This is a genomic window from Pararhodobacter aggregans (genome assembly GCF_003075525.1).
Classification (GTDB): Bacteria; Pseudomonadota; Alphaproteobacteria; order Rhodobacterales; family Rhodobacteraceae; genus Pararhodobacter; species Pararhodobacter aggregans.
In genome coordinates, this window is sequence record NZ_QDDR01000017.1 from 1 (window position 1) to 97,993 (window position 97,993).

Annotated in this window: 116 protein-coding genes and 6 pseudogenes; 63 read left to right on the forward strand and 59 right to left on the reverse strand. The window is 63.6% G+C overall.

Going from position 1 to position 97,993, the window contains the following annotated elements; genetic code table 11:
- The first annotated feature begins 218 nt into the window (after window positions 1-218).
- Window positions 219-479: a WGR domain-containing protein gene (locus tag DDE23_RS22455; protein WP_107754702.1), complete on the forward strand. Its 261-nt coding sequence runs from the start codon at window positions 219-221 to the stop codon at window positions 477-479.
- Window positions 480-537: 58 nt separating this feature from the next.
- Here DDE23_RS22455 and DDE23_RS22460 read toward each other — a convergent pair whose 3' ends face one another.
- The 10 genes from DDE23_RS22460 to DDE23_RS22500 form a co-directional block, all read right to left on the reverse strand.
- Window positions 538-3,765: a type I restriction endonuclease subunit R gene (locus tag DDE23_RS22460; protein WP_107754703.1), complete on the reverse strand. Its 3,228-nt coding sequence runs from the start codon at window positions 3,763-3,765 to the stop codon at window positions 538-540.
- Window positions 3,762-4,688, reverse strand: a complete 927-nt coding sequence (locus tag DDE23_RS22465) for a GIY-YIG nuclease family protein (RefSeq protein ID WP_107754704.1) — start codon at window positions 4,686-4,688, stop codon at window positions 3,762-3,764. The genes DDE23_RS22460 and DDE23_RS22465 overlap by 4 nt, the downstream gene beginning before the upstream one ends.
- Window positions 4,689-4,743: 55 nt before the next feature.
- Window positions 4,744-5,646 (reverse strand): Abi family protein, encoded by a 903-nt coding sequence (locus DDE23_RS22470; protein ID WP_107754705.1) that lies wholly within the window; start codon window positions 5,644-5,646, stop codon window positions 4,744-4,746.
- 166 nt (window positions 5,647-5,812) lie between these two features.
- A complete protein-coding gene (locus tag DDE23_RS22475; RefSeq protein WP_133239605.1) occupies window positions 5,813-7,045 on the reverse strand; it encodes a restriction endonuclease subunit S domain-containing protein in 1,233 nt (410 codons plus the stop codon).
- Window positions 7,042-9,060, reverse strand: coding sequence for a type I restriction-modification system subunit M (locus DDE23_RS22480; RefSeq protein WP_107754707.1), 2,019 nt, complete (start codon window positions 9,058-9,060; stop codon window positions 7,042-7,044). Before DDE23_RS22480 ends, DDE23_RS22475 begins: the two co-directional genes overlap by 4 nt.
- The gene (locus tag DDE23_RS22485; protein ID WP_037275677.1) at window positions 9,061-9,240 is read right to left on the reverse strand and encodes a hypothetical protein; all 180 of its coding nucleotides are present in this window, start codon (window positions 9,238-9,240) and stop codon (window positions 9,061-9,063) included.
- Between the two features lie 166 nt (window positions 9,241-9,406).
- On the reverse strand, window positions 9,407-10,537 hold the full coding sequence (locus DDE23_RS22490; protein WP_107754708.1) for a Fic family protein: 1,131 nt from the start codon (window positions 10,535-10,537) through the stop codon (window positions 9,407-9,409).
- A 148-nt stretch (window positions 10,538-10,685) separates the two neighbouring features.
- Window positions 10,686-10,856, reverse strand: a complete 171-nt coding sequence (locus tag DDE23_RS25215) for a hypothetical protein (protein WP_157958105.1) — start codon at window positions 10,854-10,856, stop codon at window positions 10,686-10,688.
- A 151-nt stretch (window positions 10,857-11,007) separates the two neighbouring features.
- Window positions 11,008-11,661 carry a hypothetical protein gene (locus tag DDE23_RS22495; RefSeq protein WP_107754709.1) on the reverse strand — a complete coding sequence of 218 codons (654 nt, stop codon included), beginning with the start codon at window positions 11,659-11,661 and terminating at the stop codon, window positions 11,008-11,010.
- Between the two features lie 10 nt (window positions 11,662-11,671).
- Window positions 11,672-12,391: a ParA family protein gene (locus DDE23_RS22500; RefSeq protein ID WP_107754710.1), complete on the reverse strand. Its 720-nt coding sequence runs from the start codon at window positions 12,389-12,391 to the stop codon at window positions 11,672-11,674.
- Between the two features lie 559 nt (window positions 12,392-12,950).
- Between DDE23_RS22500 and DDE23_RS22505 the strand changes: the two genes are divergently transcribed.
- From DDE23_RS22505 to DDE23_RS22550, 11 genes are all read left to right on the forward strand, one after another.
- Window positions 12,951-13,553: a helix-turn-helix domain-containing protein gene (locus DDE23_RS22505; protein WP_107754711.1), complete on the forward strand. Its 603-nt coding sequence runs from the start codon at window positions 12,951-12,953 to the stop codon at window positions 13,551-13,553.
- The gene (locus tag DDE23_RS22510) at window positions 13,540-15,891 is read left to right on the forward strand and encodes a relaxase/mobilization nuclease domain-containing protein (protein WP_107754712.1); all 2,352 of its coding nucleotides are present in this window, start codon (window positions 13,540-13,542) and stop codon (window positions 15,889-15,891) included. Before DDE23_RS22505 ends, DDE23_RS22510 begins: the two co-directional genes overlap by 14 nt.
- Window positions 15,884-17,866, forward strand: coding sequence for a type IV secretory system conjugative DNA transfer family protein (locus DDE23_RS22515; RefSeq protein ID WP_107754713.1), 1,983 nt, complete (start codon window positions 15,884-15,886; stop codon window positions 17,864-17,866). Before DDE23_RS22510 ends, DDE23_RS22515 begins: the two co-directional genes overlap by 8 nt.
- 243 nt (window positions 17,867-18,109) lie before the next feature.
- A complete protein-coding gene (locus DDE23_RS22520) occupies window positions 18,110-18,508 on the forward strand; it encodes a hypothetical protein (RefSeq protein ID WP_107754714.1) in 399 nt (132 codons plus the stop codon).
- A gap of 72 nt (window positions 18,509-18,580) precedes the next feature.
- Complete coding sequence (locus DDE23_RS22525) at window positions 18,581-20,134, forward strand: multicopper oxidase family protein (RefSeq protein WP_107754715.1); 1,554 nt, start codon at window positions 18,581-18,583, stop codon at window positions 20,132-20,134.
- Between the two features lie 120 nt (window positions 20,135-20,254).
- Window positions 20,255-20,383, forward strand: coding sequence for a hypothetical protein (locus DDE23_RS25780; protein WP_272947895.1), 129 nt, complete (start codon window positions 20,255-20,257; stop codon window positions 20,381-20,383).
- Between the two features lie 16 nt (window positions 20,384-20,399).
- Window positions 20,400-20,786: a DUF302 domain-containing protein gene (locus tag DDE23_RS22530; protein WP_107754716.1), complete on the forward strand. Its 387-nt coding sequence runs from the start codon at window positions 20,400-20,402 to the stop codon at window positions 20,784-20,786.
- 1 nt (window position 20,787) lies between these two features.
- Window positions 20,788-21,462: a TVP38/TMEM64 family protein gene (locus DDE23_RS22535; RefSeq protein WP_107754717.1), complete on the forward strand. Its 675-nt coding sequence runs from the start codon at window positions 20,788-20,790 to the stop codon at window positions 21,460-21,462.
- On the forward strand, window positions 21,459-22,769 hold the full coding sequence (locus DDE23_RS22540) for an APC family permease (RefSeq protein WP_107754718.1): 1,311 nt from the start codon (window positions 21,459-21,461) through the stop codon (window positions 22,767-22,769). The genes DDE23_RS22535 and DDE23_RS22540 overlap by 4 nt, the downstream gene beginning before the upstream one ends.
- Before the next feature lie 67 nt (window positions 22,770-22,836).
- Window positions 22,837-25,170 (forward strand): heavy metal translocating P-type ATPase, encoded by a 2,334-nt coding sequence (locus DDE23_RS22545; protein WP_107754719.1) that lies wholly within the window; start codon window positions 22,837-22,839, stop codon window positions 25,168-25,170.
- Between the two features lie 39 nt (window positions 25,171-25,209).
- On the forward strand, window positions 25,210-25,689 hold the full coding sequence (locus DDE23_RS22550) for a DUF411 domain-containing protein (RefSeq protein WP_107754720.1): 480 nt from the start codon (window positions 25,210-25,212) through the stop codon (window positions 25,687-25,689).
- A gap of 38 nt (window positions 25,690-25,727) precedes the next feature.
- On the opposite strand, the gene DDE23_RS22555 is transcribed toward DDE23_RS22550, so the two are convergent.
- Both DDE23_RS22555 and DDE23_RS22560 read right to left on the reverse strand, forming a co-directional pair.
- Window positions 25,728-27,047: an MFS transporter gene (locus DDE23_RS22555; RefSeq protein ID WP_107754721.1), complete on the reverse strand. Its 1,320-nt coding sequence runs from the start codon at window positions 27,045-27,047 to the stop codon at window positions 25,728-25,730.
- A 10-nt stretch (window positions 27,048-27,057) separates the two neighbouring features.
- Window positions 27,058-27,318: a metal-sensing transcriptional repressor gene (locus DDE23_RS22560; protein ID WP_107754722.1), complete on the reverse strand. Its 261-nt coding sequence runs from the start codon at window positions 27,316-27,318 to the stop codon at window positions 27,058-27,060.
- 81 nt (window positions 27,319-27,399) lie between these two features.
- Here DDE23_RS22560 and DDE23_RS22565 point away from each other — a divergent pair, with 81 nt between their 5' ends.
- The 3 genes from DDE23_RS22565 to DDE23_RS22575 all read left to right on the forward strand — a co-directional run bounded on the left by DDE23_RS22565 (window position 27,400) and on the right by DDE23_RS22575 (window position 29,204).
- Entirely contained in the window at window positions 27,400-27,753 is a 354-nt protein-coding gene (locus DDE23_RS22565; RefSeq protein ID WP_107754801.1) for a hypothetical protein, read from the forward strand.
- A gap of 62 nt (window positions 27,754-27,815) precedes the next feature.
- On the forward strand, window positions 27,816-28,544 hold the full coding sequence (locus DDE23_RS22570; RefSeq protein ID WP_107754723.1) for a HupE/UreJ family protein: 729 nt from the start codon (window positions 27,816-27,818) through the stop codon (window positions 28,542-28,544).
- A 12-nt stretch (window positions 28,545-28,556) separates the two neighbouring features.
- Window positions 28,557-29,204 (forward strand): transmembrane anchor protein, encoded by a 648-nt coding sequence (locus tag DDE23_RS22575; RefSeq protein ID WP_238150092.1) that lies wholly within the window; start codon window positions 28,557-28,559, stop codon window positions 29,202-29,204.
- Between the two features lie 128 nt (window positions 29,205-29,332).
- Here the strand turns inward: DDE23_RS22575 and DDE23_RS22580 are convergent, their stop codons facing one another.
- The 14 genes from DDE23_RS22580 to DDE23_RS22645 all read right to left on the reverse strand — a co-directional run bounded on the left by DDE23_RS22580 (window position 29,333) and on the right by DDE23_RS22645 (window position 40,740).
- The gene (locus tag DDE23_RS22580) at window positions 29,333-30,358 is read right to left on the reverse strand and encodes a TrbL/VirB6 family protein (RefSeq protein ID WP_107754724.1); all 1,026 of its coding nucleotides are present in this window, start codon (window positions 30,356-30,358) and stop codon (window positions 29,333-29,335) included.
- Window positions 30,358-30,777 carry a hypothetical protein gene (locus DDE23_RS22585; protein ID WP_107754725.1) on the reverse strand — a complete coding sequence of 140 codons (420 nt, stop codon included), beginning with the start codon at window positions 30,775-30,777 and terminating at the stop codon, window positions 30,358-30,360. Before DDE23_RS22585 ends, DDE23_RS22580 begins: the two co-directional genes overlap by 1 nt.
- A 17-nt stretch (window positions 30,778-30,794) precedes the next feature.
- Window positions 30,795-31,829 (reverse strand): ATPase, T2SS/T4P/T4SS family, encoded by a 1,035-nt coding sequence (locus DDE23_RS22590; protein ID WP_107754726.1) that lies wholly within the window; start codon window positions 31,827-31,829, stop codon window positions 30,795-30,797.
- Between the two features lies 1 nt (window position 31,830).
- Window positions 31,831-33,153: a TraB/TrbI/VirB10 family type IV secretion system protein gene (locus DDE23_RS22595; protein WP_107754727.1), complete on the reverse strand. Its 1,323-nt coding sequence runs from the start codon at window positions 33,151-33,153 to the stop codon at window positions 31,831-31,833.
- Window positions 33,150-33,863, reverse strand: coding sequence for a TrbG/VirB9 family P-type conjugative transfer protein (locus tag DDE23_RS22600; protein WP_238150093.1), 714 nt, complete (start codon window positions 33,861-33,863; stop codon window positions 33,150-33,152). Before DDE23_RS22600 ends, DDE23_RS22595 begins: the two co-directional genes overlap by 4 nt.
- Window positions 33,860-34,507, reverse strand: coding sequence for a VirB8 family type IV secretion system protein (locus DDE23_RS22605; protein WP_107754804.1), 648 nt, complete (start codon window positions 34,505-34,507; stop codon window positions 33,860-33,862). The genes DDE23_RS22600 and DDE23_RS22605 overlap by 4 nt, the downstream gene beginning before the upstream one ends.
- A 26-nt stretch (window positions 34,508-34,533) precedes the next feature.
- Entirely contained in the window at window positions 34,534-35,331 is a 798-nt protein-coding gene (locus DDE23_RS22610) for a type IV secretion system protein (protein WP_107754728.1), read from the reverse strand.
- Window positions 35,328-36,494, reverse strand: coding sequence for a lytic transglycosylase domain-containing protein (locus tag DDE23_RS22615; RefSeq protein ID WP_107754729.1), 1,167 nt, complete (start codon window positions 36,492-36,494; stop codon window positions 35,328-35,330). The genes DDE23_RS22610 and DDE23_RS22615 overlap by 4 nt, the downstream gene beginning before the upstream one ends.
- 4 nt (window positions 36,495-36,498) lie before the next feature.
- Window positions 36,499-36,714 carry a hypothetical protein gene (locus tag DDE23_RS22620; protein WP_107754730.1) on the reverse strand — a complete coding sequence of 72 codons (216 nt, stop codon included), beginning with the start codon at window positions 36,712-36,714 and terminating at the stop codon, window positions 36,499-36,501.
- A complete protein-coding gene (locus DDE23_RS22625; protein ID WP_107754731.1) occupies window positions 36,711-39,107 on the reverse strand; it encodes a VirB4 family type IV secretion/conjugal transfer ATPase in 2,397 nt (798 codons plus the stop codon). The genes DDE23_RS22620 and DDE23_RS22625 overlap by 4 nt, the downstream gene beginning before the upstream one ends.
- Window positions 39,097-39,375, reverse strand: a complete 279-nt coding sequence (locus DDE23_RS22630) for a VirB3 family type IV secretion system protein (RefSeq protein WP_045682577.1) — start codon at window positions 39,373-39,375, stop codon at window positions 39,097-39,099. Before DDE23_RS22630 ends, DDE23_RS22625 begins: the two co-directional genes overlap by 11 nt.
- A 9-nt stretch (window positions 39,376-39,384) precedes the next feature.
- Window positions 39,385-39,675 (reverse strand): TrbC/VirB2 family protein, encoded by a 291-nt coding sequence (locus tag DDE23_RS22635; RefSeq protein ID WP_082135453.1) that lies wholly within the window; start codon window positions 39,673-39,675, stop codon window positions 39,385-39,387.
- On the reverse strand, window positions 39,672-40,250 hold the full coding sequence (locus DDE23_RS22640) for a lytic transglycosylase domain-containing protein (RefSeq protein WP_082135461.1): 579 nt from the start codon (window positions 40,248-40,250) through the stop codon (window positions 39,672-39,674). The genes DDE23_RS22635 and DDE23_RS22640 overlap by 4 nt, the downstream gene beginning before the upstream one ends.
- Before the next feature lie 130 nt (window positions 40,251-40,380).
- Window positions 40,381-40,740, reverse strand: coding sequence for a hypothetical protein (locus tag DDE23_RS22645; protein ID WP_047998201.1), 360 nt, complete (start codon window positions 40,738-40,740; stop codon window positions 40,381-40,383).
- Between the two features lie 245 nt (window positions 40,741-40,985).
- Here DDE23_RS22645 and DDE23_RS22650 point away from each other — a divergent pair, with 245 nt between their 5' ends.
- Window positions 40,986-41,213 carry a hypothetical protein gene (locus DDE23_RS22650; RefSeq protein ID WP_047998281.1) on the forward strand — a complete coding sequence of 76 codons (228 nt, stop codon included), beginning with the start codon at window positions 40,986-40,988 and terminating at the stop codon, window positions 41,211-41,213.
- Between the two features lie 14 nt (window positions 41,214-41,227).
- On the opposite strand, the gene DDE23_RS22655 is transcribed toward DDE23_RS22650, so the two are convergent.
- Together DDE23_RS22655 and DDE23_RS22660 are read right to left on the reverse strand one after the other, a co-directional pair.
- Window positions 41,228-41,548 carry a type II toxin-antitoxin system RelE/ParE family toxin gene (locus DDE23_RS22655; protein ID WP_017468227.1) on the reverse strand — a complete coding sequence of 107 codons (321 nt, stop codon included), beginning with the start codon at window positions 41,546-41,548 and terminating at the stop codon, window positions 41,228-41,230.
- A 5-nt stretch (window positions 41,549-41,553) separates the two neighbouring features.
- Window positions 41,554-41,796 carry a type II toxin-antitoxin system ParD family antitoxin gene (locus tag DDE23_RS22660; RefSeq protein WP_008336111.1) on the reverse strand — a complete coding sequence of 81 codons (243 nt, stop codon included), beginning with the start codon at window positions 41,794-41,796 and terminating at the stop codon, window positions 41,554-41,556.
- 473 nt (window positions 41,797-42,269) lie between these two features.
- On the opposite strand from DDE23_RS22660, the gene DDE23_RS22665 reads away from it, so the two are divergent.
- Window positions 42,270-42,926, forward strand: a complete 657-nt coding sequence (locus DDE23_RS22665) for a hypothetical protein (protein WP_107754732.1) — start codon at window positions 42,270-42,272, stop codon at window positions 42,924-42,926.
- A 243-nt stretch (window positions 42,927-43,169) separates the two neighbouring features.
- The gene (locus DDE23_RS22670; RefSeq protein WP_107754733.1) at window positions 43,170-44,012 is read left to right on the forward strand and encodes a hypothetical protein; all 843 of its coding nucleotides are present in this window, start codon (window positions 43,170-43,172) and stop codon (window positions 44,010-44,012) included.
- Window positions 44,013-44,058: 46 nt separating this feature from the next.
- Here the strand turns inward: DDE23_RS22670 and DDE23_RS22675 are convergent, their stop codons facing one another.
- Both DDE23_RS22675 and DDE23_RS22680 read right to left on the reverse strand, forming a co-directional pair.
- Window positions 44,059-45,372, reverse strand: a complete 1,314-nt coding sequence (locus DDE23_RS22675) for a type II toxin-antitoxin system HipA family toxin (RefSeq protein ID WP_107754734.1) — start codon at window positions 45,370-45,372, stop codon at window positions 44,059-44,061.
- Window positions 45,372-45,623 (reverse strand): helix-turn-helix domain-containing protein, encoded by a 252-nt coding sequence (locus DDE23_RS22680; RefSeq protein WP_107754735.1) that lies wholly within the window; start codon window positions 45,621-45,623, stop codon window positions 45,372-45,374. Before DDE23_RS22680 ends, DDE23_RS22675 begins: the two co-directional genes overlap by 1 nt.
- Window positions 45,624-46,056: 433 nt before the next feature.
- On the opposite strand from DDE23_RS22680, the gene DDE23_RS22685 reads away from it, so the two are divergent.
- Window positions 46,057-46,287 carry a hypothetical protein gene (locus DDE23_RS22685; protein ID WP_107754736.1) on the forward strand — a complete coding sequence of 77 codons (231 nt, stop codon included), beginning with the start codon at window positions 46,057-46,059 and terminating at the stop codon, window positions 46,285-46,287.
- 26 nt (window positions 46,288-46,313) lie between these two features.
- Here the strand turns inward: DDE23_RS22685 and DDE23_RS22690 are convergent, their stop codons facing one another.
- Together DDE23_RS22690 and DDE23_RS22695 are read right to left on the reverse strand one after the other, a co-directional pair.
- A complete protein-coding gene (locus tag DDE23_RS22690) occupies window positions 46,314-46,604 on the reverse strand; it encodes a type II toxin-antitoxin system RelE/ParE family toxin (RefSeq protein ID WP_107754737.1) in 291 nt (96 codons plus the stop codon).
- The gene (locus tag DDE23_RS22695; RefSeq protein WP_107754738.1) at window positions 46,592-46,870 is read right to left on the reverse strand and encodes a CopG family ribbon-helix-helix protein; all 279 of its coding nucleotides are present in this window, start codon (window positions 46,868-46,870) and stop codon (window positions 46,592-46,594) included. The genes DDE23_RS22690 and DDE23_RS22695 overlap by 13 nt, the downstream gene beginning before the upstream one ends.
- A 468-nt stretch (window positions 46,871-47,338) precedes the next feature.
- On the opposite strand from DDE23_RS22695, the gene tnpA reads away from it, so the two are divergent.
- The 4 genes and pseudogenes from tnpA (at window position 47,339) to DDE23_RS22715 (ending at window position 50,370) form a co-directional block, all read left to right on the forward strand.
- On the forward strand, window positions 47,339-47,818 hold the full coding sequence (gene tnpA, locus DDE23_RS22700) for an IS66-like element accessory protein TnpA (protein WP_107754739.1): 480 nt from the start codon (window positions 47,339-47,341) through the stop codon (window positions 47,816-47,818).
- Between the two features lie 17 nt (window positions 47,819-47,835).
- On the forward strand, window positions 47,836-48,168 hold the full coding sequence (gene tnpB, locus DDE23_RS22705; RefSeq protein ID WP_202863312.1) for an IS66 family insertion sequence element accessory protein TnpB: 333 nt from the start codon (window positions 47,836-47,838) through the stop codon (window positions 48,166-48,168).
- Between the two features lie 47 nt (window positions 48,169-48,215).
- A pseudogene (tnpC, locus tag DDE23_RS22710) lies at window positions 48,216-49,813 on the forward strand (IS66 family transposase).
- The gene (locus DDE23_RS22715) at window positions 49,810-50,370 is read left to right on the forward strand and encodes a YecA/YgfB family protein (RefSeq protein ID WP_107754741.1); all 561 of its coding nucleotides are present in this window, start codon (window positions 49,810-49,812) and stop codon (window positions 50,368-50,370) included. The pseudogene tnpC and the gene DDE23_RS22715 overlap by 4 nt, the downstream one beginning before the upstream one ends.
- 211 nt (window positions 50,371-50,581) lie before the next feature.
- On the opposite strand, the gene DDE23_RS22720 is transcribed toward DDE23_RS22715, so the two are convergent.
- From DDE23_RS22720 to DDE23_RS22780, 14 genes and pseudogenes are all read right to left on the reverse strand, one after another.
- Window positions 50,582-51,339 (reverse strand): IS5 family transposase gene (locus DDE23_RS22720; protein ID WP_107754742.1). Its coding sequence is split into 2 segments (ribosomal slippage): window positions 50,582-51,018 and window positions 51,018-51,339, totalling 759 coding nucleotides; the frame shifts between segments, so codons are not numbered across the junction.
- Window positions 51,340-51,385: 46 nt separating this feature from the next.
- A complete protein-coding gene (locus DDE23_RS22725; RefSeq protein WP_107754743.1) occupies window positions 51,386-51,709 on the reverse strand; it encodes a sigma-70 family RNA polymerase sigma factor in 324 nt (107 codons plus the stop codon).
- Window positions 51,706-52,194, reverse strand: coding sequence for a plastocyanin/azurin family copper-binding protein (locus DDE23_RS22730; RefSeq protein ID WP_238150094.1), 489 nt, complete (start codon window positions 52,192-52,194; stop codon window positions 51,706-51,708). The genes DDE23_RS22725 and DDE23_RS22730 overlap by 4 nt, the downstream gene beginning before the upstream one ends.
- Before the next feature lie 38 nt (window positions 52,195-52,232).
- Window positions 52,233-52,409, reverse strand: a complete 177-nt coding sequence (locus tag DDE23_RS25455) for a hypothetical protein (RefSeq protein ID WP_202863313.1) — start codon at window positions 52,407-52,409, stop codon at window positions 52,233-52,235.
- Window positions 52,410-52,782: 373 nt separating this feature from the next.
- A complete protein-coding gene (locus DDE23_RS22740) occupies window positions 52,783-53,061 on the reverse strand; it encodes a DUF6522 family protein (RefSeq protein WP_107754745.1) in 279 nt (92 codons plus the stop codon).
- Window positions 53,058-53,360, reverse strand: a complete 303-nt coding sequence (locus DDE23_RS22745) for a hexameric tyrosine-coordinated heme protein (protein ID WP_420330178.1) — start codon at window positions 53,358-53,360, stop codon at window positions 53,058-53,060. Before DDE23_RS22745 ends, DDE23_RS22740 begins: the two co-directional genes overlap by 4 nt.
- Window positions 53,361-53,376: 16 nt before the next feature.
- Window positions 53,377-53,451 (reverse strand): annotated as a pseudogene (ccoS, locus tag DDE23_RS25865) (cbb3-type cytochrome oxidase assembly protein CcoS); the annotation flags it as partial.
- A complete protein-coding gene (locus DDE23_RS22755; protein ID WP_107754748.1) occupies window positions 53,448-54,245 on the reverse strand; it encodes a DUF2189 domain-containing protein in 798 nt (265 codons plus the stop codon). The gene DDE23_RS22755 and the pseudogene ccoS, both read right to left, overlap by 4 nt.
- Window positions 54,246-54,258: 13 nt before the next feature.
- On the reverse strand, window positions 54,259-54,417 hold the full coding sequence (locus tag DDE23_RS25220; protein ID WP_157958106.1) for a hypothetical protein: 159 nt from the start codon (window positions 54,415-54,417) through the stop codon (window positions 54,259-54,261).
- A complete protein-coding gene (ccoP, locus tag DDE23_RS22760; RefSeq protein WP_157958107.1) occupies window positions 54,414-55,325 on the reverse strand; it encodes a cytochrome-c oxidase, cbb3-type subunit III in 912 nt (303 codons plus the stop codon). The genes DDE23_RS25220 and ccoP overlap by 4 nt, the downstream gene beginning before the upstream one ends.
- The gene (locus DDE23_RS22765; RefSeq protein WP_107754750.1) at window positions 55,318-55,482 is read right to left on the reverse strand and encodes a cbb3-type cytochrome oxidase subunit 3; all 165 of its coding nucleotides are present in this window, start codon (window positions 55,480-55,482) and stop codon (window positions 55,318-55,320) included. The genes ccoP and DDE23_RS22765 overlap by 8 nt, the downstream gene beginning before the upstream one ends.
- Window positions 55,479-56,207, reverse strand: coding sequence for a cytochrome-c oxidase, cbb3-type subunit II (gene ccoO, locus DDE23_RS22770; RefSeq protein ID WP_107754751.1), 729 nt, complete (start codon window positions 56,205-56,207; stop codon window positions 55,479-55,481). The genes DDE23_RS22765 and ccoO overlap by 4 nt, the downstream gene beginning before the upstream one ends.
- Window positions 56,208-56,211: 4 nt before the next feature.
- The gene (gene ccoN / locus DDE23_RS22775; RefSeq protein WP_107754752.1) at window positions 56,212-57,837 is read right to left on the reverse strand and encodes a cytochrome-c oxidase, cbb3-type subunit I; all 1,626 of its coding nucleotides are present in this window, start codon (window positions 57,835-57,837) and stop codon (window positions 56,212-56,214) included.
- 19 nt (window positions 57,838-57,856) lie between these two features.
- Window positions 57,857-58,273, reverse strand: a complete 417-nt coding sequence (locus DDE23_RS22780) for an RrF2 family transcriptional regulator (RefSeq protein ID WP_107754753.1) — start codon at window positions 58,271-58,273, stop codon at window positions 57,857-57,859.
- A gap of 87 nt (window positions 58,274-58,360) precedes the next feature.
- On the opposite strand from DDE23_RS22780, the gene DDE23_RS22785 reads away from it, so the two are divergent.
- Genes DDE23_RS22785 through DDE23_RS22810 form a run of 6 tightly spaced genes read left to right on the forward strand, consistent with a single transcriptional unit; the run spans window position 58,361 to window position 61,777 of the window.
- Window positions 58,361-58,804: a group III truncated hemoglobin gene (locus DDE23_RS22785; RefSeq protein WP_107754754.1), complete on the forward strand. Its 444-nt coding sequence runs from the start codon at window positions 58,361-58,363 to the stop codon at window positions 58,802-58,804.
- Between the two features lie 15 nt (window positions 58,805-58,819).
- Window positions 58,820-59,305: a hemerythrin domain-containing protein gene (locus DDE23_RS22790; RefSeq protein WP_107754755.1), complete on the forward strand. Its 486-nt coding sequence runs from the start codon at window positions 58,820-58,822 to the stop codon at window positions 59,303-59,305.
- On the forward strand, window positions 59,298-59,642 hold the full coding sequence (locus DDE23_RS22795) for a carboxymuconolactone decarboxylase family protein (protein WP_107754756.1): 345 nt from the start codon (window positions 59,298-59,300) through the stop codon (window positions 59,640-59,642). The genes DDE23_RS22790 and DDE23_RS22795 overlap by 8 nt, the downstream gene beginning before the upstream one ends.
- Complete coding sequence (locus tag DDE23_RS22800) at window positions 59,642-60,064, forward strand: DUF488 domain-containing protein (protein WP_107754757.1); 423 nt, start codon at window positions 59,642-59,644, stop codon at window positions 60,062-60,064. Before DDE23_RS22795 ends, DDE23_RS22800 begins: the two co-directional genes overlap by 1 nt.
- On the forward strand, window positions 60,045-61,085 hold the full coding sequence (locus DDE23_RS22805) for an NAD(P)H-dependent flavin oxidoreductase (protein WP_107754758.1): 1,041 nt from the start codon (window positions 60,045-60,047) through the stop codon (window positions 61,083-61,085). The genes DDE23_RS22800 and DDE23_RS22805 overlap by 20 nt, the downstream gene beginning before the upstream one ends.
- Window positions 61,082-61,777, forward strand: coding sequence for a 5-formyltetrahydrofolate cyclo-ligase (locus tag DDE23_RS22810; protein WP_107754759.1), 696 nt, complete (start codon window positions 61,082-61,084; stop codon window positions 61,775-61,777). The genes DDE23_RS22805 and DDE23_RS22810 overlap by 4 nt, the downstream gene beginning before the upstream one ends.
- A 139-nt stretch (window positions 61,778-61,916) precedes the next feature.
- Here DDE23_RS22810 and DDE23_RS22815 read toward each other — a convergent pair.
- The 4 genes and pseudogenes from DDE23_RS22815 to DDE23_RS22830 all read right to left on the reverse strand — a co-directional run.
- Window positions 61,917-62,846 (reverse strand): annotated as a pseudogene (locus DDE23_RS22815) (IS5 family transposase); the annotation flags it as partial.
- Between the two features lie 320 nt (window positions 62,847-63,166).
- Window positions 63,167-63,937: pseudogene (locus DDE23_RS22820) on the reverse strand (IS110 family RNA-guided transposase); the annotation flags it as partial.
- A 273-nt stretch (window positions 63,938-64,210) separates the two neighbouring features.
- Window positions 64,211-65,239, reverse strand: a complete 1,029-nt coding sequence (locus tag DDE23_RS22825) for an IS110 family RNA-guided transposase (protein ID WP_107754761.1) — start codon at window positions 65,237-65,239, stop codon at window positions 64,211-64,213.
- Between the two features lie 85 nt (window positions 65,240-65,324).
- Window positions 65,325-65,588 (reverse strand): annotated as a pseudogene (locus DDE23_RS22830) (IS110 family transposase); the annotation flags it as partial.
- A 469-nt stretch (window positions 65,589-66,057) separates the two neighbouring features.
- Here DDE23_RS22830 and DDE23_RS22840 point away from each other — a divergent pair.
- Window positions 66,058-66,942, forward strand: coding sequence for a recombinase family protein (locus tag DDE23_RS22840; RefSeq protein ID WP_107754763.1), 885 nt, complete (start codon window positions 66,058-66,060; stop codon window positions 66,940-66,942).
- A 78-nt stretch (window positions 66,943-67,020) separates the two neighbouring features.
- On the opposite strand, the gene DDE23_RS22845 is transcribed toward DDE23_RS22840, so the two are convergent.
- On the reverse strand, window positions 67,021-67,416 hold the full coding sequence (locus DDE23_RS22845) for a PIN domain-containing protein (RefSeq protein WP_107754805.1): 396 nt from the start codon (window positions 67,414-67,416) through the stop codon (window positions 67,021-67,023).
- The gene (locus tag DDE23_RS22850) at window positions 67,406-67,633 is read right to left on the reverse strand and encodes an AbrB/MazE/SpoVT family DNA-binding domain-containing protein (RefSeq protein WP_018065893.1); all 228 of its coding nucleotides are present in this window, start codon (window positions 67,631-67,633) and stop codon (window positions 67,406-67,408) included. The genes DDE23_RS22845 and DDE23_RS22850 overlap by 11 nt, the downstream gene beginning before the upstream one ends.
- A gap of 215 nt (window positions 67,634-67,848) precedes the next feature.
- Between DDE23_RS22850 and repA the strand changes: the two genes are divergently transcribed.
- From repA to DDE23_RS25370, 6 genes are all read left to right on the forward strand, one after another.
- On the forward strand, window positions 67,849-69,033 hold the full coding sequence (gene repA, locus DDE23_RS22855; RefSeq protein ID WP_107754764.1) for a plasmid partitioning protein RepA: 1,185 nt from the start codon (window positions 67,849-67,851) through the stop codon (window positions 69,031-69,033).
- Window positions 69,033-70,025: a plasmid partitioning protein RepB gene (repB, locus tag DDE23_RS22860; protein WP_107754765.1), complete on the forward strand. Its 993-nt coding sequence runs from the start codon at window positions 69,033-69,035 to the stop codon at window positions 70,023-70,025. Before repA ends, repB begins: the two co-directional genes overlap by 1 nt.
- A 182-nt stretch (window positions 70,026-70,207) precedes the next feature.
- Window positions 70,208-71,419 carry a plasmid replication protein RepC gene (repC, locus tag DDE23_RS22865; protein WP_107754766.1) on the forward strand — a complete coding sequence of 404 codons (1,212 nt, stop codon included), beginning with the start codon at window positions 70,208-70,210 and terminating at the stop codon, window positions 71,417-71,419.
- 178 nt (window positions 71,420-71,597) lie between these two features.
- Window positions 71,598-73,769 (forward strand): ParB/RepB/Spo0J family partition protein, encoded by a 2,172-nt coding sequence (locus tag DDE23_RS22870; protein ID WP_107754767.1) that lies wholly within the window; start codon window positions 71,598-71,600, stop codon window positions 73,767-73,769.
- Between the two features lie 101 nt (window positions 73,770-73,870).
- Entirely contained in the window at window positions 73,871-74,344 is a 474-nt protein-coding gene (locus tag DDE23_RS22875; protein WP_107754768.1) for a hypothetical protein, read from the forward strand.
- Between the two features lie 390 nt (window positions 74,345-74,734).
- Window positions 74,735-74,899 carry a hypothetical protein gene (locus DDE23_RS25370; protein ID WP_007803240.1) on the forward strand — a complete coding sequence of 55 codons (165 nt, stop codon included), beginning with the start codon at window positions 74,735-74,737 and terminating at the stop codon, window positions 74,897-74,899.
- A gap of 103 nt (window positions 74,900-75,002) precedes the next feature.
- Here the strand turns inward: DDE23_RS25370 and DDE23_RS22880 are convergent, their stop codons facing one another.
- Entirely contained in the window at window positions 75,003-75,668 is a 666-nt protein-coding gene (locus DDE23_RS22880; RefSeq protein ID WP_107754769.1) for an ArsR/SmtB family transcription factor, read from the reverse strand.
- 88 nt (window positions 75,669-75,756) lie between these two features.
- On the opposite strand from DDE23_RS22880, the gene DDE23_RS22885 reads away from it, so the two are divergent.
- Genes DDE23_RS22885 through DDE23_RS22910 form a run of 6 tightly spaced genes read left to right on the forward strand, consistent with a single transcriptional unit; the run spans window position 75,757 to window position 79,867 of the window.
- Window positions 75,757-76,605, forward strand: a complete 849-nt coding sequence (locus DDE23_RS22885) for a sterol desaturase family protein (protein WP_107754770.1) — start codon at window positions 75,757-75,759, stop codon at window positions 76,603-76,605.
- Between the two features lies 1 nt (window position 76,606).
- A complete protein-coding gene (locus DDE23_RS22890; protein ID WP_107754771.1) occupies window positions 76,607-77,911 on the forward strand; it encodes an MFS transporter in 1,305 nt (434 codons plus the stop codon).
- Window positions 77,908-78,261: a DsrE/DsrF/TusD sulfur relay family protein gene (locus DDE23_RS22895; RefSeq protein ID WP_107754772.1), complete on the forward strand. Its 354-nt coding sequence runs from the start codon at window positions 77,908-77,910 to the stop codon at window positions 78,259-78,261. Before DDE23_RS22890 ends, DDE23_RS22895 begins: the two co-directional genes overlap by 4 nt.
- A gap of 8 nt (window positions 78,262-78,269) precedes the next feature.
- On the forward strand, window positions 78,270-78,557 hold the full coding sequence (locus tag DDE23_RS22900; RefSeq protein WP_157958108.1) for a rhodanese-like domain-containing protein: 288 nt from the start codon (window positions 78,270-78,272) through the stop codon (window positions 78,555-78,557).
- 33 nt (window positions 78,558-78,590) lie between these two features.
- Complete coding sequence (locus DDE23_RS22905) at window positions 78,591-79,016, forward strand: rhodanese-like domain-containing protein (RefSeq protein ID WP_107754774.1); 426 nt, start codon at window positions 78,591-78,593, stop codon at window positions 79,014-79,016.
- Window positions 79,017-79,072: 56 nt separating this feature from the next.
- Window positions 79,073-79,867, forward strand: coding sequence for a nucleoside phosphorylase (locus tag DDE23_RS22910; protein WP_107754775.1), 795 nt, complete (start codon window positions 79,073-79,075; stop codon window positions 79,865-79,867).
- Window positions 79,868-79,902: 35 nt separating this feature from the next.
- On the opposite strand, the gene DDE23_RS22915 is transcribed toward DDE23_RS22910, so the two are convergent.
- Entirely contained in the window at window positions 79,903-80,223 is a 321-nt protein-coding gene (locus DDE23_RS22915) for an H-NS histone family protein (protein ID WP_107754776.1), read from the reverse strand.
- Between the two features lie 424 nt (window positions 80,224-80,647).
- Between DDE23_RS22915 and DDE23_RS22920 the strand changes: the two genes are divergently transcribed.
- The gene (locus DDE23_RS22920) at window positions 80,648-81,052 is read left to right on the forward strand and encodes a single-stranded DNA-binding protein (protein WP_107754777.1); all 405 of its coding nucleotides are present in this window, start codon (window positions 80,648-80,650) and stop codon (window positions 81,050-81,052) included.
- A gap of 272 nt (window positions 81,053-81,324) precedes the next feature.
- Here the strand turns inward: DDE23_RS22920 and DDE23_RS22925 are convergent, their stop codons facing one another.
- Together DDE23_RS22925 and DDE23_RS22930 are read right to left on the reverse strand one after the other, a co-directional pair.
- Window positions 81,325-81,657 (reverse strand): YnfA family protein, encoded by a 333-nt coding sequence (locus DDE23_RS22925; RefSeq protein ID WP_107754778.1) that lies wholly within the window; start codon window positions 81,655-81,657, stop codon window positions 81,325-81,327.
- Window positions 81,654-82,094 (reverse strand): MerR family transcriptional regulator, encoded by a 441-nt coding sequence (locus DDE23_RS22930; protein ID WP_107754779.1) that lies wholly within the window; start codon window positions 82,092-82,094, stop codon window positions 81,654-81,656. The genes DDE23_RS22925 and DDE23_RS22930 overlap by 4 nt, the downstream gene beginning before the upstream one ends.
- Before the next feature lie 83 nt (window positions 82,095-82,177).
- Between DDE23_RS22930 and DDE23_RS22935 the strand changes: the two genes are divergently transcribed.
- The 5 genes from DDE23_RS22935 to DDE23_RS22955 are packed head-to-tail and all read left to right on the forward strand — an operon-like array spanning window position 82,178 to window position 86,659.
- Complete coding sequence (locus tag DDE23_RS22935) at window positions 82,178-84,469, forward strand: heavy metal translocating P-type ATPase (protein ID WP_107754780.1); 2,292 nt, start codon at window positions 82,178-82,180, stop codon at window positions 84,467-84,469.
- Window positions 84,470-84,473: 4 nt separating this feature from the next.
- The gene (locus DDE23_RS22940; protein WP_107754781.1) at window positions 84,474-85,097 is read left to right on the forward strand and encodes a methyltransferase family protein; all 624 of its coding nucleotides are present in this window, start codon (window positions 84,474-84,476) and stop codon (window positions 85,095-85,097) included.
- The gene (gene lspA, locus DDE23_RS22945) at window positions 85,094-85,579 is read left to right on the forward strand and encodes a signal peptidase II (RefSeq protein WP_107754782.1); all 486 of its coding nucleotides are present in this window, start codon (window positions 85,094-85,096) and stop codon (window positions 85,577-85,579) included. Before DDE23_RS22940 ends, lspA begins: the two co-directional genes overlap by 4 nt.
- Window positions 85,566-86,003 (forward strand): disulfide bond formation protein B, encoded by a 438-nt coding sequence (locus DDE23_RS22950; protein WP_107754783.1) that lies wholly within the window; start codon window positions 85,566-85,568, stop codon window positions 86,001-86,003. The genes lspA and DDE23_RS22950 overlap by 14 nt, the downstream gene beginning before the upstream one ends.
- A complete protein-coding gene (locus tag DDE23_RS22955) occupies window positions 86,000-86,659 on the forward strand; it encodes a DsbA family protein (protein WP_107754784.1) in 660 nt (219 codons plus the stop codon). Before DDE23_RS22950 ends, DDE23_RS22955 begins: the two co-directional genes overlap by 4 nt.
- Before the next feature lie 6 nt (window positions 86,660-86,665).
- Here the strand turns inward: DDE23_RS22955 and mntR are convergent, their stop codons facing one another.
- Window positions 86,666-87,118, reverse strand: coding sequence for a manganese-binding transcriptional regulator MntR (mntR, locus tag DDE23_RS22960; RefSeq protein ID WP_107754785.1), 453 nt, complete (start codon window positions 87,116-87,118; stop codon window positions 86,666-86,668).
- A 121-nt stretch (window positions 87,119-87,239) separates the two neighbouring features.
- Between mntR and DDE23_RS22965 the strand changes: the two genes are divergently transcribed.
- The 5 genes from DDE23_RS22965 (at window position 87,240) to DDE23_RS22985 (ending at window position 90,810) form a co-directional block, all read left to right on the forward strand.
- The gene (locus DDE23_RS22965) at window positions 87,240-88,565 is read left to right on the forward strand and encodes an Nramp family divalent metal transporter (RefSeq protein ID WP_107754786.1); all 1,326 of its coding nucleotides are present in this window, start codon (window positions 87,240-87,242) and stop codon (window positions 88,563-88,565) included.
- Window positions 88,566-88,656: 91 nt separating this feature from the next.
- Window positions 88,657-89,250, forward strand: a complete 594-nt coding sequence (locus DDE23_RS22970; protein ID WP_107754787.1) for an SCO family protein — start codon at window positions 88,657-88,659, stop codon at window positions 89,248-89,250.
- 5 nt (window positions 89,251-89,255) lie between these two features.
- The gene (locus tag DDE23_RS22975; protein ID WP_107754788.1) at window positions 89,256-89,726 is read left to right on the forward strand and encodes a copper chaperone PCu(A)C; all 471 of its coding nucleotides are present in this window, start codon (window positions 89,256-89,258) and stop codon (window positions 89,724-89,726) included.
- Window positions 89,708-90,307, forward strand: a complete 600-nt coding sequence (locus tag DDE23_RS22980; protein ID WP_107754789.1) for an SCO family protein — start codon at window positions 89,708-89,710, stop codon at window positions 90,305-90,307. Before DDE23_RS22975 ends, DDE23_RS22980 begins: the two co-directional genes overlap by 19 nt.
- Before the next feature lie 26 nt (window positions 90,308-90,333).
- Entirely contained in the window at window positions 90,334-90,810 is a 477-nt protein-coding gene (locus DDE23_RS22985) for a DUF411 domain-containing protein (RefSeq protein WP_107754790.1), read from the forward strand.
- Between the two features lie 19 nt (window positions 90,811-90,829).
- Here the strand turns inward: DDE23_RS22985 and DDE23_RS22990 are convergent, their stop codons facing one another.
- Window positions 90,830-91,036, reverse strand: a complete 207-nt coding sequence (locus DDE23_RS22990; RefSeq protein ID WP_107754791.1) for a hypothetical protein — start codon at window positions 91,034-91,036, stop codon at window positions 90,830-90,832.
- 183 nt (window positions 91,037-91,219) lie between these two features.
- Here DDE23_RS22990 and DDE23_RS22995 point away from each other — a divergent pair, with 183 nt between their 5' ends.
- From DDE23_RS22995 to DDE23_RS23040, 10 genes are all read left to right on the forward strand, one after another.
- Window positions 91,220-92,419, forward strand: coding sequence for a DUF932 domain-containing protein (locus DDE23_RS22995; RefSeq protein ID WP_107754792.1), 1,200 nt, complete (start codon window positions 91,220-91,222; stop codon window positions 92,417-92,419).
- A gap of 126 nt (window positions 92,420-92,545) precedes the next feature.
- A complete protein-coding gene (locus DDE23_RS23000) occupies window positions 92,546-92,986 on the forward strand; it encodes a JAB domain-containing protein (RefSeq protein ID WP_107754793.1) in 441 nt (146 codons plus the stop codon).
- A gap of 108 nt (window positions 92,987-93,094) precedes the next feature.
- The gene (locus DDE23_RS23005) at window positions 93,095-93,613 is read left to right on the forward strand and encodes a DNA repair protein RadC (protein WP_107754794.1); all 519 of its coding nucleotides are present in this window, start codon (window positions 93,095-93,097) and stop codon (window positions 93,611-93,613) included.
- Window positions 93,614-93,714: 101 nt separating this feature from the next.
- Window positions 93,715-94,206: a DUF6878 family protein gene (locus DDE23_RS23010; RefSeq protein ID WP_107754795.1), complete on the forward strand. Its 492-nt coding sequence runs from the start codon at window positions 93,715-93,717 to the stop codon at window positions 94,204-94,206.
- Between the two features lie 10 nt (window positions 94,207-94,216).
- The gene (locus tag DDE23_RS23015; RefSeq protein ID WP_107754796.1) at window positions 94,217-94,594 is read left to right on the forward strand and encodes a DUF6915 family protein; all 378 of its coding nucleotides are present in this window, start codon (window positions 94,217-94,219) and stop codon (window positions 94,592-94,594) included.
- 1 nt (window position 94,595) lies between these two features.
- The gene (locus DDE23_RS23020; protein WP_107754797.1) at window positions 94,596-94,793 is read left to right on the forward strand and encodes a hypothetical protein; all 198 of its coding nucleotides are present in this window, start codon (window positions 94,596-94,598) and stop codon (window positions 94,791-94,793) included.
- Between the two features lie 76 nt (window positions 94,794-94,869).
- Complete coding sequence (locus DDE23_RS23025) at window positions 94,870-95,289, forward strand: hypothetical protein (protein ID WP_107754798.1); 420 nt, start codon at window positions 94,870-94,872, stop codon at window positions 95,287-95,289.
- Window positions 95,282-95,926, forward strand: coding sequence for an antitoxin of toxin-antitoxin stability system (locus DDE23_RS23030; RefSeq protein WP_107754799.1), 645 nt, complete (start codon window positions 95,282-95,284; stop codon window positions 95,924-95,926). Before DDE23_RS23025 ends, DDE23_RS23030 begins: the two co-directional genes overlap by 8 nt.
- Before the next feature lie 58 nt (window positions 95,927-95,984).
- A complete protein-coding gene (locus DDE23_RS23035; RefSeq protein WP_107754800.1) occupies window positions 95,985-96,386 on the forward strand; it encodes an MbcA/ParS/Xre antitoxin family protein in 402 nt (133 codons plus the stop codon).
- Window positions 96,383-97,084, forward strand: a complete 702-nt coding sequence (locus tag DDE23_RS23040) for an RES family NAD+ phosphorylase (RefSeq protein ID WP_035714335.1) — start codon at window positions 96,383-96,385, stop codon at window positions 97,082-97,084. The genes DDE23_RS23035 and DDE23_RS23040 overlap by 4 nt, the downstream gene beginning before the upstream one ends.
- Before the next feature lie 612 nt (window positions 97,085-97,696).
- Here the strand turns inward: DDE23_RS23040 and DDE23_RS25660 are convergent.
- A pseudogene (locus DDE23_RS25660) lies at window positions 97,697-97,993 on the reverse strand (hypothetical protein); the annotation flags it as partial.

A 97,993-nucleotide genomic window follows, 5' to 3' on the forward strand; every position in this document is an offset into this window, starting at 1 on the left:
GGGTGCGAGCACGAATACTCCCTCGGAAAATACCACATGTGGTTGCTATCGAGGGAAAGGTTGGCCAAAATCTGGCCAACCAAAATTTTTCCGAATTTTCTGCACCATTTACTGCAAAGGGCTGGGGCGTGAGCCCCCTTTTTCTATTCTCGGGGCAATCGAGGTGGAAGCGCAGGCTTCCACCTGATATTGTCTAGGAAACCTCAGTCGATCACTACATGTATCACAGCCCGATCCAGCTCGATGTCTTCCCGACCGACGTGCAGATGCGCCGGATCGATCCGGCGTGCAACATGCGTCGCTTCTATCGGCTGAGCGTGCAAAGTGACCTCTTCGGTCGCGCGAGCCTCGTGCGCGAATGGGGCCGGATCGGCTTTCGGGGGCAGATGATGGTCGAGACGCACCCTGATGAAGGCAAGGCCATCACCGCTTTGATGAAGCTCGCAGCGGTGAAGAAGCGTCGCGGGTACGTTCAGTGAACGCTCTTGGACGCAGCCATTTCCCCCACTTTTTCATCGCATCAAGAGTTCTGCTGGATCAATCAGGAGTGAGGTCCAACGCCTCGCCCCGCTTCAGGATCTCGTAGATCACCCCTTCAAGGATCGGCAGTGCCTGCCGATCCTTGCTAAGGAGAAGCGTGGCGAGCGCGCTATGCGAGGACATGGCCCGGACCACTGCCGCCTGCACCGCGCCGGGGAGGTTCCCCTTCATCGCTTGATCCTTACTGTTCTTGTCGATCTGGGCCATCACAACCGGGTTCTGGCGGGTAATTGCGGCGACCTGGTTCACGAAAGCGACCTGGTCCTCGAGCGGGGTCGCCTCTCCGAAGAGGCTGTTCAGGCGCTCGATCAGCTCCTGCATGTAGACCGGTAGGGCACCGGGCCGTCCGCCGCCGCCCTTTATGGGGTCGAGGGTGGGGCGCTCCTCATCCTCGCCGTTGCTAGGCTCCTCTCGCTCCACGATGTCATAGCCGGTCAGCGCGATCCCGTGCAGGTCGATCTCGGACGCGGGCACCCCGTCCAAACGGTTCGCCAGCAGCTTCGAGAAGGCGGCGAAGACCTCAAGGTCCGGGTCACCGAGATCGATCAGCTGAGCGACATAGGCGTAAAGGCGGCCGAACCGCGACAGGCCTGCCTTGAAATCCGTCAGCGACACGATCGCCGTCTCGACCTGTTCGCGCGCGTGATCCGCGCGCTTCATCCCGTCCTCGTTCCCGACCGCTTTCGCCTTCTGCCAGGCGTCCTCGGCCTCTGTGGCCCGGTTTCGAAGCTCCGTGAGCCGATGGTTATAGGCGTCGGTCGGTTCCTGCGTCGCGGCGTACATCGCCTTGTGCGCCGCCTCGTCATCGGTGCCGCTGGCGGCGGCCGTCGCTGTCCGAAACCGGGCCTTCTGGAAGTCGAGGACGTGTGTCTGGTCATAGACCCCCTGATCGTCGAGGAACTCCTTCAGGTCATAGATGACGTTGAGGTCCTGCACCTCCTCGATCTTGGCGCCCCTGTCATACTGGGCAAAAGCGGCCCGGACCACGTCCGGGTCGTTGATGAAGTCTATGATGAAGGTCTGGTCCTTCCCGGGAAAGGTCCGGTTCAGACGGGAGAAGGTCTGGACGATCTCGACCGCGTTCGCGATCTTCTTGTCCACATACATCGCGACCAGCTTCGGCTGGTCGAACCCGGTCTGGAACTTGTTCGCGACCAGCATGACCCGATATTCCGGCCGGTCGAAGACGTGGCGCAGATCCTTGCCGCAGGCGTCCGGGTTCATGTTCACCTCGGTAAACTCCGCGTCCTCTTCAACGACGAACGCGTCCCCCTGCAGCAGTTCGTCGTTCGGGTGCATCACCTCGCGCCCGGTCAGTTTGCCCGAGAAGGCGACGAGGGCGCGGATGTTGCCGTATTCCGGGTTCGCGGCGATGAAGGCGTCGAAGGCCCGCTTGTACCGGACCGCAGAGGCCCGGGAACTGGTGACCACCATGGCCTTCGCTTTCCCGTCCAGAAGGTGGGCCACGTTCTTCGAGAAGTGCTCGATGATGAACCGAACCTTCTGGGTGACGTTGGTCGGGTGAAGCGTCATCCACTTTGCCAGCGCCCGTTTGGCGGCCTTCCCGTCGACCCGCTTCTCGTCGACGATCTCTTGTCCGAGGTTGAACGCCGTCTTGTAGGGGACGTAGCCGCGCAGAACGTCCAGGATGAACCCTTCCTCGATTGCCTGGCGCATCTCGTACTTGTGGAATGAGACCGGCAGGTTGTCTTCCGCGGCGGGCCTCGTCGGGTCCGTCGGGCGTCCGAACAGCATCATGGTCGAGTGTTTTGGGGTCGCGGTGAAGGCGAAATGGGACACGTTCGCCGGTCGCTTCCGGGACCGCTGGACCTCCAGAAGGATGTCCTCGACCGTCATCTCCGACATATCCTGCTTGGCCGACAGGGCCAGCGTCGCCTGTAGCTTCGAGGCCGTGTTTCCGGTCTGGGAATTATGCGCCTCGTCGATGATCACTGCGAAGTTCCGGTCCCGCAGGGACGTCTCCGTCAGGATCGCCTCCATGGCGAAGGGGAAGGTCTGGATGGTCACCACGATGATCGGGGTGCCCTTCAGCATCGCCTCGCTCAGCTGCTCGCTCTTCGACTTCGACGAGGTCTCCCGGTCGATCGCCGCGATCAGCCCCTTCTGGTGGTCGATCTGCTGGACCGCATCCTGCAGCTGCCCGTCCAGGACGTTCCGGTCTGTCACGATGATCACCGTGTCGAAGATCGGCGTCCCGTCGTCCCGGCGCAGCTTCACAAGGTCATGCGCCGTCCAGGCGATGGTCGAGGTCTTTCCGGACCCGGCGCTGTGCTCGCACAGGTAGGGGTGCCCCGGGCCCTTCGCCTTCGCGTCGCCGATCATCTTGTTGACCGCGTCGAACTGGTGGAACCGGGGGAAGATCAGGGTCTCCTTGACCGACCAGTTCCCCTTCAGGTCGACCACGTTCTTCTTCTCGGCATAGACAAAGCTGTGGAAGATCCGCAGGAACGCGTCTGGCTGACAGATCTCCTCCCAGAAATAGGCGACCGGGTATTCCCCGTCGGCCCGCGCCGGGTTGCCGGCCCGGCCGTTATCCCCCTTGTTGAAGGGCAGGAAGAAGGTGTCCTCGCCCGCGAGCTTGGTGGTCATCCAGATCTCGCTGTCCGACATCGCGAAATGAACCACGGCGCCCCGATGCTGCGTCAGGAGCGAGTGCGTGCGTTTCGTGATCGGATCGGCCGGGTGGCGGTCTGTCCGGTACTGGGCCTTCGCGTGTTCGACCGACTGGGTGAAGTCCGTCTTCAGCTCGACCGTGGCCAGCGGCAGGCCGTTCAGGAACAGGCCGAGGTCGATGGCGAGCTCGCGGCTCGGGTGATATTTCAGCTGCGGCACGACCCGCAGCCGGTTCGATGCGTAGCGGTGCAGGACCGCATCGTTACGCTGGTCCTCCGGGGCCGCCTCGGACAGGTCGAGGCGGCCGGCACCGGCGATCGAAAAGCCCCGGCGCAGCGTCTGGACCATCCCCTGTTTCTCCAGCGCCGTCTCTAGCCGGTCCATGACGACCGTCAGGGTTTTGTCGCCATTCATCGCTTGTAGGCGGTCCCATTTCTGCGGCTGGGTGGCCCGTAGCCAGGCTTCCAGATCCTCCGGGTACATGGCACGGTCCGCGTCGTAGGCGTCGGTCGACCCAACCAGCCAGCCCGACGCGGCGAGCTTCTGGACGATGTAGGACTCGAGGTGCTTCTCGTGATGCAGGTCGCTCATTCCGTCACCTCCGATCCACCGGCCTGCGCCTGCTGCCACTCGTGATAATTCAATTTCGATCCCCGAACCTTCCATTCCAGCCGCCCGTTGCTGTTCCGGTCCAGCACCACCGCCGCGGCGGCCGACGGGCTGCTGAACGGCCAGGGTTTGGCGAAGCGCATCCGGTCCTCCGCGTGAGGGACCAACGCGCCCTCGGCGATCATCTTGTCCTTAAGGCCGCCATAGCTCTGCTGGACATAACCGGTCCCGATCAGGGCCTCGGAGCCTTCTAAAACAACGAACTCACCGTCCTCTTCGACGGCAGTCGCCTGGACGCCGCTCTTGTGACGGATCTCGAAATGGACCTCTTCGACGGTCCTATCATCAGCGGGTTTCGCGACCTGCGTCACGGCGCGCGGCTGAGGTTTCAGCATGTCGAGCCCGATGACCGGCAGGATAATCCGCAGGTTCGCGAGGAACTGTTCCATGTTCGCGACATCCGCTTCAGGCAGGCGGCGTCGGTCGGTGTCGGGCTGGGTCCCGTTGTCCAGCGCCACCCGGCCCGCCTGCGTGGTAACCCGGATCAGCCGGGCCTCGAGGTATTCGGCGTGCCCCTTGGACAGGTCGTCGTCGCTGGTCGTGACGGTGATCGCGGTTTCCCAGAAGTCGCGCTTCTTCGCGCTCTGTTCGATCCTTTCGGACACTGAGTTGCCTGACCCGATATAGACACGGGTCACGCCGGGCTTGTCCGGGTCCGGTCCGGACAGGATATAGACCCCGGTCCGGTCCACCTCGGCCCGGGCGGTCAGGTCGCCGAAGGCCGAGGCGCCGCTGACGAACAAAAGACCCGTCCAGCCGTGGATCGTCGCCTTGCGTAGGCCCGTGGGTTTCCCGTCGACCAGGAAAAGCTGGATGGTCCGCCCGAAGGTTTCGCCTGTGGTCATGGAGCCACCTCTTTCAGAGGTTTTGCCAGCTTTGATTGGGCAGTAACCGGCATTTTCATACCTTCCATACCGATCTGACGCGCCAATCCGTTGGAAAGCCCATGCTGGCAGGATCGGCCAACGGGCAGCCGTCGATCAGCGCAACAAGGCGCTGTTTCCATTCATTGCCCGGCGCGATCAGGGCCAAAAGATAATCGAGCGTCACCAGAGTGTTATGCAGATAGCGCGGATCGGCATCTCGCATGGCAACGGGCAGTTTGGCGGGGTATCTCGGAACCGTCATTTTGACCGTGAAGCGCTTGTTCCACAGCCTGCCATGGTGGGCGCAGATGTTGCGGACATGGCTGATATGGTGGGCGAAAGACGTGACAACTTTTTCGTCCAGCGCGAAGGGGGCTGCGATGGCGTTTCTATCGCTGCGCAGTTTCAGGTCGCTGTAGAATTTCGACAGCAACCCGAAGGACATGACCTCTGCCGCCATCCAGACCGGCGGCAGCTTCGGCGAGGTGTATTTGTCGCGATAATGGGTCGCGAACGTGTCGCGTGAGCGGGTGAACTCCTTGTTCAACTCGGCAACGGCGGACGCATGACGCCCGATATGGGCATAGTGGCCCTGTTCGAGATAGCCATGGGGGCCATAGGTCATCGCCATGTGATGCGCCCATTGCGCGCGCAAGGCCACTTCGACCCGCTCGATGGCGTCCAGGACCAGCAGCCGCAGTGCGCGGTCGAAGATGTAGAGCGTCAGCACATCCTCGAAGGTTGTCCCGTCGCGGAAGGCGTGATCGCCATTGTTCGCGGCGGGCACCTCGAAGGGCAGCCAATAGGCCCGCAGCCGATAGTAGGAGATGAAGTTCAGGTAGTGCTGTGCCTGGGCGTCATCACCGACAATCATGCCGCGACGTTTGAGGAGTTCGATCTGGTCCTGAACGGATACGGCGGGTTTTTCGAACTTCATGCGGCACTCCTGTGCCGCGAAAGCGATACCCTAAAAACAAGTAACCCGCCGGGGTGCGCAGTGCGAAACCGAGGTTCCGTCCGAGGCGTGGCGGGTCTTGTTGAGACTGTAAATAGGGCAGGAACCCTACCAAAGCAATAAGAAACCGACCGGTCCGCGCCAAAAGTCATGCCGCCGCCCTCACGTCGATCTTGCCGGTGACGGCGGCGGTGATCAGGGCCGCACGCTTCTCGCGCAGGAGGTCGATGCTGCGCTCGGTCAGGGAGATCAGACCCCGGATGCGCTCAAGCTCGACGTCGATCCGCTCAGCGATGAGCCTCTGCTCCTCAATCGGCGGCATGTAAACAGGAAGTCCCAGAAACTTCTCGGGCTCCATGCGCCACTGGTCGGTCCGGATGCCGTTTGAAATGAGGCGATAGACCCACGGCATAGGTTGCGCCCGCAGGTAGTGATGCATGTACCGGGGGTCGTGTTCTCCGATGGGACGCATGACAACATAGTCCGGGCTGGTAATGCCTCTCATGGGAGCGATCCCCATTGACCCCTGCCAAGCCTTCATCTTGTTGATGACAAGGTCGTTCGGGTTGACCAACTGATATTTGGACAGGTCTTCGGGCGTCTTGTTAATGTTGTCGTCGCGGGATGATTTCTCGATCACACCGAACTCGCGATAAACCGAAAGGACAGTCAGGTCCTCATACCCCTGCCGTTTCTCCTGCCTGAAATGATCCTTCATCCGGCCCCGAACCCAATGCGCCGGAACCCGTCCTCGCCAATCCACTCCACTGTCGATGGTGGGCGCGTTCCGGTCGAGCCCCCGCCGAACGAGACGGGATATTGCCGCCTTCTCCTTTTCCTTCAGCAGCGCGATGAACCGGGCCTTCTTCTCGATCAGGCCGTCAATCCGGCCGGTTTCGCCGTCCAAGAAGCGCGCAATCTCGATCTGATCCCCATGAGGGGGTGTTGGAACGCCGATGGCCCCAACGTAAGACCATTCCGCCCTCGGCATCTTCGCGCCGTTGGTAGACCCATTAACGACATCAATGAACATCTGGTTCACCAACACATAAAACATGAACTTCGGGTCACATGCCGGTTCAGGGCGAAGTGCCCAAAGGTCACCGACGGCATCACCGGGCTCGCGCGCAAGAAACACCTTCGCGAGATATGGGCGCAGCTTACCGAACAGCAGGTCGTCTGGCTGAAACTTCACTCCGTCACCGTCAAAGGTAGATCCCGTTTCAAGTTCTTTCCCGGTCCATCCCTCTATGTTCTCGAGGGCCATAACTTTTCCAGCGCCATTCCCCTTATCGGACAGGCGTCGCAGGTTGTGTTTGAGAGGCTTCAGTATCCAGCCCGCTGGAATGGAACCGGCGCTTACCGCAGGTCTGGAGATCATTCCGTGACCTCCGCCAGCACCGCCGCGATTTCGGCCTCGACCGCCTTCAGCTCGGCGTCGATATCCTCCAGATCGCGGGGCGGCTGGTATTCATAGAAGTAGCGGTTGAAGTTGATCTCATACCCCACGACGCCCACCTGGCCGTCGTAGTCGTCGCGGAAATCCTCATCCACATAGGCGTCGGGCGCATGGGGCAGCACCTCCTGTGCCATGTAGTCCGGGATGTCGGTGCCAAGCGGGATGTTCTCGTAATCCGTAAGGTCGTCATCGGGGATGACCGCGCCCTTCTTGTCCAGAACCGGGTCAAGCTCCGGGTCCCGCAGGCCGAACGCCTTCTGGAAGGCCTTGATCAGGGCGGCGTTCACTTTCCCGAGCCCGGCGTCCCACTTCGCCGCGTTTTTCGCCCACGGGTCGACCCAGCCCCAAGCCTGCGCGTCGCCCATCATCTCTTTGAGCCGGGCGGTCCAGCCGGCCTGCTGGTCCGGGGTCAGCTTGCCCCAGGCCGTCTCATCCGCCAGCGCGGCCAGCCCCTCTGCCGAGATCACGATCTTCTTGCGCAGCGGGCGCAGGACCTTGACCCGGCGATAGCCGAAATCGCGGGCGTCGAAGATCCGGCTCTCCTTCGTCTCGGCAAAGTCGGAATACATCTGGACGATCTGGCGGATCTGGTCATCCCCGACCCGGCGGCGCTTGTTCCCCTCGCTCTTGCGCATGGGCTCATACAGAGCGGTCGCGTCGATCAGCTGGACTTGCCCCTTCCGGTGGGCCGGCTTCTTGTTGGACAGAAGCCAGATGTAGGTGCCGATGCCGGTCCGGAAGAAGATCTCGGTCGGAAGGGCGATGATCGCCTCGACCACGTCCTCCTCCAGCAGGTAACGCCGGATTTCGGATTCGCCCTGACCTGCGTTCCCGTTGAACAGGGGCGAGCCGGACAGGACGATCGCCGCCCGCCCGCCGCCGCGCTCCGGCGTCTCCAGCTTGCTGAGGAGGTGGAGGAGGAACAGCATCGACCCGTCGCTGACCCGTGGCAGCTTGGGGCCGAACCGGCCCTCGAACCCCTTTTCCTGATGTTCCCGGACCACGGCGGTCTGGTCTTGCTCCCACTTTTTGCCAAACGGGGGATTCGAGACGCAGTAGTGGAACTTGTCGGAGGTCAGCTTGTCGTCGGACAGGGTGCTGCCGAGCTTAATGTTCTTGGACAGGTCCCGGCCCGGATCGGACTCAACGGTCTTGAGCAGCATGGAGGCGAGACAGACCGCGTGGGTTTCCGGTTCCAGCTCCTGCCCATAGGGCACGATGACCGGGGCGATGGAGTAGCGGTCCCGCAGGGCGTTCACATGTTCCATCCCGTCGGACAGAAAACCCCCGGTCCCGCAGGTAGGGTCATAAAGCGTCCGGATCAGGCCCGGGTTGTCGATGAACATCTGGTCATCCGGGTCGAGCAGCAGCTCGATTGCCAGATGGACCACGTCGCGCGGGGTCATGAAATCCTCGGCCGCCTCGTTCACCTCCGCCCCGAAGCGGCGGATCAGGTGTTCGTAGACGTTGGACATGACCCGTTCCGGAACCGCGTCCGGGTGCAGGTCGATGGCGGCGAAGTTCTGACATATCTTGTAGAGGACCCCGGCCTTGTCCATTCGGGCGAGCGTGTTGGCGAAGTCGAACTGTTCGAAGATGACCCGGGCGTTGTCGGAGAAGGAGGCGATGTAATCCTCGAGGTTCTGACGGGTGCGGGTCGCACCGAGGCTGCGCAGGTCGTAGTTCGAGGTGTTGTAGAACGGGTATCCGGTCTGGGTCCGCAGGATCACGCCCAGGTCAATCGGGCTGTCCTTCATGTTCTTGACAGTTTCGCGCACCTGATCCCGGGTCGGCTCAAGAACGCATTCCAGGCGGCGCAGCAGTGTGAAGGGCAGGATGATTTTGCCGAAGTCGACGTGCTTGAAGTTGCCCCAGAGGTCATCCGCGTTCTTCCAGATGAAATCCGCGAGGGAGGTGTTCGTCGTCTGGGTGTTCATCTATTCGCCTTCACTTTTTTTCTTATTCGCTTCGAGGTGGTCTTCCAGAAGCCGGGCCGCCAGACGGAAACCGTCGACTTGGCTCATCCGGTGCCGGACACAGAGCTCCTTGAAGGCCCACCGCTCGTCGGCGGTGATCTTCAAATTTAGGTTCGAAAGTTTCGCGTCGTCATCGCCCATCGGGCATCTCCTCGCGGACAATGACTTATCTTCCATTCTTCCATTACAGATTTCAATCTCTTTTGCTCCTGCGGGCCTTTCTCGACCTTATCCATGGGTGGATCTGTGATTTTCCAAGGGGGCGTCTGATCCAGCGCCTCCCCTGTTTGAGCAGTGCTCGTTTGGGTTACGATGAACCCTGCGATATCGTTGTCTCCGCGAGCCGTAGCCAATACCGCGTATACCGCCGCTCCCCGGTCCGGTTAAGCGCGCCCATCTCGACCAGGTCCTGCAGATCCCGGGTTGTAGTCGCGCGCGATGTGCCGGTGATGGCGATGTAATTCTCGGCGCTGAGCCCGCCCTTGAACCCCTCGGGCCCCTCTCGGAACATGCGCACGATCACCTTGGCCTGCCGGTTGTTCAGCCGATCGCGGAACTGGTCGTAGAACTTTGCCTTGGCGATGAAGAAGGCAACGCGCGTCAGTGTGACCTGCTGCGCGTTCAACACCGTCTGGCCAAACCACAAAAGCCACGCGGTCACATCCAGCGTCTTCTGGTGGGCTTCGAGCTGGTCGTAGTAACCCTTGCGGTCGCGTTCGATCGTGTAAGCCAGCGCGATCAGGCTCGGCTGGCCGATGTTCTGGGCGAGGGATTTTTCAGCCAGAGCGCGGCCGAGACGGCCATTGCCGTCCTCGAACGGATGGACGCTCTCGAACCACAGGTGCCCAAGTGCCGCGCGCGTCAGCGCTGGCAGTGGCGTGGATCCCTCTGGCGCCGTGCGGTTGAACCAGTCGACGAACACGTCCATTTCGCCTTGGACTTGCGCCGATGGCGGCGCTTCGAAATGCACCGTCGGTCGGTCAATGCGACCGGAGATGATCTGCATGGCGTCGTCATGCCGACGGTAGGCACCGATCGTCTCGAGGCCACGGTCATGGGACAGGAGCATACCGTGCCAGTGAGAGAGCGTGTCGTGGGTCAGAGGGGCCGCGTGGTTCGAATAGACATCGACCATCATTTCGGCGACGCCCTGCTCGCGGGGTTCTGATGGTGGGCCCTCCGTGGTCAGTCCGAACTGCCGCCGCAACGAGGACTGGACACTGGACCGGTCCAGGACCTCGCCCTCAATGGCGCTCGTCCGCATCGCCTCCTCACTCAGAAGCTCGATGCGCAGCCGGTCGCGCTCCTCGCCTGTCACATGGCGGACCGCACCAAGGATTTCGCCTGAGGACAGCAGAAAGCGCCGTTCGAGTGGCTCGATCGCAGCGCGGTCATAGCGGAAGTTCGGCCAGTCGGGTTGTGTCCAGTTCCCTGGCATGAGCTATAGAACCCCTTTCTATAACTCACTATGTGGCAAAAAGATGATTTATGGAAGTGGGTTCTATGCACCACCAACGAGTCCAAAGGTTGGACACATCTCCATGTAACGGCCCGGATCAGCCGTACTGTATCCGATCTGACAGGTGTCAGGCGGCGTCGCTTATTGGTTCGTAGCGAACCTCGGCCATAGCATCGTCCAGCCACGCGGGCTGCAGGTCGCCATTGTTCCATTGGTACAGGTAACCCACCAGCGTGTCGGTCTTCTTGCAGAGGATGCGCATGATCGGTTCGCCGGTGAGGCGGGTTTTTGGGGTCATGGTGCGCTCCTTTAGCTCGGACCTCAGAACTGATGAACTTGGAGGCCTCAAAATCAATGTGACCGTCTTAGAAGTGGGGGTCTTCAACCGCAAGATGAGGGATTTTCGGTAGGCAAAAATCCACCGTTAAGAATGAAAGTTGTCTTTAAAGTCAGGTTCTTGGCGCTTTCGACACCTCTTGTGGTGCTGCCGCACGCGCGGCAATCTCGTCCAGAAGTATGTCGATCTCCGCCCAGACGCGCGGCTCGATCTGGCCACGGATCAAGGCCCACTTGCTGAGCACATCGAGGGGGTCATGGGCGTGCAGGATGGACGTCAGCGCATTGGCATCGACGGCCAGTGAAGTGCGCGCGCGCCATTCGGTGATCCGCGTTCTCTGCTCTTCGGATGGTGGGACGAACTCTGGCCCGAGCTGCCAGGTCTTCACGGCACGGCGCAGAGCGGCCCGGATGACATGAGCGGGGTCGACGCCGCAGTCGATGAGGGCTTCTTCCTGCCGTTCCAGCGCGTTCACCCGGATATCGATCTTGCGGGTGGCCGGAATGCGTCGGACCCTGGGCGACGCCGTGGGCGCTGTCATGATCTCGGCCGCTGTCTCCGAGCTTGGTTGCCGCGAAGGCACGGAAGGCCTGCTTGGCACCGGCGCTTGATCTTCATCCGCCACGTCTGCCGTCATGCTCATCGGCATCAGGACGGCCTCTTCCCGATCCGCCTCTTCCCTTCCCGGGTTTTTCTCCTCCTCTGGCTGAAGGGACGCGGCATAGGCTGGGTCGGGCCGGGTGATGGTTGGAATCTTCTTTCTCAACGCCCCGTCCTCACGCCGCGAGGATGTTGTTGAGAATGTCGGTGGCCTCCTCAAGGGCCTCGACGACATGACGGACATGCGGGCGCATGAGGGGGTTTGGATCGGCCTGCTTTTGTAGCGCGATGGCGTGGAGCAGGCCTTTCTCGTCCATCTCCTTGTAGACGTTGCGGCGCATCATCACCGTCTCGATCACCGGAAACCGAGCGATCGCCACTTCGATCAAGGCGGCATCCGCGCGCGTGGCTTTCGGGTCAACCATGTTCAGAACGACATGGTGGCGCGGCAAGCTCGCCGGGTCATCGACGCGCGCGCGCAACCTTTCGAACCAGTCGGCGGTCTGCGCACCCACATCGAGATCCGAGGTCGAGAGCATGACGGGTGTGACGATGTGATCGGCGAGAACCGCGATCCCGTCCGACCATTCCGCGCCGACGCCTGCCGTGTCGATGAAGACGAAATCCGCCGAGTCCGCATCATAGACCTGCTCGATCTTGCGATCGACGGCCCCTACACTCTCGACCGAGATTGACCGCAGCAGAGGCGACCCCAGACCCGCCGCTTCAGCTCGTTCGTGCCAGGCACCAAGCACTCCGGTGCTATCAGTGTCGATCAGCAGAACCCGACGCCCGGCAGCCACGGCAGCGCTGATCAGGGCGCGCGAGAGCGTGGTTTTGCCACTCCCCCCTTTCCGGGCCATCGCGGCGATGACCACGAGATTGTCGTTGGGCATGGGGGGACCTCCTGCAATAATAGGGAAACGCGACAAAGATGCAATAATGTCGCTAACCTCTTGGTGCATCGGCGTCAAGCGGAAGGCGGGATGCACGATGCGGTGGGCAGGATGCATTCGCCGTTACGCGTTTTGCAGCGACCAGACAGCGGGGCGCAGGGGACAGACGCCGCGATCCAGGTTGCGCGATGCAGTTGCCAGAAGACGCACTGCATTTCGCAATCTCCAAAGGACGTAAAGCGCGGAACGCGACGCGGGGTGCACGCAACGCCGTGCATGAAGCGCGATGCGCGATGCGTGCTGCAATCGACACGGCCCACTTGCCCGAAGACGCGCTGCAGAGCGCAAAAGGCACCGTGCATAGGACGTGATGCACGGTGCAGGGAACGCGGGACGCGTTACATTGAGCGCGTTGCGCGCTGCATTTGACAAAGGACGTCAAATCGGCCCCAAGGGCCGATTTTCTACATTGAGTACAAGCCCTTAATGCCTTCTCCGCTTGTGCTGGGAGAAGGCGGGCTTGTACGAAGGTGGCAAGAAATAGGAACGTATACTTCACATGGGCAGCAGTCGCAGACTGACCGATCAGGAGCGCCGTCAGATCGTCCGGGAACGGGCGAAAGGCGTCTCGGTCAGTGCGATCAGTGCTGCGCTGAAGGTCTCGCCCAAGACCGTCTACAACGTCCTCGGCCGGGGCCGTTCCGCCGTCTCCGCCAACGACAGCCGCACCCGCGTGCTGACCATGCGCGTCACCGACCGCGACCTTCGCGGCTTCGATGCTGCTCTCGCGCGGCGCGGGATCGCGCATCGCTCGGATGCCATGCGCTCCCTGATGCTGGCCGCGGACGATCTCCTGCGCCCGGATGAGGGTATGACGGATGAGCTGAGAGGGATGAGCGCGGCGCTGAACCGGGTCGGCAACAACGTGAACCAGGTCGCGCGTCGCCTGAACGAGGCGAAGCTCAAGGGCGAGCAGCTGCCCTATACGCCCGCCAGCCATGCCGAGATCCGCGATCTCGCGGTGCTCGTCTTCGACATGGCCGACCAGATCCAGGAGGTGTTCCGCGCGCGCCGCCGTGAACTGGACCTCGAAGTCTCCAGGGCCCTTGCCGATCTGGCGCGGCAGGACACGGAGCAGGTGGCCGAGCATGGCGCGGAGTGAGGTGCGCGGCGTCAGCCCCGCCCTTTTTGACCGCGACTGGAGCCGGGTCTCTGGCAGCTGGCAGGGGCTCGCCAGGAATGCCCAGATGGTCCGGGCTGCGCGCGGCTACTCGCCTGCCATCTTCAAGCCGATCTCCAAGGGTGGGTGCCATACCGGCGCGCAGCTGAAGGCCCAGCTGACCTACCTCACCACCAAGTCGAGCCACATCCTCGACAGCCGCGGCACACATGATGGCAAGAAGGCCCTGACAGAGGCCGAGATCGACAGGGTTGTACGCCGATTTAAGAACCAGTGGGGTGAGCGGCACAGCCCCAAGCTCGGCCATACCTCGCATCTCTTGATGGCTTTTCCCGTCGGCACCAGCGGCGAAGAGGTCCGCGCGATCACGGAATCCGTCTGCGAGAAGTTCTTTCAAGGCGAGGGGTCGCAATTCGACTATATTGCTGCAATACACCAAGATCGCGCGCATCCACATGCGCATATCGTTCTGAACCGCCGCAGCAAGGATGGCGAAATGTTCTTTCTCGGGAAGGATCACCACTTCAACTACGACGCCTTCCGGGTGGCGATGGTTGACGCGGCGCAGGTCCACGGGATCCGGCTCGAGGCGACACGGCGTCTTGACCGGGGGGTCACGACCTACCGCGCCGAGATCGACGAGGTCTACAAGGCCCGTGACGAGGGCCGGCCGCCGGTCGAGCGTCAGCGCACCGGGGCCGACCTGGCCGCCGCCCTGGAGACGGTGGCGCGCAACGCGCTGACCTATCGGGGTCTGGCTGCCGAGGCGTCCTGGTCGAACTTCGATGACGTGGCCGAGGCCCTCGAGCGGGCCAGCACCATCCTTGCCAGTGGCGGTCAGGTCCAATCTGACGGAGCCATCTACATGTCCCAAGACGAAACAGCGTTCGACACGCTGATCACCGAGTTTTCCCAGAATATCCGCCAGATCGAGGCTGCGATCGACCGTGCGCCTGCGTCCGAGCGGCCAGAAATCGAGCGCAAGCTTACCGATGTGCTGGCCTCGGTCGCGCATCTCAATCCGCTGGGGGACCGCTCGGCCGCGCTGCTTGATGCGCCCTCCCCAGACGGTATCTATGCGCGCGCCAATATGCGCGAAGACCAACTCGAACGCCTCGACGAGGGGGATGTGAAGGCACGGCTTACGGAGGCGCTGCAGGGCACGGGCATCGATCCGGCGGCCGTCGCGGCCCGCATGCGGGAGGGTGCTGGCAATGCAGCCCTCGAGCGCCAGTGGCTGGCACAGGATCTGCGCGCCATCGCCACTGCGGGCGACCTCGATCTGGAGAAGGGCGAGGATCGCGAGGAAGCGCTGGACCGGCTGGAAGCCGTTCACGTCCGCCTGAGCGATACTCTGACCGATGCGCGCATCTTGCGGGCGGTCGACAATGTCGATGAGGCGAAGGATGCCGAGGTCTCGCTCGCTGAACGTTTGACGCCACTGGGCCGCGATCTCGACGACGCGGGACCGGACGCCTTCGCCCCGTCCGAGCGGCAGGACTTCCAGCAACTGGTCGCCCAGTTCCGACGGACAGATTTCACCTACCCGTTCTCAGACGACCCTTCCGTGCGCAGGGCCGGTGCTGTCGAAGTGGAAGAAGCCCGCGCCGCCTTCAACGCCTATGCACAGCGTTCGCCCGATCATGCCGAATTGGCCTCGATGGCATGGGACAAAATCACCGACAGCCGCAAGCCACAGGAGTTCGCCGTTGAAGAAAAGGACCGCACGCTTCACGCCGGCGACATGGATCTCGCTTTGCGCGATCCTTCGCAACATCTTGGCCCCATCACCGAGGACATGCGCACGCTCGCGCTCTACCGCACGGAAATGCCCGATGATGAATTCGGTACGGCGGTGCAGGATGAGATCAACCGGCTGCGCGCCGCCGGGGCATCGCGCGCCTATATCAGTGAGCGTAGTTTCGACATCGAGGACCAGGCGCGGCAAGACTATGCCGAGCGGCGCTTCATGGCTGAGACCGCCCCTGATGTGATGACGTTCCTCCAGCGGGCCGAGGCCGAGAATGGCACAGCTCTCTCCGAAACAGCTGGGAAGCGCCTGATCGAGCAGGTCGACAGAAACCTCACGCCAAACGCGGTCACCGCCCTGCGCGCCGGCCATGCAGATGTGCTGGACAAGTTCACCGAACATCCGCTGCGGCAGCTGGAGCTTGCGAAGGCCTATCTGGAAAGCAGCGAGGTGACTGCCCACGGCCCCGCCATGGAGCGGGTGCTGGATGCCTTGGCCGAAGAACAGATCGAGGCGCAGCGCGCGCGTCACGCGGCGACCCATGGCGAGAAGGGGATCACCCATGGATAAGGGCAAGATCGCGGGCGGGATCCTCAGCCTGACGCTGGTCGGCCTCGCCATCGGCTACGTCGTGGCCACAGGCTATCTGATCCTGCGTTATGGGCTGTCGACCGAGCGCATTGATTTCACATTGCTCGCGCGGGAATACCGCGGGCTTGGGACCACCGCCCCAAAGGACTTCCTTTGGGTGAACCTGATCTTGGGCGGCTTTGGCGTCGCAGCACTGCTGCTCAGCGTCACGCTTCTGGGCGAGGCGCTGACCCGGTTCGGCACGACACATTGGCAGACCCGGGGCCAGATGAAGCGCAACGGCTTTTTTGCCAAGCCGGGCGGTGGGTTCCTGTTGGGCAAGCTTGGTCGCCCGAAATCGAAGCGTCCCTTCCTCGTGTCAAAAACTTTCCCGCATGCGCTGATCGTGGCGCCGACGGGCCGAGGCAAGGGCGTGGGCTTCGTCATTCCGAACTTGCTGACCTACAAAGGCTCGGCCGTGGTGCTCGACGTAAAGGGCGAGAACTTCCGCGAGACCTCGCGCTTCCGCGCCAGCATGGGCGACAAGGTGTTCCGCTTCGCGCCAACAGACTGGGACCGCCCGACGCACCGCTACAATCCGCTGGCGCGTATCGCGGCGATGACCAATCCCGACCGGCAGCAGATGGAGCTGAAGCTCACCGCCAAGCTCTTCCTGCAAACCGACAACGAAAAGCTGAGCGGGCTCTTGGCCGGGGGCATCGACCTGTTCGTGGCGGCGGGCCTTCTGGCCTTCGAGCGTGGCGTGCCAACCATCGGCGAGATCTACCGCATCACCGCCTCGGGCGGCGACAAGCAGAAGGAGTACCTGAAGCGCGCGCAAGAGGTGAAGAACACCTCGGCCAAGCTGATCTTCGAGCGCATGGCCTCGACCAACAACGACACCCTGACTTCCTACCTGTCGCTCCTGATGACTTCGGGTCTCGACACCTGGGACAACCGTGCGATCGACGCGGCCACCGCGACCTCGGATTTCTCCTTCCGGGACATCCGGCGTCGCCCCCACGCGATCTATCTCGTGGTCGAATCCGAGATGATCCGGCCCTTGGCCCCGCTGATCAGGCTGTTCTTCTCCGACCTGATCGCCTCACTGCAGGCGCAAGAACCGGGCGATGACGAGCCTTGGCCGGTGATGATCATGCTCGATGAGTTCGACCGCCTTGGGAAAATGCCGATCGTCGCCGAAAGCATCAAGACGCTGCGCTCCTTCGGCGGGAACCTCGCCATTGTCACCCAGACCATCCCGGCACTGGACGAGATCTATGGCGAGAACACGCGCCGGTCGCTTCAGGGCGGCGCGGGCGTGAAGCTCTACCTCACCCCGTCCGAGCAGAAGACCATTGAGGAGCTCAGCCAGGCTGTGGGCAAGACGACAAAGCGAGTCGTAACCCGATCCCGCGCGGTCGGACGCAACCCCTTCGAGGGGCGCAGCGTCTCTGAGCGGACCGAGGACACCCCGCTCCTCACAGAAGACCAGGCACGCCGCATGGACCTAGACGAGGTGATCTTGGTGATCGACGCGCAGATGCCGATCCGGGCGCGGCGGATCAAATACTTCGAAGACCCGACGCTGAAGGTGCTGCATGCCGGGCAGGCGGGGAGTTTCCCGTATCCGGATGAAGATGGTCTGCGGCGGGATCGGCAGATGACCGAGACGCGGGAGACGGTCGAGAAGCTGAAGCTGGAACTGCAGGAGGTGCGGGCGGCTGCAGGGGCGCAGGGGTCTGGATCTGCGTCCTCGTCGATGACGGTTGAGTCACCTGCAACGGAGACGCAGGATCAGCAACCAGCGCGATCAGGTCGGGCGCGCGGCCGAGCAGCACGCGCTGCGGCGGGTGGCGGTGGGTCCGGTCAATTGTCGTTCGATCTGGCTAGACTGGGGCTCAAGGAGGCAGACAGGACCCAGCTTGCGGCGGCTGTGCAGACGACGCGGTCGATCATCGAAGTACATGGATGAGCGATGATGGCCGCTTCGCGGACAGTGTCGTCCGGGTCCACTGGGACTTGCACACGGATTGCACGTTGATACGTCCTACCTGCCCCGGGTTGCTACGAAGTCGAGGGTCAAACCTCCGATGAACAGACCGATCTCGACAGTATTTCGAAGAGTTTTTTCCAAGACGTCAGTCCCCGATCACTGCAGAACATCATTCTCTTTTGGCCAATCCCACGCTGTGCCAGCGGTTAGGCGCCTGCGACAATGGACATTCTCGTGAGCAATGCCTATCTTTGCAGCATGTTTGTACGTGTCATCGCCATGCTTGCCATACTCGCGATCACCGTGGTGACGACGGTGACCTCCGCGCATGCGACACGCATGAGCATGAATTCCGGTGTGGATCACTCGATACATGTCGCCGACATGATGCACCCTCAGGTCATTGCGGGCCCCGACTGTGACGCTGGAGAGCACTGTGGACCGGCCGATGCCGAGATGTGCGAGTTCGTCTGCGCAGGTCTGTCGGCCTTCCTGCCATTTCCGAGCGCGGAAACCGGACAGGAGTACACGCCTTCCCGACATGACTTTCCCACCGAGGCGATCCACATCAGCCGCGCGCCGGGACTAAACGAACGCCCTCCGAAGCTCCGTCTCCTCTGAGCGCGCCCGGGCGGACGCCCGCGGCGTCCCATCGGTATTGATGAACGGGACATAAGTCCCGAGGAGACGACAATGAACACGCTTTCAAGACGCGGCTTTCTTGCCGCAAGTGCGGCCGCCATTGGCGCTGCACAGATGCCCCGCATCGCCTTTGCGCAGGCGGTGGCACCGATCAGCCTCTCCGCTGCGACGCGCACGCTCGACATCGACGGTCGCGCTGCCACGGTCTTCGGGCTTGCCGGCCCCCGCGGTCAGGGACTGATCCTCGACCCCGGCCAGAGGTTCCGGGTCGATCTGACCAACGATCTCGATGTCGGCACCATCATCCACTGGCACGGCCAGATCCCGCCGAATGCGCAGGACGGCGTGCCCGACATGCCGATGCCCCTTCTCGCCCCGGGTGAGACCCGATCCTACGACTTCGAGACCCGGCCGGGCACCCACTGGATGCACAGCCATGTGCCGACGCAGGAGATGCAGCTTCTGGCAGCACCGCTGATCGTGCGCTCGCCGGAGGACCTGACCGCCGACCGGCAGGAGGTCGTGATGCTCCTGCATGACTTCTCGTTCAAGTCTCCCGAGGAGGTTCTCGCCGAAATCGGCGCTGGCCATGGTGGCGGACACGGCGCAGGCCATGCTGCCGGTGCAGTGCCCGATCAAGGCGCACCCATGGGAGGTATGGGGGCGATGCAGGGCATGGATCACGGAGCCATGGGCCACGGCGCCATGGGCGGCATGCCGATGGGCAACATGCCCGCATTGGGCGGGATGATGGGTATGGGCGGCCAGATGGGCGGCATGGCCATGGACCTGAACGACTATGACTGGGACGCCTATCTCGCCAATGACCGGACCCTGTCGGACCCGGAGGTGGTCCAGGTCGAGCGCGGTGGCCGTATCCGGCTCCGCGTCATCAACGCCGCTGCGGCGACCGTTTTCTGGATCGAAACCGGCGGTGCCGAGGCGCGGCTGGTCGCGGTGGACGGGCACGCGGTCCAGCCTATCGCGGGCAACCGGTTCGGGCTGGCGATGGGCCAGCGACTGGACATCGAGATCGACCTGCCGAATGAAGGTGGCGCTTGGCCGATCCTCGCCCTGCGCGAAGGCGCGCGGGAGCGCACCGGCCTGATCCTCGCTACGCAGGGAGCCGAGGTCCGGCGCCTCGATGCCATGGCGGAGACCGCAGCACCCGCGTTCGACACCGATCTTGCGCAGGAGGCGCGCCTCCTCGCCCGCGATCCCCTGCCGGATCGGCAGGTGGACCGCAGCCAGATGCTGATGCTGGGCGGCTCGATGCAGCCCTATGTCTGGACGATCAACGGGGCCGTCTGGGGCCAGCACCAGCCGATCACCGCGCGCAGCGGCGAGCGGGTCGTGCTGTCGTTCCACAACATGTCGATGATGGGCCACCCGATGCACCTGCACGGCCATGTGTTCCAGGTCGTCGGCCTGAATGGGCGGCGTTTGGCCGGTGCGCTGCGCGACACGGTTCACGTGCCGCCGATGTCGATGGTCGATGTCGCGCTCGATGCAGGCGAGGCCGCGCGCTGGATGCTGCATTGCCACCACATGCCGCACCTGTCGACCGGCATGATGACCGAGTTCGCCGTCACGGCGTCGGTCTGATCCCGGCGGGGCGTCCGGACAGGGCGCCCCGACCGGCACCGATCCTGGTCTGTCCTGCCCCATGTTGTCGTGAGGGCCGGCCAAAAGACCCACCCTGCGGCTGAAAATCAGGAGGATGAGATGATGAACTGGAACGACATGGGCTCCGGAATGGGTTTCGGAATGGGGTTTGGCGGGTTGTTCGGCCTGCTGATCCTGGTGCTGCTGGTTTTGGCCATAGCAGCGCTGATCAAGTATCTACGGAAATAGGAGAAAGGACTTCGCAATGACCTACACGATCAATCGAATGATCCCCGACGCCGGTATCGACGATGTCGACGCCTGGGCGCGCAAGGCACTGGCGGATCATGGTTTCGGCGTTCTGACCGAGATCGACGTCAAGGCGACGATGAAGAAGAAGCTTGATGTCGATATGCCGGCCTATCGCATCCTCGGCGCCTGCAACCCCACAATGGCGCATCAGGCCATCGGGATCGAGCCGCGCGTGGGTGCGATGCTGCCCTGCAACGTCATCCTGCGTGAAGTCGAGGGCGGCGTGGAAGTCAGCGCCATCGACCCGGTGGCGTCGATGCAGGCGATCGAGAACGCCGAACTGACGGCCGTTGCTGGCGAGGTGCGCGACCTTCTGGCGAAGGCCGTCGAGGCGATCTGAGATGAGCCTGCGCGCCGCCATCCTCACGGGCCTAGCGATCCTCGGGATCGGACTGCTCGCTGTCTGGCAGTTCGCGCCTGCGGTATTCGCCGAGGCGCGCAGCCTTCTGGACGTCGAGCGTCTGGAAATGCTGGTGGCGCGCGCCGGTCTCTGGGGGCCGGTCTTGATCGTCACGCTCATGACCGTCGCGGTCGTGGCCAGCCCCATCCCGAGCGCGCCGATCGCACTGGCGGCCGGAGCGGCCTACGGACATCTCTGGGGGACCGTGCAGGTCGTCATCTGCGCCGAGCTCGGGGCGCTGATCGCCTTCTGTCTCGCACGGGTTCTGGGGCATGATGTCTTGCGGCGGGTGTTCGGTGATCGCGTCGATGCCGGGCTTCTCGGCTCGCAGACCGCGTTGACGGCGACGGTTCTTGCCAGCCGCCTGATGCCCTTCGTGTCCTTCGACGTGATCAGCTACGCGGCCGGACTGAGCCGATTGCACGCCTGGCGTTTCGCCTTGGCAACACTGGCGGGGATCATTCCGGCAAGCTTCCTGCTGGCCCATTTCGGCGGCGAGGCGGTGAGCGGAGATCTGGGCCGGGCGACATGGGCAGTACTTGGCCTCGGCCTCGTGACGGGCCTGCCACTGCTTTGGGTAGCCATGCGGCAAAAGCCTGAAGAGGGAAATCCATGACCGGAAGCGAGTACCAGAAGAACAGCATCACCCTTCCTGGTGCGGTAGCCATGGGCACCGGCGTGATGATCGGCGCGGGCATCTTCGCGCTGACCGGCCAGATCGCCGAACTCGCCGGGCCTCTCTTCCCGCTCTCGTTCGTCGTCGGCGCCATCGTGACCGCCTTCAGCGCCTACACCTATATCAAGATGTCGAACGCATACCCGTCTGCGGGCGGCATCGGGATGATCCTGAAGAAAGCCTACGGACCGACGACGGTCGCGGCGGGCGCAGCTCTCCTGATGGCGCTGTCGATGGTCATCAACGAAAGCCTCGTCGCTCGCACTTTCGGAACCTACACCCTGCGAGCCTTCGGCGGCGATCCGGACAGCATTCTCGTGCCGGTCCTCGGCGTGGGGCTGATCGTCTTCGCCTATCTCGTGAACGTCTCTGGCAACCGGTCGGTCGGGCTGCTGTCCATTATCATGGCCATTCTCAAGGTGGGCGGCATTGCGCTGTTCGGGTCGGCCGGTCTGTGGGCCAGCGGCATCTCGTTCGAAGCGTCGGGCGGAGATTTTCGTGCGGGTGGGTTCGTGGCGTCGGTCGCGCTGTCCATTCTCGCCTTCAAGGGGTTCACGACCATCACCAACAGCGGCGCCGAGGTGACCAATCCGCATCGGAACGTGGGCCGGGCCATAGTCCTGTCCATCGCCATCTGCGTCGTCGTCTACCTGCTGGTCGCATTCGCGGTCGGCTCCAGCCTGCCGCTCGATCGCATCGTGGCGGCGAAGGACTACGCGCTGGCCGAGGCCGCCGAACCTGCGCTCGGCAAGACCGGCTTCTACCTGACGGTGGCGCTGGCGCTGGTGGCCACCGCGTCGGGCCTTATCGCCAGCGTTTTCGCGGTCTCGCGGATGCTGGCGATGCTGACGGACATGAAGATGATCCCGCACAGCCATTTCGGGATGCCAGGCACGATCAAGGACCACACACTCGTCTACACCGTCGTGATCGCAGGCTTCCTGACGGTCTTCTTCGATCTCAGCCGCATCGCCTCGCTCGGGGCCTTCTTCTATCTGGTGATGGACATGATCATCCACTTTGGCGTGTTCCGGCATCTGCGCGAAGAAATCGGCGCTCGGGGCTGGGTGTTGCTGACGGCAATCGCACTTGATGCCGTGGTGCTGGCCGCCTTCGCCGCGATGAAATGGCAGTCCGACCCCTTGATCGTCGTCCTGGGTGCGATCGGCATGGCGCTGGTGTTCCTGTTCGTCGGAATCTTCCTCGCACGGAATCCCGCCCCGGAAGGCGCTCACGACCACCATTGAAAAGGGCTTGAGCTTCCAACGGCTGGAGGCCGCAAGCTGAAACGAGATACCGAAAGGCTGGCAGACCATGGACCACGATCATCATCACACGGCGCCCGACATTCCGGCTGGGACAGAGACGGCGAAGGACCCGGTCTGCGGGATGACGGTCGCGGTCAAGCCGGACGGACGTCACGCCGAGTTCCAGGGCGAAACCTTCCATTTCTGCTCCGAGAAGTGCCAGGCGAAGTTCAAGGCGGATCCGTGGTTCTACGCTTCGGGCCGCGCCGCCGGACAGAAGAAGGCGGCGCCGGCCAACGTCCAGTACACCTGCCCGATGCACCCCGAGATCGTCCGGGATGCGCCGGGATCCTGCCCGATCTGCGGCATGGCGCTGGAACCGATGGTCCCCTCGGATGAGCCGAGCGAGGAGCTGACCGACTTCACCCGCCGGATGTGGATCTCCGCCGCGGCGGCGGTGCCACTCATCATCCTGACCATGGGCGAACTGGTGGCGCTGCCAGTGCGCGACTGGATCGGGCACCAGACCGCCAGCTATCTGGAGTTCGTGCTGGCAACGCCGATCATCTTCTGGGCCGCGCTCCCGTTCTTCCGGCGCGGCTGGGAGTCCATCGTGAACCGCAGCCCCAACATGTGGACGCTGATCAGCCTCGGCGTGGCGGCGGCCTACCTTTACTCGCTCGTCGCGACGTTCCTGCCGGGTGTGTTTCCGGAACAGTACCGGATGGGCCACGGCGTCGGTACCTACTTCGAGGCGGCGGTGGTGATCGTCGCGCTGGTCTTCGTGGGCCAGGTGCTCGAGCTGCGGGCGCGCGAACGCACCGGGGATGCGATCCGCGCACTTCTGGATCTGGCGCCAAAGACCGCACGGCGCACCCTGCCGGACGGCACCGAATACGATGCGCCCCTGGAGAACATCATGGAGGGCGACCGGCTGCGCGTGCGCCCCGGCGACGCGGTTCCGGTCGATGGTGTCGTGATCGAGGGCCGATCATCCCTGGACGAAAGCATGCTGACCGGCGAGTCGATGCCGGTCGAAAAGGGCCCGGGCGATGCGGTGACCGGGGCCACGATCAACAAGAACGGTTCCTTGGTGATGGAGGCGAGCAAGGTCGGGTCCGATACCGTGCTGGCGCAGATCGTCGCGATGGTGTCGAACGCACGCCGCTCCCGCGCGCCGATCCAAGGGCTGGCCGATCGAGTCTCGGCGGTGTTCGTGCCGACGGTGGTCGCCATCGCCATCATAGCTTTCATCGTTTGGATGATCTTCGGCCCAGAACCAGCGCTGGTCTTCGCCATCGCATCTGCCGTGTCGGTGTTGATCATCGCCTGCCCCTGCGCGCTCGGGCTCGCCACACCGATCTCGATCACCACGGCGGCGGGGCGCGGCGCGCAGGCGGGCGTGCTGATCAAGGATGCCGAGGCGCTGGAGCGCATGGCAGCGGTCGATACGCTGATCGTGGACAAGACAGGCACGCTGACCATGGGCAAGCCGAAGCTGACGGACGTTGTGGCGTTGGGCGACATCACCGAGACAGACCTGCTGTCGCTGGCCGCAGCGCTAGAGCGCGGCTCGGAACACCCGCTGGCCGAGGCGATCGTCGAGGGAGCCGAGGCGCAGGGTGCGCCGCGTCAGGAGGCCACGGACTTTGACGCCGTCACCGGCAAGGGCGTGCAGGGCCGCGTCGGTGGGCGCGCGGTGGCGCTCGGCAACGCTGCGATGATGCGGGAGATGGGGCTCGACACCGCGCAGGCCGAGTCAAAGGCCGACACCCTGCGCGTCGAGGGCAAGACGGCGATGTTCGTCGCTCTTGACGGAGCGCTCGTCGGCATCGTGGCGGTCGCCGACCCGATCAAGGACAGCACCGCACAGGCCATCAGGGAACTTCATGCCCAGGGGCTGCGCGTCATAATGGCGACGGGCGACAACGAACGCACCGCACAGGCGGTGGCAAGCCAGCTCGGCATCGACGAGGTCCGCGCGGGCATACTGCCCGAGGCCAAGAAGGACCTCATCGACCAGTTGCGAAGCAAAGGCCACAAGATCGCGATGGCGGGCGACGGGGTGAACGATGCGCCCGCCCTGGCCGCCGCCGACGTGGGCATCGCCATGGGCACAGGGGCCGATGTGGCGATGGAAAGCGCGGGCATCACCCTCTTGGGCGGCGACCTCATGGGCATCGTGCGGGCGCGTAAGCTCGCCCGGGCCACCCTGCGCAACATCAAGCAGAACCTGTTCTTCGCCTTCGCCTACAACGCACTTGGCGTTCCGATCGCGGCAGGGTTGCTCTACCCCGTCACCGGCCTTCTCCTCTCGCCGATGATCGCGGCGGCGGCGATGAGCCTGTCGTCGGTCTCGGTGATCACCAACGCCCTGCGGCTCAGGCGGATCGATCTCTGATCTGCCAGCCCACACATCCAACCTCGAAAGGAACATCAGATGACCCAAGACATGTTTTCCCGCCGCAAGCTCCTGATTGGCGCAGCTGCGCTGGCGGCTGCGTCGCCCCTGAGGGCTCTGGGGCAAGGCGCCGGACCGGCGATCCACGTGATGAAGGACCCAAACTGCGGCTGCTGCTCGGCCTGGATCGAGATCCTCGAAAACGACGGTTTCGCAGTCACGACCGAGGCGAGCGCGGGAACGCTTCTGATGCGCTACAAGCTGGACAACGGCATCCCGCAGGAGATGGTCTCCTGCCATACGGGTCGCGTGGATGGTTACATGATCGAGGGCCACGTCCCTGCTGCCGACATTCGCCGTCTCTTGGAGGAACGCCCTGACGCGGTCGGTCTCGCAGTGCCCGGCATGCCCTATGGGTCCCCCGGCATGGGCCCGGAGTCGCAGCGAGAGGCTTATGTCGTATACCTGATCCGTCGTGACGGCACGACAGAGACATTTTCAAGCTATCAGGCAGCCTGAGATTCGCATGACATTCAGGGGCACGCGTTGAGGGTCGCTCAAAGCTGTGACGCCCAGCGGGGGTGCTGGTCGTCCACGACAAACGGATGTGCATGACGCCGCGCACCCTTGAGATGGGGGTGGTCGAGCGCCAGGTTGTCATGGGTGTGCTCGAGGATCTCTGGATCCTCCTTTGGCCAGAGGCGCAGTGCCGCCATCGCGCCGACGCCTGCCAGCGCTGCCAGCGTCCCGAGGGCCGTTACCGGCCCGAACTGCGTCATCAGCCAGCCGGAAAGCGGATAGGTCACGAGCCAGCAGGCGTGGCTGAGCGCGAACTGCGCGGCGAAGAGCGCAGGGCGGTCTTCTGGGTGGGCGGACCGCCGCAGCAGTCGACCGGAGGGCGTGAGCACCGCCGAGTAGCCCAAGCCCACCAGCAGCCACGCGCCAAGGAGGACTGGCCAGTTGAGACCGAGGGCGGCGACCTCTCCGGCCAGACCGAGGAGCGTCAGCACCATGAGCGCGGCGCCGGTGACCATCACCGGCCGATCCGGCACGCGGTCGAGCACCTTGGGCAGCGCCAGTGCGGCCAGCATCGAGCCCGCGCCGAAGGCGAACAGCGTCCAGGCCAGCGCGGATGCGTCCAGCCCCAGCGTGCTGCGCACCAACACGACGGAGTTGACCAGCACCATCGCGCCCGCAGCGGCTGCGGCGAGGTTCAGCGCCAGCAGGCCGCGCAGGCGCGGTGTGGCGAGGTAGATGCGGATGCCGCGCGTGGTGCGGTCGTAGATGCCGCGCGGCTCGGCTGGTTTCGGCGACGGCAGCAAGACCGCGACGACCAGCGCCGCAGAAGCTGCAAACCCCACCACCGTTCCAAGGAAGAGGGAATTGTAGCTCACCACCGCAAGCAGGAGCCCGGCCAGCATCGGGCTGACGATGTTCTCGAGGTCATAGGCGAGCCGCGACAGTGACAGCGCGCGCGTATAGCGCGCCTCCTGCGGTAACACGTCCGGGATCGTCGCCTGGAAGGTCGGCGTAAAGGCGGCCGAGGCCGATTGCAGCAGGAATATCAGGACATAGACCTGCCAGACCTCGGTGACGAAGGGCAGGCACAGCGCGACACCCGCCCGCACCAGATCCAGCGCAACCAGAAGCGCCCGACGGTTCACCCGGTTCGCAAAGGCCCCGGCAATGGGGGCGATGCCGACATAGGCCACCATCTTGATGGTGAAGACCGTGCCCAGCACCAGGCCTGCGTTGTCGCCCGCCAGATCGTAGGCCAGAAGCCCGAGCGCGACTGTGGCAAGACCCGTGCCTAGAAGCGCCACGACCTGAGCAGCGAAGAGATGGCGATAGGTACGGTCAGCAAGGACTTCCAGCACGGGGGTAACCTCAGAGGTATCGGGAGATGGCCTTCAGTTCGTCACGATCTGCGGCCGAATGCTCGGCATCAAGGCAATGATCCACGTGGTCGTGGATCAGCGCCCGCTTGGCGTTCACCACGGCCTTCTCGACCGCCTGAAGCTGTTGCGCGATCTCGAGGCAGGGCTTGCCCTCCTCGATCATGCCGATCACGGCCCGCAGATGACCGTCGGCGCGTTTCAGCCGGGCGATCAGGGCGGGATGGGTTGCGTGGACATGGGGCTTTGTCATAGAAAGACGTTATCCCCCCTGGGGGGATAGAACAAGATGGCCTCAGAAGAGGCTGCGCACATGGGCAGACAGGCAATATCGATGAGACCGCTGGCGACATTTGGAAGACAGGCGTTTGCAGCGCTGCTCTGTCTCTCGCTCGTCGTCTGGTCGGTCATGCCCGCAGCGACCCATGCGCCGACCGTGTTCGAGACGATCCAGGATCACCTCGAGATGATCGCCGATCACGGGCATTTCCACGGGTTCGAGGAAGATCTCTACTGGGCGATGCACGGTCACAGCCATGACGTGGCCGACCACGACCACAGCCAGGCACTGCTGGCGCTCGGGGACCGAAGCCGCCCGACCTCCGCCTACCGGGATGCGTGGCGGCAGATGGCCTCGCCGGGTGATGGGCACCAAACATTCAGGATCGAACGACCTCCGCGTGCCTGATCGGCGCCGCGCGCTGCGCGCTGCTTCACCGATCATTCAATCGCACGAACGGAGACCATTTCATGAGTTCCAACTCGACGGGCCTGTGCACGCTCGCGTCGCGACGCCTCGCGGCCCTCATCCTTACAACCCTTGCCCTTTACGCCTCCGGCGTGGCGCAGGTGCTGGCCCATGACGTCACCCCCGGTGACGCGGGCTACATCCAGGAAATCTGGGGGGTGCATGTCATCTCCTTCATCTATCTCGGCGCCAAGCACATGGTGACGGGCTACGACCACATCCTGTTCCTTCTGGGCGTCGTCTTCTTCCTCTACCGGATGAAGGACGTGGCCATCTATGTCAGCATCTTCGCCGTGGGACACTCGGTGACGATGCTGGCCGGCGTCTGGTGGGGATGGGGCATCAATTCCTACATCATCGACGCCATCATCGGCCTCAGCGTCGTCTACAAGGCGCTCGACAATCTCGGCGCCTACCAGAAATGGTTCGGGGTCCAGCCGAACACCAAGGCCGCGACCCTGATCTTCGGGCTGTTCCACGGCACGGGCCTCGCCTCGAAGATCATCGAATACGACATCTCGGACGACGGCCTCTTGTGGAACCTTCTGGCGTTCAACGTCGGCGTCGAGGTCGGCCAGATCCTCGCCCTTTTCGTGATCCTCATCGTTATGGGATACTGGCGCCGGTCCGAGCGGTTCATGAGCCAGGCCGTGGTCGCGAACGTCATCATGGTGGGCCTCGGCCTCTGGCTCACCGTCTATCAGATCAACGGCTTTCTCTCGGCCGCTTAAGGAGACACGGATATGCAAATCATCGAAAAAATGCGCGCCACCATGCAACTGAACGCGGAGAAGCCCGATCCGGCCCTCCTGCCGACGTCCCGGCAACTCCGGCGCTCCACGGTCGCCGCCGTGATCGGGGCGGCCTTCATCGGGGTCGGCGTCTACCTGCCCGCCGAATACGGGATCGACCCGACCGGGATAGGCAGTGTGATGGGCCTGACCGAAATGGGCGAAATCAAGCAGCAGCTTGCCCGTGAAGCGGCCGAAGACGAAGCGATCCACGGCGGTGACCAATCCTCGAGCGTCATCGACGACATTTTCGGCCTCTTCGTGGGCGCGGCCCATGCGCAGGAAGCCTGGACCGACACGGTCACCTTCACTCTGGCGCCGGACGCGGCGACCGAGGTCAAGCTCGTCATGGCCGCGGGCGATGTCGCCGAATACGCGTGGGTCGCAGAGGGCGGCCGGATCAACTTCGACCTGCACGCCCATGGCGACGGCCAGTCCATCGACTACGACCGGGGCCGCGGCGCGACCGAGGGCGAAGGCAGCATCGAGGCCCCGTTCCCTGGCGAACACGGCTGGTTCTGGCGCAACCGCGACGATGCGGAGGTGACCGTGACGCTGCAACTGCGCGGGGCCTACAGCGAGGTGGTTCGGAGCGAGTGATCAATTGCGCCTGCGGGAGACCGCAGGCGCTGCCGCTTCTCCGGAGGCGACCAGGGATCAGCATGATGCAATACCATGCATAGCTGTTTTTTTGGCCGTCGCCCAAGGAGCAACAATCGCTCCCGGCCTCACCGTCCCAACCGCTTTGCCCTCTCGGCCATCCTGATCACTTGCGCGCTTGCCGTCGCCGCAGCGCTCCGCACGGCAGCAGGCGCTTGCACCGTGCCACGCCCGATCGCCTCACCCGTCGTGAGTGCCCCGATCCGCGCCCTGCCCTGCACACCTGAGGTATTCACCAGCCCCCGCAGGACCCCTGCAGACCCACTGACGATCGCAGGTGCCGCAGCCACCATCAGGTTTCCAGAGATACCCCGCACGATCAGCGGCGTTGCCGCGACGAAGCCTTTGGCGAGGAACACCATCACGAAGAATGGCACCAGCGAGCCGATGTTGGTCGCGGAGTTCGGATCACCGAGCTGGGCCAAGAGCGAATTCGCCATGCCGACGACGGTCGAGAACATGGCGGCGATGACGATGGGGTAGAAGGCATAGCTGATCGTCGTCGAGACCCATCTGTGGAAGAAATCCTTGGTCGCATCGAAGAGCGACAGCGCGATCATGATCGGCGCAAGGCCGAGCATCAGGGTAAGCATCATCTTGGCGAAGATGAGGACGATGCCAGTCATGAAGCCGAGGAGACTCAGGAGCACGAGGCCGATTCCGCCGAGGATCGCGCCGGTCATCCAGTTCAGGTTGTTACCGATCGCGTTCAGGTATTGGCTGAACTCCGTGATGAGATCATCGAACTCGGCGGCAAAGTACGTGGCCCCTGCCCCGCCGCCACCGACCGAGGAGATCAGGGCCCCGGCGACATAGTCGAGCCCGCCGATAACGGCATTGGCGACCGCGTTGAAGTTGGCCCAGTTGAAGGCAAAGAGACCTATAAGCGTCAGCTTGATCAGGTACCAGAAGAAGCTGGCCCCATCCATGCTGCGGAACTGGAAGGCCATGTTGATGCAGACGCCGATCAGCGAGAGCGTGACCATCAGCAGGACGATCGTGCCGGTATTGCTGGCCACAGCCCCGAACTGGGACTCTGCCGCATCGGCAAGGAAGCCGTCGGCCGTTCCGACCATCCAGCTGACGATGCTCATTACCAGTTGCCTTGCGTTTCGCAGATATCCTGGACGTCGCGGGCGATCTGGTTCTGCTCGTTCCGAATGGCCAGCCGAGCTTGAGTGTGCTCCGCCTGAGTGCTTGTCGCGAACCGTTCCTCGTACTCGGCGGAGGCGGCATCCCATGACGGGAAGCGCACATCACAGCCGCAGTCGCCGGTTTCCTTGATCGCCTCCCAGGACCGCAACTCGTAGAGCCGCATCAACGTCAGCGCCTTATAGGCCTCGCGCGGGTGGACCTCGTCCATCCAGGTCGGCCGTGCGGGCCGGTCGTTGCAGATCCGGTATTGCTGGGGCGCGATGGTCACGGTGAGATCATTCGTGACCTGAGGCGAGGTCTGCGCCGCGAGCGGCGCAGCCAGCAGGGTGACAGCTGCGGCGAGGGTGATCTTGCGCATGGGGATTTCCTTTCGGTTCATTCGGCCGCGACTCCGGGGCGCTCGGCGCCTTCGTTTGGGCTCGTGTTCTGGTCTGGATGCCTTGCCTGCCCCGGCAGGAAGAATTCGGTGATGCCGCGGGCGCCGTCATGGCGACCGGCCTGGATGACCACGTCGATGGAGCCTTCGATGTAGTCGACCATATCGGCATAGGTCATCGGCACATCGGTCTTGAGCGCGGCGATGGCGAGACGGCGGACCGCCAGTTGCGGGGTCTCGGCATGGAGCGTGGTGAGCGAGCCGCCATGGCCGGTGTTGATCGCCTCAAGGAAGGTCATGGCCTCGCGGCCGCGGACCTCGCCCAGCACGATCCTGTCGGGCCGCATACGCAGGGTGGAGGCCAGAAGTACATCGGCGCTGCGGGCCTCGGTGTCGCGATCCGAAATCAGCGTCACGGCATTCGGCTGCTCGGGGCGCAGCTCTGCCGCCTCCTCGATGGTGATGATCCGCTCCTCGGGTGGGATCAGCGAGAGGATCTTGCGCGCCGCGACCGTCTTGCCGGTCGAGGTGCCCCCCGAGACGATCATGTTGAGCTTGTTCTCGACGCAGAACCGCAGGGATGCATCGATGTCGCCGGAAGCCACCACATCGCGCAGGGCGGCATTCCGTTCGCGGCGCAGGCCTTCGAGGCTGCGCTCCTTGCCATAGAGAAACCCGAGCTTGATCGCCTCCAGCGGCAGGGAGGAGAAGAACCGTAGCGAGATGGAAAACCCACCCTCGACGGCGGGCGGCTGGATCACCTGCGCCCGGATCGGACGGTCCCGGTAGAGGATCGAGACCGAGACGATGGGTTTCTTGGTGCTGAGCGTGGTCGAGGCGGCCGAGGCGATCTGGTTGCCGAGGTCCTTGATCTCGGTCTGGGTAAGCGGGTTGCCGAGGCCTCGCATGAAGTGATCGCCCTGGAATTCGCTCCAGACCTGCCCGTCGGGGTTGATGCAGACCTCGATCGTGTCGTCGCGCTGCACGGTTGCGCCCAGCCGGTCGAGCGAGGCTTCAAGATAACTCGCCGCCATGTCAGAAAATCTCCAGATCGCGGTCGACCATGACGGTGATCCGCGTGCCCTGATCGACATGGATCACGGGGCGGATCGCCAGATAGTCCTGCATGACGTTTTGGGTGCTGTCGCGCAGGTCCGTGCCGACGTCACTTGCGATGTCGGACGCAGCCTCATCCTCGATCTGTCCGGCAGCGGCTGCAGGCAAGGCCCCGATCAGCGAGATCAGCGCGGCCGAGCCGAAACGCTGCGCGAAGCGGGTGTCGACAAAGCCGGTGGTGCCGGTGCGGCCGAGCTCATCCCCACCGAAGGCGCTGATTTCCACGGTCTGGTTGTCGGGCAGGATGATGCGGTCCCAGGCCACCATGACTCGCGACTGCGCGAGCGCCACATCGGAGCGATAGCGCCCCACAAGACGTGCACCGCGCGGGATCAGGACCCGCGCGCCGTCGAAGGAATGCACATCTTCCGAGACGATGGCTCGGATCGCGCCGGGCAGCGTGCTGTCCAGGGCGGTCTCGGTCACGGCCTGGATCATCGTACCCTGCACGACGGTGTTGCCGGGGTTCACGATCACCTCGGCCCGCGTCACCGGGGCGGGTCTGGCGCCTGCGCGCACGAAGGCTTCGTCCTCATTCAGGCGCGCGGCCTCAAAGCTGTTCTCCCGGTCGGTCCCTGCCCCCATCCCGGAAAACGCGATCATGGGCGACGCGATGCGTTCGGCCCGGGCTTCGGCCTCCGCGATGCGGCGGCGCTCAAGTTCGGCGAGCCGCAACTCTTCCTCGTTCGGCCCGAGGTCGGTGGGGGCAGGCGGGGTCAGCCGCGCGACTTCGAGGTCCATGCGCAGCTGGTCGAGCTCGCGGTCGCGTTCGGTCAATTGCCGCTCGAGCGCGCGCTGCGCCTCGGTCGAGGCCTCCTGCAGCGCCGCGATCTGCGCCGTGAGATCGGCGATAGCCTGCTCCGCGCCGCTGTCCGATGCCTCGACAGGCCGCGCGCGCAGGTCTTCGAGTTCCGCCCGAAGCGTCGCGAGGCTTTCCATCAGCGCCAGTTCCGACGCAGAGGGGCCCGTTTCGGCGGGCGGCGGCGCAGGCTCGACCACGGGCATGGGTGCGAGGTCACCGAAGCCCGATCCCGCCGTCTGGAACTCTTCGGGGGCTGCGGTCGGCAGGGGCGCTTCTGGCGATGGCTGCAGGGCGGCCCAGGCCAGCCCGCCCACGGCCACGATCCCGGCAACGCCAAGGATGGCGGTCAAAGGCGACGGCCGAGGGGTGCCCCGCTTCTTGTTGGTCGTACCTTCAAGCGCCGCGAGACGCGCGGCGAGGTCTTCGGTGTCCTGGCTCATGATGTGGGCCCACCCATATCCTGAACACAGACCTCGTCTTCGCCGAGGCGCAGCACCCATTGCCGGTTCACACCCGAGACGCGGATGACACCGTCTTGAAGCGCGGTGCTGTTCACCGCCCACTCGCCGCCATTGGCATAGCGAAAGACCGCCGGGACCGGCGCGTTCCGCGCGAAGCGGAAATACGTGAAGGTGCCGTCATCCCAGATGGCTGTCGGTGTGAACTCCTCCCGGGCGCTGACAGCGTAGTTGGCATTCGGCGCCTCTGCCGCGACCGCCCGGGCCGGTTGAACGCGACTCTCGGGATAGCGGAACTGCACGACGTAATGCGGGGTCTCGCGCGCCTCGACCACGTGGAAATAGTAGGAGCGACGGTTCGTGTAGACCGTGATGTTGGTGGCGACACCAGAGGCGGCAGGCTTGATCGCGAAGGCCCGACCGCCCGGCACGCCGTCGAACTGGAAGCCCACCGTGTCGCCTGCGATGATCGAGCGGATGGTCTCGCCCTCGCCGAACTCGACGGTGGTGACGCGGGTCAGAGTGGTGACGACGCGGTAGACCTGCCCCTCGGTCCAGGTGGCGATCCGGACGCGATTGTCATGGGGGCCAGCGCGCGGCGTGGTCTCGGCAAAGGCTGTTGGTGTGGAAAGCACCAGGGCACCGGCGACGAACAGGGCGTGAACAGGGGCAAGAACTGGAACAGAGGTCATTCGGAACGGTCCGATCGGATGGCATATTGGGTGACGGTGAAGCCGAAAGGGTTTTGCCAGACATCGTCGATCGAGCGGGTCCGTTCGGGCTGAAAAGCGAACATCAATGTTGCGGTGAAGGATCCGTCCTGCGCGCCCTGCGGGCTGGTCAGGCGCTTTCTGAGGCGGACCTGGGCGCGGTTGTCACCGATCAGCGTGATCGAGGCGATCTCGACGGCCATCTCTGCCGCGGGGCCGTAGCGGGTCGGCGGATAGCTCTCCTGCCCCGAGGTCCACATGGCGCGCATGCTGGCCTCGGCAGCCCCTGTGGATTGCGCCAACACCCGGCGCACGCGCAGATCGTTGTCGAGCTGGTTGTAGGCCTCGCGGTCGAGGATGTAGCGATAGATCTGCGCCTCGATAATGGCCGGGCGTTCGGCAAGCGATACCGTCTCAACCGTTGCATTCGGCAGGGCCAGACCCGTGGCGGGATCATAGGGCACGACGACCGGTGGGGGCGTCTCGACCATCAGGGCGACGGCTGCGGCCGCAAGGCAGCCGAAAACGCCAAAGCCCGCCCCGCCAAGGCCGATCATCCGCCAGTGCTGCTCCCGACGCAGTGCGCCGTGGATCAGTTCCTCCTCGACCAGTTCGCGCGCGCTCATGCCCGCCGTCATGTCCGGTGCCTTTCTCATGGCGCGAGGCTCGGCAGGGTGAAGTCCATATAGCGGCGCTCTTCGGCGACGGTGGCAGCATCCACCACGCCCGCATTGCCCGCGCCGAGGGTTTGGATCGCTTCGAGTTCCCACATCCGCGTCATGGCGATCGCGAGTTCCGCCGTGACGCGGGTGTTGTGGTCCATCGACGCCTTCAGGTCTTCCATGTCCGGGATCAGGGAGACGAGTTGCTCGACGCGCTCCAGCGATTGGGCCGCCTCGGCGTGGCTGTTCTGGGCTGCGGCCGACATCACGGCGCCGGTCGTGGCGCGCGTGGCAACACCTTCTGCGCCGGGATTGCCGCTGGTGGCGATCTCGCGCAGCGAGTCCTCGTCGAACCCGGCGCTGGCCAGCGCCTGTTCCATCTGCGTGCGCAGGGGCCCCGCATTGGGGCCGATCAGGCTCGACCAGTCGCCTGCCTGGATGCCCCGGATCAGGCCGGGGATGTCTTCGAAATTAGCTTGCAACAGGTTGTCGAGATCGCCGCCCATGGCCAACCCAAGGATACTGCGCGGCCCGGTGAGCGAGGCATACATCTCGTTCAGTTGATCGAGCTGACTTTGCAGCATGTTGAGTTGCTCCAACGCATTGTCCAGAAGATCGGTCTGGATCCCGAAATCCTGCAGCATCTGCTGCAGCTGACGGATTTCCTGGGCGATGTTCTGGGTATCGACCGTGGGCACGCCCTGGGCGGTGACAGGCCCCGCGAGGGCAATGGTCAGCGCGAGAGTCGCGGCGGTGGCGGTAAGGGAACGGGACAAGCGCCGGATCATCGCAAATTCTCCTGGGTGAAATCCATGAACTGCCGCTCGGCCGCTTGCGCGGCGGCCATGGCGAGTTGTTCCTCGCTCAGCGGCTGGGTGTGGGCTGCCTTGATCCGGGTCCGGATCGCGACCAGCCGGGCAAGCTCGGCGCGCGCGTAGGTGTTGAGCGCGATGGCCTCGTGCAGGTCCTCGGTTTCGCCAATGCGGGTGATGATGTCCTGAACGCGCAAGGCTGCCGCCCGGACCGAGATCAGCGAATAGTCGCCGTAGACACCCGCCCCATGGGCCGAGAGGCTGAAGCTTGCGTTGGCGAGGAGCACAGGGTCGATGGTTCCGAGGGCATCGATCCCGCCGACGGCGGCGAGGTAGCTATTGTACTGCTGCGGGATGACAACTACGTAATGCTGGGTTTCCGCAAAGGGCGGGACGCCGCCGTAGTTCTGAACGTTGCCCGGGCCTGCGTTGTAAGCGGCGAGCGCGTGGATGATGTTGCCATCGAACATGTTCAGCATCTGCGCGAGGTACCGCGCGCCGCCGGTGACCTGCAGCCAGGGGTCGTCATAATAGGCCGGATAGATCCCGAGATCGCCCGCGGTGCCGGGCATGATTTGCGTGAGGCCAAACGCCCCCACGGGAGAGCGCGCGCCGATTTGGAAGCGGCTTTCCTGCCAGATCAGCGCCTGCAGCAGGCAGCGCCATTGCACGAGAGAGAGCCCCGCGCGGCTCAACCCGGGCAGGCTATGGGTGTCGCGCGCGGCGCGGATGATCAGTTCCTCAATCCCTTCCCGGGCATCGCCGAACATCCGGGCCGCGGCCGGGTTGTTGTCCTCCGGCGCGTAGAGGCTGGCGGCCGCACTCTCGACGTCGTCAACCGCGCCCTGCCCCACCTCAAGCCCGGCCACGGTGCCAGCCACATCGCCCGAGCCGAGCGACATCGCATCCATCAGCCCTTCGAGCGAGGCGAGTTGCTGGCGCTCGATTTCGGCCAGCTCCTCCTCGCGCGTCAGCCGGTCCTGTTGCAGTGCAAGATCCTGATCGGTCTGATCGAGGATTGCCTGCCGCTCTGCGAAGAGGCGCAGGTCGAAAGTTGGCACGCCTTGAGCGTTGGCTGGCCCCGCCGTGGGACATGCCAGTGCAAGACTGACCATCGAGAGGGGGAGCCAGGTCCGCATGCGATTAGCCGCCCGCCCCCAGCATCATGAAATCGCACGCCGTGTCACGGCGCGTGACCTCCGCCCCCATGGTCGAGATCGTGGTCCTGGCGGTTGCACCTCGTGCGGGCGTATCGCGGAAGTCGAAGCAGTTGGCCTGCGCGGGATTGTGTTGCGCACAGGCTGTCAGGGTCAGGCCAAGGCCAAGCAGCACGACGCTGCGGGTGATGGTACGGGTCATGTCACTCTCCAGAAATCTTGTCGTTCGCGGTAGTCAGGGCCGACAAGGGCCTCGCCCTTCCCCATGCCGCCAAGGATGGTCACGAGGGCGCCGAGCGCGCTGAGATCGGCATCGATCACCACAGCACCCCGGTCATCGCGCACGAGCGCCAACCGCGAGGCGGAGCCGACGCCCAGAAGCACATCGAGTTCCTTGTCGCTGAGGCCGAGCATCGCGTAATCCGCGGCCGAGGCACGGATGTTGGGCAAAAGAACTTGCGTCGGCACGGCTTCCACGATGGTCTTGCCGGTCCGCGTGCGCTCGAGCTGGCTGGCATATTGGGTCATCATCACGACGACGGCGTTCTGCTTGCGCGCTGTCACCAGCCAGTTCGAAAGCCGCTCCGCGAAATACGCGTTGTCGAGCGCCTTCCAGGCCTCATCAATGACAATGATAGTGGGCTTGCGGTCCTCGATCACCCGCTCGACCCGGCGGAAGAGATACGACAAGACCGCCATGCGTTCCCGCTCGCTCTCGGAATCGAGGATGCCGGTCAGATCAAAGCCTGCGACGTCAGCGTCGGTGCTGCCCCCGATTTGGAACGTGTCGTCTGTGTTCGCCCCAAAGATCCAGCCGTAGCGGCCCTCAGCCGTCCATTCCTGCATCCGCTCAAACAGATCGCCATCGTCATCGGTCGAGACGAGGAGCGAGGCAAAGTCCGACCAGTTTCGCAGCCCTGAGTTCCCCGCAGTGGCATTCTGGCGCACGACCTCCTGCAGGCGGTTGGTCTGCACCGGGGTCAGGGGTCGGTCGCGGCGCTCGAGAAGGCTTGCGAGCCAGTCGGCAAGCCAGGCCTGACCGCGGGCGTCGATTTCCGTCTGCAGCGGGTTCAGACCCGTGGGTCGCCCTGCCCGCACCGTCGAATAGCTGCCGCCAAGCGCGCGGACCGCCATTTCCATGCCGGCGCGGTAGTCGAACACGAAAAGCCGCGCGCCTGCGCGCCGGGCCATGGTCATGAGGAAAGCCGCCAGCACGGATTTGCCTGAGCCGGGACGGCCGAGGATCAGGGTGTGGCCACCTGTGGGCTCGCGATCCGGTGCGCCCTGTTCGTGGAAGTTGAAGCGGAAGCCGCTGCGCTCTGGCGTCGGGAAAAGCGTGATCGGCACGCCCCAGGGCACTTCCCGGCCAGTCTTGCCGAGCGGCGTGCGGTGGAAGGTCGCGAGATCGGCGAAGTTGTGGTTCGTGATCGCGGCCTTGCGGCTGCGCGCCCCGGTATTCCCTGGATGCTGCGCCATGAAATGCGCCCGTGCCCCGAAGGCTTCCGAGATCAGGTTGATGCCGGAGGTGGCAGAGATGTTGCGGATTTCGGCCGCGATGTCGTCGAGTGCCGTCTGGGATCGCGCATAGACAGCCACCGTCATGTGGTGCTCGCCGAAGATCAGGCGTTTGGATTCCAGATCGTCCTGCGCGAGTTCCAGCTCCTGCGCGAGGCTGACGGCCCCGTCATTGGCCGCCTGCATCAGGCGCAACTGCCGCTTGATCCGGCCTGCCATGATGTTTGCGTTGATCGGCACGAAAGAATGCGTGACCACCATATCGACGGGCAGGTTCAGCTCGTCGAGCATCAGGCTGTCCGTCTTGGCGGGATAGTTCTTCACCGCGAAGATCGCGCCGAGCTTGTCGCCCACAGCGCCGTCGGAGAGCGCGATGGTCGTGCCGCGGAAGGTGACGCGGGTATTGGCGACATCCTCGGCGATCACCCCGAGGCGCGATCGCGGGAAGAGCGGATGCTCCTCGCCGGTGTTCAGAGATCCGAGAAAGCCCAGAAGCTCGCCGCTGCTGGCGGCAAGCAGCCGGGGTTTCAGTTCATCGAAGGACGACAGCAGAAACCCCACGACCTCGTCGAGCTTGCGCAGACGCCGTGTCGTGTCGGCAGCATTCCAGGCACGGGACGCCCCCAGACCGAAGGGCAGACGGCTGCCTGTCTCGGGGCGCTTCAGGACCGTCAGGGTCAGCGTCTTGTCGCGGAGGCCAGATTGAGCCAGATGCGCGCGCCAGCGTTGATCGACGGCGGCAGCGAACCCTTCGCCCGGAATGGGCGGCAGTGACACGTCGACCGCTTTCGAGACTTTGTGCAGGTAGAAGGAGAACTCGGTCCCGACCTGCGCGACGATCCCGGCGAGAAGCCCGCCGATCCGGTCGAGATGCGCATCCTCGCTCGTGGTGCTGTTCACTCCTTCGAGCCGGATGCATTGCATCAGCTCGTTCCCGCGGGTCCGAATCGTCCGGTCGGTCACGAGGCTGACGTAAGGCAGCATCGACGAGAGCCGCTTCTCGCCCTTGACCCAAGCGGGCAGCGCGGTCAGCGGATCGAGGGCGTCTGCGACGTCATCGGCAACTCCATCACGGGGCATAGCTGTCGCCCCCGTGAAGCTTGCGGTTCGCCGTGGGCGGGGTTTCCTGCAAGGTGATGACCAGGACGTCGAGGAAGTTCGGATCCCAGTCCGCGGCTTTCCAAAGCGCCGGCCAGGCCAGCCCCGCGAAGACGGCCACCACCCAGCTCTGGACCCAGAGGAACAGGAGCGTCGAGCCGAAGAGCCAGACCATGGCGTACATGATCGGCAAGCCCATCAGCTTGGGCGGCCTGAGAAGGCCGATGAACACGCGGGACTGGTCGGACATGGGTGATTCTCAGGTCGTCCAGATGGCGGCGACGATGGTGGGTGCCGCGGCGATGCCCGCGATCGCGACCACGACCCAAAGTGCCTGACGGAAATCGAGGATGCCGAAGAGCCAGGAGAGGAACACGCCGATCAGCGCGAGCGTGCCGATCACGATGCCCAACGGGCCGGTGATCGCATCGACGATGCCCTGCAGAAGCGTCTGTACGGGCGATAGGTCGATGCTTTGTGCCAGTGCGGGGCTGGCCAGCACGATCAGGGCCATCGCGCCGAGCGCGACAAGGGAAGATTTGGACGTCACGACAGGTCTCCTCTCAGCCGCTGGAACACGGCTGTCACACGGGCCACATGGCCTTGGGTTTCTTGAAATGGGGGAATGCCGCCATGGCGGGTGACCGCATGGGGACCGGCATTGTAGGCCGCAAGCGCCAGCGCGGGATCGCCGAACTGCTCGAGCATCATCAGCAGGTAACGGGCCGAGCCGTCGAGGTTCTGGGCGACGTCATGGGGATCGACGCCAAGATCGCGCGCGGTGTCGGGCATCAGCTGGCCGAGCCCGATGGCTCCAACCGGGCTCAGCGCATGCGGGTTATAGGCGCTCTCGACCTCGATATTGGCGCGGTAGAACAGCGCCCAATCGATGACCGACAGGCCCGCCTGACGCAGAGCGTCATGGCTGCCGTAGCGCAGCGCGGTGGTCTCGATGGCGTGGAGGATTTCGGGGGAGGCGCGGACCGCGCGTGGGGCGACCGCTGCTGCAGCCGTCACATCGCTCAGGGGATCATCATCCCCGCGGGACTGCGGTGCTGCAAAAAGAAAGAGGCGATCTGGGAGGGGCCCATTCCGGGCATCGTCGTCGCCGGTGAACGAGCGCAAGGTGCTCGTGGTATCAGTTGTGTCGATCAGTCGGCCATCGGGGCTGACCTGGAAGATGAAACCGTCGGCAAGGGCCGGGGGTGCTGAACAAACACCTGTACCCAATGCAACAACGAGCGCAAATGCGCGGTCAGTTGTCCTTGACCAGAACCGGGCCGGTTCGTGGTTCGGGCGTGCGCCCGGGTGCTGCATGGCGCTCGCGGGCGCCTTCGATGAGCGGGATGCTGGCGGTCGTGCAGCCCATGTCGGCAAGGAAGCTGACAAGTCCGACAATCGTCTTGAACTCGCGAACCTTGAGATAGCTACGGCTCGTGACGAGCATCTTGTCGTCACGCCCGTCTTCAGCAACGGCACGGATGACCCATGTGCCGTACCAACTGTTATGGCGCTTCTCAGCTCCATCCTTGCAGACCACCTCAATGAGGTAGCCCTCGGCGAGCAAGCCGCGCAGTCCGTCTTCTGTAACCACATTCGGGGCTTCTTCTATCATGGCCTTCCCTTGGGTCCTTGTTCTGCCTGGGTGCAGTATCAGGCCCACGGGGTCGCAACACCGTGAGCGATACAAAACAACATTAATGATAGCAAGACAATAATAACGTGTTGACGAAGTTCGCCTTGCTCCGATAACGGTGATAGCCGACAGAATGATAATCTTAAAGGCGGCAAAGGAGTTTTGCCCTGCGGTTGTTTATTGCGCGCAACGCACCGTTGCTGTTCGCGTTCCTGCTTGGAAGCATGCCGATAGCCGCGGCAGCAGATTGCGTACCTCCCGAACGACCGTTCTTGCCTCAGTCGCGAGAAGACATTCGTGCCTATGCCGATCTGCTGCGTTCTGATTTCGAGGGCTACATTGCCGACATTCAGGAATACTTCCGCTGTCTTGATGCCGAGCGCCAACGGGCGTTTCAGGAGGCGCGCGAGGTCAGTGAAGACTATGGAAGACTGATCGAGCTATTGGACTGAGCAACCGCATGGGCTTAACCGCCGTCGAGATCCTCGTAGTAGACGAGTGCGGGCATGTTGCGGCGCTGATGCACGATGCGCAGGATGACTGCCGCGCCATCCGCCGCATCGAGCCGCTTGTAGAAGATCACGTGTCGCTGGCAATTGACGGACCGCATCCCCGGGACAAAGAGACTCCTGTCCCGGCCCGCGTCGGGATCCCCAGTGATCCGCTCGAAGGCGGTGACCAACTGGCGGTAATAGACGAGCCATTGGTCCCTGCCCCATGTTTCGACGGTGTAGGTGCGTATCTCTTCAAGGTCGGACTTGGCCTGTCCGGAAAGCCGAATCGTCATTCGGGTCAGCGATCAAACGCATCCGGTTCGAAGGCTTGGGCATCGAACTCGGCGAAATCCCCATTCTCGGCCAGGGTGGCTGCCATCTCGAGATCGGCCTTGAGGGCATAGAACTGCCGCGCGCCATCCTTCTCCATCAGCATCCTTACGCCGGCGCGCACGACTTCGCTCAGATTGGCGTAGGCGCCGGACTCGATCTGCGCCTGCACATATTTCTGCATCGGTTCGGTCAGGTGGACGTTTGGCATCAGACTCTCCTATCCATGCTCAATCGTATCAGATACTGCCATAAATCTTCAAGCGCATGTTCGATCCCAACATAGGCCACAACACAGGATCGTTGCTCCACCCGCCCTTCCGTTCCCGGATTCCAGCCGGAGAACCGGGCTCGACAGTTTTCCGACACTGCCCTTCCCGGGACCATGGGCGCTGCGACACGCCGTTTGACGGGCTCATGCGGTCTGTTCTTCCGTGACCGGTTTCGTGGCCGTATTGGAACGCCATATTTTCTTTTTGTAACAGTTGTTTGTTTGGCAATGGACGTGAAAGGAGGCCGCAATTTTGGCCGCTTCCAGGACGCCTCAAGAGCTCAAACCGTCATCAGATCTTGGAAGCCGTCACGCGACACAAGCGAACAATCGCAAGTCGCCATCAATCAAATCGCCTTGCTATCGGTAATGTTGTTTCGTGTCGCTGCACCATTATAGATGGAGTCGGCATCATGAAGCACGTGATCCACGGCGTGGCTACAGCCACGGCAATAAGCATATCCGGACTAATGGCCTGGTCAGGTCCGGCTCAGGCCTATCAAGTGGACTGTGCGATCCTCCTCTGCCTTGCGGGCGGTTGGCCGACATCGGCGCCATGCACCCATGCAAGAGCCGTTTTCGTCCGCAGGATCACACCTTGGCCGATCGAGCCACCCTTGCAGATATGGCGCTGCCCGATGGGGGCGTCGCTCAATGCTCCTGCTCCTCTGTCGCCGATGGAACGTCTTTACGATATCGCCTACCTGAACGCGCCTCAGGTCAGCGTGCCGCAAGATCCGCTGCCACTGGTCCGGATCCAGGATGAAGAGCAAGCCGATATCGACATCTCGGGAGATGCCTTCGACTTCGTCCGCAGTATCCGAGTGTTTCACATCCAGTTCAGCCAAGGCGAAACCCGTGACGGTGAATACTTCACCTCCGACTCCACACGCCTCGGCTCCTATGGCGTCCAGGGAGACTATCGCTGGACCCGATCCAGCGTCGCCCAAGTTCCCCCCGCCTCAGAACTACCTCACACCGGGCGCTGCAACAGGGTGAGCTATCGCTCGGTCTTCGTCGACTGGCGCGATCATGAGGGAAACTACGGCTTCGAAGAAGTCAGCTACTGAGTAGGCGCGTGCCTGCATCTGGTCGGCTCGCAGCCTATATCATCTTGCACCGGAGACTGTGCACCGAACCCGAAAAGGGAAACGACGCCAGACCGTAAAGCCTAACGCCGCGCTAGAAAATCCCGTGAACAAGGATCTTATAGCGCATTGTTCGACCCTCTGCAACCGGCAAAGTTGTTTTGCTGGCAAGAATGTTGTTTGCTTGCGACGTGGCGTCGTCTCTCTGCCTAGGAGACATTGACCATGGAACCCACTACGGGCCTGATCCTGCGACGGATCACACAGACAGAGCTATCCGTTTCCGCCCATAAGCTCGCGACCGTCATCCTCGACGCCATCGCCTGGAAGGAGGGCTACAACGGATTGCCGCGCGGGACGGCCGCGTTCACCCTCGCCGATCTCGCGTCGAAGATGGGCATCTCACGTCAATACCTCACCGTTTTGCTAGCTGAGCTGGAAGCGTCCAAACTGGAGCTGAGGCGTGAAAAGCCCAACGGCAAATTCGCGCCCTGGCTGTTCCGCTTCGCGGCCTTTGAAACAGACCGCAAAGATCAGGATGCCGAGTCAGGCACAGATGACACTTCACTATCTGGAGAGAAAGATAACAAAACTATATTCTCTGGACAGATCACTATTTCTGCAAGATCAAACGTCTTCCAGACCTGTTGGGCCGAACTGATCAAGGCTGCAAAGAAGGCCCTGCCTTGCTGGAACGTCGACACGCAGATGATCTGGGACCGCTTCCTTGCCTTTAACCGGGCGCGCGGGAACCACAGAGTTCCGGCAGGCTTCTTACTCGGCTTCATGCGTCGATGGCGAACCTCACCTGGCGCGGCGAACTTACCGGAGTCAGCGCCGGCGCCGGAGCGGGCAACCAATCCACGGGAGCCGGAACTATTCAATCAGATCAAGGCGGCGCCGAGTTCAAACCGGCAGTTTCACGCGTCAGACCTGTGTCGGCTCATCGGACAAGCGGCTTACGAGGCTCGCGTGCTCGATGTCATCCAGCGGTTCGGCTGCCCACGATTCACAGCGACACTTGCCGTGCACGGCCGGGCTGTAATGGCTGGAGAAATCACGCGATGACGAAACACTAGCTGGCGCGCCATCCGCTCAGCCCCGGGGGGTAGCGTCACGCTATGTCATCGACAAGTCGATCGACGCGCTGATCGAAGCCCCCCTTGACGGAAGCGAACAGCGCCTCGGGAAACCCGATTGGCATCTCGGCGAACGCGGCAGAAAAGGCCTTTTCAGCTTCCGAGACAATGTCCTCGAAGATCCGAGCGACCTGTTCCCTGGAGAACCCAGCGGCCAGCCCGGTCTCGAGGAAGTGCCTGCCTAGGATTTCCGAAACCTTGTAGTGACGGCTTTTGCCCACCCGCATCGCAAGCTTCATGTTCTTGATCTGGATCTGACCGGCATCGAGCGATGGCTGGACTGTCAGAACATCGTAAAGGGGCGTCATCGCAAAGCGGCCGCCCGGAAAAAGCGCGATGCTGAAGTTCTTCGCATGACCATCGGTCGCGCCGATCAGCCAAAACAAGAGGTTGGCTTTCAGAAAGTTCGCCCGATCTCGCATCGGCTCGTCGCTGCCTGTCAGCAGGCCGCAGATATCGACGACACCGGGTCCACCTTCGTTCTGGTATTTGCGTGTTGGTGGAACCGACAGCGCCTGACAACAATCCTCTTGTGGCAGTCGAATCAGCCGTCCGTCGCGCGCTCGAAGCCGGTCGAAACGCGTGATCACTAGCGTTTTGGCATCCGCAAAAGTTGCAATTTCCGTATGCGCCGCTGGCAGGCCAAAGGCAGCCATCAGCCGCAGGCAGAAGTGTTCGTTCTCGACGCTGTTCGTCAGGTCCATGCCGTTGGGCAGAGTTCCGATCGGCGGCTTCAGGATATGCGTCGTCGGGGTCGTCCCCAACGGCAGAACCCACTGACCTTCATGAAACAGAAGCGCCGTCTTCTCTTGGGCACCTGCGACAGAGATCCGGAAATCCTGCTCGGTTCTGAGGCCAAGGGGCGTGCGTCCAAGATCCTTCAGCATCGCGGCAATCTGATCTTCGCTCAGCGCTTCCCCCTTCAGCTCGCGACTGTCCCCGGGCTCTTCGCCCTCGGCCAAAAACTGAAGCGCGCCAACACAGTCGCGACCGATCCGGGCCAGTAGGCTATAGGCATCCACCCCATCTGCCCCCACGCGTTCCGCCACGCGGCGACGGATGGCGTCGCTGTCAGGCAAAAGGTTCTCGAAGACCGAAATGACCGCAGGGCCGACGTAGCGCTCCTCGCGAAGCGGCAGAGAACGCGAGATCGGCAATGTGTTGTCCCAGTTCAGCCATTCGGGCGCATAGACGAAAGCAAAGGCTCCGTTAGGCTCGCGGAAGTACTGCCCGACCTTGCGCTGGTTCATGAAGACATCGAGCGGAGCGTAGATGCGCCGCCGACCCATCAGAAGATATCCTCGAGATCGGCGAGCGCGATCTTGCTGCGCGGAACAATATGGATTTCCAGATCAAGGGCTGCAAGCAGGTCGAAAATCGTATCGACCTTCGCTCCGCTGGTGCTGGTTTCGATGTTCGAGACGGTGCGCTGCCAGATGCCCGCGCGAGAGGCCAGTTCGGATTGTGTAAGGCCTCTCGCTTTTCGCGCCTGACGAAGGGCATTGCCAAGATCCTTGGTCGTGCGGGCGATCTGATCCATGTTTGCAATCCTTTCCGCGCGATGATGATCTTTGGATCATAGATGGTCAATAGGATGTAGCGATCATAAGCCCACAATATGATCTGGAGGTTATGGTCTCGGTTGATATGTACCCCGTTGCCGCCGCCACCGAGTTCGGCGCACGGTCATACCGCCCCGGCAGCAGCGGAGGTCGGACCTGGGCGCGCGACAGCGGCAATGCAGATGCCCCGAGGAAAACCCGGCTCGGGTGGGGCGGTCACATCATCAGAGCCGCTCGAATCCCTGAAACTCGATTCCGTGCTGCTTCAACGGCTTGGCCGCCGCCGGCCCCATCGGCCCCGCCCCGATCAGGGCGAGCCTCCCCCGCCCAATACCCATGCCGTCCTCCCACTGACCTGCCACGGGTCTTTCATCCAGCTGCGACCGGAGCCGGTAGCACGAAGACCCCGAGTTGCTTGAGGCCATCGTCTCCAACGACGACAATCTGACCTACGGTGACATCATCAGCGTCTACACCAGCTCGAAGGAAGCCATTACGGCTCTCACAGACCGCGGCATCGAAGAACTCCGAGACATGCTCAGGGCCGCGCGCATGACCCCCGAAACTTGGCATGAGTTCCTCGACGACTTCGTCCACGACGCAGAACTCGTCGCCCGCATCAAGGCCCAATCGCCGCGGTAGCAACCGGCCGGTTACGGATCAAACACCTAGAGACCCGCTTCCCTCTGGTGCCGGATAGAGAGGATCGTCACGGCATCGCCAAGGATGTGGTAACGAGCCACATAACCGCTGTCGCCAAAGTCGATCAGCCATTCCCGAAATTCCTCGGGCAGATCATCGACTATCCGGCCGACGCGCGGATGCGCCCCGAGAATTTTCACTCCCTGCCGGATTGCCTCACCGGCCCGGCGCGCGGCGTCCGGGTTCTTGGGCCTTAGAAAGTCCCGCAGCCGCTGCAAATCCCGAAGCGCCGCCGGGGCGAAGATCACTTGTGGCATTTGGGGGCGGGAAGCTCGGCATCAGTTCCCCAGCTTTCCAGCCATCTATCGACCTCTTCGGCAGTTGCGTGCAGCCCTGTCGCCTGAAATTCGTCCCAGGCCCTGAGCGTGTCCAGTCTTAGTGCCTCGCGCTTTTCCTCACGCTCAACATACTGCGCAATCGCCTCGCGCATGATCCAGTGTGAAGTGCGTTGCCGGGCTTTGGCCAAATGCTTAACCCGCCCCTTCATGTCGTCGTCCAGTTTGATGGAGGTTACGGATGCCATGCGAGCCTCTTGTGCAAAAGGTAATACCTTGCGCTAATATATAGTACTCGAATCTGGTTTGTCGATGGGGACCGGGAGAGAGCGTAGCGGACTGCCTTGGGGCAGGACTGATATGCTGTCTGGTCCTGCCCTATCTGCCTCAAGCGTCGCCCAGTCCTCGACCAGCAGATCACCGATGCCCTTCGGCGTGACCTCTTCCGGCCTGGCCGTTCTGGAGCCGAGTTTCCAACAGGGCATGCAACTTCGCCATGCCTGATCGTCGGTCAGGGAGACTGCTTGACGGCTCGAAGAGACAGCCTCAACCCCGTCCAAATGGCTCTTAGCCGCCAGTTGGCCCGGTAGCGAGATGTGGCCCCCTCAACAATCGTTCGTCTTGTCGATGAATCGTGAGTGTCACGAGCGGGTCATCTTGCGGGTGAGCTCTGCGCGCCAGAGATAGTCGGCACGCACTTTCAGGAGAGGTTGCCGATGAGCTTCGACGAGCCGAAGAGTACAGATAATGCCATGCATCAAGTCATGCATGAAGCCCGTGACTATCAGCGGATCGAGGTGATCACCGGGCGCCGTCGCCGCCGTAACTGGACCGATGATGAGCGTGCGCAGATCGTGGCGGAGAGCGCGGTGCCGGGCGCGAACATCTCCGACGTCGCGCGTCGCTGGGGCGTGCATCGTGGGCTACTCACTGTCTGGCGGCGGGAGGCTGGCGTCAGCGGCAGCGCGCGCGGTCGCCGGACGGTGACCCCGCCGCAGGGGCCGCTTCAATTCGTGCCGATCACTCTTACCGCGTCGGAAGCTCCGCTGCCTGCCGCGGCGCGGCGCCCGGAAGAGCCGGGCAGCACGGCCTGCGGCCGGATCGAGCTCGAGATCGGAGGGGGCCGCATGGTCCTGACCGGGCCCGTCGACCCCGTTGTTGTGACTGCGCTCGTCGCGGCGTTGCGCGCACCATGATCCTGCCGACAGGTGGCGTGAAGATCGTCGTCGCCACGACGCCGATCGACTTCCGGCGCGGCATCAACGGGTCGGCTGCGATCGTCGCCAGCGCGCTCGCAGCCGACCCGTATTGCGGTGATGTCTTCATCTTCCGACCGCGCCGCGCGGACAGGTTGCGACTGATCTTTTGGGACGGCAGTGGCATGGTTCTGGCCACGAAGTGGCTTGAAGGTCGCCGGTTCGCCTGGCCTGGTCCCGGGGATGGTACGATGGTGCTGACGCGCGAGGAGTTCGGGTTGCTCCTGGCCGGCCTGGATTGGACGAAGGCTCGACGCCCAGCTGTCAAAAGGCCAGTATATATTGCCTGAACTATCTGTATTTGTTTGATTTTGTCGCCCGCATGGTATAGTTTGCCATGCAAGCTGACAGCACTTTGATCTCAACTGGTGCGCCCGGTTTGACGCGGCTCGTGAAGGCCCTTCAGGCCGAGAATGCAGAGTTGCGCGTCTATGCCACCCTGCTGCGGATCATGATCTTCGGCGCCAAATCCGAGAAGCTTGCGACGCTTGATCCCACGCAGACTGCCCTCGATCTCGGGGACCTGGCGGATGTGCCTGCAGCTGCAAATGATGACGCCCCCGACGACGCCAGAGGGGCAGGACGCGCCAAACCCGCCCCGCCCCGCCGCGCGCGGCGGCACGCAACATGGGGGCACTGCCGCGGCATCTGCCCCGCGTCGAGGTCGTCATCGAACCCGAAGACGCAGGCAATGCCTGCTGTGGCGCCCTGCGGGTGCGCATCGGCGAGGATGTCAGCGAAGCGCTGGATGTCGTGCCTGCGCGGCTGCGTGTCATCCGCACGATCCGTCCGAAGTATGCCTGCCGGCACTGCCAGGAGCGCGTCGTTCAAGCTGCGGCACCTGCCCGGGTGATGTCTGGTGGCATGGTCAGCACGGCGCTGGTGGCCCATGTTGTAGCCGCAAAATTTGCATGGCACCTGCCGCTGTACCGGCAGACGCAGATCTTCGCCGGCCATGGCGTCCAGCTTGACCGCGGCACGCTGGGCGGCTGGATCGCACGCGCCGCCTGGTGGCTCAAGCCCCTGCATGAGCGGCTGCTGAGCTTCATCCAGGCGCAGCCGCGGGTATTTTGTGACGAGACACCTTTGCCCCGGCTGGCCCCCGGCCGAGGCCGAACCAAGGTGAGCCAGCTCTGGGCCTATGCCGTCGACGACCGGAACTGGCGGGGCCCCGCACCGCCAGCCGTGGCCTATGTCTACACCGAGGGACGCGGCGCGCAGGATCTTCTGGCGCATCTGGGCCGCTTTGCCGGCGTTCTCCAGGTAGATGGGTTTGGCGCTTACAAGACCGTGGTCAAGCAGCGTCGCAAGAGCAACGCCGCCCCGCTCGAGCTTGCCTTCTGCCTTGCCCATGCCCGACGCAAGTTCGCGGACGTGTTCAAGACGACCCAGTCGCGGGCGGCGCTCGAGGTTCTGGGCCGGATCGCCAAGGTCTATGAGGTGGAGAAGCGTATCCGTGGCCTGAGCGATGTCGAGCGGCTGGCGGTGCGCAAGGCCGAGAGTGCAGCCTTGATGGATGATCTGAAGCGGCAGCTGACAGAGATCCGTGACGCCGTCGCGTCGCAGTCCTCGATTGGCAAGGCCGCGGCCTATACCTTGAAGCATTGGCAAGGACTGACTGTCTTCCTGCAGGACGGTCGGATCGAGGTGGACAGCAACATCGTCGAGCGCGCCATCAAGCCGGTATGCCTGACGAGAAAGAACGCACTTTTCGCCGGCTCTGCCAGCGGCGGCGAGAGCTGGGCTGTCTTGGCCTCGCTGGTCAACACCTGCAAGATGAACGACATTGACCCAGAGACCTGGCTCTCCGATGTGCTCGAGCGCATCGTCTCGGGGCGCACCACGATCAACCGGCTCGATGAGCTTCTGCCCTGGACCTGGAAGGCGGCACGCTTGGCCAAGGCCAACGACACTCTGGAGGCGCAGGCTGCATGAACACATCCACCCCGACCAGTGCGCCGAAGCGGCTCATGCTCGACGAGAAGGACTTCTTCGACGTCCTGCGTGCGCAGCGCCCCAGTCCGCCCGCCACCGATCCGCAGACCTTGGATGGATACCTCACCGCGCTCATCATCGGGCCGCGCTTCATCGATCCTCGCCAATGGATCCCATCCTTTGTAGGCGAAGGTGCCCTCATGGCGCCTGAACACACGACCGAGGCCAAGGCGCTCCAGTCACTAGTTGCGGCCTACAACACGATCTCCTCGGGGCTGGGCGACACGCCCGGGACCTGGCGCCCGCGGCTGGTTGCGCACGGCGGGGCGGCGGCTGCGCCCTGCCTGTGGGCAGGTGGCTTCCTGCTCGGGACGAAGTTCGCGCCCAGGCTCTGGAAACCGGTATTGCAGGGCGCCGAGGGCGACCTGATAGGACCGATCAGAGAAATGGCCGACCCGCGTGCCAATCTTGATGCCGCCGCTGTCACGAAGGTCGCCAAGGCCGTCGTCGCCATCCGCGCGCACTTCATGCCACGCAGGGCAAAGTCCTTCCGCTGAGAGCGATCCGCCCGTCAAGGCAGGTCGACAGCGGCCAGCTCGTGACGCTCACCTTCAGCTCAGCCGGATCGGTGCGACGGGCACCGGCGTCGGTTCTGGCGCGATCATCACCGGCGTGAACCGCGTCGAAGGCCCACAACCAAGCAGACCAGTCCGAAATTCCTTGCGCCACCGCGTCAGCAGCGTGCGCGATATGTCGTAGGGTCAGGACTCATAGCCAGAAGATGACGGTTGCGGCGAGAGCGATGGCCGAGAGGAAGACCTTCGGGCACCGGTCATAGCGCGTTGCCACCCGCCGCCAGTCCTTGAGCCTGCCGAACATGATCTCGATCCGGTTGCGGCGTTTGTAGCGGCGCTTGTCGTACTTCGCCGGTGACTTTCGCTGCTTCCGGCCGGGGATGCAGGCGCGTATCCCCTTGTCTTTCAACGCTTCACGGAACCAGTCGGCGTCGTAGCCGCGATCCCCGAGCAGCCAGTCGACATCCGGCAGACTGTCGCAAAGCGCCCGCGCACCGATGTAGTCGCTGACCTGCCCTGCCGTTACGAACAGGTTGAGAGGGCGTCCCTGGCTGTCGCAGATGGCGTGCAGTTTCGTGTTCATGCCGCCCTTGGTCCGTCCGATCAGGCGACCGCGCCCCCCTTTTTGACGCTCAGACTGGACGCCGTGCGGTGGGCCTTCAGGTAGGTGGCGTCGATCATCACCGTCTTCTTCTCGCCGTGCCCGGCAGCCAGTCCGGCCATCATCCTCGCGAAGACGCCCTTGTCGCTCCAGCGCTTCCAGCGGTTGTAGAGCGTCTTGTGAGGCCCGTATTCCTTCGGCGCGTCTCGCCAGCGCAACCCATTACGATTGATGAAGATAATCCCACTCAGGACGCGCCGATCATCGACGCGCGGCTTGCCATGGGACTTCGGGAAGTAGGGCTCCAGACGCGCCATCTGCGCATCGCTCAGCCAGAAGAGATCAGACATATCACCGCTCTGTTTTCACGAGATGAATCATGCCCTTCCGCTGAAATCAATGGGTCCTGACCCGACGCAGTTGCATCAGGGCGGTATTGATCGCAATGCGTGTGATCCAGGTCGAAAAAGCAGAGGTTCCGCGAAAGCTGTCCAGACGTCGAAACGCTGCGAGATAGGTTTCCTGCACCACATCTTCGGCTTCGGCATCCGTCGCAACGATCCCCCTTGCGACCCTGAACAGCCGAGGGTTGTTGCGCCGGATCAGTTCCCGGACCGCGGGTTCAGAACGTGCAGCCGCAGCCGCCAGCAGGTCGCCCTCGCTGATCGTTTCGTCGATGATCTGGTGTTGATCGACCCGGTGCCGGGACAGATTGGTCATTCGTATTCCTCCCGCAGGATCCGGCCGCGGGCGATGATGTCGTCCACCCGCGGAAATCCTGCAAGCGCCTCGGGCTCAAGATCGTCGCTGTCGCCCGCCGCCCCCTCCCATCCCTGATCGGTTGGCTGACCGACCAAGATCCGGCCAACCATTCCTGCCATTTCATGCGGCAGGCAATAGTAATCGTAGACACCGGAAACCGTCAGCGTGACCTCGAAACTCTCACCGGGCAGCAGGAAGTCGCTGTCCCACACGACGGCCTGTTCCGGAGTACGCCGTTGCCGATCAAAAATGTCCGGATGGTAGGCGGTCGCGGTATGGCTGTTCCCGGGATCTCGGTTCACGAAACGTACGGTCGTGCCCGGGGCCACCGCAAGGCCAACCGGTGCGAACCAGACATGCTCTCCCCGTGCGGTTCCCTTCATCTCAATGGTTTCACCAGGGCCCGCCAATGTGACGCGCGGAAAGCCGAGGGTGGCGATCACGCCACCCCCGACCATAAGAAACTCTCTGCGGCCCGGCGTCATTCCGCAAGCCTCGATTTGGCATCCTCGTCGTGGAACAGCACGACATGGGCATGGGGCCTGTCCACGCCAGGATGCCCGGCGTTGAAGTAGATGTCGACGGATGAAACCGTGTGATTGCCGACCGCCAGCCCGTCATAGGAGGTACCGCTCTGCAGGTCTTCCAAAGGCGTCATGTAAACCGTGGCCGAGAGATTGCCGTCATGGTCATAGGCCAGGAACGGGCCGGCTGGGAGCGTATCCGGGTCAACGAACAGCGTGCCGAGACCCGGGATGAATTCCGGCAGGGGCAGCGCATCGCTGACCTAAATATAGGGGGCGCCCGGGGGCGACATCTGCAGCACGTCCTCGTCATGGGCAAGGGCATTGCCGGTGGACAAAGTGAGCGCGATCGCGGCGAGAGTGAGAGCGGATTTCATTTTACTTCCTTTCAATGTCTGAGGTGCCACAGTCGTGGGCACCTGTCTCTTTGATGCGCCAGAGTCAGAAAGGTTCGCAGAAATGTTTCGCCGTCAGGTTTTGGCCCGCCTGGTTGTGGCAGGTTCCATGTTATCTTGCTTGGGCAGCCCTGTTCGGATGACCGACCGGAAACGTGCTCTTTCCCAGAATCTCGCCACGCCTATCGACGATCAACCGCAGGGCGCGGCCCTGGTGACGGAATGTCAATCGCCAACGGCCCGCGTCCTCACCCTCTCCCGTCTCGCAAAGAGATGCGATCTGCCCGCCTTGCATCCGGTGACGGGTTTCTTCGACGGACAGGTCAAACGCGTCGGCCAGAACCAGCGCGTCGACGACGAATTGGTTCCCGCGTCGTTCAACGTCGGTCATGTCCTGTCTTGCCAGTAGCCATTTGCCACCGCGACGGTGGCGAAATGCGTCGCGACCACCTGGCTGACAGCGATCAGGGCGCCGGAGTCTTCGGCGTATTCCGGTCGCAACCGGTCACGCGCGTCGGCGTCTGGTTGGGTCAGCTTCACGGCCACACGTGCAAGCTTTACCGCGAGGTCATAACCCTCTTCGGGCGTTGTCGTCTTCAGTGTCGGGAGCCAGTTTACCATCGGATTTACCTTCTGTTTCGATTGCTTGATCAGGAGGGATGATGCGCCACGCGGCACCATCAGGGTCATCGAACTGTCCGTTTCTGAGCGCCCAGAAAAACGCGCAGAGACCTAGCAGACCGAGTCCGATCGAGAGAGGTATGAGTAACAGGAGGCTCACTGCCGCTCACCCGCGATTGCCAGGTAAGCATGCCAGGTGCCGTGACCAAGAACCGGGAACAGGACGATCAGCCCAATCAGGCCGGTTACGACTGACAGGCCCAATCCCAGGGCGACAAACAGACCCCAAACCAGCATGGGGCGCAGATTCTTCACCGTCATGACAAAACTCAGCCCCATGGCGGTCAGCGCATCGGTCTTGCGCGACACCAGCATGGGAATGGAAAAGACGCTGATCGCGAAGGCGAAGGCCGCGAACAACCCGCCCACCAGAGTACCGGTGATGATTAGCGCCCATCCCCGTGGCGTCGTCAATGCGTTGATCAACGCCTCCTCCGCGCCGGGGAACGGGCTAAGGCCAAAAAACAGCGCATAGAGCAGGTCCGCGGCCCTGAGCCAGAACAGGACGAGCAGTCCGAGCAGCAATCCTGCATAGGCCAATTGCCCGCCCGACGCCGGCCGGAACACCAGCATGTCGGAAAACGAAACCTGTTGACCCTGTGCCTGTCTGTGGCTTTTCTCGTAAAGCCCGATCGCCAGGAACGGGCCGACAATCAGGAAGCCTGAGATCGCGGGCAGCGCGAGATACAAGAGATGGCTCGCGTGGAGTGCCCAGAGGACCGCATAGGATACCAGTGTCAGAAACAGCCCATAGGCAAGGCTGGCCCACGGCGCCATTCGCACATCATGCCAACCTGCCCGCAACCAGTCCGCCGCCGAAGACGATGGCAGGTCGCGTGCGTGGGGCGAGGCGGGCCGATCCGGGTTTCGCAAGGTTGGTAGTGGTTCCAGCATCCCGTTCTCCTTTTCAGCAGGACCGCCTGGTAGGCATCGCCCCGGCCGTTTCGCGGCAGTCCGGCTGCGATCGCAGGGCAACGGTCAGCAGATGCGCATTCGCGCCGAGGAACAGCAGGACGGCGGCCAGCGCCGCGCCGACCGCCAACCGTTTTTGCACGGCCGGCCTCATTGTCCGCCTCCTTCGGGTCGGCCAATCCGGGCCACGTAGAGCGCCAGGAGGTTGATTTCGGCCTCTGACAGGCGACCCGACCAGGCCGGCATAACCCCGTGGCGCCCGCGTCGGAGCGTTTCCATCAACGTTTCCCGGTCCTGGCCATAGATCACCGCCTCGTCTGTGAAGGAGGGTGCGCCGATTTCGAGACCTCCCGTCCCGGTCTCGCCGTGGCAGGAACTGCAATTCTCCGAAAAGAGCGTGCCCGCGGCGCTCTCGAAGTCGGCAACTCCACCGCGCATTTCGGAAACGAATTCGGCCAAGGCCAACCGATCAGATCGCTCCATCCAGTCAAAGGCCGGCATTTCGGCGTAGCGGGTGTCGGGATCTTCGGTATTGATGCCGTGGCGAATGGTCGTGGCGATTTCTTCCGTGTCGCCGCCCCACAGCCATGTTTCGTCCGACAGGACCGGAAAGCCCGGCCCTCCCTGCCCGTTCGTGCCGTGGCAGGCCGCGCAGTTGTCGGCGAACAGGCGCGCGGCGGCGGGCATTGCGGTCGCCATCAGTGTCGCGTCGGATTGCAGAGCGACGAAATTCTCGCCCTCGAAACGCGACAGCCAGTCCTGCCGCCTGTCGGCAAGGCTGTTGAAGCCCTTGATCGCTTCTTCGCTCTGGTCCAGCCCGAGCAAGCCACGTGTGTAATCGCGTCCGGTCGGCCAGGCGGGCAAGAGAATCCAGGCAACGACCGAATAAAGAAACGTCAGCACCAGTGCCCAGATCACGACCTTCGGAAACGCGGTATTGAGCTCGGTGATACCGCCCCAGTCGTGCCCCGTGGTGTCGTAGCCGGTGACCGGATCGATCTTGCGATTGCCCGTATGGGGATCGGCGCCTGGCAGTTGCCTCGGATCGGTCGGGTTACTCATCTCCAACCTCCTTTGAAGGCAGCACGGACCGGGCGGCGGCGTCATAGGCGTTGCGCCGGGACGGGCTGTAGGCGCGGATGACGACAATCAGGAAGAACCCCATCAGCCAGATCAGGCCAACCGTCTTGGACAGATAGACCAGCATGTCATGGGTCATTGGGACCCCTCCGCCAGTAGCCGGTAGGGTGCATCGGTCAAGGTGCCCAGCGACTGGAGATAGGCCACAAGCGCATCCATCTCTGTCAGGCGAGACGGATCACCATCGAAGACACGGGCCTCGGGACGTTCCCCGTAGCGCTCCAGAAATCCGTCCACTGCGTCGCTGTCCGGGCGGCTTTGCGCCAGCGCATCGGCTTCCGCCGCCGCGATCATGTCCTCGTCATAGGGTACGCCAAGCCGGGCCAGCGTGGCCAACGCGTCAGATAACAGATCGGTATCAAGGGGACGCGTCAGCCAGGGGTAGGACGGCATGATCGAGGCCGGCACCACGCTGCGCGGGTCGATCAGGTGCGCCACATGCCAGTCGTCCGAATACTTGCCGCCCAGTCGCGCCAGATCCGGGCCGGTGCGCTTCGATCCCCAGAGCATCGGGTGATCGTAGGCGCTTTCCGAGGCCAGCGAATAGGGGCCATAGCGATCCAGTTCGTCGGCCAGGCTGCGCACCATCTGGCTGTGGCAGGCATAGCAGCCCTCGCGGATGTAAATCTCGCGCCCGGCCAGTTCCAGAGGGGTATAGGGGCGCAGGTCATCGGGAAGCTCAACCGTTTCGTCGATGGTGAACAGCGGTGCGATTTCCACGATCCCGCCGATCGAAGCGGCCACGATGATTGCCGCCACCAGCCCCATGGAGATTTTTTCCAGATTGTAGTGCAGTTTTAGCATGGGCTCACTCCGCCGGCTGCGCGACAAGGGGCCGGTCGGTGGCATCCTCCGTCGTTCCGCGCATCGTGGCGCGACAGTTCCAGGCGCAGATCACGGCCCCGGTCAGGAACAGCCCTCCGCCGATGGTGCGCAGCAGGTAATAGGGGGCCATCGCCTCGACCGACTGGACAAAGCTGTAGGACAGCGCGCCGTTCTCGTCATAGGCCCGCCACATCAGCCCCTGCGTGATCCCGGCGTTCCACATCGATATGACGTAGACGAGTGTGCCTGTGACGGCGAGCCAGAAGTGCCATTCGACGGCCCGTGGCGACGCCATCTCCGTCTTGCCACTGAGTTGCGGAACCAGCGTATAGATCGCACCAAAGACGATCATCGCCACCCAGCCCAATGTGCCGGAATGGACGTGGCCCACGGTCCAGTCGGTATAGTGCGACAACGAATTGACCGGGCGAATGGCGAGGAACGATCCTTCGAAGGTCGACAGACCATAGAACACCGCGGCCACGAACATGAAGCGCAGCGTGGCGTCGTCGCGCACCTTGTGCCAGGCGCCGTTCAGCGTCGCGATGGCATTGCCCGCCGAGGCCCAGCTTGGCACCAGCAACATTACCGAAAATGTCATGCCGAGCGTCTGCGCCCAGTAAGGCAGCGCGGTGTAATGCAGGTGGTGCGAGCCCACCCAGATATAGAAGAAGGTGATGCCCCAGAAGCTGACGATCGACAGGCGGTAGGACCAGATCGGTCGCCCGGACCGCACCGGGAGAAAATAATAGAGCATTCCGAGGAACCCCGCGGTCAGGAAGAAGGCAACCGCATTGTGGCCATACCACCATTGCACCATGGCATCCTGCACGCCCGACCAGATCGGAAAGCTCTCTGCCGTCGTCCAGCGCACGGGAAGCGCGAGGTTGTTGACGATGTGCAGCATCGCCACAACGAGGATGAAGGCCAGGTAATACCAGTTGGCGACATAGATATGCGGCTCGTTCCGGCGGGCAAGCGTGCGGATATATAAGACGAAATACGTCACCCAGATCACCACCAGCCAAAGATCCGCATACCATTCGGCCTCGGCATATTCCTTGGATTGGGTTGACCCCATCAGATAGCCGGTGACGGCCCAGGCGCAAAACAGGTTGTAGCCGATGAGCACGACCCAGGGGCTCAGATTGTCGGCGAGCCGCGCGCGCGAGGTGCGTTGCAGGACGTGGAAAGACGTGGCGATCAGCGCGTTTCCGCCAAAGCCGAAGATAATCCCGGTCGTGTGCACGGGACGCAGTCGACCGAAGCTGGTAGCCGGCCAAGGCGGCGTTCCCTCTGGCCAGTACAAGAGCGCTGCAACCCAGACGCCGATGCCCATGCCGATCATCGCCCAGATCAGTGTCATGACAAGTCCGAAACGGGTCGGCGCGTCATAGTAGCGTTGCAACCGATTGGCCGGTGGCTCGGGATCATAGAGCGCGCCGCCGAGCAGAAATGCGAGCGCGATCCCGAGCCCGAGCGCCATGAACCCGTGGGCCGACATGACCCCGTGACGCGCCGATGCAGCCATGGCAAGGCCCATCAGGGCCAGCAGGACCGACAGAAACATTCCAACCCGGCGTTCGGAAACCGACAACGATGCTGTCATCTTGATCTGCCTTTCTTCGTCATGCGGCTGCCGGTTCGGAAAGGGCGATATCGGCGAGCGTGGATCTGTTCAGATCGGCGATGAACTGACGCTCCGCCTGTCGAAGCCGGGATTTCAGGCGGCAACATCCGTCGATCGAACAATCTCCGCCATCCGGCCCGAAACACTCAACGAGCGACTGTCCCTGTTCGAGCAGCCGCACGACGTCGCCAAGCCGGATCTCGGCGGGGCTGGATCGCAAGACAGCGCCCCCATTCACCCCGCGTCGGGTCTCGACGATGTCTGCCTGAGCGAGCCGTTGCATGATCTTCGCCAGGTGGTTGCGCGATAGTTTGAACTCCTCTGCCAAATCTGCCGTTGAGAACGCCCGGTCGGGCGCGCTCGCCATCCGCATCAGCATTCGAAGTCCGTAGTCGGTGAAGGAGGTAAGGTTCATGGCGTCCCGCGGATCTCCAAATCGGTATTTACAATACCTATTTAGCAGAGATAGCATGAGACTCAAGATCAATTTCCCGAGGCCCCCATGTCGACTGCCGTCTCACAGATCAATTCCGCCCGCCCGCAAACGACCGCCGAGATCATGGCGCGGACCGGGCTGGACGAAGAAAAGCTGACCGAGCTGGTGCATTGCTTCTATGGCAAGGTGCGCGCGGACCCGGCGCTTGGTCCGATCTTCGCGGAGCGGATTTCGGATTGGGGCCCGCACTTGGAGCGCATGGTGGCCTTCTGGTCTTCGGTCGCGTTGATGACGGGCCGGTATCACGGGGCCCCGGTGCCGGCCCATATCGGCCTGCCCGTGGACTGGGATCATTTCGACCGCTGGCTGACGCTGTTCCGCGAAACCGCGACCGAAACCTGCCCACCCGAAGGCGCGGCGCATGTCATCGAACGCGCCGAGCGGATCGCGCGCTCGCTGCATATGGCGGTCGAGGATGCGAAGCCCCGGACAATTCCATCACTGCTCTGACCCGAGGATACGAACATGACAAAACCACTGCCCCCGCAAGACCCGAGCGACCTGACCAGTTTCATCGGAACCGAGTATCACGCGAAACACCGTGCCCAGCTTCCTGAACTGGCGACCTTGTCGGAAAAGGTCGAAGCGGTCCATGCCGGGCAAACGGATGTTCCCGCGGGATTGGCCGACCTGCTGCACCGGATGATCGGTGACCTTGAAGTTCACATGAAGAAAGAGGAACTGATCCTGTTCCCCGCCATTCGCAATGCGGCGGCGGGGCTGGATGCGCCGATTGCGGCGATGCGCGCGGATCATGACGACCACGAAGCCGAAGTCGGCCAAATCCTTCAGGTGACCAACAACCTGACATTGCCGGATGGCGCCTGCCGAAGCTGGACGCGGCTTTATACCGGGGTCGGTGAATTCCTTGACGACCTCGAAGAGCATATCCGGCTGGAGAACGACGTGCTGTTTCCGCAATTCGAAACGCAGGAGACAGGCCATGTCTGAGCTACACCTCCCAAAACCCACCAGGGACCTTGTCGACCGGCGTCATGCCCTGGCACCCGATGCCGAAGACGCATTCCGCGCGTTCTCGAAAGCGGTGTTCGCCGAAGGGGCGCTCGATACACGCACCAAGCAGCTCATCGCTGTGGCCGTGGCGCATGTGACCCAATGCCCGTGGTGCATCGAAGGCCATGTCAAGGCGGCCAAGCGTGAGGGGGCCTCGGGCGAACAGATCATGGAAGCCATCTGGGTTGCATCCGAAATGCGCGCCGGGGCGGCCTGGGCACATGCGCTGAAGGCGGTGGAGATGATCGGCGACACGGGCCAACCGGACAGCTGATGCCCCCGGCAAGGCCCCCCATCCCCGACACCCTCGGCGAGCGTATCCGCGTCAAGCGGATCTATCGCGCAGCGCGGGTGTCGGATGGCAAGCGGTTTCTGGTCGATCGTCTTTGGTCACGCGGCGTGGCGAAGGACCGCGCCCGACTGTTCGACTGGTGCAAGGACATCGCGCCGAGCGATACGTTGCGACACTGGTTTCATGCCAATCCCGATCAGTGGCAGGACTTCGTCACGCGCTACCGGGCGGAACTCGCCACGCGCGAAGATTTGGTGTGCGAGCTTGCCGGATACGCGCAGGGCGATATCGTCACGCTGCTCTATGCCTCGAAGGACGAAGAACACAACAATGCCATCGTGCTGCGGGACTGCCTGCGCCAATGGTTGGAAAGGGAGAGGAAAAATGATGGACCGGCCCAATGACGAGGCTCTGCGAACGCCGCTTTGCGATCTGCTCGGATGCGAGGTGCCCATCCTGCTGGCGGGCATGGGCGGCGTGTCCCGATGGGAACTGGCGGCGGCGGTGGCCAATGCGGGCGGCTACGGGATGTTGGGCATGGTGCGCGAACCCATCGACCTGATCACACGGGAGGTCACCGCGATGCAGGCGGCAACGGACCGGCCCTTTGCCGTCAATCTGATCCCGGCGGCGACCGACCCGCAGTTGCTTGAGGCGCAGATCGCCTGTTGCCTCGATCTTGGCGTGACGGCCTTCTGCTTTTTCTGGGATGTGATGCCGGATGTGGTGGCGCGGGTGAAAGACGCAGGATGTCTCGTATTGCATCAGGTCGGAACGGAGGCCGCCGCGCGGATGGCCGAAGCGGCCGGGGCGGATGTGATCATCGCACAGGGGATCGAGGCGGGCGGCCATGTGCACGGACGAAGTCCCGCCTTCGGGCTGGCGGACCGGATACTGGCCGGGACTGACCTGCCGGTCGTGGTCTCGGGCGGGATCGCGACGGGCGAAGGGCTTGCCGCCGCATTGGCGATCGGGGCCAGCGGCGTGCAATGCGGCACCGCCTTTCTGGCGACCGAAGAATCCTTTGCGCATTCCTATCACAAGTCTCGCATCGTCGAGGCCACGGGCGAGGATACGATGCTGACCGATGTGTTCGTTCTGAACTGGCCCAAGGGCGCTGCGGTGCGGGTGATCGGCAACAGCGTGACGGAGGGTCTCAAGGGCAATTACCTGGGTCACGACCCGGACAGCCTGCCGCGCGAGACCATCGCCCATGACGACGATCAGCCCCGCCTGCGCTTCAGCACGGATTCACCCTTGCGCACCACAACCGGTGATCTGGAAGCGATGGCGCTCTATGCCGGTCAGGGCGCGGGAAATATTGCCGATATCGTCCCTGCGGCCGCACGTCTGAACGCCATGGTCGCGCAGGCCCGGCATATCCTGAAGGGCCCGGTGCGTAACGGTTTCACGGCGATGTCATGAGCGACGACTTCAAGAGCTTCCGCTGCCAAAGCGGCTTTTCCTCACCGCCCTGCTATGCCGCAGAGGTTGCGCCGGAGTATTTCGATCCGCTGGCGGTCGATCCCGAACAAGCCCGCGACGTGGCCCGCTGGCGCAAGGCCGAACGCACCCGCCTGCGCGACGCGCGCCTGGCACTGTCGGTCGCCGAGCGCAAGGAGATCGGCGCGGCGCTGGCCGGGCATCTGCGACAGGTGTTGCAAGACCACTTCGGCGGGGCGCAGGGCAATGTCTTTTCCGCCTACTGGCCGATCAAGGGCGAGCCCGACCTGCGCCCGCTGATGGCCGAACTGCACCAGGCCGGCGTGACCGTCGCCCTGCCCCTGGTCGAAACAAGGGCGGCCCCGCTCATCTTCCGCCGCTGGACGCCTGAAACCCGGATGGTGCGCGGCGACTGGAATATTCCCGTCCCGCCCCCGGACGCACACGTCGTAACACCCGACATCGCGCTTGCTCCCCTCGTCGGCTGGACGGCGGATGGCTATCGCCTCGGCTATGGCGGGGGGTATTTCGACCGGACGCTAGCGGCGCTGGCCCCGAAACCTTTTGTCATCGGCATCGGTTTCCAGTCGGCACAGCTCAAAACCATTTACCCGCAACCCCACGATATCCCTCTCGATCTCATCCTGACCGAGACTGGATTGCACAGCGGTTGAGGATCAAATAGATGGATTAATAAATGTGCATTTGCCTTGCTGACGCACACATCTTCCGTACCCCTTTGACATTCTCCCTATAGCGGGCGCTGTTGCGCAAATCAACTGATGACCGCAATTCCCCTTTCCCCGGAAACACTTATCCTATGGCCACCGTCGTCGGGATGCCGAGGGCAGTGAAGCGGTTCAGGACCGCCACCCGGATCTGGACCTCGGCCACCTGGCGGTCGAAGTCGCGGGCCGTCAGCCGCTGCCCGAGCAGCTTCACGCAGTTCATTTTCGTTTCCACCCTGCTGCGGCGATGGTACCCGCTCCAGTTCCGCCAGAGCGCCCGGCCCAGGTGCTTCGATGCCCGCAGGACCTCGTTTCTCGCGCGAGCTCCGGCCGTGTCCGGCTTCCATGGCCTCCCGTTGCGGCGGGGCGGAATGACCGCCGCCGCGCCGCGGGCCACGATGGCGTCATGGCAGGCGCGCGTGTCGTAGGCGCCATCGGCCGTGACGGTGGCGATCTCCTCGTCCGCCGGGATCTGGGCGAGCAGCTCCGGCAGCATCGGCGCGTCGCCGACATTGCTGGAGGTGACCTCGACAGCCCGGATCTCCAATGTTTGCTCGTCGATCCCGAGGTGGATCTTGCGCCAGACCCGGCGCTTCGAGCCGCCATGCTTGCGCGTGTGCCACTCGCCTTCGCCTTCCACCTTGATGCCGGTGCTGTCGATGAGCAGGTGCAAAGCACCTTTCGAACCGCGAAACGGAATGGTCACGTCCAATGTCTTCTGGCGGCGTGAAAGCGTACTGAAGTCCGGAACGGACCACCCCAGCCCGGAAAGCTCCAGTAGGCTCGCCACGAAACCAGTAGTTTGCCGGAGTGGAAGGCCGAGCAGGACCTTGAGGGTGAGGCAGGCCTGGATCGCCGCGTCGCTGTACGTCTGCTGGCGGCCGCGCCGCCCGGACGGCACCGCGTCCCACTGCATGGAGGGATCGAACCAGACGGTCAGCGAGCCGCGCTGCCTCAGCGCCTGGTTATACGCGTACCAGTTGGTGGTCTTGTAGGTCGGCTTCGGCGGTCTGCTCGTGCCAGCCCGCTACTACATTGGATTCACGATGTGAATCCCAGACCTTCTTTGTGCAACATGTATAACCGCCCCTTGCGCAAGAGGAATCTTCAGAGCTTCTTTAGACGCGTCACCGGGTGCTGACATGTATCCGGCCTCTGATGCGGCCGTCGTCTTGCCGCGGGCCCGCATGGTGTTCGAAGATCGGGCCCAGATCAAAGCCGCGTGCTCGGTGGCACTCTGTTGCACACTGGTTCTCCCGATCCCGTCTCACGACTGTTGCGCCAAACTGCTCCTTGCCCTCTTCCGCTCCGACGTCCTCGCGACCGCTGGTCGGCTTATGCCGCCGAGGCCGGAGACTTGTAGACGCCACCCCGGGCCATCAGGGCCCAGACGATCCGAGCCATCTTGTTCGCCAGCGCCACCCGCACAAGCATCGGCGGCTTGCGCGTCAGCATCCCGCCCAGCCAGGTGCCCGGCCGGGCCGCGGCATGGACGTGCCGCTTGATGATGACGCTGTTGGCGCCGATGATCAGCAGCCGCCTCAGGGAGCGCTCGCCCATCTTCGTCGTGGCCCCGAGGCGCTGCTTGCCCCCGGTGGAATGCTGGCGGGGCGTCAAGCCGAGCCACGCCGCAAAGTCGCGCGCCTTCCGGAACGTCTCGGGTGGCGGCGCGAGGACCGCGATGGCCGTGGCGATCAACGGCCCGATCCCCGGCACGGTCATCAGTCGGCGGGCGACCTCGTTCTCCTTGGCGCGCCGCGCGATCTCGGCATCGAGCTTGTGAATCTCCGTCTCCAGATGGGTGAGGGCTCCGACCAGCACCTTCAACGTTGCAATGGCATCGGCGGGCAGTCCGCTGTCCGGGTCCTCGACAATTGCGATCAAACGCGCGGCGTTCGCCGCCCCCTGTGGCACGATCTGGCCGAACTCGCCCAGATGACCCCGGAGCGCATTGATCGCCTGCGTCCGCTGGCGGATCAGCAACTCGCGGATGCGGAAGACCATCGCGGCCCCTTGGGTCTCTTCGCTCTTCACCGGCACGAAGCGCATCGTCGGACGCGTGGCCGCTTCGCAGATCGCTTCAGCGTCGGCCGCATCATTCTTCTCTGGTTGCCGCCCTTGGTGCAAGTTGCTTTTGGCCGGTCGGGGCAGGTGATCGAATGCGTTCTTCTCTCAGGCCTTTTGAGTGCGGCCGTTCGAGAAGCCGCTGGCCGGGATGGCGATCTGCGGATCGGGTCCATATCTTCTGCAAGAGCTCTGCCGCTCGAGAACGATGTCTGGTTTTCCCAACCCAGATCTTTTCGATCATTGTGCCCATTCAGGTCATCGACTTCTCACACCTCCTTTACCGGCGCTCAGCGCGCACGGGGCTTGCGGCCCTCATGCGGGAACTGCCGACGCCGGATCTCGATAATCCTCCTTCCTTGTCATCATCGCCCAGATAGTCCGTGCCATCTTGTTGGCCAATGCGATGGCGACCAGCATGAGGGGCTTGCGGTGCAGCATACGTGCCAGCCATGAGCCCTCTTGGATCGACTTCCGGGCCAGCACTGTCAGGCGCGACATGGCGCCGATGATCAGCAGATATCTGATGTCGGTCTGGCCGGCTTTCGAGATGCGCCCCAGGCGTTCCTTCCCGCCGGAGGTGTATTGGCGTGGCACAAGGCCGAGCCAGGCCGCAAAATCTCGGCCGCGCTTGAAACTCTCCATGGGCGGAGCAAAGCTGTTGATGGCCAACGCCGTCTGCGGCCCCACGCCGGGCATCGTTTGCAGCCGCCGCGCCGTATCATTTGTCCGAGCAAGATTCCGGGCCTTTGCCGTCTTGGCTTCGATCCGGGTTGTCTGCTCGGCTATCTGCTCAAGCAGATCCTGGCACTCCTCCCGCACCAGCGCAGGCAAGTCGCTGGCAGGCTCTGCAAGGACTGCTTCGATCCGCTTGAGATGGGCGAGACCTCTCGGAAACACATGGCCATATTCGTAGAGCACTGAACGCAGGGCATTCACGAGTTCGGTGCGCTGATGGAGAAGTCGTTCACGCGCCCGGAAAAGCACCGCGCAAGCTTGCTGGTCTTCCGACTTCGGCTCGACGAAGCGCATCTCGGGGCGCTGTGCCGCTACGACGATCGCCTCGGCGTCAGCAGCATCGTTTTTCTGCCGTTTCACGAAGGGCCGGACATATTGCGGCGCGATCAGCCGGACCTCATGGCCAAGCTTGGCCACTTCCCGCGCCCAATAGCTCGCGCTGCCGCAGGCCTCCATCACCACAACGGCGGGTTCGTGCTTTGCCAGAAAATCCCGGAACTGGACTCGCGTCATCTTCTTGCGGAACTTCAAGTGCCCGGCCATGTCGGCCCCGTGAAGCTGGAAAACGCTCTTTGCCAGGTCCACGCCGATCATTGTATCTTTCATTTGCCGTCCTCTCCTTTTCGTGGCGTTGAACACCACGATCTTGGCACATCGCGATGCCGTCGGGGGAGGGCGGCAACCATCCCATCTTCTGCCGCTTGACGAAGGGCTTCACATAGGCCGGCGGGATCAACCGCACCTCGTGGCCCAGCTTGCCGATCTCGCGGCCCCAGAAGTGGGCGCCGCCGCAGGCTTCCATCGCGACAACACAGGGCTGCATCCGGCTAAAGAAGGCCAGCACCTGATCCCGCCTCAACTTCTTGCGCAGAACTGCCCGCCCCGAGGCATCAGCACCGTGCGCCTGAAACACATTCTTCGCCAGGTCGAGCCCGACCGTGATGATCTCCGACATGACCGCTCTCCTTTGTGGATCGTTGCAGGCCCACCTTGCCACACAGTTGCCGTCGGGGGGCGGTCACACCATCAGAGCCCCTTCACACGGTTCGGCCCGTGGCCCGGGCGGCAAATAATCCGGCTCCTCTTCCATCGGACCGGGCAGGAACCAAAGATCGTCTTCAGACGCCTGTTCAACCTCCTCACCGTCGAGGATGAGGGCATCATAATCATCATGCAAGACAGTCGCTTGAGGCCTCATATGTGCAAAATATCTAAGTATTGCACTTTACCCAAGGTTTTTGTCGGGGTGCATTCACGCACCTTATATTGCACGCACAGGCGATGGTCGGCGAGGGCACTCTGATCGCGCTGACCGCACAGAAACCAAGGACTTTCTGTTGAGCAGGGCCACAGAGTGCACCCTTGCATCCGTTTACAAACGGTCGTTTATTAGTGGTATGTGAAACTGCAAACGGCCTGTTTTGATGCCCCTGATCGGCTATGCGCGCGTCTCAACCGAGGATCAGACCCCCCTGCCCCAGTCGCAGGCCCTGAAATCCGCAGGCTGCGTCGAGATCCACGAGGAGCAGGCCTCGGGCGGAAACCGCGCGCGGCCCGTGCTGGCCCGGGTGCTGGAGCGGATCGGCAAGGGCGACACGCTGGTGGTGGTGCGCATCGACCGTCTGGCGCGGTCGCTCTCCCACCTCCTCGAGGTGATCGAACGGCTGGAGGCCAAGAACGCCTTCTTCCGATCGCTCACCGATCCGATCGACACATCCTCCCCGCAGGGTAAGTTCACCCTCCAGGTCCTCGGCGCCGCAGCTGAGTTTGAGCGCGCCCTGATCCGCGAACGCACCAAGGCCGGCCTGGCCAGCGCACGAACCAAAGGCCGGGTTGGCGGCAATCCGGGCCTGCGCGTCCGGGATCCGGCGGCGCTGCGCAAGGTGCGGCTGGCCCGGCAGGACGGCTATATGGAACGCCTGAACGAGACGGCGCAGGACTGGGTGCCCCATGTCCGCCGCCTGCGGCCCGACTTGGCTTGGGAAGATGTGGTGCGCATCGTCAACGGCCCCCTGCCCCGCGAGCGGCATTGGACGCAAAGCCGACTCCTGCGCGCGGTCAACGCCTATGTCCGGGACGGCTTCCTACCGCCCACGGTACTGGACCGCGCCGGCCGCCGCGAAATCGACGACCGCCTGCCCGCCATTGTCGCCGCCATCAAGGGCGCGGACCCCGAGATCACGCTTCAGGCGATCTGCACCAGACTGGAAGCGATGCGCGAGCGCACGCCCCGCGGGCGGACAAGCTGGCAGCCGTCATCCGTGAAGATGCTGCTGGAGAGGGCTGAGAGACTGGGGCTGCTTGAGTAGTCGCGCTACCTTGCAAATCCTCCACGACATGGAAGGATTACAAGGCTGTGGTCAGGACCACGCTCAGTAGCTGTCCGGTCATGTAAAGGGGTTGACGATGCGAAGCTGGCCTTCGACCAGCAGGCCATCTTGCATGTCCTCGCTCCACAGCGTGGTGCAGCCCGCAACCAAAGCGCTGGCCACGATCATGGCGTCGTAGATCGAGAAGCCGTAGCGTTCCGCCAAGGCGCGGCCGACGTCGTGGGTCTGAAGGGTCAGGTCTTCGACGGGGCACAAGGCGCGAATGCCCTCAAGAAACGTCCCTGCTTCCTCCCACCTCAGGCCAGCCTTGCGGCGACAGTTCACCAGCGTCTCGTTCAGGACCTGAACGCTGATCCGGGGCCCCTGCCCCAGGATGACCTCGGCGCGATCGGCCTTCGAGCCGGTGTCGAGCAGGTAAAGAACGACATTCGTGTCCGCGAACTCAGCGCTCATGCGCGTCATCGCGGCTCAGGCGTTCCGCAGCGGGCAGCTTGCCCCGGAAGCGGCGCAGACCCGTCAGCACCTCATCCGCGCGCGCCAGACGACGGACTCTGACCTGGCCGTCGTCCTTGACCAGGTCGATCTGATCGCCTTCCTTGAGGCCAAGTTCGCGGACAAGCTCAGCGGGCAAACGGACGGCAAGCGAGTTGCCCCATTTCGCGACCTGCATCGTGACCTCCTGAGTGGATATACGATCAAGAATGTATATCATGCTGGTTGCATGGGCAACCCTGTCCACGAGCCCAGGCTACTCTTGTGCGTCACGCAGTGGCTGACACCAGATTTAGAAAGAGCTTGCACGAATCTGAGTCCTCCGGCAATAGTCACGGAAAAGGGCGACTAAACGCCAAATTCCGTGAACACGCCACGGGCGCGCGAGGGCAGATGAGCAGAGCCGATACACAGGAAGACCTGAACGCTGTGATCCGTCAGCATTCCGAGGTGCTGGCGGCGCAACTGCATTCGCAGCGTGAGAGCCTGTTCCCGCCCGACGCATCCAAGTCTATGCGCAAATTCACCTCTGGGGAAGCTGCTGCTCTGCTGGGTGTCAACGACTCATACCTCCGAAAGCTTCACCTTGATGGCAAGGGACCGTCGCCAGAAGTTTCATCGGGGAACCGGCGGCACTACTCAGCTGACGATATCCATAACTTACGAATTTTGTTGGAGAAAACGGCTCGAAAGCCCGGAGATTACCTGCCCGGTCGTCGCGCCGGTGACCACCTGCAGATCATCGGCGTGATGAACTTCAAGGGTGGGTCCGGAAAGACGACCTCCTCGGCGCATCTCGCCCAACGGTTGGCCCTCAAGGGTTACCGTGTCCTGGCAATCGACCTCGATCCGCAGGCTTCGCTTACGGCGTTGCATGGGGTTCAGCCTGAGTTTGACTTGCTGGACGGCGGCACGCTCTACGATGCGATCCGTTATGAAGACCCGGTTCCGATCGCCGCGGTGATCCGCAAGACATACATTCCGAATCTCGACCTGATTCCTGGGAATCTCGAACTGATGGAGTTCGAGCACGAGACGCCACGGGCGCTGTCTCGCGGCAACGCGGGTTTGTTCTTCTTCCGTGTGAAGGAGGCGCTGGCGCAGGTCGATGAGCGGTATGACGTCGTCGTCATCGACTGTCCTCCGCAGTTGGGGTTCTTGACCATGTCCGCGCTGTCGGCCGCGACAGGCGTTCTCGTGACGATCCATCCCGAGATGCTCGACGTGATGTCGATGAGCCAGTTCCTCAGAATGACGGCCGACCTGATGGACGTCATTGCCGACAGTGGGGCTGACATGTCGCATGACTGGATGCGGTATCTCTTGACCCGGTATGAGCCGACAGACGCACCGCAGAACCGTATCGTCGCCTTCTTGCGGACGATGTACGGCGACAAGGTTTTGAACGCGCCGATGCTCAAGTCGACGGCCATCTCGGATGCCGGTTTGACCAAGCAGACCCTTTACGAGGTCGAACGCAGCGCGTTCACCCGGACGACCTATGACCGGGCCATTGAAAGCCTGAATGCGGTCAACGACGAGATTGCCCAGCTCATTCAGAAGACTTGGGGGCGCTGATGACCGACAGCAAGAAGAAGCGCATGTCCATGCTGGATAGTCTTGCAGCGGCGGGGACGCCCCCTGCTCCCGGTAGCATGATGTCTAGCAATCGGGCCCTGCGGTCGGCGCGTGATGCTGTCGATGCTCACCATGTTTGGGAGCTCGATCCGGCTGAGATCCAAGACGAGCGATACTCGGATCGCCTCGACCCAAAGGATGTGCACGATCTTCGCGCGTCGATTGAACAAAACGGGCAGACTGTGCCCATCCTTGTTCGGCGCCATGCGACCGAGCCCAATCGGTATCTCCTCGTCTATGGACGCCGCCGTCTTGAGGCCATTCGTGCCTCCGACAAAGTGAGCAAGGTTCGCGCCCTCATCGCTAACCTGGACGATACGGCGGCACTGCGCGCTCAAGTTTCAGAGAATACTGGTAGACGTGACCTGAGTTACATCGAGCGCGCCCTCTTCGCTCAGGAACTGCTCGATAGTGGCTTTGGCTCGCAGGCACAGATTGCCGAAGTGCTCAACGTGACCCGTTCGGCGGTATCGATGTCGATCTCGGTTGCCAAGGCGATCGGAACTGCACTGGCCCATGCAATCGGACCGGCGCACGGCGTCGGCCGTCCCAGATGGGAAGCTTTGGCCAAGGAGCTTGCCGACAGCCGGATCGAGAACGACGATCTCTCCCGAGTTGCTCTTGATGTTCGCGCCAAGGCGGCCGCGAACGAAGAGGCGGATGAGGATCCGCAGGTTGATCCTTCGGTGGCGGCTTTTGAGGCCGTTGCGCGGCACGTAAAAAAGAGTGTGAGCTCGACGCTCGGCAAGAAGCCGAGATCGAAGACCACTGCCCTTGTGATCGATGGCACCCCCGTGGGCGCTATCAAGAGATCTGGCCGGGCGCTTCGCCTGGACCTGACGGATGTGGATGATGCCTTTGCGGAGTGGCTTGATGCCCGCGCGCAGGACGTCCTCGAAGAGCTTCACGATCGCTGGAAAGGCGAGACATGAAGAGAGGCAGAGCAGCAACAAAAAGGAGGCACGGTACAGGCTAAAGAAAAGGTCCCGCAAAGCTTGCGCTCCACGAGACCCCAACTTTGATCTTAGCACTTTCAAGGTAGTGGGCCGGCGCGCAAACCGCAAGTCATATGTGATTCGCGGACCAGCTTTTCTATGCCTTCGTGAATGACATCATGGAGTACACACCGATTTCGCCGTTTATGCGGCCGATCTCGCATGCCCATCTGCGCGTGGTCGAGCGGCCTGAGGCGTCTGTTCCGGGCAAGCCCGTCAACAAGTGGGAGCTCCTTCGCGAGCTGTCCAAGGCGCAGGCGGCCTTTGGGGTTTCCGAACGCGATCTGACCGTTCTGCAGGGGCTTCTCAGCTTCTTTCCGGATGACGCGCTTGGCGGGAATACCGAGATGGTCGTCTTCCCGTCGAACAAGGCAATCTGCGAGCGGCTGAACGGCATGCCCTGCTCCACGATGCGCAGGCACATTGCCCGCTTGGTGGATGCTGGCTTGCTCATGCGCCGCGATAGTCCCAACGGCAAGAGGTATGTCCGCAAGCATGGCGAAGAGCGCGTGGCCTTCGGCTTCGATCTCTCGCCGCTCTACTGCCGCTCCGAAGAGGTGGCTCGAGCCGCAGAGGCCGTGCGCGAGGGCGAAGACCGAGTGCGGCGACTGCGGGAGGTTGTGAGCCTCATGCGGCGCGATCTCGCCGCCCTGGCGGAATTTGGAGAGGAGATCCAGCCGGGCCTTGGCCTCTGGGATCAGCTGCGTGACAAGGCTGTCCTGACAGCGCGCGCCCTGCGCCGCAAGCTGACGCTCGATGAGCTCTTGGCGTATCGGGCAGATCTCGAAGCTCTTCTCGATCATGCACGCAACGTCATTGATGGCCCTGAAACAGAAGAAATGAACACCAATGATGCCAGTTTTGAGCGTCACCATCATAATTCAAATGAAGAATCTATAGATCTTGAACCTGCCTTAGAAAAAGGCGGGGCGGCGGCCGGCGCGCCAGATGTTGAAACGGATGCGCCTGGTGCTGACGTGGAAGAAGCCGACGCAAGACGCGTACCGAAGATCCCGCTCCATCTGGTAATCGCGGGCTGCCCGTCGCTCAAAACCTTTTACCAGGGCGACATCCGCCACTGGCATCAGCTTTTCGACGCGGCTTGCCATGTACGGCCGGCCATGGGGATCAGTGTGTCCGCTTGGGAAGAAGCGCAACGGTTCATGGGGCCCGAGCAGGCATCGATCGTTGTTGTCGCCATGCTGGAACGCTTTACCGACATCCGATCGCCCGGCGGATACCTCCGTGCGCTGACTTCGAAGGCGGCGGCGGGCGAGTTCTCTTGCGGGCCGATGGTCATGGCGCTGATGTCCCGGCGAAACGCGGCGTGATGTTCACAGCTGTGAACATTCTCCCCGTCGACGCCCCAATCGACGAAGTTCACAGCTGTGAACTCTCTGCGCCGTCTGATGAGCAACCAGCAGACAGAGGGAAAGGTTGGGGGTTTGAGGGGTGACGGGAAGTGAGATCGGGAGAGTGGCTTCCGGCGCCCGTCGTGGAGAAGATCTGATGGCGAAAGCAGCCCAGAAAATCACGCTGTCCCCCTCGCGGGACATCCCCTTCGACAAGCTCGTCCTGAGCCAGTCCAACGTACGGCGCATCAAGGCTGGCGTCTCAGTCGAGGAACTGGCCGAGGACATCGCGCGACGCGGGCTCTTGCAGGGATTGAACGTCCGGCCCATGCTCGATGCCGATGGGGTCGAGACCGGCATGTTCGAGATCCCGGCCGGTGGCCGCCGCTTCCAGGCGCTGTCGCTGCTGGTGAAGCAGAAGCGGCTGGCCAAGACCGCGCCGATCCCCTGCATCGTTCGGGATGCCGCGTCGGATATCCTGCCCGAGGACGACTCGCTGGCGGAGAACATGCAGCGCGTCGCCCTGCACCCGCTGGATCAATTCCGCGCCTTCGTGGCTTTGCGCGAGAAGGGTCAGGGCGACGAAGCGATCGCGGCGGCCTTCTTCGTCACGCCCCAGATCGTGAAGCAGCGCCTGAAACTCGCGTCCGTGGCCCCTGCCCTTTTGGAAGTCTATGCCGAGGATGCCATGACGCTCGAGCAGCTGATGGCCTTCACGGTGAACCCGGATCATGCGCGTCAGGTGCAGGTCTGGGAAGCGGTGAAGAACTCCTGGAACAAGGAGCCCTATGCCATCCGGCGCATGCTGACCGAGGCCTCGGTTCGGGCTTCGGATCGTCGCGCGGTCTTCGTTGGTGTCGATGCCTATGAGGCGGCGGGCGGTGTTGTCCTCCGTGATCTCTTCCAGGGCGACGACGGTGGCTGGCTGGAGGACCCTGCCCTGCTCGACCGCTTGGTCGCCGAGAAGCTCCAAGCTGAAGCCGAGGCTCTGGCCGCCGAGGGCTGGAAGTGGATCGAGGTCGCGACCGACCTGCCCTATGGCTACAGCCACGGTCTGCGGCGTCTGGCCGGTGATCCCGCCCCGATGACCGACGAGGAACGCGCGGCCCATGCGACGCTCCTCGCCAAGTATCGTGCGCTGGAGGAGGAGTACTCCGGCCAGGACGAATATCCCGAGGAGATCGATGCCCGGCTCGGTCAGCTCGAGATGGCGATGGAAGCGCTCGTGCAGCGGCCGCTGATCTACGATCCGGCCGAGGTCGGGCGCGCGGGCGTCTTCGTCACGCTTGATCGGGACGGCAGTCTCGCGGTGTATCGCGGCTATGTCCGGCCCGAGGACGAGCCGCGCGAGGAGACCGCGGTTCAGGATGCCGATGGTGCGGATGTCATGGGGCAGGGGGGTGATGTCGGTGTTTCCAGTTGGAAACCGTCGGCGACCTCCGCCGGGGGCACGGTCATCACCTCGGGTGGTCAGCCGATCGGTGCCGATCCGACCGAGGAGGACGATGACGGCGCGATGAAGCCGTTGCCCGAACGGCTGGTCATAGAATTGACCGCCCACCGGACCTTGGCGTTGCGTGAGGCCATCGGACGTTCGCCGGACGTCGCGCTGACGCTCCTGCTCCTGAAGCTGGTGACGGATACCTTCCGCACCTCCTCTGCCTCGGACAGTTGTCTCGAGGCCTCGGTGCGTCACGTCTACATGTCGGCGCAGGCGCCCGATCTGAAGGACAGCATCGTGGCGAAGCTGGTCGATGAGCGGCACGCCGCTTGGGAGGCCGATCTGCCTCTTGGTGACGATGCCGCGCTCTGGGACTATCTGACGGTCCTCGACCAGGGCAGCCGTCTGGCTCTGCTGGCGCATTGCCTCAGCTTTGGGATCAACGCGCTCCATGAGAAGGTGAACCCCTATGGTGCGGGCATCTCCGCCAACGGTCTGACGCGCCGCATGGCCCATGCCGATCTGGTGGCCCGCGCAGTCGATCTCGACATGGTCGAGGCTGGTTGGGAGCCGACGGTCGATGGCTACCTCAACCGCGTGCCCAAGGCTCGGATCCTCGAGGCCGTGCGCGAGGCGAAGGGGGAGGGGACCGCGCAACTTCTCGATCACCTGAAGAAGGGCGAAATGGCGACCGAGGCCGAGCGGCTTCTCAAGGGCAGCGGCTGGTTGCCCGAGGTCCTGCGCCGGGTCGATCTCGCAGCGCGCGACGGCGAGGCGATCGCAGAAGGGCAGGGGGAGGATGCGGCAGAACCCGAGGATGTCGATCTCCCGGCTTTCCTGACGGCTGATTTGCCCGACGGCAATGCGTCGATGATGGCGGCAGAGTGATCTGAGCCATCCGGGGGGGCGGGGGTGCCCGCCCCCTATCTCACAAAATACAGCAATATCAATACGATGAATGCGAATATTCGCATTCGGGATGAGGAATCATGTCTGCAACAACCATCATCGACACAGCCCCTCTCGGGGCGCTCATTCGCTACACCGACGGCAGTCCCAAGCCGCCGGCACGGTTCACGAAGAAGCTCGCGGCCTGGGAGCGTTCGAACGGCGTCGGTCGACTCGTGAAGAAAGAGCCGCCCCGGGTCTATCTGACCTGGACCGCTCCGGCCTCCTTCACGCTGCATGAGGGGAATTTCTCCTCGGACGGGGTCATCCTCGTCACCATCATGCGCAGCCACTCGGCGGACAGCCGGCTGGTATTCGAGGTCGACGAGGAGCCGAAGCCCGGGCAGGTCCGCGTACTCCTGGACTTCGGAGGCAACACCGAGCTGCTGCATCTTGCGGAGTCGATCACCGCGGCCGAGCTCTGGATCGCGCGGGAGGGCTACCGAAACGCGCGGCTCGAGATCGTCGGTGCCGAGGACGGCGATAGGTCAGGGGGCGCGGACCTGGCCGCCTGAGCCCTGACAAGGCGTGAGGGGCCCACCCATGTGCGGGCCCCTCACCGACCACATGAACCTCGTCCCGCGATGCCGCGGGGCGCAGAGTTATCCATCCCCCAATTCGGAGGTTTTCAACCAAGAGTCTGCCCGGGAGGTTGGCGGCGTTAGCAACATCAGCGGGACAATTGGCTCCAGTCGTCAGGGCACCTCCCCCGCTCGCCATTCCCTTCCTTGCCCCGAACCCTGTCTTCGAGATCAACCCGCGAGGGGTCGGACTACGGGCGAGCCCGTGCCGCCGGGTGGATTCGGGCAAGCCGAACGCACCCGGTGATGTCAGCCAGTCTTCGGGCCTGCGGGGTCCTGTCGCGCGGGGGATGGTCCCCCGCCTCCAAGACAGGAGCCAAACAGATGTCCCGTAAAGATGCTCACGCTTTCGCCGCCTCCCTCGCCGCCACGCTGATGGTCTCGATCGTCGTCTTCCAGGCAGGGGATGGAACCTTCGGCGCCGTCCCCGCCGATGAAATCGACGGCGACGAGGTCGTGATCGTCTCGGAATACGATCCCTTCGGGTGAGGCTTCGGCCTCACTTCCCAAGGGCCCGGGCACGGCGCTGGTGCGCCTCCGGGCCTATCGCCGACCGAGTGGCCTTGCGCCGATCAAATGGACGGTCATCGAACTATTGCGCGCCTGCCATCAATGGCAGGCCATCCTCGCGCCATTCCGGCAAACCGCCGTCAAGGCGGCGCGCATTGAGGCCGTGTTTGCGAAGTGCGGCGACAGCCTGGTGGGCATAGATGCAATAGGGGCCCCTGCAATAGGCCACGATTTCGGTGGCCGGATCGAGCGTCGGGACGATCCGCTCGATCTCCGTCAGCGCCATGTTGAGCGCACCCGGAATGTGGCCCGCGGCGTATTCGTCGGCCGGCCTCACGTCGAGCACGGTGACGGAGCCTTCCGCGAGCCGTGCGGCGAGGTCCGCGCGGCTGACGGCTTCGGGGGCGTCCTTGCCGCCTGAAAGCCCTCGCAGGATACGCTCGACTTGCGCGAGGTTCCGTTCTGCCACGATGCGCAGCAGATCCATCAGCGCGAGTGTCTTGGCATCGGTCAGCCGATAGATCACTGCCTTGCCGTCGCGGCGGCTGGTGACGAGAGCGGCGCGGCGCAGCTGTTGCAGATGCTGCGAGCAGTTGGCGATCGTGAGGCCTGTCTTGTCCGCAAGTGCCTCCACCCCGCGTTCGCCTTGCGCGAGTTGTTCCAGCAGCATCAGACGCGCCGGTGCTGATAAGGCGCGTGCGACGAGGGCATATTCCTCCAGCAGGGCCAACTTCGGGCTGATTGACAAGGCCTGTCTCCTGACGCTAGATCATTCAAGCGATAACTTGAATAATAGCGATTCCATCGCGCCCCACAAGCCCCAAGGCCAGCGATCCATGTCCGAGACCATCCTTGCCACCGAGGCGACCATCCGTCTTGCCATCTTTCTGGGTGTTCTGGCGGGCATGGCGCTGTGGGAAGTGGCGGCCCCGCGGCGCAGGCGAGAAATCCCGCGCGTCATCCGTTGGACGAACAACCTTGCTCTGGTGGTGGTGGATACGGTCATCCTGCGGCTGAGTTTTCCGATCCTCGCGGTCGGTCTGGCCGTCATGGCCGAGGATCGTGGCTGGGGCCTGTTCAACAATCTCGATGTGCCAGTTTGGGTCGCAATCATCGTCTCGATGCTGCTGCTCGATCTGGCGATCTACCTTCAGCACGTGATGTTCCACGCCGTGCCCGGGCTCTGGCGGCTGCACCGGATGCACCACGCCGATCTCGATTTCGACGCGACCACGGGACTGCGTTTCCATCCCGTGGAGATCCTCATTTCCATGGGGATCAAGCTGGCGGTGGTCGCGGCGCTCGGCCCCCCCGCCGTCGCGGTGCTACTGTTCGAGGTGATCCTGAACGCCACCGCGCTTTTCAACCACGCCAACATCGACCTGCCGCGCCCGGTGGACCGCGTGCTGCGCCTCATCGTCGTGACGCCGGACATGCACCGCGTCCACCATTCCACCGACCCGCGCGAGACCAACTCGAACTACGGCTTCAACCTGCCGTGGTGGGACAGGCTCCTCGGCACCTACATCGCCCAGCCCGCCAAGGGACACGAGGGGATGGAGATCGGCATCGAGCAGTTCCGGACACGCCGCGATCTCTGGCTCGACCGGATGCTGGTCCAGCCGCTGCGCGGACCGGCATCGGGCCATGCGCTCGATCCCCGGAACACGACAAGGAGCCCGTAGAATGACCGCAAGTGAATTCACGCGCGGCATCCGCGAGAATAGGGTCCAGGTCGCGCATCAGCTGATCCAGGTGATGCTGGTGGGTTTCGCCATCGGCATGACTCGCACGGTGGTCCCGGCGCTGGCCGAGAGCGAGTTCGGGCTCGAGCGCGGCTCGTTCCTGCTGCTGGCGTCCTTCGTCGTGGCCTTCGGTGCGGTCAAGGCGGTGATGAACTTCGTCGCCGGGCGCTGGTCCGAGCGGATCGGTCGCAAGCGGGTGCTGGCCTTCGGTTGGGTCATGGCGCTGCCGATCCCGGTGATGATCTGGTACGCGCCCGACTGGAACTGGATCGTCGCGGCGACCGTGCTGCTGGGCGTCAACCAGGGCCTCTGCTGGTCGATGACGCAGACCGCGAAACTCGACATCACGCGCGCCGAGGAACGCGGCCTCACCATGGGGCTCAACGAGTTCTCCGGCTATGTCGGCGTGGCAATCGCAGGCATCCTCACCGCATATGCCGCGGAAGGGCTGGGCGCGCGGACGGGCCTGCTGGTCTTTGGCATGGCCGTGGTCCTGCTGGCGCTGATCCTGACCGTGGTCTGGGTGAAGGACACGCTGCCTTGGGCCAAGGCCGAGACGGCCGCGCACAAGGCAGCACCCCCGAAATCCCTGCCGCGTTATCCGCAGGGCAGCTCCGAACACCCGACGACGCGCGAGGTCTTCGCGCTGATGAGCTGGCGCGACCGGCGGCTCTTCGCGATCTCCCAGGCGGGGCTGGTCGAGAAGTTCGTCGATGCGCTGGTCTGGGCGCTGTTCCCGGTCTTCCTTGTGACCCAAGGCGCGACCCTGACCGAGGTCGGCTGGATCGTCGGCACCTATGGTTTCGTCTGGGGCGGCTCGCAGCTCTTCACCGGGCGGCTGTCGGACCATGTGGGCCGCTTCTGGCCCAACGTGCTCGGCATGTGGATCTGCGGCGCGGGCGTGGCGATGGTGGTCATGGGCACGGGCGCGCTCTGGTGGTCGGTCTCGGCCGGGGTGGCGGGCTTCGGCATGGCGCTTCTCTATCCGAACCTCTCGGCGGCGGTTGCGGACATCACCCCGCCGGCCTGGCGCGGCTCGGCCATCGGCATCTACCGCTTCTGGCGCGACCTCGGCTACGCCATCGGCGCGCTCGGCCTCGGGCTAGCGGCCAGCCTGACCGGCGCTGCGGAAGCGGCCTTCTGGTTCGTCGCGATCTCCATGTTCGTCTCCGGCGGCCTGCTCTTCTGGCTCGGCGAGGAGACGCACCCGCGTCTCAACCCCGCCACCCAAGAGGCCCCTGCATGAAACACCTGATCCTGCTGAACGACCCACCCTACGGAACCGAGCGCAGCTTCAACGGCCTGCGCATGGCCTACGCACTGGCGAAGAACGATCCCGAGGCGGATATCACCGTCTTCCTGATGGCCGACGCGGTGCTCTGCGCCAAGGCGGGGCAGAAGACGCCCGATGGCTACTACAATCTCGAGCGCATGCTCCGCCGGGTCCTGTCCGCCAAGGGGCGCGTCCTGATGTGCGGCACCTGCCTGGACGCGCGCGGCCTTGCAGAGGGCGACATGATGGAGGGGACGAGCCGCTCCACAATGGACGAACTCGCCCAAGCGACGCTGGCCGCCGACAAGGTCCTGGTGTTCTGATGGCCGGGATGCTTACGCTCGCCGCCCTCGCGGCCGACCCGGATCGCTTCCACCTGATCGACGTCCGCGACGCGGAAGACTTCGTCGCCGCCCATTTGACGGGCGCCGTCCATATCCCGCTGGCCGAACTCGAAGACCGGGCGGGAGAACTTCCTGCTGGCAGAACACCCGTGACCATCTGCGGCAAGGGCGGCGGTCGGTCGGCAGAGGGCGCGGATGTCCTGAACAGGCTCGGCCACCCGGACGCCCTATGGCTCGAAGGCGGCACGATCGGCTGGCTTGCGCAGAACACCTGAACACCAAGAAACCGAAACGGAGGAGACCCCCGGATGACCCTGAAGCACCTACTTTTGGCGACAACCGTCGCGCTCGGGATGCACACATTGCCCGCCTTTGCGCAGGACGCGGCTATCGACGCCATGCAGGAATACATGATGTTCTCGGAATACGAGGCCGGCATCATCCTGCCCCAGCAACTCGACCAGACCGTCTTCGAGACCGCGCTTTTCGTCGACACCCGGGACGCTGGCCAGTTCGAGGCAGGCACGATCCCCGGCGCAGTCAACATCGAGTGGCGCGAAGTGCTGGACCGCATCGACGAGATCCCCGAGGATCGGATGACCATCCTGTTCTGCAACACCGGCAGCCTGTCGGCGCAGGCGGCCTTCGCGCTGCGTGTTGCGGGCAGGTCGAACGTGGTCGTCATGCAGACCGGCTTCACAGGCTGGCAGCAGGACGCGGCCTACAGACCCTGATCCGTTAACCCCTCGGTCGGGTGATGGCCCGCTGGGCCCGCCTCGCAGGAAACACCATGTCCGACGCCAAAAAGCCGCTCCCGCCGATCCTGTCGGACAAGCATCATGATGCCCCGTCGGCCTTCACGCCCGAAAGCCTGCTGCGCGAGGCACGCCGCCAGAAAGGGGCGGCGGCCGTCACGGTGCCAAGGATTTGCCTGCTTGACCCTGACGGCGATATTGTCCGCCAGCTCCGTATCGAAGGCCGCGCGCGGCGGAATGAGGGGTGGGTCTGCTACCACACCGAGATGTGGGTGTTCGACCTGGATGGCCATGACATCGGTGTGGTTGGTTGTGCCGTCGGCGCGTCATTCGCTGTACTGGTCGCCGAGGAGATGTTCGCGTCAGGTTGCGAACTTCTGATCAGTGTCACCTCATCGGGGCAGATCACGCCACAAGGCCCGCCGCCGTACTTCATTGTGATCGAGCGGGCGCTGCGCGACGAGGGCACGAGCTATCATTACATTCCTCCGTCTGACTGGAGTGAGGCGCCCTCGCACTTGCTCTCGCAGCTGACGGGCGCGTTCACCGAAGGCCCGCGTGTGCTGACCGGTGCGACTTGGACCACTGATGCGCCGTTTCGTGAGACCGAAGTTGCAATCGCCGCAGCGCGCGATCGTGGAATTCTCGCGGTCGAGATGGAGGCGGCAGCGCTCTACGCCTTTGCCCAAGCGCGAGGGCGGGCAGTCATCTGCCTGGCACATGTCACAAACCAGATGGGCACGATCGAAGGTGATTTTGAGAAAGGCAAAGCGAACGGTACGTCTGACGCCTTCATCGTACTTTCGCACATCGCCAAGCGCTGCGGATGATGACGTCGCCTTGATCTTGCATCATCTCGCAATGCTCAACCAATAGCCAAATCAGCTGCAGTTTTTCCGCCCGCCAACGCCTCAACGAACCACTGCGGTTTGCGTCCCCGGCCGGACCAGGTGAGCGCCGGGTTCTCAGGGTGCCGGTATTTCGCCGCGGCCGGTGCACGGGAGGACTTCGCCTCGGTTCCGACAAGTTCGGCCAGGGAGTAGCCGAGGTCTCGGGCGAAAGCTTCCACCTTGGCGCGGGCTTCCGCCTTCTGCCGATCCTCGAATGTGGAAATCGCCTTGGCGACGTCCTTCTGCATTTTCTTCAGCTCGCTGAGCGACAGTGCCTCGAGATCGTAATCAGCCATTGGTGCGGTCCGTGTCCTGAATGATCCGGTATCGATAGCCCGTCGCGGCAGGGCGCCGCAACTCCCGGAAGGCTGGGGCAGGGTTGGCGGAGGCTGTTGATCGCCGTTTCGTCGCCAGTAAGGGGCTGGACTGGGGGTCAGGCTGTTCCGATGGGCAAGGTGACGGGTTCAGGCATGGGCTCCCCGCGCATCTCTTTCTTCTGGGCCATCCCTTCGACTGACAATCCCCTAATCCCGTTCGTTTGCCTGCGTGCAACCCCGCGTCGGTCCGGGCCGTGTTGCCCCTTCGGGGCTGCCCGCTCCACCCCGGTCCTCTGGGGGTTTCCGGCGTCCGTTCCGTCCACCGTGCACGCGTCACCCGACGGGCTTTTTCCGGGTCTTGTCGAAGGGACGGTCCCGAAGACAGGAAACACAGGAGCTTAACATGCAGAACATCGTCATCCTCGCCGGCAACATCGGTCAGACCCCCGAAGTCCGCACCACCCAGGGCGGCACCAAGATCACCAACTTCAGCCTCGCCACCTCTCGCCCCCGCCTCTCGGAAGGTCGCGTCCTGCGCGACGAGAACGGCTACCGGGTCATGGACACCGAATGGCACCGCATCACCTGCTTCAACGGTCTCGGCAAGACGGTCGCGGAGCATTGCGAAAAGGGCATGAAGGTCCTCGTCCACGGCCGCATCCACTACACCAAGTGGATCGACAGCATGGGCAACGACCGCTACGGCTGCGAGATCATCGCCGAGAAGGTCGACTTCCTGAGCCGCCAGAAGTCGGCCGAGAACGAAAACCCCGAGCTGGTCGACCGCGACGACGAGATCCCGTTCTGAAGAGAACGGGGTCTCCCCCTCGGGCCCGGCGGGGAAACCCGCCGGGTTCGGGCGATCTCGGCTATAAGCCGACCATCATCATGCTCGGTCTCGCGCGCCCGAGACCGGGCATTCGTTCATGCCGCAGTATGCCGCGGCTCACTGTGTGATGGGAGCCTCTGGCTGAGAGCCTCGCCTCCGCTTCTCCATCCGGAGCCTCGGATTGTCGCAGGACAAGTCGGTCCGAGGAGGGGTGACGTTCGACCCTTGGCCAGTCTGGACAACGGAACCCCCTACGCCCTCGGCGCGAACAGGATGACGGCGGCACCGGCGAGGCAGATTGCGACGCCGGTCATGTCCCAAGTGTCCGGGCGTTGCTTCTCCACTGCCCAAAGCCAGACGAACGACGCGGCAATGTACACGCCACCGTAGGCCGCATAAGCGCGCCCTGCGAAATCGGAGGGGGCCAGGGTCAGGAGCCAAGCGAAAACGGCGAGGCTGAGGAGGCCCGGGACCAGCCAAAGCGGGCTCGCCCCTTGCCGCATCCAGGCCCAGACGGCAAAGCAGCCCGCAATCTCGGCCAAAGCGGCACCGATGTAGATGGCGAGTGTGCCCGGCGCTGTCATGACTGCACCTCGCTTTCCGGATGGCGGTGATCAGTTGCGCAAAGGGAATGGTCGCTCAAAACCTCGATCACCCGGCAATCGGCAATGCTCCCGCCCGCACATTGCACGACCATGCGTTCCAGTTCGGTCTTGAGGGCGGTCAGGCGCGCGAGCCGGCTTTCGACCTCGGCCAGTTGCGCCTTGGCGATGGCATCGGCGGCGGCGCAGGATTGGTCAGGTCTGTCGGACAGGCTGAGCAGGTCGCGGATCGCCTCCAGCGTGAAACCCAGATCGCGGGCGTGGCGGATGAATGCCAGCCGTTCCTGCGCCTTGCGGCCGTAGAGCCGCTGGTTGCCCGCGCTGCGTTCCGCCTCGGGCAAGAGGCCGATCTGCTCGTAGTAGCGGATCGTCGGAACCTTCACCCCCGCGGCCTCGCCCAGTTTTCCGATGGTCAGCATCAGATTCCCCTTGAAGCTATAGTTGCTAGAGACATTAGGTTCCTGATTCGATGAAAGCAACTGCCCGCACTGCGGCAGGAGGAATGACGATGTCGGAAGCTGCACGCGAAACGTCCTGCGACTGGACTGTGACGGGCATGGACTGCGGATCCTGCGCGACCAAAATCAAGGATGCGGTGGCTCGCCTGCCGGGGGTGAGCGGCGTCGAGGTCGGGATCATGACGGAACGCCTGCGGCTGACGCTGGATGAGGCGCAGACCGGGCGGGACAAGATCGAAAAGACCGTCCGGGCACTTGGCTACCAGATTGCGCCGCGCGCTGCCGGTGCGAAGAAGGATTTTGTGCTGCCTGATGCCCACGATGGGCATGACGATGACCATGCGACACATGAGGGCCACGATCACGCCGGGCACGACCACGGCCCCAAGGTCACCAGCGCAAAGCGCGATGACAGTGGCCACGGCAGCCCCGGCCATGTCCATGATGACCCCGCTGACCGGGGCAAGCGCTGGTATCAGACGGCCAAGGGCAAGCTGGTCATCTTCACCGCGTTGTTGCTCGGTGCCGCCTGGGTTATCGAGTATCTTGCACCCGAGATCGGCAAATGGGCCTTCGTCGCTGCTTGTCTGATCGGGGTAGCCCCAGTAGCGCAACGCGCCTTTGCAGCGTTGCGGATGGGTCAGCCCTTCACCATCGAAAGCCTGATGACGATTGCAGCCGTCGGGGCCTTGTTTATCGACGCAGCCGAAGAGGCGGCGTTGGTCGTCTTCCTGTTCGCCGTGGGCGAGGTTTTGGAAGGCGTGGCCGCAGGCAAGGCGCGCGACGGCATCAGGGCCTTGGCGAACCTTGTCCCGAAGACCGCGCAACTGGTCACCGGCGACATCACGCGCGAGGTGCCGGCCGCAAGCCTGACCATCGGCCAGACCGTGCTTGTTCGCCCCGGCGACCGGATTCCGGCCGATGGCGAGATCGTGGATGGCACCTCGGGCGTGGACGAAAGCCCGGTCACCGGCGAAAGCGTCCCCAAAACGCGCGGGCCGGGGGATGCGGTCTTTGCAGGCGCAATCAACACTGAGGCGGCGCTGCGGGTGAAGGTCACCAAAGGCGCGGAAGACAACACCATCGCGCGCATCATCCGGCTGGTCGAAGAGGCCGAAGAGGCCCGCGCGCCGACCGAACGCTTCATCGACCGCTTCAGCCGCTGGTATATGCCCGCCATCGTCGCGGTTGCCGCGCTGGTGATCGTGGTGCCGCCGCTGGCATTTGGTCAGCCTTGGGACACGTGGATTTACCGGGGGCTTGCGCTTCTCTTGATCGGGTGCCCCTGCGCGCTGGTCATCTCAGTCCCCGCCTCCATCGCCTCTGCCATGTCCACCGGCGCGCGGCGCGGGCTCTTGATGAAGGGTGGTGCGGTGATCGAAGCCGCAGCGAAGGTCGATGTCGTGACCTTCGACAAGACCGGAACGCTGACGCATGGCCGCCCGCAGGTGACGGATGTGGTGCCGTTCGGGTCAACGACCGAGGCCGAGCTTCTTGCCGTTGCTGCGGGCGTAGAAACAGGGTCGAGCCACCCGCTGGCGATTGCGATCCTGAACAAGGCCAAGGATGCGGGCGTTTCCGCGCTGCTCTCGCAAGACGCCAAGGCGCTGATGGGCAAGGGCGTTGTTGCAACCGTGGGCGGCGCTGCGGCCTATGTGTCCTCGCCCCGTTATGCGATGGAGCATGGCGGGCTCGATGGCTTCGGTCTTCGGCAGGCCACGATTTTTGAGGAGGACGGCAAGACCGCCGTCGCCGTGTTCCGCGAAAAGACCCCGCTTGGCCTGATCGCCATGCGGGACGAGCCGCGCGCGGATGCCAAGGACGCGGTGCGCCAGTTGACGGCGATGGGGGTGACTTCGGTGATCCTGACCGGGGACAACCCGCGCACGGCCGCCGCCATCGCCGGAAGCCTCGGGCTGAAGTTCGAAGCCGACATGATGCCCGAGGACAAGCTTGCCTACATCCGCGAGATCGGCACCCAAGGCGGCGTAATGATGATCGGCGACGGTATCAACGACGCCCCCGCGCTGAAACAGGCGAGTGTCGGCGTGGCGATGGGATCGGGCACCGACGTGGCGCTGGAAACCGCCGATGCGGCGATCCTGCGCGACCGGGTGACGGACATTCCGGCCACGATCCGCCTGTCGCGCGCTGCGATGGCCAATATCCGCCAGAACGTCACTATCGCTTTGGGGCTGAAGGCGGTTTTCCTGGTGACCTCGGTCTTCGGCTTGACCGGCCTCTGGATCGCAATTCTGGCCGATACCGGCGCGACTGTGCTGGTGACGCTGAACGCCCTGCGCCTGCTGCGGTTCAATCCGGAACGGGAGGCGTAAGGCCATGATCTCCGGTTTCGGCTGGGCAGCATTGGCCCTTCTCTTCGGCTATCTGGCTCTGTTCTTCTGGGGCAGCGCGCTGGCCGCGAAAGCGGTGGGTCGGCCGGTCTGGCTGTTCGCCCGTGCGACCGGACGCGACCGGCTGGCGGCAATCGGGTTCCGCGTGGCCTTTGCGCTCGCCTTCTTCGGGCCGCTTCTCTGGCTCGCCGTGCCTATCCTGCACAAGATCGATCCGCTTTGGACCGAGGGGCGCGCCGTACTTCTTGGCTTGGTCGGGGTCTTTGTCGCAGGGCTCGGCGCGATGGTGGCCTTTGCCGCGCAGATGTCGATGGGATCCTCCTGGCGCGTCGGCGTCGTCGGCGGCGAAACCGGCGATCTGGTCTCCGGCGGGCTTTACCGCTTCAGCCGCAACCCGACCTTTGTGGGGCAAGCGGCGCTGCTGGCGGGTGTTACCCTGGCAGTGCCCTCTGTCCCGACGGTCCTAGCCCCACTCCTGTTTCTCTGGTCCGCCACCACGCAAGTCCGGTCAGAGGAGGCTGCCCTGCGCATGGCAATCGGGCCGGACTATGACCGCTACACCGCATCGGTTCCTCGCTGGATCGGCATGAAGAGCAAGGCTGCGGAATGACCAAGATGACGCTGATTTCGCTGATTGCTGCCGCAGTGGTGGCAGACCAGTTGACCAAGGCAGCGGCACTATCGCTGCTGTCGCAAGGGACGGCTGTCCCTGTCTTTCCGAGTTTCAACCTCTCCCTCGGGTTCAACACAGGCGCGAGCTTCGGCATGATGGGCGGGATAATGGCGGGTAAGCCCCTTCTGATGGCCGCGCTGACGGGCGCACTGACCATCGCCTTCGCCGTCATGGCATTCCGGGCGCAGCACGCGCTGGAACGTGCCGGCTTTGCACTGGTCGTGGGCGGGGCGCTTGGCAACATCATCGACCGGCTGCGACAGGGTGCCGTGACTGATTTTCTCGATTTCTATTGGCGTGACTGGCACTGGCCCACGTTCAACGTCGCCGATATTGCGATCACCCTGGGCGCGGTCCTGATCCTCGCCGCATCTCTTCCCGTTCGCCGCCGCAAGGAGCCGGTTCTTGACCAAAGCTGACTCGGAAACCCTGTCGCGCGACGACCTTGCCTTGACTGCGGCCTTCCTGATTGCGCTGGCGGCCACACTTGGCGCGCTTTTCATCGGTGAGGTGCTGGGCCAGATGCCCTGCACGCTCTGCTGGTATCAGCGCATCGCCATGTTCCCGCTGGTGCCGATCCTTGGCTTGTCACTCTGGCGGGGCGACGGCGTGGCGCGCGCCTACGGCTTGCCCCTGGCCCTCGCCGGGCTGGCGCTGGCGGCGTGGCATTCGGGCCTTTACGCTGGGTTTTTGCCCGCGCCAATCGTGCCCTGCACCGAAAATGGCCCCTCCTGCACCGGTGAGGCGCAGATGATCCTTGGCCTGCCGATCCCCTATCTTTCCGCGGTCGCCTTTGCAGCGATCCTTGCCTGTCTCATCCTTCCGAAAGGACACCGCCCATGAACCGCCGCACCCTTCTGATCGGAGCCTCTGCGCTTGGCCTTGCCGCCTTCGCGGGTGGCGCCTACGTGCTGAACCAGCGCCGCGCCGCCGAGGCAGAAGTGGCGGCCGCTGCCGCGCCAACAGCCGATCAGGCACTACTGATCCGGGACTACTCCCCCAGCTTCGGTCCTGCCGATGCGCCCGTCACACTGGTTGAATTCTTCGATCCGTCCTGCGAGGCCTGCCGCGCCTATCACCCGGTGGTGCAAGAGATCCGGCGGCAGTTTCCGACTCAGGTCCGGGTCGTGCTGCGCTATACCGTCTTCCACGAAGGCTCGGACGAAGCCGTGCGCATCCTTGAGGCTGCACGGATGCAGGACAAGTTCGAGCCGGTACTGGATGCGCTGCTGGAACAGCAACCGGGCTGGGCCGTGCATGGTTCGCCGCAGCTGGACGTGGCCTGGGAAATCGCCGGGGCCGCGGGGCTCGATCTCGAAAGGGCGGAAAGCGACAAGCTCTTTCCGGGGATTACTGGCATCCTCAACCAGGACGCAGCCGACGTCGAAGCCTTGGCCATTCGACAGACGCCGACCTTCTTTCTGAACGGCAGGCGGCTGGAGAACTTCAGCGCAGACAGCCTGATCGCAGATGTGCGGTTTGCAATCGAGAACAGCTGATGCCGATCAGGACCGATTGGCGAAGGCCGCGAAGAGCGCCAGCGTTCGTTCGCTGACGTGATGCTCGATGCCTTCGGCGTCGCGCTCTGCCGTCTCGGGGTCAAGGCCAAGGCTGATCAGGAACCGCAGCACGATCTCGTGCCGCCGCCGACATTCCTTGGCCAGCGCGCGGCCCGTGTCGGTCAGAAAAACCGACCGATACTTTGCGCGGGTGATCAGCCCTTCGCGCGCCAGCCGGTCGAGGGTCTTGCTGACCGTCGGCACCTTCACGCCAAGGCGGGTGGCGATGTCCACCGGGCGCGCCTCGCCCTGTTCGTGGATCAGCTCAGCGATCAGTTCGACATAATCCTCGGCCAGTTCATTCCGCCGTGCCTCGCGCACGCCCTGAAACGCTTCGGTGCGCGGGTCTGCGGGGCCGTCGAGCGGCGCGGTGCGGGTGTCAGGGTGGAACTCGGTCATCTGCAGAGTGTCGCATGGGATGGATTGACAAGTAAAGTCGCGGGGCAGATTGTTAGCACTGTCTAACTTTATGCGCCACGTCTTGTCGGGATCGTGACGAAACCCGGGAGCGCCCTAAACCATGTCCATCCCAGCCTGGCGACAAGAGCGCGAGACGCCCTCACTTTCCGAGGTCTTCCGCACCATTGCGGTCGGCAACGGCGGCACCAGCCGGTTCCGCCGGTTCCTCGCCTTCATCGGCCCCGGCTATCTGGTGGCCGTGGGCTACATGGACCCCGGCAACTGGGCGACCTCGCTCGCCGGCGGGGCGGCCTTCGGCTACACGCTGCTGTTCGTAGCCCTTCTGTCGAACATCATGGCGATCCTCCTGCAATCGCTCTGCGCGCGGTTGGCGGTCGCCTCGGGTCGCGATCTGGCGCAGGCCTGTCGAGATGCCTTTCCGAAATGGATGTCGGTGCCCCTTTGGGTTTTCGCCGAGCTAGCCATCATCGCCACCGATCTGGCCGAGGTGATCGGCACCGCCATCGGCCTGAACCTGCTGTTCGGCATCCCGCTGGAGATCGGCATCTTCATCACCGCCGCCGACGTGTTCCTGATCTTGTGGCTGCAGAACAAGGGGTTCCGCTGGATCGAGGCGCTGATCATCTCGCTGATGGCACTGATCGCGGCCTGTTTTGTCGTGCTGATCGCGCAGTCCGATCCGGTCTGGGGCGACGTCATCGCCGGGTTCGCCCCGAGCCGTGAGATCGTCAGCAACCCGACCATGCTCTACCTTGCCCTTGGCATCATCGGAGCCACGGTCATGCCGCATAACCTCTATCTGCATTCGGGCATCGTGCAGACCCGCGCCTTTGGCATGGACCTGCCCGCCAAGCGCGAGGCGTTGCGGTTGGCGACTTGGGACAGCACCATTGCGCTGATGTTCGCGTTGACGATCAATGCCTCGATCCTGATCCTTGCCGCTGCCGCCTTCTACACCGTCGGCGAAAATGACGTGGCCGAGATCGACAAGGCGCACCTGTTGCTGGAGCCGCTGCTGGGGTCGTCACTGGCGCCGGTCCTGTTCGGGGTGGCGCTTTTGTGCGCAGGCCTGAACTCCACTGTCACAGCCACGATGGCCGGGCAGATCGTGATGGAAGGCTTCATTCGGCTGCGCATCGCCCCCTGGGCGCGGCGGCTGATCACCCGCGGCCTTGCCATCATCCCGGCGGTCTTCGTGATCCTGCTCTACGGCAGTGAGGGCGTGGGTGAGCTGCTGATCCTGAGCCAGGTGGTGCTGTCCTTCCAACTGCCCTTCGCCATCGTGCCTTTGGTCATGTTCACCGCCAGCCGCGCCAAGATGGGCGAACTGGTCGCCCCACGCTGGCTGACGGGCCTCTGCTGGTTGATCGCCGCCGTCATCATCGTGCTGAACGTGAACCTGTTGTCGACCGTGCTTTTGGGCTGACCCTTCACCCTTCGGTGAGAGCACGAATTCGGGCTTGAACCTCAAGCGGCTGGAGGTTTTAGACAGAGAGCAATAAACAGGCAGGTTACGGATGCGGTTGACAAGGTTACAGAAAATCCTCTGGGCGGCGGCGGGACTGGCCACGCTGGCCTATGGGCTGCTCGTGCTGTTGCCAAACCGCGCGTCGGAGGCTGTCCCGCAAGCCGCCTTCCGACCGACCTTCACGCTGCCGGATGCCGAGGGTCGGGTGCGCACCCCTGCCGAGTTTGCGGGCCAGCATCTTCTGGTCTTCTTCGGCTTCACCAACTGCCCGGACGTCTGCCCGACAACACTTTCCGAAGTGGCGCAGGTGATGGACGATCTGGGCGACGACGCTGCCCTTGTGCAGCCTCTGTTCATCTCGATCGATCCCGAGCGGGATCGCAGACTGGGGCTGGCCGAGTTCACTGCGGCGTTCCACCCGTCGATCATCGGGCTTGCCGGGGACGAGGCACAGACCCGCGCCGCGGCGGACAGCTTCCGCATCTTCTACGCGCGCGAGGGTGATGCCGCCGCCCCCGACGGCTACACCATGTCGCACAGCCCGGCGCTCTACCTCATCGGGCCCGAGGGTGACTGGCTGCGTCAGTTCACCTACGGCACGCCCGCCACCGATATCCTTGCCGACCTTCAACCCAGATTGTGACCGCCATGAAATCCCTGATCCTCTCGGCCCTCCTCACCCTATCCGCCGCCCCCGTGCTGGCCTGCGAAACCTTCACCCTCGGCGATCTGAATATCGAACACGCCTGGTCCCGCGCCACCATCGGCGCGGACCGGCCGGGGGTATTCTATGTCGAGATCACCAACAACGGCAGCACAGATGATGCGCTGATCGGCATCGCGACCCCGGCTGCTGGCATGCCGATGCTGCACGAAACCGTGGTGACCGACGGCATCGCCTCCATGCCACACGCCATGTCGATCCCGGTTCCGGCTGGCCAAACCGTCGAGCTGGCGCCCGGCGGCTATCATGGGATGCTGATGGGCCTGACCACGACACTGGCCGAAGGCGACAGCTTCCCGGTGACACTCTCCTTCCAGAATGCCGGGGAAGTCGTCGTCAATGTCGAGGTTCTGTCGCTACGGGCGGAGGGTCCGGATTGCGACGACGCCAACTGATCCTTGGTCTGGGAGGCGCGAGCGGTGCATTGGCCTTCACGCTCGGCCTCGGCTGGTTGCAAAGCCGCGGCCGCGCGCAGCCGCCCGCCGCGCTTCTGCCACTGCCCATCGGCGAGATGGGCTTTGCCCTGACCAACCATCGCGGTGAACCGGTGCGCCCGGCAGACTGGATCGGCCGCCCGACCATGGCCTTCTTCGGCTTCACTTGGTGCCCCGATGTCTGCCCAACCACCCTCAGCGACATCTCGGGCTGGCTGGATGAGCTCGGGCCCGACGCCGACCGGCTGAACACCGTCTTCATCACCGTCGATCCCGAACGGGATACACAGCAAGTTCTGGCCGACTACCTGGCAAACTTCGATCCACGGATCACCGGCCTGACCGGCCCGCTGGCCGAGGTCGAACGCGCCGTCGCAGGCTTCCGCGCCCGGTTCGAAAAGGTGCCCCGCGACGGGGATTACACCATGGACCACACTGCCGGTGTGTTCCTGTTCCGCGCCGATGGGCGCTTTGCCAGCATCATCGACTACCACGAGGACCGCCGCTTCGCCCTGCCGAAGATACGCAGGGTTCTGACCTGACAGCCACACCTGTTCCGGAGAGCCACATGACCAACACGCCCCTTCTGACCCGCCGCACAATGCTGCTGTCCGGCCTCGCCGTCGCGACTTTCGCGGCCAGTCCGGTGCGCAGCGCGGGCCCGTCGATCCATGTCGTAAAGGGAACCGGCTGCGAATGCTGCAACGCCTGGGTCGCCTATCTTCGGGACGAGGGTTTCACCGTGACGGACGAGGAGCGCTACGGCACGCTCCTGATGACCTACAAGGCCGAAGTGGGTGTGCCTCAAAGAATGATCTCCTGCCACACAGGGATGATCGAGGGCTATGTGCTCGAAGGCCATGTCCCTGCGGCCGATATCCGGCGCCTGCTCGAGGAGCGGCCGGACGCGATCGGGCTTGCCGTGCCTGGGATGCCCTATGGATCGCCCGGCATGGGACCGGAGGACAGCCGCGAGGCCTACGACGTCCTGCTGATCGGCCGCGATGGCTCAACCGAGGTCTTCACCCGCTATCTGGCCGCCTGACAATTGTGTCGCCCGTGCTTCATGCCGCCTTCGGCCAACGGCGATGCAGGGTGTCGATGAAGACGGCATGGGTGTGGTGGGGCCCGTGTTCCGACAGGTGGAGATAATCGGCGGACAGGTCAGGAAGGTCGTGCCGCAAGAACGTCTGATCGTTCGCGGGCCAGAGGCGCAGCACCGCAACGAGGCCAGCCGCGCCGATGAGCGCCGTGACGCACAGACCGGGCACCGGCGCCGATCCCGCCGGCCAGCGGGTAGGTGACCAGCCAGCAGGCGCGCGAGAGGGCGAAGCTGCCATTCATGATGACCTTAGCGACTGACCGCCTTCTAGAGTGAGAGGAGTGCCGGTTTCCCGGTGACGGGTTAAAGGCTCGGGAGAGTGGCTCCCGGCGCCTGTCACGGGAGATAGCCGATGGGCGTTGTGGAAGTTCTGGATCCGGTCGCGCCGGCGCGAGCCGGTGGCTGGAAGGTGGATGTGAGCCGGGGTGAGCGGAACGGGCGAGTGTCGTCCGAATGGTTCAACCGCCCCGACGACGAGCGGTATCTGTCGCTCGACGATCTCTGGGCCAATGTGAAGGGTCGGTCCGAGCGCAGCCGCAGCCGGGTGGTGCAGACGGCGGACATCCGAGTCGAGGCCGCGCGCGACAGCGCCGAGCGGCTACATCTGGTCCTGCCGAAAGCACATGAACCGGTGGCACCTACGCACTGGGCCTTCGGCCAGCTTGCCAGCATCGTCGGCGCACCGGCCTCCTACCTGCGGCAACTGCCCGCGCCACTGGCGGGGATCAACCTGCAATACGGCCTAACCAACCACCGCGCAGAGCAGGTGAAGACCTTCGAGACCGAGGATGGCCGCACTGAATTGCGCGCGGTGACTGGCCCCGACTACGGCCGCATCCATGACCACGAACTGGTCGAGGCGGTGCAGCGCATCGCGGGCAATGGCACCGGCGACACGCGCTGGAAGGTGCCGGGCGTGCTCGACTGGTCGACCGGGGTCTACAACCCAGATGTCGAGATCAGCCGCGACACGACCACGCTTTATGCCTCGGACCGCGATGTCTTCCTGTTCCTGGTCGATGATCGCAACCCGATCGAGGCGGGCAAGCTGCCGGATGGCTCCCCTGATCTCTATTTCCGGGGCTTCTACTGCTGGAACTCCGAGGTGGGCGCGAAGACCCTCGGCATGGCGAGCTTCTACCTGCGGGCTGTCTGCCAGAACCGCAACCTCTGGGGCGTCGAAGATTTTCAGGAGATCCGGATCCGGCATTCGAAATACGCCGCCTCGCGCTTTGCCCATGAGGCGGCCCCGGCGCTGACGCGGTTTGCCAATTCCTCGCCGCAGGGCTTCGTGAACGGCATCAAGGCCGCGCGGCAGCAGATCGTGGCGCGCAGCGATGAGGATCGCGCGGATTTCCTGCGCAAGCGGGGCTTCTCGAAGGCGGAGTCCGGCAAAATCATCGAGAAAGTGCTGATGGAAGAGGGCCGCCCGCCCGAGAGTATCTTCGACTTCGTGCAGGGCATCACGCGGCTTGCGCGCGACAAGACCCAGCAGGATGCCCGCCTCGACATGGAAGGGCGCGCCAAGAAGCTGCTCGACCGAGTCGGCTGACAGAGCCCCCGCGCAGCGATCGCCCGACACCGGGGCGGTCGCTGCAGCTATTTCTCAACACGCACGCCGTTGGCTTTGCCCCGAAAGGACAGGGGGCGTCGGCGTGCGCATCTCAGCGAAACCCCCATGACCCCCCAGGAAGAAACCGTCATCCTCGAGGCCCGTGATATCCTCGGCCGCTATCTCAGCCAGAACCCCGTCATTGGCAGCTGGCAGGCGCTGATGGACTATTGTGCTCTGACCGTCCGAGGTCCCAACGAGCGGTTCCATGTCCTCTATCTTGACCGCAAGAACCGCGTCATCTCCGATGAGCGTCTCTCGACCGGCACGGTTGATCATGTCCCGGTCTATCCGCGCGAGGTGATCAAGCGGGCGCTGATGCTGAATGCCAGCGCCCTGATCCTGATCCACAACCACCCGTCAGGCGATCCGACGCCCTCGGAGGCCGATCTCGGCATGACCAAGGAGATCCAGAAGGGGTGCAAGTATCTTGGTCTGATGCTGCACGATCATATCATAGTCGGGGCCGGGACCGAGCTGAGCCTGCGGGCCCTCGGCAAGCTCTGAGGGCCCATCGGACCCATCACCGCTGCCCCTTCGAGGAAGAGGGCGGCGGTTTGGTCTTTGACGGATGAGGCGGGGAGAGCGGCTTCCCGCGCCGTCGGAGATCTTCCCATGTTCGACCTGCCATTGCCCATCCACCCGACCACTTACGCGCGGGTCGTCCCACCGCACTTTTCAACTGGTGATGTCGACCCCAATCACCCCTTCGCCCTGACCCTGTCTCGCCGCGCGCCGGCCGATCTGATGTCGGGCCGGGCCGCCCCGCTCGTCCTGGCACGCTTCGAGACGTTGGCTGAGGCCATGCAGGGCGCGATCGACTATGCCGAGGGGATTGCCCCGGATGCTGCGCCCCAGCTCCTAGCGATCCTTGACCGTGACGAGCGCCTTGTGCTGGCCGGGGCCGCCAGTGAGCAAGCTGTCGCCTGGTGCCACCCGGTGACGAGCGCGGCCGAGGCGCGGGGCGTCGTGACCGAGGCGAGCCAGCTGCGCGCGCAAGCGGGCCGCGCGGCCGCCTGGGGTGAGGCCGATCTGGCGGTTCGGCTACGCCTCCGCGCCGATCTTCTGGACGGGCGTCTCGTCGACCCACTCTGGCGCGCTTTCGCCGCCCGCGCGCTGCAGGTCGCGGCGTGACGCCCGAGAGGCAGAGAAGGGCAGGGGGGATTTGGAGCTTGTCCGGGGGAGAGAGATCGCCCGGCCCGACTCCGATCCCTTTCCTTTTCCGGAGATACCCGATGAACATGACTGAACCCACCCTCACGCCGCCGATGGCACCCTCGACCGTCGACATGGCACAGATCTTCGCCGCGCATGCCGCGCGCGCGGCCCGGATCGAAGCGCTGCGCCCGGGCAACAAGGACCGCCTTTTCGACGGCCTCACGGCCGCTGGCATCACCCATGTCACTGTCACCTTTGACGGTGCCGGGGACAGTGGCCAGATCGAAAGCATCGGCGCCTGGTCCGGCGAGACCGCCGTCGATTTTCCCGCCACCGAGATCGCATACGCCGCGCTCACCTGGGACGATCCCGAGGTCGAGATGCGGCAGCTCTCGCTGGAGGATGTCGTCGAGCAACTGGCCTATGACTTTCTCTCCGACACCCATGGCGGCTGGGAGAACAACGACGGCGCCTGGGGCGAATTCTGCTTCGACGCCGCGGTCCGCTGCATCCACCTCGAGTTCAACGAACGGTTCACGTCGTCCGAACTCCATACCCACGATTTCTAAGGGGGCGGCGATGGCACATCCTTATCACCACGCCCTGTCCTCAGTGAAAACATGGGGCGGCACGGTCGACGACTTCATCGCGGTGCATGCCTGGTTCGACCAGAGCAAGGAGATTACTGCGGACTTTCGGCACCGGGCGCTGCGCCACCATGCCGAGGGCATTTTCATGGCCGAGACGATCTTTGGGGTGACCCTCACGCTCTCGACCGGGCGCATCATTCCGACCCGCTGGGTCGGCGAACAGCATGTGAAGGAAGATCTGGGCTTCATCCCGAGCTTCGCTGATTGGGTGAAGGCCATCCGACCCGAGCCATGGATGGGCCGGGCCGCGCAGATTGAGGCGCTGGTCGATCCACATCTTGCCTCACCCGTGGTCGAGGTCACCTGAGATGACCGACCCCGCATATCAGCGCCTCGGCCTGCCCGTGACGGCCTCGCCCTTCACCGTCCTGCGCGCGGCGATCCGGGCGCTCCACCCCGACACGCGCGCCGTTCGCGGCTTTCGGACGGCGCGTAAGCGCTTCTACCGGCAGATGCTCTGCGCGCATGTCGCGCGACAGGCGGCGGGCGACAAGCCCACCGGCTGATCGCGCCCAACCACCCCCATCATCCCGACACACCGCCCGGCCTCTTGGCCGGGTCTTCCCCATTCAGGAGGTTCCCATGGCGGATTACTTCACCCATTTCTCGTGCCTGCTCGACGTCGGCACTCCCGACAAGGCCGCTCGAGCGCTTGCCCTGTTCCAGAGCTTGCGCGAAACCGATCAGGATGCCGACGACCCGGAGGTCACGGGCTTTGATCTCGTGCGCCAAGATGCACCCGAGGGCAGCACCCTCTGGATCCATGACGATGACCACGGCGATGTCGATGCGGTCATCCGTTTCGTGCTGCGCCTTGCCGAAGAGCTCGACCTCACCGGTCTCTGGGGGTTCCAGTACGCCCTGACCTGTTCCCGGCCTCGCCTCGACGCCTTCGGCGGCGGCGCGCATGTCATCGACCTCGGCGCGCGCAAATCCGTCGGCTGGACGAGCGGCCAGGAATGGCTGGCCGCCGCGCTGAACGGGGAGGACGCACATGCCTGAGGTCATCTGCACCACAGTCTACCAGTTCCCTGAACTCTCCGATGCCGCCAAGGAAAAAGCGCGCAGCTGGTATCGCGAGCTTGGCCCCCACGACGATTGGTGGGACGCGGTCTACGAGGATTTCGAGCGGGTCTGCGAAATCCTCGGCATCCGCCTGAAGACCACGCCCGTCCGCCTGATGGGCGGCGGCACGCGGGCAAAGCCCTGCATTTGGTTCTCCGGGTTCTGGAGCCAGGGCGACGGGGCCTGCTTCGAGGGCTACCTTAGCCACGCCAAGGGCGCGGCCGCGCGCATCCGGGACTACGCCCCGACCGACGCGACGCTGCGCGGCATCGCCGACCGGCTGCAGGCCATCCAGCGGCGGAACTTCTATCAGCTCGCCGCCGAGGTCAGCCATCGCGGGCGCTACTACCATGAATACACCATGGCAGTTGACGTCACGCGCGACGGTCCGACCTGGCAGCCGCCCACCGAGGACGCCGAGGAGATCGTGACCGAGGCGCTGCGTGATCTGGCCCGCTGGCTCTACCGCCAGCTTCAGGCTGAATACGACCACCTGACCTCTGACGAGGCCATCGAGGAGGGGATCATCGTGAACGAGTACACTTTCACCGAAGCCGGGCGCAGGTTTGGGTGAGAGCGCGGACAGTTCATTTGAGCTTTACAATGAGGCCATATGATCTATATTCAGGCCAATGGAGGGCGCCATGTACATTGCTGAGAAAATCCGGGAACCCGCACAGATCAACGCCGTTGCGTTGAAGGCCTATGCGCGCGTGGCCGATGCCTGGGGTCTCAGCCTCAAGGAAGCGGCTGGCCTTGCCGACATGTCGGAAAGCACGTGGAAGCGCGCCAAGAAGCCGGATTTCGCGGGGGAACTGACCAAGGATCAGCTTCTGCGGCTCAGTGCGGTGATCGGCATCTACAAGTCGCTCGAACTCTACTTCTCCGAGCCGCTCGCGCGAAGCTGGTTCACCCGACCGAACACGGGGCCGCTCTTTGGGGGAAGCCGTCCGGTTGACACCGCCATCGACGGGGGCTTGCCGCAAATTCTCGCGGTTCGGACCTATCTCGATGCGTTGCGTGGTGGGGCATGAAGCAGACCGAGATTTCTGATCGCGGTCTCGTTCGTCTCCTGCCCGCCACTTACCACAAGCCGCCATCCCTGCGTGGTCTCGTCGATACCGATGACGAGATGGAGATCCTCGCAGAGATCGAAGGTCTGACCAGCGGCCGTCTTCTGGCGGAACGTGGCCGCAACCCGCATCTGGACCCGCGCGAGCTTGCCTGGCAGCGGCGCAGCCGTGATCAGCGTATTTATGGCGACAGTCATGTCAACGCCGCCTTCACCTATACCCGCGCCGGCGGAAATCGCTTCAACACAGAGGAGCGCGGCGCATGGTATTGCGCATGGGATGTGATGGTGTCCGTCAGCGAAGTGGCCTGGCACCGCACGCGCGAACTCGGCTTTACCGGCAGCTTCCATGACAGCGCTCGCTATGTGGAATTGCTGGCTGACTTCATCGGCGTCTTTGACGACCTGACCGACGAGCCGGGCCATCCGGCTCTGCATCCGGATCCGGCTGTCGGATATCCCGAGGGCCAAAGCCTGGCCCAGCATCTGCGCCGGGCTGGATCGCGTGGCCTGATCTACCCCTCGGTCCGAGCTGCCGCGCCGGGCGGGAATTGCCTCGTCTGCTTCGAGCCCCACGCCATCCAGAATGTCCGGCCTGGCGCGTCTTGGGATCTTGTTTGGGATGGGACACCGCACTACTCGGTTACGGCTGTCGGCTGACGAGTATCGGCGCATGCGTTTTGGAGGGGCCGAAGAAATGGAATCGGCAAATGGCAACAGCGCTGACGTGACGATCTTGCAGCCATGTGACCATCCGGCGTTATTCGAGGCTTTGGACTGTCCGCCGTCACCTACGGACGCACTACGAGCAGCACATCGCCGGACGAAAGAGAGGTCATTCCGGCGAAACACATGGCTTCCAACGATGGACTGAGTCTGCCGGTCTTATGGGCTTCCCATGGACGCGCTGAAGACGACGACGTCTCTGCCCCAAGAGACCTCTATAAATTGCTTTGATGAATGCGATGTTCCAGCGTTATGGACGCTCCAATGCCAACATTTCCAAAGAACTGAGGGACTAGCCCAAGTGGAGGAAAGTCTGAAGACGCTGGGTTAAGCGACGGCCACGACTTGCGGTGGTTGCCGAAGATCGCAGCGGTGTATCTCCCGGCGTGCCGCCGGGAGCAGACCTTGGTCCTTCGGACAGGAGCTTGACCGAAGCTGATGTCCCAAAGGGATAATCTGCCAATCTATAGGTTGGCAACTACGCTCGGTTTGCCAAGCCACGGCATAGCAGAAGCTCCGGAAGGCCGGAGCTAGCCGGTGCCGTGCTCACTTGTTCCCGTCGATCCACTTCGACATCAACCCCTTGTCGCGGAAGCATTCGTCCGGAACGGCGCGGCGCTTGATGCGGGCGAGCTTCTCCGCGAAGGCCACCTGCTTCGAGGTCGGCAGCCGGTCCATGTCGGATACCGGCTTCAGCTGGGCCTGCGCCTCGATCCAGGGTAAGCATCCGCCGAAGGCCGCAGCCGTGCTATATTGATCAGAGGCTTCTGGGTGCGGCTTTTGGTTTGCGCGGCTTTGGGGCCCATTTTTTGGCGAGGCGCTCGAAGTTGTCGAGGATACGGC

What these genes read in the sequence shown, in the direction of transcription:
- DDE23_RS22560 (WP_107754722.1), bottom strand. Translation starts at nt 27,318, where the DNA reads ATGACAAAGCCCCATGTCCACGCAACCCATCCCGCCCTGATCGCCCGG.
- DDE23_RS22505 (WP_107754711.1), top strand. Translation starts at nt 12,951, where the DNA reads ATGGGCAGCAGTCGCAGACTGACCGATCAGGAGCGCCGTCAGATCGTC.
- DDE23_RS22620 (WP_107754730.1), bottom strand. Translation starts at nt 36,714, where the DNA reads ATGACCCGTACCATCACCCGCAGCGTCGTGCTGCTTGGCCTTGGCCTG.
- DDE23_RS22840 (WP_107754763.1), top strand. Translation starts at nt 66,058, where the DNA reads ATGCCCCTGATCGGCTATGCGCGCGTCTCAACCGAGGATCAGACCCCC.
- DDE23_RS22595 (WP_107754727.1), bottom strand. Translation starts at nt 33,153, where the DNA reads ATGAGCCAGGACACCGAAGACCTCGCCGCGCGTCTCGCGGCGCTTGAA.
- DDE23_RS22790 (WP_107754755.1), top strand. Translation starts at nt 58,820, where the DNA reads ATGACAAAACCACTGCCCCCGCAAGACCCGAGCGACCTGACCAGTTTC.
- DDE23_RS22695 (WP_107754738.1), bottom strand. Translation starts at nt 46,870, where the DNA reads ATGGCATCCGTAACCTCCATCAAACTGGACGACGACATGAAGGGGCGG.
- DDE23_RS22850 (WP_018065893.1), bottom strand. Translation starts at nt 67,633, where the DNA reads ATGCAGGTCGCGAAATGGGGCAACTCGCTTGCCGTCCGTTTGCCCGCT.
- DDE23_RS22655 (WP_017468227.1), bottom strand. Translation starts at nt 41,548, where the DNA reads ATGACGATTCGGCTTTCCGGACAGGCCAAGTCCGACCTTGAAGAGATA.
- DDE23_RS22995 (WP_107754792.1), top strand. Translation starts at nt 91,220, where the DNA reads ATGGGCGTTGTGGAAGTTCTGGATCCGGTCGCGCCGGCGCGAGCCGGT.
- DDE23_RS23015 (WP_107754796.1), top strand. Translation starts at nt 94,217, where the DNA reads ATGGCACATCCTTATCACCACGCCCTGTCCTCAGTGAAAACATGGGGC.
- DDE23_RS25220 (WP_157958106.1), bottom strand. Translation starts at nt 54,417, where the DNA reads ATGAGGCCGGCCGTGCAAAAACGGTTGGCGGTCGGCGCGGCGCTGGCC.
- DDE23_RS23020 (WP_107754797.1), top strand. Translation starts at nt 94,596, where the DNA reads ATGACCGACCCCGCATATCAGCGCCTCGGCCTGCCCGTGACGGCCTCG.
- DDE23_RS22460 (WP_107754703.1), bottom strand. Translation starts at nt 3,765, where the DNA reads ATGAGCGACCTGCATCACGAGAAGCACCTCGAGTCCTACATCGTCCAG.
- DDE23_RS22985 (WP_107754790.1), top strand. Translation starts at nt 90,334, where the DNA reads ATGACCAACACGCCCCTTCTGACCCGCCGCACAATGCTGCTGTCCGGC.
- DDE23_RS22530 (WP_107754716.1), top strand. Translation starts at nt 20,400, where the DNA reads ATGACCTACACGATCAATCGAATGATCCCCGACGCCGGTATCGACGAT.
- DDE23_RS23030 (WP_107754799.1), top strand. Translation starts at nt 95,282, where the DNA reads ATGCCTGAGGTCATCTGCACCACAGTCTACCAGTTCCCTGAACTCTCC.
- ccoP (WP_157958107.1), bottom strand. Translation starts at nt 55,325, where the DNA reads ATGAGTAACCCGACCGATCCGAGGCAACTGCCAGGCGCCGATCCCCAT.
- DDE23_RS22565 (WP_107754801.1), top strand. Translation starts at nt 27,400, where the DNA reads ATGAGACCGCTGGCGACATTTGGAAGACAGGCGTTTGCAGCGCTGCTC.
- DDE23_RS22870 (WP_107754767.1), top strand. Translation starts at nt 71,598, where the DNA reads ATGGCGAAAGCAGCCCAGAAAATCACGCTGTCCCCCTCGCGGGACATC.
- DDE23_RS22715 (WP_107754741.1), top strand. Translation starts at nt 49,810, where the DNA reads ATGAACACATCCACCCCGACCAGTGCGCCGAAGCGGCTCATGCTCGAC.
- DDE23_RS22650 (WP_047998281.1), top strand. Translation starts at nt 40,986, where the DNA reads ATGCCGATAGCCGCGGCAGCAGATTGCGTACCTCCCGAACGACCGTTC.
- DDE23_RS22625 (WP_107754731.1), bottom strand. Translation starts at nt 39,107, where the DNA reads ATGCCCCGTGATGGAGTTGCCGATGACGTCGCAGACGCCCTCGATCCG.
- DDE23_RS22900 (WP_157958108.1), top strand. Translation starts at nt 78,270, where the DNA reads ATGCTTACGCTCGCCGCCCTCGCGGCCGACCCGGATCGCTTCCACCTG.
- DDE23_RS22615 (WP_107754729.1), bottom strand. Translation starts at nt 36,494, where the DNA reads ATGCGGACCTGGCTCCCCCTCTCGATGGTCAGTCTTGCACTGGCATGT.
- DDE23_RS22965 (WP_107754786.1), top strand. Translation starts at nt 87,240, where the DNA reads ATGTCCATCCCAGCCTGGCGACAAGAGCGCGAGACGCCCTCACTTTCC.
- ccoO (WP_107754751.1), bottom strand. Translation starts at nt 56,207, where the DNA reads ATGCTAAAACTGCACTACAATCTGGAAAAAATCTCCATGGGGCTGGTG.
- DDE23_RS23035 (WP_107754800.1), top strand. Translation starts at nt 95,985, where the DNA reads ATGGAGGGCGCCATGTACATTGCTGAGAAAATCCGGGAACCCGCACAG.
- DDE23_RS22725 (WP_107754743.1), bottom strand. Translation starts at nt 51,709, where the DNA reads ATGACCAATCTGTCCCGGCACCGGGTCGATCAACACCAGATCATCGAC.
- DDE23_RS22740 (WP_107754745.1), bottom strand. Translation starts at nt 53,061, where the DNA reads ATGACCGACGTTGAACGACGCGGGAACCAATTCGTCGTCGACGCGCTG.
- DDE23_RS22745 (WP_420330178.1), bottom strand. Translation starts at nt 53,360, where the DNA reads ATGACCCTGATGGTGCCGCGTGGCGCATCATCCCTCCTGATCAAGCAA.
- DDE23_RS22915 (WP_107754776.1), bottom strand. Translation starts at nt 80,223, where the DNA reads ATGGCTGATTACGATCTCGAGGCACTGTCGCTCAGCGAGCTGAAGAAA.
- DDE23_RS25215 (WP_157958105.1), bottom strand. Translation starts at nt 10,856, where the DNA reads ATGACCCCAAAAACCCGCCTCACCGGCGAACCGATCATGCGCATCCTC.
- tnpA (WP_107754739.1), top strand. Translation starts at nt 47,339, where the DNA reads ATGAGCTTCGACGAGCCGAAGAGTACAGATAATGCCATGCATCAAGTC.
- DDE23_RS22540 (WP_107754718.1), top strand. Translation starts at nt 21,459, where the DNA reads ATGACCGGAAGCGAGTACCAGAAGAACAGCATCACCCTTCCTGGTGCG.
- DDE23_RS22470 (WP_107754705.1), bottom strand. Translation starts at nt 5,646, where the DNA reads ATGAAGTTCGAAAAACCCGCCGTATCCGTTCAGGACCAGATCGAACTC.
- DDE23_RS22500 (WP_107754710.1), bottom strand. Translation starts at nt 12,391, where the DNA reads ATGCCCAACGACAATCTCGTGGTCATCGCCGCGATGGCCCGGAAAGGG.
- DDE23_RS22525 (WP_107754715.1), top strand. Translation starts at nt 18,581, where the DNA reads ATGAACACGCTTTCAAGACGCGGCTTTCTTGCCGCAAGTGCGGCCGCC.
- DDE23_RS22475 (WP_133239605.1), bottom strand. Translation starts at nt 7,045, where the DNA reads ATGATCTCCAGACCTGCGGTAAGCGCCGGTTCCATTCCAGCGGGCTGG.
- DDE23_RS22780 (WP_107754753.1), bottom strand. Translation starts at nt 58,273, where the DNA reads ATGAACCTTACCTCCTTCACCGACTACGGACTTCGAATGCTGATGCGG.
- DDE23_RS22925 (WP_107754778.1), bottom strand. Translation starts at nt 81,657, where the DNA reads ATGACAGCGCCGGGCACACTCGCCATCTACATCGGTGCCGCTTTGGCC.
- DDE23_RS22690 (WP_107754737.1), bottom strand. Translation starts at nt 46,604, where the DNA reads ATGCCACAAGTGATCTTCGCCCCGGCGGCGCTTCGGGATTTGCAGCGG.
- DDE23_RS22675 (WP_107754734.1), bottom strand. Translation starts at nt 45,372, where the DNA reads ATGGGTCGGCGGCGCATCTACGCTCCGCTCGATGTCTTCATGAACCAG.
- DDE23_RS22670 (WP_107754733.1), top strand. Translation starts at nt 43,170, where the DNA reads ATGGAACCCACTACGGGCCTGATCCTGCGACGGATCACACAGACAGAG.
- DDE23_RS22795 (WP_107754756.1), top strand. Translation starts at nt 59,298, where the DNA reads ATGTCTGAGCTACACCTCCCAAAACCCACCAGGGACCTTGTCGACCGG.
- DDE23_RS22665 (WP_107754732.1), top strand. Translation starts at nt 42,270, where the DNA reads ATGAAGCACGTGATCCACGGCGTGGCTACAGCCACGGCAATAAGCATA.
- DDE23_RS22920 (WP_107754777.1), top strand. Translation starts at nt 80,648, where the DNA reads ATGCAGAACATCGTCATCCTCGCCGGCAACATCGGTCAGACCCCCGAA.
- DDE23_RS25780 (WP_272947895.1), top strand. Translation starts at nt 20,255, where the DNA reads ATGATGAACTGGAACGACATGGGCTCCGGAATGGGTTTCGGAATGGGG.
- DDE23_RS22765 (WP_107754750.1), bottom strand. Translation starts at nt 55,482, where the DNA reads ATGACCCATGACATGCTGGTCTATCTGTCCAAGACGGTTGGCCTGATC.
- DDE23_RS22480 (WP_107754707.1), bottom strand. Translation starts at nt 9,060, where the DNA reads ATGAACACCCAGACGACGAACACCTCCCTCGCGGATTTCATCTGGAAG.
- DDE23_RS22970 (WP_107754787.1), top strand. Translation starts at nt 88,657, where the DNA reads ATGCGGTTGACAAGGTTACAGAAAATCCTCTGGGCGGCGGCGGGACTG.
- DDE23_RS22580 (WP_107754724.1), bottom strand. Translation starts at nt 30,358, where the DNA reads ATGAGCATCGTCAGCTGGATGGTCGGAACGGCCGACGGCTTCCTTGCC.
- DDE23_RS22455 (WP_107754702.1), top strand. Translation starts at nt 219, where the DNA reads ATGTATCACAGCCCGATCCAGCTCGATGTCTTCCCGACCGACGTGCAG.
- DDE23_RS23005 (WP_107754794.1), top strand. Translation starts at nt 93,095, where the DNA reads ATGTTCGACCTGCCATTGCCCATCCACCCGACCACTTACGCGCGGGTC.
- DDE23_RS22520 (WP_107754714.1), top strand. Translation starts at nt 18,110, where the DNA reads ATGGACATTCTCGTGAGCAATGCCTATCTTTGCAGCATGTTTGTACGT.
- repC (WP_107754766.1), top strand. Translation starts at nt 70,208, where the DNA reads ATGGAGTACACACCGATTTCGCCGTTTATGCGGCCGATCTCGCATGCC.
- DDE23_RS22575 (WP_238150092.1), top strand. Translation starts at nt 28,557, where the DNA reads ATGCAAATCATCGAAAAAATGCGCGCCACCATGCAACTGAACGCGGAG.
- DDE23_RS22910 (WP_107754775.1), top strand. Translation starts at nt 79,073, where the DNA reads ATGTCCGACGCCAAAAAGCCGCTCCCGCCGATCCTGTCGGACAAGCAT.
- DDE23_RS22610 (WP_107754728.1), bottom strand. Translation starts at nt 35,331, where the DNA reads ATGATCCGGCGCTTGTCCCGTTCCCTTACCGCCACCGCCGCGACTCTC.
- DDE23_RS22930 (WP_107754779.1), bottom strand. Translation starts at nt 82,094, where the DNA reads ATGCTGACCATCGGAAAACTGGGCGAGGCCGCGGGGGTGAAGGTTCCG.
- DDE23_RS22570 (WP_107754723.1), top strand. Translation starts at nt 27,816, where the DNA reads ATGAGTTCCAACTCGACGGGCCTGTGCACGCTCGCGTCGCGACGCCTC.
- DDE23_RS22550 (WP_107754720.1), top strand. Translation starts at nt 25,210, where the DNA reads ATGACCCAAGACATGTTTTCCCGCCGCAAGCTCCTGATTGGCGCAGCT.
- DDE23_RS22805 (WP_107754758.1), top strand. Translation starts at nt 60,045, where the DNA reads ATGATGGACCGGCCCAATGACGAGGCTCTGCGAACGCCGCTTTGCGAT.
- DDE23_RS22510 (WP_107754712.1), top strand. Translation starts at nt 13,540, where the DNA reads ATGGCGCGGAGTGAGGTGCGCGGCGTCAGCCCCGCCCTTTTTGACCGC.
- DDE23_RS22465 (WP_107754704.1), bottom strand. Translation starts at nt 4,688, where the DNA reads ATGACCACAGGCGAAACCTTCGGGCGGACCATCCAGCTTTTCCTGGTC.
- DDE23_RS22890 (WP_107754771.1), top strand. Translation starts at nt 76,607, where the DNA reads ATGACCGCAAGTGAATTCACGCGCGGCATCCGCGAGAATAGGGTCCAG.
- DDE23_RS23010 (WP_107754795.1), top strand. Translation starts at nt 93,715, where the DNA reads ATGAACATGACTGAACCCACCCTCACGCCGCCGATGGCACCCTCGACC.
- repB (WP_107754765.1), top strand. Translation starts at nt 69,033, where the DNA reads ATGACCGACAGCAAGAAGAAGCGCATGTCCATGCTGGATAGTCTTGCA.
- DDE23_RS22535 (WP_107754717.1), top strand. Translation starts at nt 20,788, where the DNA reads ATGAGCCTGCGCGCCGCCATCCTCACGGGCCTAGCGATCCTCGGGATC.
- repA (WP_107754764.1), top strand. Translation starts at nt 67,849, where the DNA reads ATGAGCAGAGCCGATACACAGGAAGACCTGAACGCTGTGATCCGTCAG.
- DDE23_RS22600 (WP_238150093.1), bottom strand. Translation starts at nt 33,863, where the DNA reads ATGACCTCTGTTCCAGTTCTTGCCCCTGTTCACGCCCTGTTCGTCGCC.
- mntR (WP_107754785.1), bottom strand. Translation starts at nt 87,118, where the DNA reads ATGACCGAGTTCCACCCTGACACCCGCACCGCGCCGCTCGACGGCCCC.
- DDE23_RS22845 (WP_107754805.1), bottom strand. Translation starts at nt 67,416, where the DNA reads ATGAGCGCTGAGTTCGCGGACACGAATGTCGTTCTTTACCTGCTCGAC.
- DDE23_RS22895 (WP_107754772.1), top strand. Translation starts at nt 77,908, where the DNA reads ATGAAACACCTGATCCTGCTGAACGACCCACCCTACGGAACCGAGCGC.
- DDE23_RS22785 (WP_107754754.1), top strand. Translation starts at nt 58,361, where the DNA reads ATGTCGACTGCCGTCTCACAGATCAATTCCGCCCGCCCGCAAACGACC.
- DDE23_RS23025 (WP_107754798.1), top strand. Translation starts at nt 94,870, where the DNA reads ATGGCGGATTACTTCACCCATTTCTCGTGCCTGCTCGACGTCGGCACT.
- DDE23_RS22810 (WP_107754759.1), top strand. Translation starts at nt 61,082, where the DNA reads ATGAGCGACGACTTCAAGAGCTTCCGCTGCCAAAGCGGCTTTTCCTCA.
- DDE23_RS22490 (WP_107754708.1), bottom strand. Translation starts at nt 10,537, where the DNA reads ATGCCAGGGAACTGGACACAACCCGACTGGCCGAACTTCCGCTATGAC.
- DDE23_RS22940 (WP_107754781.1), top strand. Translation starts at nt 84,474, where the DNA reads ATGATCTCCGGTTTCGGCTGGGCAGCATTGGCCCTTCTCTTCGGCTAT.
- DDE23_RS23000 (WP_107754793.1), top strand. Translation starts at nt 92,546, where the DNA reads ATGACCCCCCAGGAAGAAACCGTCATCCTCGAGGCCCGTGATATCCTC.
- DDE23_RS22545 (WP_107754719.1), top strand. Translation starts at nt 22,837, where the DNA reads ATGGACCACGATCATCATCACACGGCGCCCGACATTCCGGCTGGGACA.
- DDE23_RS25370 (WP_007803240.1), top strand. Translation starts at nt 74,735, where the DNA reads ATGTCCCGTAAAGATGCTCACGCTTTCGCCGCCTCCCTCGCCGCCACG.
- DDE23_RS22955 (WP_107754784.1), top strand. Translation starts at nt 86,000, where the DNA reads ATGAACCGCCGCACCCTTCTGATCGGAGCCTCTGCGCTTGGCCTTGCC.
- DDE23_RS22935 (WP_107754780.1), top strand. Translation starts at nt 82,178, where the DNA reads ATGACGATGTCGGAAGCTGCACGCGAAACGTCCTGCGACTGGACTGTG.
- DDE23_RS25455 (WP_202863313.1), bottom strand. Translation starts at nt 52,409, where the DNA reads ATGACGCCTTTGGAAGACCTGCAGAGCGGTACCTCCTATGACGGGCTG.
- DDE23_RS22825 (WP_107754761.1), bottom strand. Translation starts at nt 65,239, where the DNA reads ATGAAAGATACAATGATCGGCGTGGACCTGGCAAAGAGCGTTTTCCAG.
- DDE23_RS22885 (WP_107754770.1), top strand. Translation starts at nt 75,757, where the DNA reads ATGTCCGAGACCATCCTTGCCACCGAGGCGACCATCCGTCTTGCCATC.
- DDE23_RS23040 (WP_035714335.1), top strand. Translation starts at nt 96,383, where the DNA reads ATGAAGCAGACCGAGATTTCTGATCGCGGTCTCGTTCGTCTCCTGCCC.
- lspA (WP_107754782.1), top strand. Translation starts at nt 85,094, where the DNA reads ATGACCAAGATGACGCTGATTTCGCTGATTGCTGCCGCAGTGGTGGCA.
- DDE23_RS22630 (WP_045682577.1), bottom strand. Translation starts at nt 39,375, where the DNA reads ATGTCCGACCAGTCCCGCGTGTTCATCGGCCTTCTCAGGCCGCCCAAG.
- DDE23_RS22585 (WP_107754725.1), bottom strand. Translation starts at nt 30,777, where the DNA reads ATGCGCAAGATCACCCTCGCCGCAGCTGTCACCCTGCTGGCTGCGCCG.
- DDE23_RS22905 (WP_107754774.1), top strand. Translation starts at nt 78,591, where the DNA reads ATGACCCTGAAGCACCTACTTTTGGCGACAACCGTCGCGCTCGGGATG.
- DDE23_RS22515 (WP_107754713.1), top strand. Translation starts at nt 15,884, where the DNA reads ATGGATAAGGGCAAGATCGCGGGCGGGATCCTCAGCCTGACGCTGGTC.
- DDE23_RS22485 (WP_037275677.1), bottom strand. Translation starts at nt 9,240, where the DNA reads ATGGGCGATGACGACGCGAAACTTTCGAACCTAAATTTGAAGATCACC.
- DDE23_RS22875 (WP_107754768.1), top strand. Translation starts at nt 73,871, where the DNA reads ATGTCTGCAACAACCATCATCGACACAGCCCCTCTCGGGGCGCTCATT.
- DDE23_RS22660 (WP_008336111.1), bottom strand. Translation starts at nt 41,796, where the DNA reads ATGCCAAACGTCCACCTGACCGAACCGATGCAGAAATATGTGCAGGCG.
- DDE23_RS22645 (WP_047998201.1), bottom strand. Translation starts at nt 40,740, where the DNA reads ATGATAGAAGAAGCCCCGAATGTGGTTACAGAAGACGGACTGCGCGGC.
- DDE23_RS22975 (WP_107754788.1), top strand. Translation starts at nt 89,256, where the DNA reads ATGAAATCCCTGATCCTCTCGGCCCTCCTCACCCTATCCGCCGCCCCC.
- DDE23_RS22605 (WP_107754804.1), bottom strand. Translation starts at nt 34,507, where the DNA reads ATGAGCGCGCGCGAACTGGTCGAGGAGGAACTGATCCACGGCGCACTG.
- ccoN (WP_107754752.1), bottom strand. Translation starts at nt 57,837, where the DNA reads ATGACAGCATCGTTGTCGGTTTCCGAACGCCGGGTTGGAATGTTTCTG.
- DDE23_RS22755 (WP_107754748.1), bottom strand. Translation starts at nt 54,245, where the DNA reads ATGCTGGAACCACTACCAACCTTGCGAAACCCGGATCGGCCCGCCTCG.
- DDE23_RS22680 (WP_107754735.1), bottom strand. Translation starts at nt 45,623, where the DNA reads ATGGATCAGATCGCCCGCACGACCAAGGATCTTGGCAATGCCCTTCGT.
- DDE23_RS22800 (WP_107754757.1), top strand. Translation starts at nt 59,642, where the DNA reads ATGCCCCCGGCAAGGCCCCCCATCCCCGACACCCTCGGCGAGCGTATC.
- DDE23_RS22590 (WP_107754726.1), bottom strand. Translation starts at nt 31,829, where the DNA reads ATGGCGGCGAGTTATCTTGAAGCCTCGCTCGACCGGCTGGGCGCAACC.